General features: G+C 55.1%; 120 protein-coding genes, 2 pseudogenes and 1 riboswitch (1 of these 123 cut by a window edge). Of the genes and pseudogenes, 87 read left to right on the top strand and 35 right to left on the bottom strand.

Features of this window, described 5'->3' with window-relative positions; genetic code table 11:
• The 4 genes and pseudogenes from C7445_RS05540 to C7445_RS05525 all read left to right on the top strand — a co-directional run.
• Window positions 1-1,265: the 3' portion of an extracellular solute-binding protein gene (locus C7445_RS05540; protein WP_134159057.1), read on the top strand. 7 nt of this gene lie to the left of the window's left edge; 1,265 of the gene's 1,272 nt are visible here — the last part of the coding sequence; its start codon lies off the left edge, out of view; it ends in the stop codon at window positions 1,263-1,265.
• Window positions 1,266-1,341: 76 nt separating this feature from the next.
• Window positions 1,342-2,277 carry a carbohydrate ABC transporter permease gene (locus tag C7445_RS05535; protein WP_134159056.1) on the top strand — a complete coding sequence of 312 codons (936 nt, stop codon included), beginning with the start codon at window positions 1,342-1,344 and terminating at the stop codon, window positions 2,275-2,277.
• Window positions 2,278-2,279: 2 nt separating this feature from the next.
• Window positions 2,280-3,107 (top strand): carbohydrate ABC transporter permease, encoded by an 828-nt coding sequence (locus tag C7445_RS05530; protein ID WP_134159055.1) that lies wholly within the window; start codon window positions 2,280-2,282, stop codon window positions 3,105-3,107.
• Between the two features lie 252 nt (window positions 3,108-3,359).
• Window positions 3,360-3,747: pseudogene (locus C7445_RS05525) on the top strand (transposase); the annotation flags it as partial.
• 239 nt (window positions 3,748-3,986) lie between these two features.
• On the opposite strand, the gene C7445_RS05520 reads toward C7445_RS05525, so the two are convergent.
• Complete coding sequence (locus C7445_RS05520) at window positions 3,987-5,252, bottom strand: glycosyltransferase family 39 protein (protein ID WP_243834980.1); 1,266 nt, start codon at window positions 5,250-5,252, stop codon at window positions 3,987-3,989.
• Between the two features lie 165 nt (window positions 5,253-5,417).
• Between C7445_RS05520 and tkt the strand changes: the two genes are divergently transcribed.
• Window positions 5,418-7,412: a transketolase gene (gene tkt / locus C7445_RS05515; RefSeq protein ID WP_134159053.1), complete on the top strand. Its 1,995-nt coding sequence runs from the start codon at window positions 5,418-5,420 to the stop codon at window positions 7,410-7,412.
• Between the two features lie 95 nt (window positions 7,413-7,507).
• Here tkt and C7445_RS05510 read toward each other — a convergent pair whose 3' ends face one another.
• Window positions 7,508-8,422, bottom strand: a complete 915-nt coding sequence (locus C7445_RS05510) for a LysR family transcriptional regulator (protein ID WP_243834979.1) — start codon at window positions 8,420-8,422, stop codon at window positions 7,508-7,510.
• 46 nt (window positions 8,423-8,468) lie between these two features.
• On the bottom strand, window positions 8,469-9,569 hold the full coding sequence (gene mnmA / locus C7445_RS05505) for a tRNA 2-thiouridine(34) synthase MnmA (protein ID WP_243834978.1): 1,101 nt from the start codon (window positions 9,567-9,569) through the stop codon (window positions 8,469-8,471).
• Window positions 9,570-9,663: 94 nt separating this feature from the next.
• On the opposite strand from mnmA, the gene C7445_RS05500 reads away from it, so the two are divergent.
• Window positions 9,664-10,581: a hypothetical protein gene (locus C7445_RS05500; protein ID WP_134159051.1), complete on the top strand. Its 918-nt coding sequence runs from the start codon at window positions 9,664-9,666 to the stop codon at window positions 10,579-10,581.
• A gap of 9 nt (window positions 10,582-10,590) precedes the next feature.
• Here C7445_RS05500 and C7445_RS05495 read toward each other — a convergent pair whose 3' ends face one another.
• Entirely contained in the window at window positions 10,591-10,914 is a 324-nt protein-coding gene (locus C7445_RS05495) for a hypothetical protein (protein WP_134159050.1), read from the bottom strand.
• Between the two features lie 110 nt (window positions 10,915-11,024).
• Between C7445_RS05495 and C7445_RS05490 the strand changes: the two genes are divergently transcribed.
• The 5 genes from C7445_RS05490 to C7445_RS05470 are packed head-to-tail and all read left to right on the top strand — an operon-like array spanning window position 11,025 to window position 14,919.
• Window positions 11,025-11,813: an SDR family NAD(P)-dependent oxidoreductase gene (locus C7445_RS05490; RefSeq protein ID WP_134159049.1), complete on the top strand. Its 789-nt coding sequence runs from the start codon at window positions 11,025-11,027 to the stop codon at window positions 11,811-11,813.
• A 13-nt stretch (window positions 11,814-11,826) separates the two neighbouring features.
• Complete coding sequence (locus C7445_RS05485; protein ID WP_134159048.1) at window positions 11,827-12,669, top strand: sulfurtransferase; 843 nt, start codon at window positions 11,827-11,829, stop codon at window positions 12,667-12,669.
• Window positions 12,666-12,977, top strand: a complete 312-nt coding sequence (locus tag C7445_RS05480; protein WP_134159047.1) for a DUF1806 family protein — start codon at window positions 12,666-12,668, stop codon at window positions 12,975-12,977. The genes C7445_RS05485 and C7445_RS05480 overlap by 4 nt, the downstream gene beginning before the upstream one ends.
• A gap of 32 nt (window positions 12,978-13,009) precedes the next feature.
• Complete coding sequence (locus tag C7445_RS05475) at window positions 13,010-13,714, top strand: PIG-L family deacetylase (RefSeq protein ID WP_134159046.1); 705 nt, start codon at window positions 13,010-13,012, stop codon at window positions 13,712-13,714.
• A gap of 20 nt (window positions 13,715-13,734) precedes the next feature.
• Entirely contained in the window at window positions 13,735-14,919 is a 1,185-nt protein-coding gene (locus tag C7445_RS05470; RefSeq protein ID WP_134159045.1) for an acyl-CoA dehydrogenase family protein, read from the top strand.
• Window positions 14,920-14,994: 75 nt separating this feature from the next.
• Here C7445_RS05470 and C7445_RS05465 read toward each other — a convergent pair whose 3' ends face one another.
• The 3 genes from C7445_RS05465 to C7445_RS05455 all read right to left on the bottom strand — a co-directional run bounded on the left by C7445_RS05465 (window position 14,995) and on the right by C7445_RS05455 (window position 16,775).
• Window positions 14,995-15,411 (bottom strand): hypothetical protein, encoded by a 417-nt coding sequence (locus C7445_RS05465; protein ID WP_134159044.1) that lies wholly within the window; start codon window positions 15,409-15,411, stop codon window positions 14,995-14,997.
• Window positions 15,412-15,423: 12 nt separating this feature from the next.
• Window positions 15,424-16,173, bottom strand: a complete 750-nt coding sequence (locus C7445_RS05460; RefSeq protein ID WP_134159043.1) for a peptidylprolyl isomerase — start codon at window positions 16,171-16,173, stop codon at window positions 15,424-15,426.
• A gap of 86 nt (window positions 16,174-16,259) precedes the next feature.
• Window positions 16,260-16,775 (bottom strand): DJ-1/PfpI family protein, encoded by a 516-nt coding sequence (locus tag C7445_RS05455; protein ID WP_134159042.1) that lies wholly within the window; start codon window positions 16,773-16,775, stop codon window positions 16,260-16,262.
• Window positions 16,776-16,947: 172 nt separating this feature from the next.
• Here C7445_RS05455 and C7445_RS05450 point away from each other — a divergent pair, with 172 nt between their 5' ends.
• The 7 genes from C7445_RS05450 to folB all read left to right on the top strand — a co-directional run bounded on the left by C7445_RS05450 (window position 16,948) and on the right by folB (window position 23,146).
• Window positions 16,948-19,077 carry an ATP-dependent helicase gene (locus C7445_RS05450; RefSeq protein ID WP_134159041.1) on the top strand — a complete coding sequence of 710 codons (2,130 nt, stop codon included), beginning with the start codon at window positions 16,948-16,950 and terminating at the stop codon, window positions 19,075-19,077.
• Window positions 19,078-19,133: 56 nt separating this feature from the next.
• Entirely contained in the window at window positions 19,134-19,610 is a 477-nt protein-coding gene (locus C7445_RS05445) for a hypothetical protein (protein WP_243834977.1), read from the top strand.
• A 95-nt stretch (window positions 19,611-19,705) separates the two neighbouring features.
• Window positions 19,706-20,335: a GNAT family N-acetyltransferase gene (locus tag C7445_RS05440; RefSeq protein ID WP_134159039.1), complete on the top strand. Its 630-nt coding sequence runs from the start codon at window positions 19,706-19,708 to the stop codon at window positions 20,333-20,335.
• Window positions 20,336-20,490: 155 nt separating this feature from the next.
• Window positions 20,491-20,739, top strand: a complete 249-nt coding sequence (locus C7445_RS05435) for a NifU family protein (RefSeq protein WP_134159038.1) — start codon at window positions 20,491-20,493, stop codon at window positions 20,737-20,739.
• 181 nt (window positions 20,740-20,920) lie between these two features.
• A complete protein-coding gene (locus C7445_RS05430; protein ID WP_134159037.1) occupies window positions 20,921-21,880 on the top strand; it encodes an RluA family pseudouridine synthase in 960 nt (319 codons plus the stop codon).
• A gap of 5 nt (window positions 21,881-21,885) precedes the next feature.
• Entirely contained in the window at window positions 21,886-22,755 is an 870-nt protein-coding gene (locus tag C7445_RS05425; protein WP_243834976.1) for a YihY/virulence factor BrkB family protein, read from the top strand.
• Window positions 22,748-23,146, top strand: a complete 399-nt coding sequence (gene folB / locus C7445_RS05420; protein ID WP_279586205.1) for a dihydroneopterin aldolase — start codon at window positions 22,748-22,750, stop codon at window positions 23,144-23,146. The genes C7445_RS05425 and folB overlap by 8 nt, the downstream gene beginning before the upstream one ends.
• On the opposite strand, the gene C7445_RS05415 is transcribed toward folB, so the two are convergent.
• Together C7445_RS05415 and C7445_RS14535 are read right to left on the bottom strand one after the other, a co-directional pair.
• The gene (locus C7445_RS05415) at window positions 23,147-24,205 is read right to left on the bottom strand and encodes a tetraprenyl-beta-curcumene synthase family protein (protein ID WP_208320843.1); all 1,059 of its coding nucleotides are present in this window, start codon (window positions 24,203-24,205) and stop codon (window positions 23,147-23,149) included. It abuts the gene before it with no gap.
• A 38-nt stretch (window positions 24,206-24,243) separates the two neighbouring features.
• Complete coding sequence (locus C7445_RS14535; protein WP_166669010.1) at window positions 24,244-24,645, bottom strand: hypothetical protein; 402 nt, start codon at window positions 24,643-24,645, stop codon at window positions 24,244-24,246.
• Between the two features lie 153 nt (window positions 24,646-24,798).
• Between C7445_RS14535 and C7445_RS05410 the strand changes: the two genes are divergently transcribed.
• The 3 genes from C7445_RS05410 to C7445_RS05400 all read left to right on the top strand — a co-directional run bounded on the left by C7445_RS05410 (window position 24,799) and on the right by C7445_RS05400 (window position 29,598).
• Window positions 24,799-26,310, top strand: coding sequence for a dynamin family protein (locus C7445_RS05410; protein WP_166669009.1), 1,512 nt, complete (start codon window positions 24,799-24,801; stop codon window positions 26,308-26,310).
• Window positions 26,307-28,262, top strand: coding sequence for a dynamin family protein (locus C7445_RS05405; RefSeq protein WP_166669008.1), 1,956 nt, complete (start codon window positions 26,307-26,309; stop codon window positions 28,260-28,262). The genes C7445_RS05410 and C7445_RS05405 overlap by 4 nt, the downstream gene beginning before the upstream one ends.
• Before the next feature lie 100 nt (window positions 28,263-28,362).
• Window positions 28,363-29,598 (top strand): S1C family serine protease, encoded by a 1,236-nt coding sequence (locus tag C7445_RS05400; RefSeq protein ID WP_134159032.1) that lies wholly within the window; start codon window positions 28,363-28,365, stop codon window positions 29,596-29,598.
• Window positions 29,599-29,615: 17 nt separating this feature from the next.
• On the opposite strand, the gene C7445_RS05395 is transcribed toward C7445_RS05400, so the two are convergent.
• Complete coding sequence (locus tag C7445_RS05395; protein ID WP_134159031.1) at window positions 29,616-30,167, bottom strand: sigma-70 family RNA polymerase sigma factor; 552 nt, start codon at window positions 30,165-30,167, stop codon at window positions 29,616-29,618.
• 31 nt (window positions 30,168-30,198) lie between these two features.
• On the opposite strand from C7445_RS05395, the gene C7445_RS05390 reads away from it, so the two are divergent.
• Both C7445_RS05390 and C7445_RS05385 read left to right on the top strand, forming a co-directional pair.
• The gene (locus C7445_RS05390) at window positions 30,199-30,816 is read left to right on the top strand and encodes a DedA family protein (protein WP_134159030.1); all 618 of its coding nucleotides are present in this window, start codon (window positions 30,199-30,201) and stop codon (window positions 30,814-30,816) included.
• A 234-nt stretch (window positions 30,817-31,050) separates the two neighbouring features.
• Window positions 31,051-32,619: a recombinase family protein gene (locus C7445_RS05385; protein WP_341770529.1), complete on the top strand. Its 1,569-nt coding sequence runs from the start codon at window positions 31,051-31,053 to the stop codon at window positions 32,617-32,619.
• A 274-nt stretch (window positions 32,620-32,893) separates the two neighbouring features.
• Here the strand turns inward: C7445_RS05385 and C7445_RS05380 are convergent, their stop codons facing one another.
• The gene (locus C7445_RS05380) at window positions 32,894-33,553 is read right to left on the bottom strand and encodes an SGNH/GDSL hydrolase family protein (RefSeq protein ID WP_134159029.1); all 660 of its coding nucleotides are present in this window, start codon (window positions 33,551-33,553) and stop codon (window positions 32,894-32,896) included.
• A gap of 146 nt (window positions 33,554-33,699) precedes the next feature.
• On the opposite strand from C7445_RS05380, the gene C7445_RS05375 reads away from it, so the two are divergent.
• Window positions 33,700-34,887 (top strand): hypothetical protein, encoded by a 1,188-nt coding sequence (locus C7445_RS05375; protein WP_134159028.1) that lies wholly within the window; start codon window positions 33,700-33,702, stop codon window positions 34,885-34,887.
• A gap of 147 nt (window positions 34,888-35,034) precedes the next feature.
• Entirely contained in the window at window positions 35,035-35,592 is a 558-nt protein-coding gene (folE, locus tag C7445_RS05370) for a GTP cyclohydrolase I FolE (RefSeq protein WP_208320849.1), read from the top strand.
• A 10-nt stretch (window positions 35,593-35,602) separates the two neighbouring features.
• Here folE and iadA read toward each other — a convergent pair whose 3' ends face one another.
• Together iadA and C7445_RS05360 are read right to left on the bottom strand one after the other, a co-directional pair.
• Window positions 35,603-36,937: a beta-aspartyl-peptidase gene (gene iadA, locus C7445_RS05365; protein ID WP_134159026.1), complete on the bottom strand. Its 1,335-nt coding sequence runs from the start codon at window positions 36,935-36,937 to the stop codon at window positions 35,603-35,605.
• Between the two features lie 197 nt (window positions 36,938-37,134).
• Window positions 37,135-37,746 carry a superoxide dismutase gene (locus tag C7445_RS05360; protein WP_134159025.1) on the bottom strand — a complete coding sequence of 204 codons (612 nt, stop codon included), beginning with the start codon at window positions 37,744-37,746 and terminating at the stop codon, window positions 37,135-37,137.
• Between the two features lie 171 nt (window positions 37,747-37,917).
• Here C7445_RS05360 and fabI point away from each other — a divergent pair, with 171 nt between their 5' ends.
• Window positions 37,918-38,694, top strand: a complete 777-nt coding sequence (fabI, locus tag C7445_RS05355) for an enoyl-ACP reductase FabI (RefSeq protein ID WP_134159024.1) — start codon at window positions 37,918-37,920, stop codon at window positions 38,692-38,694.
• Window positions 38,695-38,758: 64 nt separating this feature from the next.
• Here the strand turns inward: fabI and C7445_RS05350 are convergent, their stop codons facing one another.
• Window positions 38,759-39,826, bottom strand: coding sequence for a quinone-dependent dihydroorotate dehydrogenase (locus C7445_RS05350; RefSeq protein WP_134159023.1), 1,068 nt, complete (start codon window positions 39,824-39,826; stop codon window positions 38,759-38,761).
• Between the two features lie 131 nt (window positions 39,827-39,957).
• Between C7445_RS05350 and C7445_RS05345 the strand changes: the two genes are divergently transcribed.
• The 12 genes from C7445_RS05345 (at window position 39,958) to C7445_RS05290 (ending at window position 49,543) form a co-directional block, all read left to right on the top strand.
• Complete coding sequence (locus C7445_RS05345) at window positions 39,958-40,506, top strand: sigma-70 family RNA polymerase sigma factor (protein WP_243834974.1); 549 nt, start codon at window positions 39,958-39,960, stop codon at window positions 40,504-40,506.
• On the top strand, window positions 40,503-41,492 hold the full coding sequence (locus tag C7445_RS05340; RefSeq protein ID WP_134159021.1) for a hypothetical protein: 990 nt from the start codon (window positions 40,503-40,505) through the stop codon (window positions 41,490-41,492). Before C7445_RS05345 ends, C7445_RS05340 begins: the two co-directional genes overlap by 4 nt.
• A 15-nt stretch (window positions 41,493-41,507) precedes the next feature.
• Entirely contained in the window at window positions 41,508-41,774 is a 267-nt protein-coding gene (locus tag C7445_RS05335) for a hypothetical protein (RefSeq protein WP_134159020.1), read from the top strand.
• A gap of 114 nt (window positions 41,775-41,888) precedes the next feature.
• Window positions 41,889-43,001 (top strand): alanine dehydrogenase, encoded by a 1,113-nt coding sequence (ald, locus tag C7445_RS05330; RefSeq protein WP_134159019.1) that lies wholly within the window; start codon window positions 41,889-41,891, stop codon window positions 42,999-43,001.
• A 44-nt stretch (window positions 43,002-43,045) separates the two neighbouring features.
• Window positions 43,046-43,354 carry a metal-sulfur cluster assembly factor gene (locus C7445_RS05325; protein WP_134159018.1) on the top strand — a complete coding sequence of 103 codons (309 nt, stop codon included), beginning with the start codon at window positions 43,046-43,048 and terminating at the stop codon, window positions 43,352-43,354.
• Between the two features lie 198 nt (window positions 43,355-43,552).
• The gene (gene sufC / locus C7445_RS05320; protein WP_134159017.1) at window positions 43,553-44,338 is read left to right on the top strand and encodes a Fe-S cluster assembly ATPase SufC; all 786 of its coding nucleotides are present in this window, start codon (window positions 43,553-43,555) and stop codon (window positions 44,336-44,338) included.
• A 13-nt stretch (window positions 44,339-44,351) separates the two neighbouring features.
• On the top strand, window positions 44,352-45,629 hold the full coding sequence (locus tag C7445_RS05315; RefSeq protein WP_134159016.1) for a SufB/SufD family protein: 1,278 nt from the start codon (window positions 44,352-44,354) through the stop codon (window positions 45,627-45,629).
• Window positions 45,626-46,858: a cysteine desulfurase gene (locus tag C7445_RS05310; protein WP_134159015.1), complete on the top strand. Its 1,233-nt coding sequence runs from the start codon at window positions 45,626-45,628 to the stop codon at window positions 46,856-46,858. The genes C7445_RS05315 and C7445_RS05310 overlap by 4 nt, the downstream gene beginning before the upstream one ends.
• Window positions 46,845-47,288 (top strand): Fe-S cluster assembly sulfur transfer protein SufU, encoded by a 444-nt coding sequence (gene sufU, locus C7445_RS05305; RefSeq protein ID WP_134159014.1) that lies wholly within the window; start codon window positions 46,845-46,847, stop codon window positions 47,286-47,288. Before C7445_RS05310 ends, sufU begins: the two co-directional genes overlap by 14 nt.
• 57 nt (window positions 47,289-47,345) lie before the next feature.
• On the top strand, window positions 47,346-48,743 hold the full coding sequence (sufB, locus tag C7445_RS05300) for a Fe-S cluster assembly protein SufB (RefSeq protein ID WP_006447378.1): 1,398 nt from the start codon (window positions 47,346-47,348) through the stop codon (window positions 48,741-48,743).
• Window positions 48,743-49,054, top strand: coding sequence for a non-heme iron oxygenase ferredoxin subunit (locus C7445_RS05295; protein ID WP_134159013.1), 312 nt, complete (start codon window positions 48,743-48,745; stop codon window positions 49,052-49,054). The genes sufB and C7445_RS05295 overlap by 1 nt, the downstream gene beginning before the upstream one ends.
• A 54-nt stretch (window positions 49,055-49,108) precedes the next feature.
• On the top strand, window positions 49,109-49,543 hold the full coding sequence (locus C7445_RS05290; protein ID WP_134159012.1) for an RrF2 family transcriptional regulator: 435 nt from the start codon (window positions 49,109-49,111) through the stop codon (window positions 49,541-49,543).
• A gap of 33 nt (window positions 49,544-49,576) precedes the next feature.
• Here C7445_RS05290 and C7445_RS05285 read toward each other — a convergent pair whose 3' ends face one another.
• Window positions 49,577-49,858, bottom strand: coding sequence for a hypothetical protein (locus C7445_RS05285; RefSeq protein WP_040289799.1), 282 nt, complete (start codon window positions 49,856-49,858; stop codon window positions 49,577-49,579).
• A 141-nt stretch (window positions 49,859-49,999) separates the two neighbouring features.
• Here C7445_RS05285 and C7445_RS05280 point away from each other — a divergent pair, with 141 nt between their 5' ends.
• From C7445_RS05280 to C7445_RS05240, 9 genes are all read left to right on the top strand, one after another.
• Window positions 50,000-50,539 carry a peroxiredoxin gene (locus C7445_RS05280; protein WP_134159011.1) on the top strand — a complete coding sequence of 180 codons (540 nt, stop codon included), beginning with the start codon at window positions 50,000-50,002 and terminating at the stop codon, window positions 50,537-50,539.
• A gap of 122 nt (window positions 50,540-50,661) precedes the next feature.
• On the top strand, window positions 50,662-51,111 hold the full coding sequence (locus tag C7445_RS05275) for a redoxin domain-containing protein (RefSeq protein ID WP_134159010.1): 450 nt from the start codon (window positions 50,662-50,664) through the stop codon (window positions 51,109-51,111).
• Window positions 51,112-51,300: 189 nt separating this feature from the next.
• On the top strand, window positions 51,301-51,693 hold the full coding sequence (locus tag C7445_RS05270) for a hypothetical protein (protein WP_134159009.1): 393 nt from the start codon (window positions 51,301-51,303) through the stop codon (window positions 51,691-51,693).
• The gene (locus tag C7445_RS05265; RefSeq protein ID WP_134159008.1) at window positions 51,693-52,097 is read left to right on the top strand and encodes a hypothetical protein; all 405 of its coding nucleotides are present in this window, start codon (window positions 51,693-51,695) and stop codon (window positions 52,095-52,097) included. Before C7445_RS05270 ends, C7445_RS05265 begins: the two co-directional genes overlap by 1 nt.
• Window positions 52,098-52,131: 34 nt before the next feature.
• A complete protein-coding gene (locus C7445_RS05260) occupies window positions 52,132-53,004 on the top strand; it encodes an inositol monophosphatase family protein (protein WP_134159007.1) in 873 nt (290 codons plus the stop codon).
• Between the two features lie 23 nt (window positions 53,005-53,027).
• Window positions 53,028-54,557: a nicotinate phosphoribosyltransferase gene (locus C7445_RS05255; protein ID WP_134159006.1), complete on the top strand. Its 1,530-nt coding sequence runs from the start codon at window positions 53,028-53,030 to the stop codon at window positions 54,555-54,557.
• Between the two features lie 80 nt (window positions 54,558-54,637).
• Entirely contained in the window at window positions 54,638-55,606 is a 969-nt protein-coding gene (locus C7445_RS05250) for a 4-hydroxy-3-methylbut-2-enyl diphosphate reductase (protein ID WP_134159005.1), read from the top strand.
• Between the two features lie 485 nt (window positions 55,607-56,091).
• A complete protein-coding gene (locus tag C7445_RS05245) occupies window positions 56,092-57,687 on the top strand; it encodes an APC family permease (protein ID WP_134159004.1) in 1,596 nt (531 codons plus the stop codon).
• Window positions 57,688-57,774: 87 nt separating this feature from the next.
• On the top strand, window positions 57,775-58,878 hold the full coding sequence (locus C7445_RS05240; protein ID WP_243834973.1) for a M24 family metallopeptidase: 1,104 nt from the start codon (window positions 57,775-57,777) through the stop codon (window positions 58,876-58,878).
• 47 nt (window positions 58,879-58,925) lie between these two features.
• Here the strand turns inward: C7445_RS05240 and C7445_RS05235 are convergent, their stop codons facing one another.
• The 3 genes from C7445_RS05235 to C7445_RS05225 are packed head-to-tail and all read right to left on the bottom strand — an operon-like array spanning window position 58,926 to window position 60,048.
• Complete coding sequence (locus C7445_RS05235) at window positions 58,926-59,246, bottom strand: DUF1811 family protein (protein WP_134159003.1); 321 nt, start codon at window positions 59,244-59,246, stop codon at window positions 58,926-58,928.
• Window positions 59,247-59,263: 17 nt separating this feature from the next.
• The gene (locus tag C7445_RS05230) at window positions 59,264-59,716 is read right to left on the bottom strand and encodes a sporulation membrane protein YtrI (RefSeq protein WP_243834972.1); all 453 of its coding nucleotides are present in this window, start codon (window positions 59,714-59,716) and stop codon (window positions 59,264-59,266) included.
• Complete coding sequence (locus tag C7445_RS05225) at window positions 59,713-60,048, bottom strand: YtrH family sporulation protein (RefSeq protein ID WP_134159002.1); 336 nt, start codon at window positions 60,046-60,048, stop codon at window positions 59,713-59,715. Before C7445_RS05225 ends, C7445_RS05230 begins: the two co-directional genes overlap by 4 nt.
• Before the next feature lie 157 nt (window positions 60,049-60,205).
• Here C7445_RS05225 and C7445_RS05220 point away from each other — a divergent pair, with 157 nt between their 5' ends.
• From C7445_RS05220 to C7445_RS05210, 3 genes are all read left to right on the top strand, one after another.
• Entirely contained in the window at window positions 60,206-60,418 is a 213-nt protein-coding gene (locus C7445_RS05220) for a hypothetical protein (RefSeq protein WP_134159001.1), read from the top strand.
• Window positions 60,419-60,526: 108 nt separating this feature from the next.
• Window positions 60,527-63,418, top strand: coding sequence for a DEAD/DEAH box helicase (locus C7445_RS05215; protein ID WP_134159000.1), 2,892 nt, complete (start codon window positions 60,527-60,529; stop codon window positions 63,416-63,418).
• On the top strand, window positions 63,415-64,110 hold the full coding sequence (locus C7445_RS05210; RefSeq protein ID WP_134158999.1) for a hypothetical protein: 696 nt from the start codon (window positions 63,415-63,417) through the stop codon (window positions 64,108-64,110). The genes C7445_RS05215 and C7445_RS05210 overlap by 4 nt, the downstream gene beginning before the upstream one ends.
• A 22-nt stretch (window positions 64,111-64,132) precedes the next feature.
• Here the strand turns inward: C7445_RS05210 and C7445_RS05205 are convergent, their stop codons facing one another.
• Window positions 64,133-64,336: a hypothetical protein gene (locus C7445_RS05205; protein ID WP_134158998.1), complete on the bottom strand. Its 204-nt coding sequence runs from the start codon at window positions 64,334-64,336 to the stop codon at window positions 64,133-64,135.
• A gap of 176 nt (window positions 64,337-64,512) precedes the next feature.
• Here C7445_RS05205 and C7445_RS05200 point away from each other — a divergent pair, with 176 nt between their 5' ends.
• From C7445_RS05200 to C7445_RS05170, 7 genes are all read left to right on the top strand, one after another.
• Entirely contained in the window at window positions 64,513-65,736 is a 1,224-nt protein-coding gene (locus C7445_RS05200) for a Y-family DNA polymerase (protein ID WP_166669007.1), read from the top strand.
• Window positions 65,733-65,975, top strand: coding sequence for a hypothetical protein (locus tag C7445_RS05195; protein WP_134158996.1), 243 nt, complete (start codon window positions 65,733-65,735; stop codon window positions 65,973-65,975). The genes C7445_RS05200 and C7445_RS05195 overlap by 4 nt, the downstream gene beginning before the upstream one ends.
• 15 nt (window positions 65,976-65,990) lie before the next feature.
• On the top strand, window positions 65,991-69,092 hold the full coding sequence (locus C7445_RS05190; protein ID WP_134158995.1) for a DNA polymerase III subunit alpha: 3,102 nt from the start codon (window positions 65,991-65,993) through the stop codon (window positions 69,090-69,092).
• A 159-nt stretch (window positions 69,093-69,251) separates the two neighbouring features.
• On the top strand, window positions 69,252-70,376 hold the full coding sequence (locus tag C7445_RS05185) for a phospholipase D-like domain-containing protein (protein ID WP_134158994.1): 1,125 nt from the start codon (window positions 69,252-69,254) through the stop codon (window positions 70,374-70,376).
• Window positions 70,361-70,924 carry a phosphatase PAP2 family protein gene (locus C7445_RS05180; protein ID WP_134158993.1) on the top strand — a complete coding sequence of 188 codons (564 nt, stop codon included), beginning with the start codon at window positions 70,361-70,363 and terminating at the stop codon, window positions 70,922-70,924. The genes C7445_RS05185 and C7445_RS05180 overlap by 16 nt, the downstream gene beginning before the upstream one ends.
• 93 nt (window positions 70,925-71,017) lie before the next feature.
• Complete coding sequence (locus tag C7445_RS05175; protein WP_134158992.1) at window positions 71,018-71,377, top strand: cupredoxin domain-containing protein; 360 nt, start codon at window positions 71,018-71,020, stop codon at window positions 71,375-71,377.
• A 48-nt stretch (window positions 71,378-71,425) separates the two neighbouring features.
• Window positions 71,426-71,887, top strand: coding sequence for an OsmC family protein (locus tag C7445_RS05170; protein WP_134158991.1), 462 nt, complete (start codon window positions 71,426-71,428; stop codon window positions 71,885-71,887).
• Here the strand turns inward: C7445_RS05170 and C7445_RS05165 are convergent.
• Entirely contained in the window at window positions 71,884-72,228 is a 345-nt protein-coding gene (locus C7445_RS05165) for a histidine triad nucleotide-binding protein (RefSeq protein WP_134158990.1), read from the bottom strand. The two genes, C7445_RS05170 and C7445_RS05165, sit on opposite strands and share 4 nt — an antisense overlap.
• A 114-nt stretch (window positions 72,229-72,342) precedes the next feature.
• On the opposite strand from C7445_RS05165, the gene C7445_RS05160 reads away from it, so the two are divergent.
• Window positions 72,343-73,266, top strand: coding sequence for an aminotransferase class IV (locus C7445_RS05160; protein WP_243834971.1), 924 nt, complete (start codon window positions 72,343-72,345; stop codon window positions 73,264-73,266).
• A gap of 22 nt (window positions 73,267-73,288) precedes the next feature.
• A complete protein-coding gene (locus tag C7445_RS05155) occupies window positions 73,289-73,594 on the top strand; it encodes a MazG-like family protein (protein WP_134158988.1) in 306 nt (101 codons plus the stop codon).
• A gap of 36 nt (window positions 73,595-73,630) precedes the next feature.
• On the opposite strand, the gene C7445_RS05150 is transcribed toward C7445_RS05155, so the two are convergent.
• A complete protein-coding gene (locus tag C7445_RS05150) occupies window positions 73,631-74,473 on the bottom strand; it encodes a deoxyribonuclease IV (protein ID WP_134158987.1) in 843 nt (280 codons plus the stop codon).
• 220 nt (window positions 74,474-74,693) lie between these two features.
• On the opposite strand from C7445_RS05150, the gene C7445_RS05145 reads away from it, so the two are divergent.
• The 9 genes from C7445_RS05145 to C7445_RS05105 all read left to right on the top strand — a co-directional run bounded on the left by C7445_RS05145 (window position 74,694) and on the right by C7445_RS05105 (window position 84,417).
• Window positions 74,694-75,992 carry an MFS transporter gene (locus tag C7445_RS05145; protein WP_134158986.1) on the top strand — a complete coding sequence of 433 codons (1,299 nt, stop codon included), beginning with the start codon at window positions 74,694-74,696 and terminating at the stop codon, window positions 75,990-75,992.
• Between the two features lie 93 nt (window positions 75,993-76,085).
• The gene (yfmF, locus tag C7445_RS05140; protein WP_243834970.1) at window positions 76,086-77,369 is read left to right on the top strand and encodes an EF-P 5-aminopentanol modification-associated protein YfmF; all 1,284 of its coding nucleotides are present in this window, start codon (window positions 76,086-76,088) and stop codon (window positions 77,367-77,369) included.
• Complete coding sequence (yfmH, locus tag C7445_RS05135) at window positions 77,369-78,655, top strand: EF-P 5-aminopentanol modification-associated protein YfmH (protein WP_243834969.1); 1,287 nt, start codon at window positions 77,369-77,371, stop codon at window positions 78,653-78,655. The genes yfmF and yfmH overlap by 1 nt, the downstream gene beginning before the upstream one ends.
• Before the next feature lie 47 nt (window positions 78,656-78,702).
• The gene (locus tag C7445_RS05130; RefSeq protein ID WP_134158984.1) at window positions 78,703-79,647 is read left to right on the top strand and encodes an MBL fold metallo-hydrolase; all 945 of its coding nucleotides are present in this window, start codon (window positions 78,703-78,705) and stop codon (window positions 79,645-79,647) included.
• A 106-nt stretch (window positions 79,648-79,753) separates the two neighbouring features.
• Window positions 79,754-80,827 (top strand): threonine synthase, encoded by a 1,074-nt coding sequence (gene thrC / locus C7445_RS05125; protein ID WP_134158983.1) that lies wholly within the window; start codon window positions 79,754-79,756, stop codon window positions 80,825-80,827.
• Window positions 80,824-81,807, top strand: coding sequence for a homoserine kinase (gene thrB, locus C7445_RS05120; protein WP_134158982.1), 984 nt, complete (start codon window positions 80,824-80,826; stop codon window positions 81,805-81,807). Before thrC ends, thrB begins: the two co-directional genes overlap by 4 nt.
• A gap of 2 nt (window positions 81,808-81,809) precedes the next feature.
• Complete coding sequence (locus C7445_RS05115) at window positions 81,810-82,235, top strand: hotdog fold thioesterase (RefSeq protein ID WP_134158981.1); 426 nt, start codon at window positions 81,810-81,812, stop codon at window positions 82,233-82,235.
• Between the two features lie 30 nt (window positions 82,236-82,265).
• The gene (locus C7445_RS05110) at window positions 82,266-83,084 is read left to right on the top strand and encodes an SDR family NAD(P)-dependent oxidoreductase (RefSeq protein ID WP_243834968.1); all 819 of its coding nucleotides are present in this window, start codon (window positions 82,266-82,268) and stop codon (window positions 83,082-83,084) included.
• Window positions 83,085-83,325: 241 nt separating this feature from the next.
• Window positions 83,326-84,417 carry a Gfo/Idh/MocA family protein gene (locus C7445_RS05105; protein ID WP_134158980.1) on the top strand — a complete coding sequence of 364 codons (1,092 nt, stop codon included), beginning with the start codon at window positions 83,326-83,328 and terminating at the stop codon, window positions 84,415-84,417.
• A 3-nt stretch (window positions 84,418-84,420) separates the two neighbouring features.
• On the opposite strand, the gene C7445_RS05100 is transcribed toward C7445_RS05105, so the two are convergent.
• Window positions 84,421-85,170 carry a type 1 glutamine amidotransferase gene (locus C7445_RS05100; protein ID WP_134158979.1) on the bottom strand — a complete coding sequence of 250 codons (750 nt, stop codon included), beginning with the start codon at window positions 85,168-85,170 and terminating at the stop codon, window positions 84,421-84,423.
• On the bottom strand, window positions 85,130-86,500 hold the full coding sequence (locus C7445_RS05095; protein WP_134158978.1) for a Mur ligase family protein: 1,371 nt from the start codon (window positions 86,498-86,500) through the stop codon (window positions 85,130-85,132). The genes C7445_RS05100 and C7445_RS05095 overlap by 41 nt, the downstream gene beginning before the upstream one ends.
• A 148-nt stretch (window positions 86,501-86,648) precedes the next feature.
• On the opposite strand from C7445_RS05095, the gene C7445_RS05090 reads away from it, so the two are divergent.
• Both C7445_RS05090 and thpR read left to right on the top strand, forming a co-directional pair.
• Window positions 86,649-87,008: an arsenate reductase family protein gene (locus tag C7445_RS05090; RefSeq protein WP_134158977.1), complete on the top strand. Its 360-nt coding sequence runs from the start codon at window positions 86,649-86,651 to the stop codon at window positions 87,006-87,008.
• A complete protein-coding gene (gene thpR, locus C7445_RS05085; protein ID WP_134158976.1) occupies window positions 86,956-87,603 on the top strand; it encodes an RNA 2',3'-cyclic phosphodiesterase in 648 nt (215 codons plus the stop codon). Before C7445_RS05090 ends, thpR begins: the two co-directional genes overlap by 53 nt.
• Here the strand turns inward: thpR and C7445_RS05080 are convergent.
• Genes C7445_RS05080 through C7445_RS05070 form a run of 3 tightly spaced genes read right to left on the bottom strand, consistent with a single transcriptional unit; the run spans window position 87,558 to window position 90,387 of the window.
• Complete coding sequence (locus tag C7445_RS05080; protein ID WP_134158975.1) at window positions 87,558-88,568, bottom strand: MBL fold metallo-hydrolase; 1,011 nt, start codon at window positions 88,566-88,568, stop codon at window positions 87,558-87,560. The two genes, thpR and C7445_RS05080, sit on opposite strands and share 46 nt — an antisense overlap.
• 12 nt (window positions 88,569-88,580) lie before the next feature.
• The gene (locus tag C7445_RS05075; protein ID WP_134158974.1) at window positions 88,581-90,059 is read right to left on the bottom strand and encodes an FtsW/RodA/SpoVE family cell cycle protein; all 1,479 of its coding nucleotides are present in this window, start codon (window positions 90,057-90,059) and stop codon (window positions 88,581-88,583) included.
• Between the two features lie 55 nt (window positions 90,060-90,114).
• Complete coding sequence (locus C7445_RS05070) at window positions 90,115-90,387, bottom strand: hypothetical protein (protein ID WP_134158973.1); 273 nt, start codon at window positions 90,385-90,387, stop codon at window positions 90,115-90,117.
• 100 nt (window positions 90,388-90,487) lie between these two features.
• On the opposite strand from C7445_RS05070, the gene C7445_RS05065 reads away from it, so the two are divergent.
• Genes C7445_RS05065 through C7445_RS05055 form a run of 3 tightly spaced genes read left to right on the top strand, consistent with a single transcriptional unit; the run spans window position 90,488 to window position 93,749 of the window.
• Window positions 90,488-91,327, top strand: coding sequence for a glycerophosphodiester phosphodiesterase family protein (locus C7445_RS05065; RefSeq protein WP_243834997.1), 840 nt, complete (start codon window positions 90,488-90,490; stop codon window positions 91,325-91,327).
• A gap of 47 nt (window positions 91,328-91,374) precedes the next feature.
• The gene (locus C7445_RS05060) at window positions 91,375-92,580 is read left to right on the top strand and encodes an FtsW/RodA/SpoVE family cell cycle protein (protein ID WP_134158972.1); all 1,206 of its coding nucleotides are present in this window, start codon (window positions 91,375-91,377) and stop codon (window positions 92,578-92,580) included.
• The gene (locus C7445_RS05055; protein ID WP_134158971.1) at window positions 92,577-93,749 is read left to right on the top strand and encodes an aminotransferase class I/II-fold pyridoxal phosphate-dependent enzyme; all 1,173 of its coding nucleotides are present in this window, start codon (window positions 92,577-92,579) and stop codon (window positions 93,747-93,749) included. The genes C7445_RS05060 and C7445_RS05055 overlap by 4 nt, the downstream gene beginning before the upstream one ends.
• A gap of 36 nt (window positions 93,750-93,785) precedes the next feature.
• Here C7445_RS05055 and C7445_RS05050 read toward each other — a convergent pair whose 3' ends face one another.
• Both C7445_RS05050 and C7445_RS05045 read right to left on the bottom strand, forming a co-directional pair.
• Entirely contained in the window at window positions 93,786-94,628 is an 843-nt protein-coding gene (locus C7445_RS05050; RefSeq protein ID WP_134158970.1) for a peptidase associated/transthyretin-like domain-containing protein, read from the bottom strand.
• Between the two features lie 72 nt (window positions 94,629-94,700).
• Window positions 94,701-95,339, bottom strand: a complete 639-nt coding sequence (locus C7445_RS05045; protein ID WP_134158969.1) for a SpoIID/LytB domain-containing protein — start codon at window positions 95,337-95,339, stop codon at window positions 94,701-94,703.
• Window positions 95,340-95,480: 141 nt separating this feature from the next.
• Here C7445_RS05045 and C7445_RS05040 point away from each other — a divergent pair, with 141 nt between their 5' ends.
• The 5 genes from C7445_RS05040 to C7445_RS05020 are packed head-to-tail and all read left to right on the top strand — an operon-like array spanning window position 95,481 to window position 99,680.
• Window positions 95,481-95,957 carry a YwhD family protein gene (locus C7445_RS05040; protein WP_134158968.1) on the top strand — a complete coding sequence of 159 codons (477 nt, stop codon included), beginning with the start codon at window positions 95,481-95,483 and terminating at the stop codon, window positions 95,955-95,957.
• Between the two features lie 29 nt (window positions 95,958-95,986).
• Entirely contained in the window at window positions 95,987-97,447 is a 1,461-nt protein-coding gene (locus tag C7445_RS05035) for an aminotransferase class I/II-fold pyridoxal phosphate-dependent enzyme (protein WP_134158967.1), read from the top strand.
• Between the two features lie 39 nt (window positions 97,448-97,486).
• Window positions 97,487-97,954 carry a thioredoxin-dependent thiol peroxidase gene (gene bcp, locus C7445_RS05030; protein ID WP_134158966.1) on the top strand — a complete coding sequence of 156 codons (468 nt, stop codon included), beginning with the start codon at window positions 97,487-97,489 and terminating at the stop codon, window positions 97,952-97,954.
• Window positions 97,955-98,012: 58 nt separating this feature from the next.
• Window positions 98,013-98,366: a HesB/IscA family protein gene (locus C7445_RS05025; RefSeq protein WP_134158965.1), complete on the top strand. Its 354-nt coding sequence runs from the start codon at window positions 98,013-98,015 to the stop codon at window positions 98,364-98,366.
• 24 nt (window positions 98,367-98,390) lie between these two features.
• Window positions 98,391-99,680 (top strand): HD domain-containing protein, encoded by a 1,290-nt coding sequence (locus C7445_RS05020; RefSeq protein WP_243834967.1) that lies wholly within the window; start codon window positions 98,391-98,393, stop codon window positions 99,678-99,680.
• Here C7445_RS05020 and C7445_RS05015 read toward each other — a convergent pair.
• Both C7445_RS05015 and C7445_RS05010 read right to left on the bottom strand, forming a co-directional pair.
• Window positions 99,665-100,258 (bottom strand): DedA family protein, encoded by a 594-nt coding sequence (locus tag C7445_RS05015; protein WP_134158964.1) that lies wholly within the window; start codon window positions 100,256-100,258, stop codon window positions 99,665-99,667. The two genes, C7445_RS05020 and C7445_RS05015, sit on opposite strands and share 16 nt — an antisense overlap.
• A 165-nt stretch (window positions 100,259-100,423) precedes the next feature.
• Window positions 100,424-100,759 carry a YunC family protein gene (locus C7445_RS05010; RefSeq protein WP_134158963.1) on the bottom strand — a complete coding sequence of 112 codons (336 nt, stop codon included), beginning with the start codon at window positions 100,757-100,759 and terminating at the stop codon, window positions 100,424-100,426.
• A 150-nt stretch (window positions 100,760-100,909) separates the two neighbouring features.
• Here C7445_RS05010 and C7445_RS05005 point away from each other — a divergent pair, with 150 nt between their 5' ends.
• The 4 genes from C7445_RS05005 (at window position 100,910) to C7445_RS04990 (ending at window position 103,462) form a co-directional block, all read left to right on the top strand.
• Complete coding sequence (locus tag C7445_RS05005; RefSeq protein WP_134158962.1) at window positions 100,910-101,992, top strand: M42 family metallopeptidase; 1,083 nt, start codon at window positions 100,910-100,912, stop codon at window positions 101,990-101,992.
• Window positions 101,993-102,057: 65 nt separating this feature from the next.
• Window positions 102,058-102,540, top strand: coding sequence for a divergent PAP2 family protein (locus C7445_RS05000; RefSeq protein WP_134158961.1), 483 nt, complete (start codon window positions 102,058-102,060; stop codon window positions 102,538-102,540).
• Window positions 102,541-102,545: 5 nt separating this feature from the next.
• Window positions 102,546-103,034, top strand: a complete 489-nt coding sequence (locus tag C7445_RS04995; protein WP_243834966.1) for an NUDIX domain-containing protein — start codon at window positions 102,546-102,548, stop codon at window positions 103,032-103,034.
• A gap of 2 nt (window positions 103,035-103,036) precedes the next feature.
• Window positions 103,037-103,462, top strand: a complete 426-nt coding sequence (locus tag C7445_RS04990; protein WP_134158960.1) for a DUF86 domain-containing protein — start codon at window positions 103,037-103,039, stop codon at window positions 103,460-103,462.
• 18 nt (window positions 103,463-103,480) lie between these two features.
• On the opposite strand, the gene C7445_RS04985 is transcribed toward C7445_RS04990, so the two are convergent.
• Window positions 103,481-104,080, bottom strand: a complete 600-nt coding sequence (locus C7445_RS04985; protein WP_243834965.1) for a 3D domain-containing protein — start codon at window positions 104,078-104,080, stop codon at window positions 103,481-103,483.
• A 40-nt stretch (window positions 104,081-104,120) separates the two neighbouring features.
• Window positions 104,121-104,645, bottom strand: coding sequence for a C40 family peptidase (locus C7445_RS04980; protein WP_134158959.1), 525 nt, complete (start codon window positions 104,643-104,645; stop codon window positions 104,121-104,123).
• A gap of 1 nt (window position 104,646) precedes the next feature.
• Window positions 104,647-104,789, bottom strand: a riboswitch (cyclic di-AMP (ydaO/yuaA leader).
• A gap of 231 nt (window positions 104,790-105,020) precedes the next feature.
• Here C7445_RS04980 and C7445_RS04975 point away from each other — a divergent pair.
• From C7445_RS04975 to C7445_RS04955, 5 genes and pseudogenes are all read left to right on the top strand, one after another.
• Window positions 105,021-105,677, top strand: coding sequence for a DODA-type extradiol aromatic ring-opening family dioxygenase (locus C7445_RS04975; RefSeq protein ID WP_243834996.1), 657 nt, complete (start codon window positions 105,021-105,023; stop codon window positions 105,675-105,677).
• A 120-nt stretch (window positions 105,678-105,797) separates the two neighbouring features.
• Window positions 105,798-106,496, top strand: a pseudogene (locus tag C7445_RS04970) (alpha/beta fold hydrolase); the annotation flags it as partial.
• A gap of 3 nt (window positions 106,497-106,499) precedes the next feature.
• On the top strand, window positions 106,500-107,765 hold the full coding sequence (locus tag C7445_RS04965; protein WP_134158956.1) for an MFS transporter: 1,266 nt from the start codon (window positions 106,500-106,502) through the stop codon (window positions 107,763-107,765).
• A gap of 25 nt (window positions 107,766-107,790) precedes the next feature.
• Window positions 107,791-109,134 (top strand): aromatic ring-hydroxylating oxygenase subunit alpha, encoded by a 1,344-nt coding sequence (locus C7445_RS04960; RefSeq protein WP_134158955.1) that lies wholly within the window; start codon window positions 107,791-107,793, stop codon window positions 109,132-109,134.
• Between the two features lie 28 nt (window positions 109,135-109,162).
• Window positions 109,163-109,654, top strand: a complete 492-nt coding sequence (locus C7445_RS04955) for an aromatic-ring-hydroxylating dioxygenase subunit beta (protein ID WP_134158954.1) — start codon at window positions 109,163-109,165, stop codon at window positions 109,652-109,654.
• 111 nt (window positions 109,655-109,765) lie between these two features.
• On the opposite strand, the gene C7445_RS04950 is transcribed toward C7445_RS04955, so the two are convergent.
• From C7445_RS04950 to C7445_RS04940, 3 genes are all read right to left on the bottom strand, one after another.
• Window positions 109,766-110,620, bottom strand: coding sequence for a hypothetical protein (locus tag C7445_RS04950; RefSeq protein ID WP_134158953.1), 855 nt, complete (start codon window positions 110,618-110,620; stop codon window positions 109,766-109,768).
• A gap of 131 nt (window positions 110,621-110,751) precedes the next feature.
• Window positions 110,752-112,626, bottom strand: a complete 1,875-nt coding sequence (locus C7445_RS04945; RefSeq protein WP_243834964.1) for a transglutaminase domain-containing protein — start codon at window positions 112,624-112,626, stop codon at window positions 110,752-110,754.
• 274 nt (window positions 112,627-112,900) lie between these two features.
• A complete protein-coding gene (locus tag C7445_RS04940) occupies window positions 112,901-113,347 on the bottom strand; it encodes a YfmQ family protein (protein ID WP_134158952.1) in 447 nt (148 codons plus the stop codon).
• Window positions 113,348-114,124: the final 777 nt, after the last annotated feature.

The following is a 114,124-nucleotide window of genomic DNA, read 5'->3' as shown; positions in this document are numbered from 1 at the left end:
AACCATTTGCCTTGCTGTCAACGTGTTTGAGTACTCTTGCGTTAACGACCGGCACAATTATTCCGTTTACGGCTCATGCTGCGAGTAATCCGATTGTCATTACATTTTGGGACACTGGAACGATTACGGATGTTCAAACTGTGATCAACATGTTCAACAAGAAGTACGCAGGTCAATACAAGGTTGAGTTCCAAGCTCCGACGTATAACAACGAGACGGAGGCCGTTAATGCTGCTGTAGCTGCACACAAAGAGCCAGATATCATGGAAGAATCATTCACACCATCAGTTGCTTATGCTTTGGAAGGTTTGGAAGTTCCGTTAAATAGTTTGTTTAAAATGGCTGGTATTAATCCGGCACAAGATTTCCCGTCCTCCTTGTGGAATCAAGCAACCGTAAATGGCATTCACTATGCTGCTCCAACGGATACTTTGTCTACCTTATTATTTTATAACAAGAGGCTCTTTCGGGTTGCTGGGTTGAACCCGTCCAAGCCACCGGTGAATCAACAGCAATTTGTTTCATATGCGGAAAAATTAACTAATCGGTCAAGGGGAGTTTGGGGGTATGTCCAGCAGCCCGGGTGGCCTAATCAGTTTCTTTTCCCATCTCTGATCGCTCAATTCGGTGGCTCGCTGGCGAATCCTGCCGCAAAGAAAATGGAATTCAACTCACAAGCTGGAGTCGAAGCGTTACAATTTGAGTGGAATACCATCTATAAGTGGAAGGTTTCGCCAACTAACGCCTCTAACAATGAATATGTCAACTTGTTCGAAAAAGGGCAGAACGCCATGGTCATGGATGGAGCCTACGACTATCAGCCGTTTAAGGAAGCCTTAGGCAGCAATCTCGGAGTTGCCCCTTTACCGGTGATAGGTAAAAAAGAGAGCAACTTCTTAGGACAGAATTATTGGTGGGTCTTTAAGACGCCGACAATGAATCTGCAAAAGGAAAAGGGCATCGCGTTATTTATGAAGTTCATGTACGAGGAGTGGAGTCCAATGGTTGCAAAGGCAGGGACGCTCCCGACATGGGAACCTACCTTGAAAAGCCCGCTTGTCACAAAGGATCCAATTCTGCACCTTCAAGCTCAACAACTGCAATATGGGCGTCTCAACCCTGCTATCCCTAATTGGGGTACAACGACAAGTCAACCACTTTACAATGAGATTAACAACGTCTTGCTTAATAAGGAGACACCCTCGCAAGGGTTAAATAAGGCTGCACAAGAAATGGATCAAACCGTCCCTGCACTGTACCCATAATATCTTTGTCAGTCAAGCTCCCTCGGTGTTTTTCGTAACGCAAATTGGGGGAGCTTCGGCTCTTCAGGAGGTGCGCATGATGATAGATCCTACAATTCGGGATCCGGATATTTCCTATGTTCGAAAGATAGGGAACGGAATGGCTGTCTATAAATTTTGGGACAGTTTATCATCGTTTCTGTTTACCATTCCGTTTCTGGTCTGTTTTGTGCTATTTCTCGTCGCGCCGCTCATTTTCGGTGTCATTATCAGTCTGCATGCTTGGAATCCTTTGGTTGGCGGTGGACCATTCGTCGGACTGCATAATTACACGCAACTATTTAGACTGTCTACGTTAACTGGACACGACTTTTGGCTTGGTTTTGCTAACACAGCTATCTTTGTGTGTATCAGTGTGCCATTGCTCATGGTTATTCCATTGTTCCTCGCCTATCTTATCTTTCGTTCTCCGTTAAAGTCGCTATTTCGTCCAATACTTTTCTTTCCGACAGTTCTGTCGGCTACCGCTATCACAACCGTTTGGGATTTCCTTCTTCAAACACAAAACGGACCGGTGAATAATGTTATTCATGCGCACATACCATGGTTGGTTCGACAACCGTGGGCTTGGATCTCAATTGATCTGGCAACTATTTGGTGGAGTATGGGTTTTAATATGGTTATTATATATGCTGCACTAACGCAGATTCCGGAAAGTACAATGGAAGCAGCGAGAATAGACGGCGCGGGGAGTTTTCGAGTATTTGCATCCATTGTTATACCACAAGTTCGGAATGTTTTATCATTTATTATTGTGATAAGCACAATTGCGTCGTTCAATCTGTTTGCACAACCAATGCTCATGACTAGCGGCGGTCCGAACGATTCTACGATGTCACTATCCTATTTCATTTATGAGCACGGATTTAATGACTTCCAAATGGGCCCAGCTACGGCGATGGCATTCTTGATGGGGATTATTTTAGCTATCGTTTCTTCAATACAGTATCGTCTTTCACGCAGGGAGGACTGAATATGCTGACAGGTCGGCGTTCTACAAACATGATAAAAATTTTTGTTCTTATTGCTGCGTGTGTAATTACTCTCTTTCCAGTGGCGTGGATGATTTCTACTGCCTTTACTCCAAATGGAGAGGCGTTCAGCAGCATTATTCCAGCGCATGCGACTATAGGCAATTTTATCACACTCTTTGGTCTGCGCGATCAGTTCCCTATAATACGTTGGCTGTGTAATTCACTATTAGTTGCTACATGTACCGCAGTGCTTGTAACACTAATTGACTCGTTAGCCGCATTTGCGTTGGCACGACTGCGATTTTGGGGACGTAAAGTAATCTTTAATATGGTCATCGTTTCTCTCGTAGTTCCGTTTATTGCATTGCTAATCCCGCTTTATGTTGAATTCGCAAAGTACAACTTAATTGACTCCTACTGGGCACTGATCTTACCCTATACATCAAACGCATTCGGGGTATTTTTGCTCTACCAGTTCTTTATTGGAATTCCCAATGAGCTACAAGAGGCAGCGGTGATGGATGGTGCTAATAAACTTATTATATGGAAAAATATATTCCTTCCTTTAAGTACCCCCGCTACTGCTACTCTGGCATTACTAACATTCATGAACGTATACAACGATTTCTTTTGGCCACTAGTTGCCACAACTTCAACACCAATGCGTACCCTGACCGTAGGCGTGCAGGTCGTTTCGGTGAGTCAATACAGTACCAACTACCCCTTACTGATGACAGCTACACTGATTTCAGTTATCCCTATGGTGATCGCATTTCTATTTACCCAGCGTCAACTGATGCAGGGGGTTGTGATGACGGGGATAAAATAACCGTTGTTTGGTGGTTCTATTGGGTATAAATTACACCCGTAGGTATCGCAGCCGGGTAAAGGATTGTGCCTGGCGATAAGAAATGCCCATTCGTCGCGTCTGAGCGAATAAGGTAGTTGAAATAGGACACCCAATGCTCGATCAATGGCGAAATTTAGTTGAGTCCGTATAATTGGTATAAATTCAGTCGGCCGGCTGGGTGACATAATGTAAAAAGTGCCACCCCGTCCCTCTTTGGTAGAGTGAGTTTGCTCAATACTGGATGCACCTGATGTCGAAACCGCAAGGCTGCTGATGAACCAAGTTGTATCGCGAAAAGGTCCCTAAAGCTATCCAGGTGCTTGAAAACGGGTTTGACGACATTACGGCAGTCCTCTCTTTACCAGAGCGCTACAGGAAGCGTCTGCGAACAACCAATGGAATGGAACGTCTTAATGAGGAAATACGCAGGCGAGATCGAGTCATTCGAATCTACCCAAACCGAGATTCCGTCATCCGTCTGGTTGGAGCCTTACTCATGGAGATTGACGAGAAGTGGCAGTCGGGGCACAAATACTTCGACATGCAGGACTACTTCGTGTGGCATGAAGATCAGCAGAAACGGGCAAATCAGGGCTCAGAGATCAGCAAGATAAGTTGACATAACTCCACATCTACCAGGAGGCGAATTTACACCAAATTTAGGATTTGATCCGGAATTTTACACGCAACTGTAAATTTCTTATTGAGTTGATTTGGTCGTGGCCGCTCCCGTATTTAGGTGCCAATGCATGAAAAAACAAATCGCCCATTTGGCGTAGTTGAAATGGTAAGCTAAGCCCAAATGGGTGATTTTTTTCTAATCAAACGAACAAACGGCCCTTATTATATTACAGATTATCACTGTGCCTGTGTAGTCTGCATCTCTTTCCAGATACTGACCAAGCCGACGCCCGCAAAGACCGCAAACAGCGGCATCAGAGGATATCGGAATCGATCCCATGCCGGGAAAAAGAAAAAGAAGCACGTGTTATAAAACAAGAACGCAAACAGCAACCAGGCCTGTCGCCAACCTGTGATACGGCGTGCCCAGAAGTAGATTAGGCCAATACTGGCTGGCACCATGAAGAGAAAATAACCGGTTGTCAGCACAGCATCCATGGGATGCAGCCAGTTTGCGACATGCGGCGAAGCGCGAAACGTGTACCAATTCGCATTGAGATCGTCTTTATATAAATCCCATATTTTGATAAACCCGTTGATGATGGTCCGGCCAAGGTGATGTTCGATGTAATGTATTGCCACATGTTCACCCACGGCGTTCTTGTGCACTTCATTGTGAATGTTGAGCAGCGGGTTGACGTATGGGTTATACGACCACCAATAGCCGCCGTTCGTATGTATCCCCTGAAACAGATTCGTTCCGCCGTTTGTGGAAACCAGTACCCAATGGTGCATGGTTATGCGGTTCCGAATCGTCACAGGCAGCACGCTGATGAGCATACTGACAAACAACGTGACAGCGCGAGAGATTGCCGGCCACAGTCGTTTGGTAAACTTTCCTGACTGACCGCTGACAAGTTCATACAAGAAAACAAACAGCGGAAAGGCGAGCGGGATAGGGCGAACATCGACCGCGAAACCGAGCGCAATTCCCGCTATCGCAACGCCTAGCGACAGTGCCCGCGTACGATCCGCACGAAGATAGAGATAGAGTGAGATGAGCAACAACGTCGTGAATAGTTCTTCCGAGCCAAGAACGCTGTTCCACACCACTTGACTTGGCAACAGCGAGTAGCAGATGGCTGCTGCGAGAGCGTATGCGTGGCTTTGAAACAAGCGGCGAGTCAACAAGTAAATGAGCCAAACGATGAGTGTTGACAAGAGTGCATTCACGATGAGGCCGACCGCCACCGAGGGGCCTGTTGTCCGGAAGATGAGCGATAAAAACAGCGGCCAGCCGATGGGCCAATAGGCGGTGGGTTGACCAAACCAGTTGTAGCCCTGGTTGCTTGCCAGTTCGACGGCGTGATCGTAATACCATTGAAAATCTGCTTCTTGGGCCGGATGCATGAGTGCTATCCAAATGAAGCGCAGCACAATGTTGGCGGCCAGAACGATCAAGACGGCCGTCTTTTCACGGCCTTGCATGGGATATTGCTTCATGAAGTGGACGGCTCCTTTCAAATCAGTAATATGCTACCCTAGTTTTGGCTTCCATGCGAATACAGCACTATGAGCCATATTTCGACATGTGTCGCGCAGGGAATCGCTGCAGATGTGGTATGATAAGTGTGTCGGCCAAAATATTTTTGCACTGGGAGTGGACATATGCCCTACACAGAACAAGATCAATTGGCTGTCAAGACGATTCGGACGCTGTCAATCGACGCCATCGAAAAGGCCAACTCGGGTCACCCTGGTTTGCCGATGGGCGCCGCACCGATGGCGTACGTACTGTGGTCGCGCTTCATGAAATTCAACCCGGACAACCCGAGTTGGATCGATCGCGACCGCTTCGTGTTGTCGGCAGGACATGGTTCGATGCTATTGTACAGCTTGCTCCATCTGACTGGGTATGACGTGACGATCGACGACTTGAAACAGTTCCGTCAATGGGGCTCGAAGACGCCAGGCCATCCGGAATATGGTCATACGCCGGGTGTCGACACGACGACGGGTCCGCTCGGGCAAGGTATTGCCACGGCGGTCGGTTTTGCCATGGCGGAGCGTTTCTTGGCTGCCAAGTTTAATCGCGACGGCCATACCCCGATTGACCACTATACATACGTGATTTGCGGCGACGGGGATTTGATGGAAGGCATCAGCGGCGAAGCGAGTTCGCTGGCGGGTCATTTGAAGCTGAATAAGTTGATTGTGCTGTACGATTCGAACGACATTTCCCTGGATGGACCAACCAATTGGTCGTTCACGGAAGATGTCAAGATGCGTTACCGTTCATACGGCTGGAATGTGCTTCGTGTCGAGGACGGCAACAATCTGGATGAGATCGAGGCAGCCATCGCAAAGGCGAAGTCGTTCACCGACGCTCCAACTTTGATCGAGGTGCGAACCATCATCGGTTATGGTGCGCCAAACAAACAAGGTACGTCGGGAGTTCACGGCAGCCCGCTCGGCAAGGAAGAAACGAAGCTGGCGAAAGAGACGTATGGCTGGAAGTACGAAGAGGACTTCTATGTTCCTGATGAAGTGCGTGCACTGTTCGCTGAAGTGAAAAAACGCGGCGTCGATGCGGAAGCTGCGTGGAAAGAGGCATACGCGGATTACGCCAAGGCGCATCCCGAGGATGCGAAAACGTTTGAAAATGTCCTGGCGGGCAAGGCAAACGTTGACTTTGACGCCGTCTTGCCGGAATTCACGGATGCCATCGCGACGCGCGAAGCGTTCGGCAAGGTGATCAATGCGATTGGCCCGCATATGCCGACGTTGCTTGGCGGATCGGCCGACTTGTCCAAGTCGAACAACACGTTGCTCAAGGATGAAGATCACTTCAAGGCGCCGGATTATGCGGGTAAGAATGTCTTTTATGGCGTGCGCGAGCATGCGATGGGCGCGATGATGAACGGCCTTGCTCTGCATGGCGGAATCTTCCCGTACGCCGGTACGTTCCTCGTCTTTGTCGATTATCTGCGTCCGGCGGTCCGTCTGGCCGCGTTGATGAAGCAACCGTCCCTGTTCGTGCTGACGCACGATTCCATTGCCGTCGGCGAAGATGGTCCAACCCACGAGCCAATCGAACAGTTGGCTTCTTTGCGCGTCATTCCGGGCTTGCGCGTGTTCCGTCCGGCTGACGGCACGGAAACGGGGCTTGCTGTCAAGTACGCCTTGACGCATCGCGACGCGCCGGTGGCGCTTGCCCTGTCTCGCCAAAAGCTCCCGACGTTGGCGGAAATTAAGGAAAACAAGGGTCAGTTCGAAAAGGGCGGCTATGTCATTTACAAGCACGGCGACGGTTCTGACCTGGCCTTGCTCGCGTCCGGCTCCGAGGTTCAGCTTGTGCTCGAAGCAGGCAAGAAGCTGGCCGCTGAAGGCGTTCAGGTACGCGTCATTTCGTTCCCGTCCATCGAAGTGTTCCGCGCACAGGATCAGGCGTATCGGGACGACGTGCTGCCGCCAACGCTGCGCAAGCGCGTTGCGGTGGAGATGGCCCATCCAATGAGCTGGTACGAATTCGTCGGCTTCGACGGTGAAGTGCTCGGCATTGATCGGTTTGGTGCATCCGCCCCTGGCGACATCGTCGTCAAGGAGTATGGCTTTACGGTCGACAACGTGTACGCGGCTGCAAAGCGTGTGCTGTCGCGCTAAGCGTGAATTGGGTCGCCTAACAAGACAAACACCCCTCGCCAGCGTTGGCTGGAACGAGGGGTGTTTTGCTCCATCCACAGTTTTTGCGATCACGCTCAGCTTTTGAAGCGGACCTCTCGCTCATAGTGCTCTGTGACGATCTCGATAAACCGCCTTGTGAGGGGTTCGTGTTCGATAGCGTCCGGGTAGGCCAGAAACGTTGGCCGGCAGAACTGTGGATCTGGCAGTGCGATACCAATGACGCCTTTGGCTGCCGCATCGTGGAGCGTGCGCCGCGGCAGCAGTGAGACGCCCAGTCCTTGTGCGACCATCGCCTTGATGCCGTCAATGCTGTCGAGTTCCATTCGCACATCTGGATACACATCGTATTTCGCGAGCAGCATCGAGATGCGTCGGCGAAATGGGGCTGTCGTGTCGGCGAAGGCGATGAAAGGCTCGTCCGCTAGCGCGCCGATGCTCGGGAGATCGTGGACAAAGCGGTGGCCGACAGGTACGACAAGATCGATCGCGTCGGCTGGATATTCCACCAGGCGGACGCGGGGGTGGTGAATGGGTTCACCGAGAAAACAGAAGTCCACCTGGTTCCCCACGAGTGCTTCTACCATGTCTTCGTACATACCCATGCGCACCTGTAGGCGCACTTCTTCGACTTGCAGCATCTGATGCAGGCACTTGGGCACGTCGGTCGAGACAAACGCTCGTCCGGACATCACGCGCAAAGTGTGAACGGGACGGGCAGACGGCTCGAGCATGCGATGTTCAATTTGCATCATTTGCTCGGCGAGAGGGAATAACCGCATTCCTTCCGCCGTCAGTTGAACCCCGCCAGGTGTTCGCGTGAACAGTTGACACCCGAGATCGCGCTCCAGTCGCTGTAAGCGGTTGGTGACCGTCGATTGCGACATGTAGAGTTGATCGGCGGTTCGCGAGATTGATTTGTTGCGAGCTACAGCCAGAAATAGCTGCAAATCTTTGGTTTCCAGATGGGTCGCCTCCCAAAGGGGTGGCATGTTGTCCCCCGATTGTCCTCATACGCCGCGCGTGCGTGGACTCGGATCAGGTGTCGAGCATGTTGCGTGTTTCGATGACGCCACCGCCAAGGCACACATTGTCATCGTAAAAAACCACCGATTGTCCTGGCGTGATCGCCCGCTGGGGTTCGTCAAAGACGACCTTGCATGCATCTGGGCCGCGCATGTGAACCGTCACGCCTTGATCGGACTGCCGATAGCGGAATTTGGCCGTACACCGGAACGTGTCTGACGCGGGTGGATCACCTGCCACAAATGATAGTCGCGACGCTGTTAAGCTGGTCGAAAACAGCTTTGGGTGATCTTGTCCCTGCGCTACGATCAGCACGTTGCGTTCAAGGTCTTTATCGACGACGTACCAAGCCTCGCCGCTTCCTTCCTGGAGCCCGCCGATGCCAATACCGCGGCGCTGTCCGATGGTGTAGTACATCAGGCCTTCGTGCTCGCCAATCCGCCGTCCTTCCACATCCTCGATGACTCCTGGCTGGGCGGGCAAGTACGTCCGCAGGAACTGCCGGAAGTTGCGCTCGCCGATGAAGCAGATGCCTGTACTGTCCTTTTTCGCGGCGGTTGGCAAATGGTGATCGCGAGCAATCTGCCGCACCTCTGCCTTGTTCAGGTGGCCGATGGGGAACATCGCGCGTTTGAGTGGTTCCTGATCCAATGTATGCAAGAAATACGTCTGATCCTTGTTCGAATCGGCTCCTCGGAGCAATTCCACGGATCCGTCGGCACGCGTGTACAGCTGGGCGTAGTGGCCTGTTGCCAAGTAGTCTGCGCCAAGGTCCAGCGCTCGCTCCAACAGTTCCTTAAACTTGATTTCCTTATTGCAGAGAACGTCCGGATTCGGCGTGCGTCCACGTTCATATTCCTCAAGGAAATATTGAAACACGCGTTGTTCGTATTCGCGTTCGAAGTTAACACCATAATATGGGATGCCGATGTGCTCACAGACGCGGGCGACGTCCTCAAAGTCTTCGGTCGCTGTGCAATGCCCGTTTTCGTCTGTATCGTCCCAGTTTTTCATAAAAACGCCGACGACATCGTAGCCTGCTTGCTTCAACAGAAGCGCGCTGACTGACGAGTCGACGCCGCCAGACATGCCGACAACCACACGGGCCGCCATATCCATTCCCTCCTTTTTTGCCTTTTGGCGGATTTGGTACAATGTAAGCTGGCAACAGATTTTAGAGCCCTATGTGAAAGGCGGGTGTTCACCTGTGTTTACGCTGGATCGATCCGCCATCCTCGAACATCCGCGCTTGCGCTTCCTAACAGATCTCGTCCCGATTCATGAACATCTGGACAACATTGAAAAGTTTATTCGTATCTGCTACGAAGAGCAAGGTTGGCGCGTCGCGCAGTCAGGGCGCATCGTCGCTTTGCGGGCGACAGACGAGGACAGGCTGTCGAGCGCCTTCAAGGCGAGCTTGTACCTGGGTAAGTACAACGATATGGCCAATACGCATCGGTTTTTGCGCAGCATGGTTACGGCAGGACATTCTTATGAGCCGATTCGCGGCGAAACGGTATTGTTCTTGGCCATTGGTGTCGGCAAATCGGTTTACGATCACCTTGTTACATACACAGTCGGCCGCCCAACCCGCATCGCAGGAGGTCAACGCGCCAATGTGCCGTGGGGATTCGAGCTTCCTGTCGAGGCGAAAAACGCGGATGAGTATGAAGAAGAGTTGGAGCGGATTCGCCATGTCATTCGACTGGCGAAGCAAGATCGGGCAGAGCAGATGCAGGCGGCCCGGGCGAAACTGCCGGTTGGATACATCATGCCGCCATTTCTGCTCGAGTTTTCCGAGGAGGCCTTGATCAAAACGGTCTTCCGGCAGCGCCTTTTTGAAAAGGGCGCGCAAGGGGCCACAGTGGATGTCGTTTCCGACATGTTGAATGCGTGCATTGCGATCGACGAAGAAAAATGGACATTTTTAATCGATTACCACGGTCCACATATGCAGCAGTGGGAGAAGGCGATGCGGACGCTGCGTAAGGATAGGTTGACGATCCGCGACATCGCCGAGCGCCTCGGCGTTTCGGTCGACGAGGTGATCGACCGCAATCTCTACGAGATGTTGATGGAGACGGTCGGCAAGCTGCCTCCGTCGATGTGGGAAAGACAGCGCTGATGGGCCGAATTATATTTCGGTGACCGATTCGACAACCCAAATGCCGCTCGGCCCTTGTTTTTCAGGTTGATACAGGTTGACCAGATAGGTGCAATTGCGATGTTTGACGCGCACGACCGCGTGCATGAGCCCACTATCCGCATCGCGGTACTGTTCGACAAAGGTGTAAACGTCGTTCATACGCAGGCCAAGGTGGACGATGCCGACTTCTTGGGCTGTGCGGACCGGGCTCAAGCGCCACATATTCTGGCCGCGGTCGACGCTGCGTTGAATGCGTTCAAAGTCCTCGCCGGGAATGGCGACGTGGCCGGTGACCACTTCCGGGCATGGCATGGTGGCGATTCCTCCTTTGCGGGCAAACGATATGCCACACTGTATGGAAACCGGGCGGTTTCGGATACGACATCCGCCCACATCGAAGATTTTTGCGGGAGGCGATTACAATGGCGATTTCTGGACGCGGGAAAGTTGCCATCGTCACAGGTGCAAGTTCAGGCATTGGCGAGGCGACTGCGATCGCGCTGGCCGAGGCAGGATTCCGGCTCGCTCTTGGGGCGCGCCGAGTGGAGAAATTGAGCCAAGTGGCCGCTCGTATTGAGCGCATATCCGGTGAGAAGCCACTCGCTTTAGCTCTTGACGTCACGTGCACCGAGAACGTGGAGACATATGTTCAAAACGTGCTGCAGCGTTTTGGGAAGGTACACGTGCTGGTGAACAATGCAGGCAAGGCCTTAGGCCGCGATCCGATTGACGAAGTGGCAAACGAGGCCGACTGGCAAGAAATGATCGACACGAATGTCATGGGGCTGTTGCGCATGACGCGGCGCTTGGTGCCGCATCTGATTGCGAGCGGTGAAGGGCATATTGTCAACATCGGATCGACCGCCGGACACGAAGCTTATGCCGGCGGTGGTGTCTATTGCGGTACGAAATTTGCGGTGCGCGCCATTACGGGAGCCTTGCGGCAGGAATTGCTTGGCAAGCCGGTGCGCGTGACCTCCATTGATCCCGGCATGGTGGAGACCGAGTTCAGCATCGTCCGCTTTCATGGCGACAAGTCGCGTGCCGATGCCGTTTACGCAGGCATGCGGCCGCTCACCGCAACGGACATTGCCGACTGCATCGCCTTTGCCGTCACGAGGCCCGTTCACGTCAACATCGACGACATGATCGTCACCTCCATCGACCAGGCCGGTGCCACGCGCGTCGTACGCCGGGACGGCGGGCAATAAGGAGGCGTTCCCGATGCTCGTTTCCGTGGCCGAATTGGCCGCCCACGCAGCAGATCCAAATTGGACGGTGTTCGACTGTCGGTTTCGCCTGACCGATCCCAACTGGGGCAAAGCGGCTTACGACGAAGGGCACATTCCCCATGCGCACCATCTGGATTTAGAGCGCGATCTGTCCGATCCGCCTCAAGCTCACGGCGGCCGCCATCCGCTTCCCGACACGAACCGCCTAGCGAAGCGGGTTGGCGAGTGTGGAGCACGGCCGGACTCCGTCATCGTCGTCTACGATGGCGGCGAAGGCATGGCGGCGCGCGCTTGGTGGCTGCTTCGCCACATCGGTGCGCGCGATGTGCGCATGCTCGACGGAGGGCTTGCCGCTTGGACGAAAGCAGGGTTGGCTCTTTCCACCGATCCACCAGCGGCGGTGCCGGCTGTCTTTGAGCCGCGCGTCGCGATGGATGACATGGTCAATGTGAATGACGTCCGAGAAATCGTGCAATCCGGATCTGCGCTTCTCGTCGATGCCCGTCAGCCCGCACGTTATCGCGGAGAGATTGAGCCCATGGACAAGGTGGCAGGGCATATCCCAGGAGCGGTGAACCACCCCTGGGAAGAGGGAATACATCCCGATGGCACATGGCTGTCTCCGAGCGAGCAGCGCACTCGCTTTCGTGATCTAGCAGATGTTGGGGATCCGATCGTCGTCTACTGCGGATCGGGTGTGACTGCCTGCTCGACGCTATTTGCCTTGGAACTTGCGGGCATACGTGGCGTTCGGCTGTATCCGGGCAGTTGGAGCGACTGGATCTCGTATGCCGAGAATCCCATTGCAGTGGGCGATGGGGAGGTGAAGAGATGACGCCGCTTGGCATCGACGAGGCAAAGGAGCGGCTTTTATCCATGATCGGTGAAACGGTGTATGTGCATCTGGAAGTTAATCCAGAGGCATACATCCGCAACGTCGCTTGCAGGCTAAAGGATGTTGCAATCATGGGCGATCACGCATACCGAGTGCACCTTGTATTCACAGAGCCAGCCGGTCTGCTGTCGATCTCGGGCGTGACAGATTTCGTAGATGACGGCGGTGCCATCGTGATTACTGGATTTGACGATCAATCGAGAATACGACAGACGTTGACGGTGAGCCGCGGCTGCCTCGCTGTTTGAGAGGCTTTGACCATGGGGAAGGAGAATCAGCGATGGCGACGGTTATAGCTGTCTTTGCGCACCCGGATGACGAGACTTTCATCTGCGGGGGAACTCTTGCCAAACTTGCCGGCACGGGGCATCGCGTCGTCCTCGTTTGTGCCACGCTTGGTGAAATGGGGCGCAGACTTGGCATACCGCCGATCGCCACGCGCGAGTCGATTGGCCAGATTCGCGAGCGAGAACTGCGTGCGGCGTGCGAAGCGCTTGGCGTGCAGCGGCTCGAACTGCTTGGATTGCGCGATAAGACGCTCGAGATACAGCCGCAGGGCGAAGTGGCGGATCGCGTGCTGCGGATTTTGCAAGGCGAAGCTCCGAGTGCAGTGATCACCTTTCACGATCCCTTGGGCGGGCATCCTGACCACTGTGCCATTGGCCGCATCGCGACAGAGGCGTTCAGCCGCTACCAAGCTACGCCTGCCGGAGGCGGTGCGCGATTGTTTTACGTGTCGTTTGGTGAGGGAGCAGAAGCGTTTCGCCGCTTTGCGCAACCGGTGCTGGCGGCAGTACAGGTGGATGTGAGCGGTTACAAAAGCGAAAAGCTGCGTGCGTTTCGGGCTCATCGTACACAGTCGCAGCTCGATCGCTCGCTTTGGGGGAGCGATCGCCGAGGCACGGAGCGCATGGGGAATCGCGAGTACTTTATACAAACGATGGGGCCTCGTTTGAAACAGGCGACTTCGCTGTTGGACGAATGAGAAACGACGGAGGTGGTTCCATGTACGATGAGCGGGAATTGTCCGCAGACGTGAGAGAACGGCTTGCCATCACGCGTGAATTGGCAACGAAATTCAGCGAACGCGCTGCCGGGTATGACGAGACAGGCGCGTTTCCTCACGAGAACATACGCGATCTTCAGGCCGTAGGTTACGTGGCCTGGACGGTGCCACGTGAATATGGGGGACTGGAAATCAGCCTGTCGGAAATGTTGATGCACCAAGAGCAACTGGCACGCGGCGACGGATCGACCGCGCTTGCCATAGGTTGGCACGTCGGCATGATCCTCAATCTACGGTCCACCGGAGCGTTTCCGGACGAACTGTTTGCAGCCGTTTGTGAGACGGTCGTGCAGGATGGCGCCTTGATCAACAGTTGCGCAAGCGAACCAGCAACCGGCAGTCCGAGCCGCGGGGGTAAGCCGGAGACGACCGCGGTGCCAGTCGATGGAGGATATCGTATCCGCGGGCGCAAGACGTTTAGCACGCTGTCGCCTGCTTTGACCTGGATTGTGGTGACCGCCACCGTCGCGGGGGAAGATGTGGTCGGACAATTTCTTGTGCGCGGAGAGGATGTCGAAATCGTCGAAACGTGGAACGTCCTTGGCATGCGAGCAACGGGCAGCCATGATATCGTGCTCCACGATGTGTTCGTACCGTCGAACCATGTGGTATCCATCGCCCGCCCCGGTGCCAAGACCGAGCGGAATCAGGACGGCGGGGGCTGGCTCCTGCACATACCGGCATGTTATTTGGGGGTCGGTCTTGCTGCACGCGACTTTGCCATGCGCTATGCGGCAACCTATCAACCCAACTCGTTGCCGCATCCGATTGCGGACGTTGCGCACGTCGAACAGAAGCTCGGCGAAATGGAATTGAAGCTCCTGGCCGCGCGCACGTTGTTGTACGATCTCGCTGCGCGTTGGGATCGGTCAGATCCTGTGGATCGGCCGCGGCTGCGGGCCCAATTTGGCGCGGCAAAGACGCTCGCTACCAATGCCGCAAACGAGGTCGTCGATCTCGCCATGCGCGTCGTTGGTGGGCGCAGCCTGTCAAAGTCGCTCCCGCTCGAGCGTTATTATCGCGATGTACGCGCGGGATTGCACAATCCCCCCATGGATGATGCGGTATATCGGATGCTCGCCAAAGAAGGGACGGCGCCATATCGGCAGCCGAATCGATCGTGATTGGGGGCAGTGGTCGGGGCTCGTTCGAGATCCACGGTTTGATGGCAGCCCCGGCCGTGTAGCTTCATATCGAATTCAAGATTTGGCGAAATCGATGTAACCGCTTTTTCCATCAGCTGCAACAAACAGATCGATCGCATGATAATCCTGGCTGCCAAATCGAATTTTCCCGTTGCTTTCATACAGCGTACCTGCTGCAGTCTTCGATTGGGTTTTGAGGCTTGGGAACAAAAGTTGTTCGTGCCCGTTCATATACAGGTTCGCGGTGTAAATGGTCTGCCCGTTTTGCACGTGTTTTTCCAAGTTCCACTGCTCTCCGGTGGCCGTCGAAGGCACGGGCTTGGCCTGAACTTGAATGCGAATTTGTCCACCAGCCAGCTTTTCGTAGCTGGCTGGCAGAGGCACGCTGCCGCCGATGCGGATGCGCGCGAGTGCGACCACGACGACGAGAATGATCAACCAAATGTATTGGCGTCCACGGTTATAGCGCATCGGGTTCGCTCCCTATTTGACCTCGATGTCAATCGATTCGATGTATGCCGTTGCCAGTGGATAACTCAATTCGCCCGTCTGCGGGTTGTTGGTGACCGGAATGGATGCAATCTTCTCGACAACGTTCATACCTGAGACAACGCGTCCAAATTCGGTGTACTTGTTGTTTGGTGGCTGGAATACTTTGGTGTCATTCACGGTGCAGATGAAGAACTGACTGCCGCCCGTATGCGGTTGTCCCGTGTTCGCCATCGCGACGACGCCTTGCGTAAACGGATACTGATGGGTCAATTCGTCCGGAATGGTGTACCCAGGACCGCCCGTTCCATTGTTGTTCGGGTCGCCGGTCTGGACCATGAAGTTTTTGATAATCCGGAAGAACGAGCAGTCGTGATAAAAGTTGTGTTTCGCCAAAAACACAAAGTTGTTAACCGTAATTGGGCTGTCTTTGGCGTCGAGCTGAATCGTGAAGTCACCATAATTCGTGTGCACAATCGCGTCATACGTCTTTGACGGGTCGATGGTCATTTTCGGTGCGCTTGACCATTGTTGCGTCGTCGTATGCAGGCTTGGCGGGTTGGCCGCATCGTTCGTCGCATTGGCCGAATCATTCGCTGTTTGATTCACTGCGCCAGCGGACGAGTTGACGCCATCGGTCAGGTTTGTTGCGTTGGCCGTGTTGTTGGTGGGCGTGCCGCATCCTGCTGCAAATGCGCACGCGGCTGCAACGGCGAAAAACGTATGTAACATTCGTGCTTTCATGCCATGCCTCCTTGCTTTTCTCTGCTTGTCCCATCATAGCACACGCCAAGCACTGGTCGTTTCACATGCTGTTCGTATACACGCCATCACACGCCTATGTTTAGTCTGCCAAAAACAGCCTGACAGAATCCAGCGGGATCGCTTCCATCAGAGGAGACAATCCCCCCATCCGTCGATACGGGGTGTGTGGTGTGGATGCTGTAGCGAAATAGCGCCGCCTGGCCCACGACGAACGACAGCGGGGCACTAAAGCGAAGTCCGCCGAGAAGGCCCGCTGCAGCGAGACAAGCGGCACCTTCGCCCGAGACGGCAAACCAGCCCTTGCGCCCTGCGAACTGACGCACGTACCGATGCAGCCGAATGTCGTTCCACACCTGGGCATTGTACAAGCCGCCTGGCAGCACGCAAAGGGAGAGATCGAGTGGAACCGCCTCTTCCACCGAGCCATCCGTACAAATGGCGAGCCCTTCTGCAGTCGTGCACGGCGTGCCGTCGAGGGTGAGCGTTCGTAAGCGCCAATCTTGTCGGGCGAGTGTTTCAAGGAGCGGTGAGACGTCGTGCAGGCGACACTTCGGGAGTGCGATGAATGCAGCTTTGGGCATGCCGTGAGGCTCCTTTGCGAAATCGGGATCGACAGTAATCGTAGCAAAAGTTGAAAGCGTACGAAATCGGTTAACGAAGTTTCTTTCCTGTGCGCAGGCCTTTTTTCCGAACAAGTTCCGTGGTAGCCTGTGATCTTGCAGAACTGCGTACGGGCCAGTGAGGAGGAACACCATGGCAAAACCCCAAGAAGACTTCCTGGCCGGGCTCAATCCAGAACAGCGCGAGGCGGTTCTCACGACGTCAGGACCGTTGCTCGTCGTCGCCGGCGCGGGTAGCGGCAAGACGAGTGTGCTTACGCGGCGGATCGCGTATTTGATTGCCGAACACGGCGTGCCGGTGCCGGAAATTCTCGCGATCACGTTCACCAACAAGGCGGCGCGCGAAATGAAAGAGCGCGTTCGCACGCTCATCGGCCAGCGTGCGGACGATTTGTGGATGGGTACGTTCCATAGCATTTGTGTGCGCATCCTCCGCCGCGAAGCGGAAGCCCTCGGCTATACGTCTAGCTTCAGCATCCTTGACAGCGACGATCAAGAGGCGCTCATCGCGCAATGTCTGCTTGACCTAAATTGCGATCTCAAGACGTACGATCCACGGGCGATTGGCAGCCGCATTTCCTTTTGGAAGAACCAGCTGCGCGACAAGGGACCCGTCATCGACGAGTCGCTTATCAACGACCTGGTGGCGGCGGACGTGTATGAGTTGTATCAGCAGCGCTTGTTTGCCGCAAACGCGATGGATTTCGACGATTTAATTGGCAATGCGGTGAAGCTGTTCGAGCGCGATCCGGTCATTCGCGAGCGATATCAGACGAAGTTTCGGCATATCTTAGTGGACGAGTACCAGGATACCAACCACGCCCAATATCGTCTTTTGCAGTTATTGGCGGACGGGCACCGCAATCTCTGTGCGGTCGGCGACTCGGATCAGGCGATCTACGCGTGGCGGGGGGCCGACAGCGAAAACATGATGCGGTTTGAGCGCGATTACCCGGAAGCGAAAGTCGTCATGCTGGTGCGCAACTACCGATCGACCGAAGCCATCTTGAAAGCCTCGAACGCCCTCATCGCGAACAATACGCGCCGGCGTGAGAAGGCGCTGAGGTCGACGCGTGGCGCGGGAGACAAGCCGTTGGTGTGCTGTTTGACCGACAGCGAGGCGGAGGCGGCGTTTGTCGCCGAAAAGATTGCCGAGCATGTGGCAAACGGCGGATCGTATGGCGATTGTGCCGTGCTCTATCGGGCCAATGCACAATCGCGAGCAGTCGAAGAAGCTTTGCTGGGCCGCGCGATTCCGTATACCATCGTCGGGGGCCTGACGTTCTACGATCGGCGCGAGATCAAAGACGTGTTTGCCTACTTGCGCGTGTTGGTCAATCCGCGCGATGAGATTTCGCTGTTGCGTATCATCAACACGCCGCGGCGGGGGCTCGGCGACTCGGCAGTCGGGCGGCTGTTTGACTACGCGCACAGCGAGGGCATGACGCTGTTTGAAGCTCTGGTCTGCGGTGAGAGTGCTGGCTTGTCAGCAAAGGCAAGCGCAGCTGCGCACTCATTTCACGATCAGCTGGAAGAACTCATGCTATGGATGGAAGGCATGTCGGTGAGTGAATATCTTGCCGAGGTGCTGCATGCGACGAAGTATCGTGACATGTACCTGGAAAGCGGCAAGAAAGAAGATCGGGCGCGTGCGGAGAACATCGACGAACTGTTCAGTGTGACGAAATCGTTCGACAGGCGTCGAGGTGGTTCTGTCGCCGAATTTCTGGCTGAAGTGAGCCTGCTGAGCGACGTCGATAAAGAGCGAGATAAGGGGCAGGGCACTGTGCGCTTGATGACGATGCATGCGAGCAAAGGGCTGGAGTTTCCCGTGGTCTTTCTAATTGGCATGGAGGAAGGCCTGTTCCCGCACCCACGTTCGATGGATGACGATCGCGCCGTCGAAGAGGAGCGCAATCTGTGCTATGTCGGCATGACACGCGCGATGAATCAGCTGTACATGACGTATGCGGTGGAACGGACCATCTATGGACAAACCGTCCAGCGCGATCCGTCGCGGTTTCTCACGGAAGTGCCGGAGGAACTCATAGCTAGGCTCGACCTTTCCATCCAAAACACGTTTTCGCCTGTCCCTGGTCAGCACGTGCGCCATGCGCAATACGGCGAAGGTATTGTCCTGCATATCGCGGCAGCAAAGGATGGCGGGGATGAACAGGTCCAAATCATGTTTCATCCATCGGTTGGCATGAAGTGGGTCGCGAAGAAAGGATTGCGGCCTGTCCAAGATTCCGTGGTACAATAGACCAGTCAACAACATGTTGGAACATAATCGCATAGATGATGCAGGGGGATCCGTCGTTGAGATATTGGCTGATCTTATTGAGCGTTTTGGTATTTCTCATCATTGTCTATACGCTCTTCTACTTATGGGCGCGCCGACGGCAGCGCAAGTTTGACGAGCAGTACCTTGCGAACAAAGAGCGCCATGAGGTATTTGTGTTGGCGAAAAAACGGGTGCGCGAACGCGGTCCGTCTGGAGTCAGCAAATATCTGCCACTACCGACTTATCAAGTGACCGGGCGAGTCAGTGTCGGACAGACCATGCGCGGGGTGAACGTCAATCGCGTCACGACCGTCACGTTTCGGACGACGAAAGAGGAGTATGACAAGATTGAAGTCAACCGCAAGTACAAGATGGATATCATGGGTAACTACATTGGCAGCGTTGTCACGGAAGTGAGCAGCAAGCGTTTGAAAAACGCACAACAGCGACGCCAAAGAGAAGAGACGAGCACGCCGAAAACAGCGCGGCGCTGGTTTGGCCGCAAGCGCTAGGCTTGTCACGTCGCGCAAGCAATCGCAAATAGATAGGCGTGTGCATAGTGTGTGATGTCGACGGTGGGCAATCGTTTAGGGAGGTCGGACATCATATGCAGACGCATGCGCTTCATTTGATGGTACCTGGGTCAACGCACCGGGCAAGGCCGGCTGCGGTTCGCAAGCCAACATTGAAGGCGAAGCGAACGGCAAAAAGGCAGGCAGTTGCGAAGGAACCCGTCACCATCACGTATCGGCCGCGCACTGCGGCAGACGATGATTTTATCGTCTCGTTGACGAAATCGGAACTCGGCGATGTGCATCAAAAGGCGTTTGGACAGCCGTTTCCAGAGGAACAGTTCCGTACGTATATTCAGTCAGGGGCGCCGACGTTCGTGATCGAACGCAATGGCAAACCGATTGGATATTACTCGTACCTGACGAGTTACGATGGGAAAATGCATATCAGCGCGATGGTGATTCAGCCAAGATATCAGCGTGCCGGTGTCGGCAAGGCGGCCATCGCCAAAATTGAAGAAGACGCACGCCGGATGGGCATGCATACGCTCGAAGTGTTTGTACAGGACAACAACGAACAGAGCTTGGCTTTCACGCGCAGCTTGGGTTTCCAGGAGGTTTTCCGCTTCGAGCCTCATACCATCGCGTTTCACAAGGTGATTGCTCAGCCAGTGGCTCCAGGCTTTGGCGTGGGAATGCCGCCCATGGGTATGCCACAGTTTTGAAGTCCATCGTCGAGTCGCGCGACACCAGGTAAAACGGGTGTCGCGCGTATGTTGTGCACGAGGGCTGGATGCGTGCAGGGATTCGTGCACGTTCGCCACTTGCATGCGGATTCCCGCAGCGCGTATGCTAATACATAATTGGAGGGGATGAACCGATGTCAGAACATGAAGTTACCTCCACGGAAGCGCGGATTCGCGAAGCGCTCGACTCCGTTCGGGATGCAATTCAAATGGACGGCGGCGATGTGGAGTTTGTATCGTATGACGAATTGTCAAAAACGGTATTTGTCTCCTTGCAGGGGGCTTGCGTCGGCTGTCCGGCGAGCGTGATGACGCTCAAAATGGGTATTGAACGGGCAATCAAGAAGGTTGCGCCAGACGTGGAATACGTAGAAGCCGTGTAATTTGTGTAAGTTCGGCGTGGATGTTTCTTTGGTTTGCCCTGCCAAACTTTATTTCAGGCGTCGCGGAGCGGTGTCTACCGTCCAGCGGCGCCTTTTTATCCGTTTATGCGTGTGTCGGGTTGAATGGACACTGCTATGGTACATAATGACAATGTCTGCATGAAGATGGGGAGAGTTGGCGTTGGAGGTTCAATTTCGTTCCGGCGTGTTAAGCATACGCCTGGATAAGGCTTCAGCTGGCTGGTCGGTCGAGCGGTTTTTGCATGAGCGATTGGGGCTTCCACATGCGTTCGTCAATCAGCTTTTCGATCGCGCTCTGGTCACCTGCCATCGGGAACGTGCGAAACCGATGGACGAGCTTGCAGCGGGTGCACGCCTGTTGCTCTCGGATCCGACATGGGAAAAGCAGACGAACCACACCGTCGCTTATGTTAACACCCGTGAACTTGCCATCTTGTACGAGGACGATCACGTCCTTGTGGTCAACAAGCCGGCAGGCGTCATCATTCATGCAGATGACCCGAATGTCACCGCGCTCGACGACATGGTCGAAGATTACTTAGCACCAAGCGGTGGGCGAGGACTGCATGTACACCGGTTGGATGGACCGACGACGGGTGCAGTCCTCTACGCAAAACATGCCTTTATCTTGAGGGCGCTCGATGCACAGTTGGCCAATAAGGCCATCCAGCGCTCGTACGTCGCCATCACATCGGGGCGACGCGTACGAGAGGGCGTGATCGATCAACCCATCGGTCGCGATCGCCATCAAAGTGGTAAGTATCGCGTGTCATCCACGGGCAAGCCGGCGCGTACACATATAGCGGTGCTCGCTGTGCGCGAGCAGGATGGAATGGATCTGTCGCTGCTGCAATTACAACTTGACACCGGGCGTACCCATCAAATACGAGTGCACCTATCGGCACAAGGCGCGCCGATTGTCGGGGATGCGTGGTATGGCGGCACTGCGCTTGGCGCTTGGCCGACACGCGGACAGATTGCGCTGCACGCGGCCAAGTTGCGTTTCTGGCACCCGTACGATGAGAGATGGATTGACATCATGGCACCGTTTGATGCGGGGTGGCGCGGCGCATTACTGGACAAGTTTGGCCTTGCGGAGGAATTTTTCTTGCGGGAGTGAGGGCGGTGGGCGTACGCACGCGTGTTCGAGTCTTCGCTGACTTTTTGACGCAGTTGTTGGTCAACGTGTTTCGCCATGACATTGCTTCGCTCGCCGCGCAGATTTCATTTTACACCATCTTTTCGCTGTTTCCGCTTCTCATTCTGATCATCTACGGGGCCAGCTTGGCCGTACCGCATCAACCAGTGGTCAAACTTCTGGTGGAAGCACTGAAGCCTTATTATCCGGACGTCTCGAATGCCAATCGCTTCCTCGAAGATTACATCGAAAAGCTGGGGACTGTCGGAGCTCGCGCTGGCTTTGTCAGTTTGATCACGCTCGCGTGGTCGGCAACCAGCGCGTTTATCGCCGTGCAACAGGCCTTGGACAGCATTTTAGAAGTGACCGCACAGCGTTCGTTTTTGGCACGTCGCATCGTCGCGGCCGTCACGTTGTGCCTGCTCATCGCGTTTGCGGTGATCTGCTCCGTCGCGCTCGCGATCTCCCCCGTCGTCCACCTGCATGTACCTGCAAGTTCGCTCCTTGCAGCCTGGGCATCGCGTTTACGTGGGATAACCCGCATTCTCTACCCTTTGTCCCTGTTTGTGACCAGCTTTGTCGTCTACCGTTATCTGCCGTCTCGCCGGGTGGATGTCAATAGCGTCATTCTTGGCGCCCTCGCGGCGACCATCTTGCTCGATCTCGCGCGCACACTGTTTGTCTTGTACGCGAGTCACCTCGTGACCTACCACTTCATCTATGGAAGCTTGACCGTCGTCATTTTACTCGTATTGTGGATGTATATCGCACTGATCATCCTGTTATTTGGTGCTGAAGTTGCGGCACTCGTCGAGAGGATCGGGAATGAACGCGAGGGGGCAGATGAGAGTGAGTAACATAGGGGAACCTGTGGGGGCTTTGGACGAAATCGCATTGCTGGGGATGCGTTTTTACGGGCACCACGGCGCGTACGAGGCAGAGCAGAAACTCGGTCAGCGTTTCATCGTCAACCTCTGGTTGTATGCGGACTTGCGCCGAGCTGGGGAAGCCGATGATCTCGGCTTGACGGTGAATTATGCTGACGTTTTTGCCGCGACGCAAAAGGTGGTGGAAGGGGAGCCCAAGCGGTTATTGGAAGCATTGGCGGAGCGAATTGCGGAAACCGTCCTCACGCAGTTTCCCCTGGTTCGCTCTGTCGTGGTTGAGGTTGAAAAACCTGGGGCGCCCATTCCCGGCATCTTAGATACCGTGCGCGTTCGCATTCACCGCAGGGGCCCCTGCGCTTGATCAGGCAATTCGGCGGTACAGGTGTGTGGCCAGATAGAACATGATGGATGTGGGACCAAACGCATACACGAGCCGCCGGGCTTTGCGTACATCCGCCTGATGATCCACTTTTGGATCAGACAGATACATACCAAGTAGCCCTTGTACCACGTACTGATGAATGCGCCCGCCGATTGGAATTTGTTCCGCGTTCTGGCGACTTTGCCTCGCAAAGTGGCGGAGGCGGTGCCGAGCCAGCGACGGATCGCCATAACATGCGACAAAGTTGAAGTCGCCTGCCTCGTTATCCTCAGAAAGATCGATAAAATAGTCGAGCAAGATATGCAAGCCGCAGATCCAGGGGAAGTAGTGCTGGTGAATGAGATGCACCGTTTCCGCTTCAATCGGTTCTGTTGCGGCTAAGAACAGCGAAAACATGCCTAGGGTGGAACCGGTCGCGGCGGCGAATTCATACCATTTCGTATCCGGATAGTGATGGAGGTATGGTGTGCTCCAGTCGATGAGCCGTTGCTCCCGCATGGCATGCTGGATGTGTTTATGTTCCTGTAATTCACTATAGCGCTCGACATACCAACTGACCTGGGGCTGCACGACGGAGTAATAGGGCAATTGTGTAAGCCCCTGTTGGCACGTTTGCACCAATTCGGACAGATATCCACCGTCGTCGACCTGGCCCCAGCGCCCATAGTATTCGCGCAGAGGGAAATGCGGACGCACGGCGTCGAGCATACTCCAATGTAATTGGCGAAACGTGGGGCCATCCAGGACATTGGCGCGATCGCAAAGATTGTCGAGGTAATCGCTGATGGTCTGCAGTGCGACAATGACTTTGACGAGCGTTTGGGCGTAGCGCTGATTACCGGCGGCGTAGACCGTTCCGCCGTCCGCGTGAAACTGCTTGTCCGCAATGCTGGCTACGGCCTGTCGGCGCAGCATGGGATCTGGAATGGCCGCAGCCCGCGCGCGCCAATGCGCGAGTTCGGCGCGGGCGAGCGGCATCACGTGGCGAAAGAGGCGGTAGAGGAAGAGACTTGGTCGCGATGGCGTGCCGGTATCCAATACAATGACCTCCAGGCCCTTTCGCGGTTTTGGGGACGTCACTGTTTGTTCAACATCTGATTGAGAGTCCCCATCCACCCGATTACTTTTTTTGCATTATCCATGTTAACCCATTTCTCGAGGTTCAAGCCGTCTGCCGCGGCGGTTTTTTGTTCCTCGGGAGCGGGCTCTGCCTTGGCCGGTTCTACCTTGACTGGCGAGTGGGATGCCGGAGCAGGCGATCCGTGCGACGGTGCAAACGGAATGGGCTGGCTGCTCTTCGGCCAATGTGCGGGCGGGTAAGGCATATGTGGATGGCCTTGTGCAGGGGGCATCCACGGCTGCAAGAGGCCTCTGCGCTTTGCTCCGCTGTGCACCATGCCAGCAAGTTGTTGTACTTTCTCATCGCTTGCGATATCGAATGCGAGTCCGCCGAATTTGATGATGGATTGAAGTCGCACAACCCTCACCTCCTGCACGTCAGTTCTCTGATATCGTATGTCGATCCGGTTACCGTGCACTGCGGCATCTATCCAAGGCTGATCGTGCGTGAAACGCAGTTTTCACGTATCATGAACAAAGAGCAGAGCCAGGAGAGGAGATTTTGGTCAGAGATGTCGAATACGATGGAATCCACGCTGGAAATGGGGCGCCAATACGAGCGGATCGCAGCGTGGTTGGAGAGCGTTGGCAGCGGCGTGCATGCGCGTCGGCTGCTTGATATATTGGCCGATCCGGCCGCCGAATCGACCTTTACCGTGGCGTTTTGTGGCCTCTTCTCGGCCGGAAAGTCGAGCTTGGTCAGCGCATTGTCAGGCACAAAGCTGAAAACCGGAGCCAATCCGACGACGGCAGAGGTCGAAGGCGTGCGCATGAATTTGCCTGGGAGTGGCGGACAGCTTCAGTTCCTCGATACCCCGGGTATCGACTCGACTGACGAGCGGCACAAAGAGGCGACGATGAACGCTTTGTACCAGGCGGATTGTGTCGTGATCGTCGCGGATTATCAACATGTTGAAGCCGAAGAGAATCTTGAGTTACTGCACACCTTTGTCGAAGAGGGCAAGCGATTGGCGTTTGTTGTGCATCAAATTGACAAGCATCTGGAGTCGGAACTGCCGTTTGTCCAGTTTGCCGATAGCGTGTACAGCGTGCTTGCGGATTACGGCGTTGCGGAGGACACCATCTTCTTCACCACCGTTGGCGAATCTCCGCACAACCAGTTGCCTGCATTGCGGAGTTGGTTGGTAGCGCAAGCCGAATCACACATGGCGGACGGAGGCGTGGAGAACGTGCGCCGCCGTCTGGCCGACGTGGCCAAAGAGGGCGTTACGGCGCATTTCGATTCGCTTGTGCAAGCTGCTGGCGCCGCTGTCGCCAAGGCGTGTGGCAGCATGCCGCTATCAGCAGACGAAGCGGCCTCCTGGTTGGAGCGCGAAGCGGCAGAGCTTGTACGCGTGCGGAAGCAGTATGAGGCCAGCGCGCAGGCGGTTCGCGATAGCGCTCAAGCTACGCGGGAAAGCTGGCTGCGTTTGATCGAACTTGCCCAAATTGCACCTTATGAAACAACCGAAAAGGGGCGCCTTTACATCGAGAGTTTACGACCGGAGTTCAAGGTCGGGTTGTTTCGATCCGTACAGAAGACGGAGGCGGAGCGACTGCGGCGCGCGGAGGCGTTTGCCCGAGATATCGGGGAACGTGTGCAGAACTTTCTTTTGACGCCACTTGCCAACCAAATTGCGAGCGATGTGCGCCAGGCTGGCATCGATCCCGCCACGAGCGCCCGACTGGCTGATGGTGCAGCCGCCATTTCTATCGAGGTCGACGTCGATTATGTCGCGCGCATCGTAAAGCCTGGCGCGCTGGTTTCATCGCAGTATCCGTACCAATACGTCAAAGATGTCGTCGCTCGCGTAAAACGGGACGCCTTAGCCGCGGCCGGGGCGTTGGCCGAACAGTTTGTCACAGCCTGTGTCGCAAAGTGCGAGGACGAGCAAGCGGCGACCCGAGCGCAAATCGAGACGGAAAGTGACCGATGTGCGGCGTTGCAGGCTTATCTCGACGTATGCGCCCGCGAGCAGCGTGCATTGGACTCAGTGGCGGCAGGGGAGGTACCAACCGTATGATGCATGAACGATCGATGTCGATCCAACGCCTCGAGCAGTTGCGGGATGCGGTTCGCGGTATTGTCGGGATCGATTCCCGCTTCATCGAAACGGCGATCGCAAGACTTTCCCAAAAGCAGATGGTGATTGCAGTATTTGGCGCGTTCTCTGCAGGTAAATCGTCGGTGCTGAACGCCATTTTGGGGAGGCCGTTGCTCGTCGTTTCCCCAAGTCCGACCACCGCGGCCGTCACAGAACTTCGCGGTGCGCTTGCAGCAGATGCGAAGGTCCAGATTGCGGCGAAGACCGAGGAGGAGCTGTGGCGCGACGTCGAGTCGACTTTGCAAGCCTTACATCGCCCGGTCAGTGATCTCTCTGCGGCGATGGTGGAGATCGATCGCCTGACTGTCACTCAGTTCCCAGTTGCCTATCGGCGTCATGTGCGTTTCCTTAAGGCGCTGCGCGACGGCTATGAAGACATGCGCCATAGGCTCGGGACGACGTGGGTGGCCAGTGTTGAAGATCTGCGGGCATTTTCGGCTGACGAGCGGTACGCGGCGTATGTCGGTCGCGTCGATGTCGAGGTCGACGATCCACTCTTGCAGCGCGGCTTCGTCTTCGTCGATACGCCAGGCGTCGACTCCATCCACCAGCGCCATACCAATGTCGCTTTCTCGTATATGCGCGAGGCGGACGCGGTTTTGTTTGTCATGTACTACACGCATGCATTCAGTCAGGCGGATCGCGAATTTCTGTTACAGTTGGCCGGGGTACAGGACGTTTCGCAGCAGAACAAGCTGTTTGCGGCCATTAACGCGATTGATCTCGCCAGCAGTGAGGAAGAGCGCGGGCAGGTGCGATCGCGCGTCGAGGCCGAGCTCAAACGCCTTGGCATCCGGCAGCCGCGAGTGTACGAGGTCTCTGCGCAATTGGCCGAAGCCGGGCGGCGGCTCGCGGTCGATGCGGCCGATGTGGACGCGTTGGCGCTGGCGCGATCGCGCTTGCGTGACGACAGCTGGCAGCCAGATGCGACGTCGCTCGACACGCTGCGCGAGTACGCCGGAGTCGATCGTCTGCAGGCCGATCTCATCCAGTATGTCGAATCGTCAGCAGACAGCTTGGCTGCCGATTTGGCCAAGCGCACACTGGCGACCTTGCGCGAGCAGGTGGCAGCGCGACAGCGCGAGGAACAATTGCGTATCGCGGCGGATGACGAGGAACGCGCGTCCCGGCTCCGTGAACTGGATGCATTCAACAAGCGCATGGAGGCTGCGCGCGTGGATAGTGAAGCGCGTTTGTCGCGTCCCCTTGCACAGGAACTGCGCGAACTGTTGTTTCACGCCGGTGAGCGTCTGCGCTTTGCCTATCGGGATTTGTTCCGTGAGGCGTTTCATCCGGGGCGTTTTCGCCTTGGCAAGCCGGCGGACAAGTTGCGCGAAGCGGCGGCGGAGCTGGCGGCGGCGATTGGGCGGCGGATCGACATCGAATTGCGCACGTTCGCGCTTCGCGCGGAACGCTTGGCAAGTGAAGCCTTGGCCGGCGAGGAGGCGCGATGGGAAGCCGAGATGGCAAGGCTGTCGCTTGCCGGTGTGAGCCATGATGATGCCACCGAAGGGAGCTTTCATTTGATCGATGACGTTCTCAACGCCGCTCCAGCACACGTTGACAGCAGTCTGTTTGAGCCGTTTTTCCGCCACTTCGCCTCCGCCAAGCAGTTCTTTGAAGGCGGTGGACAAGGCGCCATGATGGAGGCCACAGAACCGATCGCTATGGCGGCTGCGAAGGAGATCGTTGAAACGCGGGGCGATATGCTCGTAGAACGTTGTCAGGAGCAGTTGGGAGCGGCCTTGGCCACGTATTATGGGAGTGCCGGGGAGCGAATTGCGAACGGACGCAGGACGGCCGATCAAAAGCCGGATCCTGACTTGGCGAATCGGCTGCAGCAAATTCTCTCGATACTGGCAAATGCCTGAGAATCGTCTTGCTGGCCGCAACCTTCCGTTGGTTTGTGCATGGGAAGGTGGATGGTTAGAATGAAGGCAACGACATGTGGTTGTGGAAGGGGGAGGCACGATGGGGCGGCGTTTCGATGAGTTTGACGATTGGCCGAGCGACGGCCGGCGCAGGCGGGCGGTGTGGTTGCCGAGTATCGTCGCCGGTCTCGCGGTGTTCTATGTGTTAGGCATTTGGACGGGTGCAGCCATCAGCCGCTCCGGGCACCAGACGACGGTGGAATACGTACCTTCAGTCACAAGCAACGGTTCGGGAACGAGCAGTTCGGCTACCGCGATTCCGGGTGTGGACAACACCACCTTGGTCACGGATATCTACAACCGTGTAAAAAACAGCATTTTTACGATTACGGCGGTATCAGGGGGCAAATCAGCGACGGACAGCGGCGCCGAAGAGGATATTGGCACCGGTTTTCTCATCGACGATAACGGCGATATCGCGACAAATGCGCATGTTGTGGGAAGTGCCAAGACGGTCGAGGTGTCGAGTGGCAATCGCCAGTACATCGGACGCGTGCTCAATGCCGACACGCTGGACGATCTCGCCATTGTCCGCATTCCTGCTCCGGCTTCCGTGCAGCCATTGCCGCTCGGATCCGTGAAATCGCTGCAGCCTGGCAGCTTGGTCATTGCCATTGGCAACCCGTTTGAGCTCACCTCCAGCGTCAGCTCCGGGATCGTCAGCGGCTTGAATCGATCCATGTCCGAGTCGAGCGGCCACGTCATGAACGGCATGATTCAGACGGACGCGCCGCTCAACCCCGGCAATTCGGGTGGGCCGTTGCTCAACGCCGCGGGCCAAGTCGTCGGTATCAACACCTTGATCGAGAGTCCAATTGAAGGTTCGATTGGGATCGGCTTTGCGATACCAATTGACAGGCTCGTCCAGCTGGAACCCAAGCTGCTGTCTGGTCAACCCATCGCACATGCATGGCTTGGTATCGAGGGGATGGATATCGACAATCTAATGCAGGAGGCCATGCACCTGCCTGTAGCGTCTGGCGTTTACGTGACCGAGACGACAAAGGACGGCCCTGCCGCGAAAGCGGGCTTGCGCGGCGACAGCAACGCGAACAAGTTGAACAATGCCAATCAGACGGCTGATCCCTACACCATTCTCAAAGGTGATGGCGACATCATCGTGGGCATCGACGGCAAGCCGGTGAACAGCATCGAACAGTTGACCGCGTATATCAACGAGGACAATCCCGGCCAGAAGATAACGCTTGCGGTGCTTCGCGACGGAAAAAGGATGACGGTCGAAGTCACTCTCGGAACCTGGCCGTCCGGACATTGATCCGGACGGCGATTGGATCACGGCTGTGCGCGCGAATGCCTGTAGGCTCGTTTGCGCTCTTGGCCTGCGTATGACTGGTGGAACATTTTCAGTAACGCTCGCTTCTCCAACCGGGATACGTAGGAACGGGATATTTCGAGTAAATCGGCCACTTCGTTTTGCGTCCATTCGTGGCCGTCCACGAGCCCGAAGCGCAGTTCGATCACGCGACGCTCGCGTTCGTCCAAAACATCGAGCAACTTCTTCATGCCGTCGATCTCCATTCTCCGACTGACCTCGTCCTCTGTGGAATCGCTCTCAGAAAACAGAATATCGGAGATGGTGATTTCGTTACCTTCTTTGTCTGTGCCGATGGGGCTGTACAGTGAGACGTCCTTGCGGGTTTTGCGTTGCGCCCGCAATTGCATCAGAATCTCATTTTGAATGCATCGTGCGGCGTACGTCGCAAATTTTGTGCCTTTTGCAGGCTGGTATGTGTCCACCGCTTTGATCAGGCCGACCGTGCCAATCGAAATCAAATCGTCCTGATCAATGCCGGACGTATCAAACTTCTTGGTGTCGTCGACAATGTCACTTGCAGCAGCCCAGGGAGGCGACTCTGTGCACTTTCAGGAGATCATTCATCACTACGGATATTTCGGTGTGTTTCTCATCATCCTCGTTGAAGCCATTGGCTTTCCATTCCCTGCTGAAACAACCCTCACGCTTTCCGGCATCGAGTGGTCGAAAGGCGTGTTTCACCTTGTTCCAGTGTGGCTCGCGGGATGCCTTGGCAACCTCATTGGATCGGCCATTGCCTATATGATAGGGTGGTATCTCGGGCGTCCTATCGTCCTTTACTTTGGCAAATTCATTGGCATTACACCGGCCAAGCTGGATGCAGCAAATCAACGGTTTCAGCGCTACGAGTTATGGGTGGTATTCATCGCAAAGTTTATCGCTGGCGTTCGCATCCTCATTCCATACCTCGCTGGCATCAATCGTATGAAGCCTTGGTTGTTTTTTGTGTTCAATACCATTGCCGCTGTTGTCTGGTCGGGCGTATTCATCATTGCCGGGCGGTATATTGGAGAGTTTGTCACAAAGTACTGGCCGTTTTTCAAACACCACGTCGTGCTGTTGATTCTCGTCGTTGTCGTGCTCATCGTGCTTTTTGTATGGTTTCGCATCTGGGAACACCGGCGTAGCAAGGGTTCCAAACACGATGACACCAACTAGACCTGCGCCACTTCATCGCAACTGATGATCTCCTTCATGCGGCAGCCGTCCCTCCAGTAGCCGATTCGTGTTAGGACATCTCCTCTCCCGCATACAACCGGTAAGGGGGTGTCAACATGGATCGGCTGTTTTACGTGGAATGGAAGACTCCGGCTTCGCCAATCTCCCCAGCACAAGCAAAACAGGTCTTCTCTAAGCTCATCTGGCAAAGTTCGCAAGGGCGTGTCGATAGTCATGAGAAAGCGGGGGATGCCGATGCTGACGGCCGTCTACACGCGCGTGTCAACAGGGGTACAGGCTGCGGAGGGGCATAGTCTCGCGGTACAGCGCGAACAGTGTATCCATTATGCACGCGCTCTGGGCGTCTCACAAACGGATATTCGGGTGTACGAAGAAGCCGGGGCTTCCGGGGAAGACATGGAACGACCGGCGCTGTTGGCATTGCTGGACGACGCTAGACGCGGCGCCATTGCTAGAGTCGTCATCAAACATCCCGATCGGCTTTCGCGAAACGTTGCAGACAAGGCCATCATTGTTCGCGAATTGCAACAATGTGGCGTGGAATTGCATTTTGTCGACGTCCCCAATTGGGATCAGTCGGACGAGGCGGTGCTCTTATTTCATATCATCTCCAGTATTGCGGAATATGAACTTAGGCAGATTCGCCGCCGGACCCTCTCTGGCAAACTGCGGGCCGCCAAAGGTGGGCAGTACATGCCGACCGGTATCGATCCCTATGGTTACAGGTATGAAAGCGGCAAGCTTGTGATCGTCGAGAGCGAGGCAGCCGTCGTGCGTATGGTTTATCGGTGGTACGCCTACGAACAACTCAGTCTTCGCGCGATTGCCAAACGCTTGGATGCACTTGGCGTGCCCACGAAGACGCGATTATCTGCGACCTGGTCACATGCAACCGTTGGGCACATTCTTGCCAACCCCATGTACACAGGTACCTGGTACTTCAACCGACGATCCACGCGCAAAGCCTTGCGGATTGCGCGCAGAGTCCCTGGTATCAAGCGCTCGGGTCGGCGCGTCGTGGTGGGCTGGCGGCAGCCAAGTGATTGGATCTGCATCCCAGTACCCCCCATCGTCGAACCCAGTCTCGCCGAGGCCGTGAATGTTCGCCGGCAGGCGCGGGCGCGCGGGCGCACGGGCAAAGCCAAACGTCATCTGCTTGCAGGGTGTCTCGTCTGCTCCGTTTGTCGCCAGGCGTGGTATAGCTCGGCAACTATGAAGAGTGAGGGGGATGCTATGCGGTGGTATCGCCGGCCGCCGGAAACCGGGAGGCAGGCGCCGCGTTGCCCCTACCGATGTAAACGCGTGCCGGCTGCGGCTGTCGAGCAACTCGTCTGGCGTGAACTGGTTCATCGGATCGTGACAAGTCAAGTTTGGAATGACGTGTGGGACAGCTTATCCCGTTCTGGTGTACATGGCGGTGTAACGGAAGAATTGCGGCAAATGGCGGCGCAATTGACGACGCTGCAAGCGGCCAAGGTTCGCCTTGCAACCCTCTATGCGTATGGCGATCTCGATGCCAATACGTACATGGCTCGCAAGCGCGAGACACAGGCCCGTTGGTACGCGTTGCGCGAGCAAGTGTGCAGGCGTTGCATCGCGCACCGTGTTGAGGCGGCAAAAGGAAAGGATGATCGCGAGCGGGTGGAGGCATGGTTGCTAGCGGCCAGCGCCGAGGAGTTCGAAGAGCGGCGGGCGTGGATCGAGGCTGTGATCGATCGCGTTGACATGGATGCGAGAGGCGAATCGGTGCGTCTGACGGTTCACCCGCGGATCGAGCTGTAGCGGAAAGCGGTGACTGTGTCGACGACACGTTGGCGACATGTGCAACCAGGCGCAGGTTGTGCTCGACCAGCAGATCGTGCGCCCGTTTGTCGCCGTGTTTGCGCCATAAGTCGAAATATTTCTGCTCATCGTCCTTATTGAGCGGTTGTGGAAACGACTGATTGACAAATCCGGTGGCGAGCACGATGTCTCGCATCAGAGCAGCGGCCAAGGCGAATGACAGCAAGCGGCGTTCACCTCCGACTGTGGAAAGGGCAATGCGCCCTAGCCTATGTCAGCGCGAAACGATTGGTGCCAACATTCGATAAAGCCCGTCCGCTATCACGCGATGCCCTCTGTCATTTGGGTGAACCGGAGCGGGACCCCGCCCGACGTCGGCGAGCGTACCGGTTCGGTAGTGGCGAATGAGTTCGCGTTGGCGGCCCGCAAACCAGTCGGCTACCGGCGCGAGCGCGGCTCCGGTAGCCGCCGCCACGGAACCGATGGCATCGTTCAATGTGGCGACAGCTGCGACTGCCAATGGGCTATTTGGAAAGGGATTGTACTGTGTGCACACGATGACCGTCTTCCCCCTGCCAGCCTGCGCAATTCGAACAAGTTCCGTCAAATGATGTTTGTAGCGAGTGACCAGTGGCGCGATGGGCACGGATTTCCGAGCTGACGCAAGTGCGGTCAAGGCGGCTTGCGCAAGATCGTCTCCGCCGATCCAAATCGTGATCGCGCGGGCATTGGCCAAGGGCTGACCGCCCGCTGCAGCGAGGGCTGCGAGCAAATCCGCACTTGTCCAACCAGGTTCTGCGAGAATGGCATCGCAGCACGATCGCGATGGAAGTTGCGAGTGCATCAGTGCGGTCAGCACGCTCGGGTACGCCCGCGCTGGACTGGATGCGCCTTCGCCATACGTGATGGAGTCGCCGAGACTAACGATATGCATAGATGGTCACCTCTTTATGACATGCCACAAGCCTGCACTTTCACCGCATAGAATGGAACGAAGTGCGTGCATATCGATAAGAAATGCAAAGTTCTCAGCGGACGAGTGGGTGCGTATCCAACACATGGGGGAGAGGAGATCGTGTCATGACAGTCAGTGCGAGTCACGTCTACCTGTATGCCGCAACGACGGGGGATCTGGTGAAATGTTTTGCGGCTGCAGACATCGCGGGCATTCCGTACGCAAACTGCACGGGCAATTTTCAAACGGCTTGGAAGATGGCGGCTAATGCCTCAACTCTGGTGATTGCGGTGGGGGGAGCCGCTCTTTATTCTCTCTACTACAATCCATGCGACTGGTCGAACCCGGCGGCAATGGCCGGAGGTCACACGCCATTTGAGCTGGAGCCAAGTGGCAGGGGCATTGCCGAGGCGCGGGCCAACTATTTGGTGAATGCGGCGGGTTACACAAGTTTGGACAGCCTGACGCTTGCGGTTATGCTGGCGTACTATGCGGTACACGGGACGTTCCCGCGGGGATATACATCACTGCCACAGCAAGAGGTTCCGCAGAGCGTTTGCGTACGGGGAGCCTCGCCAAGCGTAACAACCGTTGCCGTCAACACGACATCCATAGACCCAACGTCACAGGTGACAGCTCCCTCAGTCGGAGTGTACGCTTCGTTTACGACAGAGGCCGAAGTCATGACCGCCTTGCAACAGGGATGGCCGGGTATTGGCGTGACGGCGGCCTTGGGTACGCAGACGAGTCCATATACACACACCTTGGCAAACCAACCCGACGTGCTGGTCGCCAAGGCGTTGGCGGCATCTGGTTCACACGCGTGGTGGCTGTCGTTCTGGACGGTAAGTTGGCCGCAATCTGGAACGACTTTTTACCAAGCCGGGTACGAAGGCGGTGTCTACGCAGCGCAGCAAATTGCAAAATATCCCGGTTCACGACGGCCAAACTTTGTGATTTTGGACCCTGAAGGATACAATAGTCCTGCGACCACGGCCGCGGATTTTCAGTCGTTCATCAACGGTTTTGCGGCAGGTGTGCAAAGCGTCAACAGCGAATTGCAGGTCGCGTTTTATGCCAATCAATGGCAGTATTCGACCTACCAGCTCGCGAAGTTGGATATCCCGGCGTTTATTGCGATCGCGCCCATCGCTGGCAACAAACCGGAGGTGTCGGGATCGAATATCAAGGGATACATCGCATATTACGCAAGTTGTCCGGCAGCTTCCTATGTCGCACAGGTGAAGCTGTGGGGCGGATTGTATAACACTGTTCAATTTCCGGACAGTGGTGTAGACTGTTCGCCAGTTTAACGTTACGAACATGCGGCCGTCTGGCATGGACTGGCCACGGCCGCAGATGCAGGGATTGGACAGGGAGGTAACACAGTGACGACGTCTCATGTTGACACGAATGATAAGCAGGAGGCGATATTCGCGTTGGACAAGCCTCGGATCGATATGGCTCGCATCGAACAGGCCGTACGTACCATCCTGGAAGCGGTCGGGGAAGATCCGGATCGGGAAGGCCTCTTGGACACGCCCGCTCGTGTCGCGCGCATGTACGCAGAAATCTTTGCAGGGTTGCACCAAGACCCAAGGGAAGAATTGAGCGCACGTTTTCACGTCGAACATGGCGAGATGGTATTGGTGCGGGACATTCCGTTCTATTCGATGTGCGAGCACCATCTTCTCCCGTTCTTTGGAACGGCGCACGTCGCGTACTTGCCACATGCGAATGTTGTGACAGGCCTCTCCAAATTGGCTCGCCTTGTCGATGTCGTCGCGAAACGTCCACAAGTGCAAGAGCGAATGACGAACAAGATTGCGGATGTGTTGGCCACCGAATTGCAGGCCGAAGGCGTATTGGTGGTTGTCGATGCGGAACATCTGTGCATGAACATGCGCGGTATACGCAAACCGGGCAGCCGTACCATGACCCTGGCTGCCCGCGGTCGCTATGAGGAAGATGCGCGGATGCGCGAAGAGGTGCTACAGATGATCCGCTACCGCGCCTGAGAACAAAACTTTAGCAGCAGTAATGGCGACGACGCGACTGCTGCTGCCGTTCATTACGGTCAGGAAACGCGTCATCGTCTTCTCGAGATGGGTCAATCATCGGACGATCGCGCCGATCGTCCCGTGTGCCTGCTTGCTTGCGCGAGTCGGGTGAGCCAGGCACGCGGGATGCGTCCTCGAATGTGCCAAAGACTGTCGGTTTGCCATCCTCGACAACGGATTTCCCTTTTGCAAACACCCGTTCAATCTGGAATTGCTCATCGCAGATGACCAAATCCGCGTCGCAACCAGGCTGGATTTTCCCTTTATGGCGAAGCTTCAGCACGCGTGCCACATTGCGCGTGACGAATGAAATGGCCTGTGTTACGGGCATTCCTTCCTCGCGAATCAAGTCTGCCGTCTCCTCCCAGAGCGTCGCGACGCTCCCAATCCCCATGGCGACGAGTTGTCCTTGTTCGTCGAAGATAGGCGACGAGCCATTGCTGTCCGAGCTCATCGTAATATAGGCCTCGTGCACGCCAGCATCGAGCAATTTGACAATCGCCTTCGATGGTTTCACGGAGATATGGTCGTGATCGTCCGGGCGAATGCCGGATGTGACGTCGCAAAGGCCGCCAGCCTTTCCCCACTCGATAGCAGCCTCCAAGAGGCCGGGGTTGCGATTGAGGTGTGTCGGAACAAAGACCGTTCGCGGCAGTTGTGTACGCTCTGCAACGCGATGCAATAAATCCAAGTGGTCGTTGTCGTCGCCCAGGTGAAAGTGCACGACGCCAGCTTTCCCGGAAAGCAGGCCACCGACATGAGCCTCGGATGCGAGCTCGGCAATCTCCTGTTCGTCCGGGTGGCTCGACCGAGAGTCAGAGATGGCGATTTCGCCGACCCCCAAGACTTTATCGATGAGCACGATGTCCGAGCGCGGCGTCCCGGTGATGGTCCGCGTTGGAACCTGATAGGCGCCGCAGTAGATGTAGGTCGTAATGCCTTCAAAATCGAGGCCATTCGCTTTGGCTAGAAGTTCTTTCGTGCTTCTGGTTACCCCATCTGTGCCAAGCACGCCCACAGCCGTGGTGACGCCTGCAACGGTCAAGTGGGAGAGGGAGATTTCCGGTGTTCGGTAGTGAAAGCCACCTTCGCCGCCGCCTCCAGCCATATGTACGTGTTGATCGATCAGGCCAGGGAAGACGTACTTTCCATCGAGATCGATCACGTCGACGTCGACACTGCCATGTAGCGATAAATCGCGACCGATGGCGAGAATATGCCGATCGCCGAGTAGTATGTCCTGAATACCCATTTCTTTCGGAGCAAATATGCGGGCATTGCGAAGAATGGTCAATACGCTCATGGATGAATCCTCCTACAGGGGATACTGTTGAACCCCGAACGCGTGGAATTTGGGGCGGTGGCGAAATTCATTTGAAGGATAGTGTGCCCGTTTCAAAATCTCCCATGAGCCTGGAGGATACGTGTGGTCTACCGAACGAAAACAGCCACCGTCTGCTATCTGACGGTGGCTGCTTGCCGATGTATATCGCAAAGCGGTTAGGCAAGTGCGGCTTCGTAGTTTTTGTTGGCCTGATCCCAGTTGACGACGTTCCAGAAAGCGGCGATGTAATCTGGGCGCTTGTTTTGGTACTTGAGGTAGTACGCATGCTCCCAAACATCGAGCCCGAGCACAGGCTTTTTGCCTTCCATGAGGGGGTTGTCTTGGTTCGGTGTGCTCATGATGGCCAGCTTGCCATTGTCGACGACCAACCAAGCCCAGCCACTGCCAAAACGGCCAGCCGCAGCAGCTGCGAACTGCTCTTTGAAGGCATCAAAGCTGCCAAACGTTTGGCGGATGGCATCGCCAAGTTTGCCGGTTGGCTCGCCGCCGCCGTTGGGTGAAAGAAGCTGCCAGAACATACTGTGATTCGCATGGCCACCGCCATTGTTGCGGACGGCAGTGCGAATATTCTCTGGCACAGCGTCGAGATTGCTGATCAGTTGCTCGACGGTTTTCGATTCGAGATCCGCGTGACCCTCGATAGCCTTGTTGACATTCGTCACATACGTACCGTGGTGACGGTCATGGTGAATCTCCATCGTCAGGGCATCGATGTGCGGTTCCAGCGCATCGAAGGCGTACGGCAAAGGTGGGAGTTGGTATGCCATTGCGCAAACCTCCTTAAAAGTCAGATCAAAATCCTCTAATATTGTAGCGCAGAAGCTTGGCAATTTCCAAATTTCCAGTGAGCCAAGCGAGAAAATCTGAGTTCCGCTGTTTACCGTTGTCCGCATAGATGGTATACATGGAGGAAGATTTGTAGTGAAAGGAAGATCCGTTTGACTTTGCTGGCAGGAAAGACCGTCGTGATCATGGGCGTTGCCAATCGCCGCAGCATCGCTTGGGCCGTGGCGGAATCCGTTCGACGCCTGGGTGCCGATCTGATATTTACATACCGCAGTGACCGCGCTGGTGAACAGTTGCAAAAACTGTGTGCCGACGCGTTTCCGGACATGGAGCCCTGTATTGTTCCATGCGACGTCAACGACGATGCGTCCATTGAGCAGGCGTTTGCCGAAATTGGGGGCCGTACGGATCGCGTTCACGGGCTGGTGCACTCCATTGCCCATGCGCGCGTGGAAGATCTTCAAGGCGAGTTTGTTCAGACGTCGCGCGATGGCTTCTGGTTTGCACACAGCACCAGCGCCTATTCGCTCGTCGCCGTCAGCCGCGCGGCTCGCCCCTTGCTTGCCGAGGGCAGCAGCATTGTGACGATGAGCTATCTGGGAGCGGAGCGGGCGGTTCCCAACTACAACGTGATGGGCGTGGCCAAAGCGGCGCTCGAGTCCGCGGTGCGCTATTTGGCTGCCGATCTCGGCCCTGCCGGTATTCGCGTGAACGCCATTTCCGCGGGCCCGATTCGCACCCTTGCGGCCAAAGGTGTGCGTGGTTTTAACGATGTGCTGCACGCCGTCGAGGAACGTTCGCCCTTGAAGCGCAACGTGACTGCGGAAGAGGTGGGGGACGCAACGGCGTTTCTCGTGAGCGACTTGAGCAAAGGCATTACGGGCGAAGTCATTCATGTCGATGGAGGATACCACACGGTGGGCTTTTAAGTGGCGGGTATTTGAACATGTGGAGGCCGCAGGAAAGTATGCTGCGGCCTGCAACGAGTACTTGCTAGGACCGAAGATCCGCGCCAATAGCCTCCTGAATGTGGGTAAAGCCGTCCGCTTTCAACAGATCGTCCAGCCCTTCTGCAATTTCCCGAACAACTTGCGGTCCGCGGTAGATAAACGAGGTGTAAATCTGCACAAGGCTGGCGCCAGCTCGAATCTTGGCATAGGCATCAGCCGCAGTGAAGATACCGCCGCAACCGATAATCGGCAATTTCCGAGCGACGGCACCGGCAAGCAGGCGCACGACGGCCGTCGAGCGGTCGGCAAGGGGCTTGCCGCTTAAACCTCCGGTCTCGGTTTGCTCTTTGCTCGTCAGGCCGACGCGCTCAATGGTGGTATTTGTGGCAATCAGACCAAGGTTCGCCGCATACGGCGAATTTGCCAAGGCTTGTCCAATCTCGATCACGCTTTCATCGGCGAGATCGGGTGAAATTTTCACAAAGACGGGCAAATTGCGGACCGCACGCACAGGTTCGATGGCGGCGAGGAGATCAAGCAAAAAGGTCACGCTTTGCAGATCTCGCAACCCCGGAGTATTGGGTGAACTGATGTTGACGGCGATATAGTCTGCGCCGTCCACGACGGCTTTGAATGCTTTCACATAATCGGAAATCGCCTGGTCATTTGGGGTGATTTTATTTTTGCCGATGTTCACTCCAATCGGGCCCCGTCGCGTTTTTATGGCACGCAGTCGACAGGCTAGGCTCGTTGCGCCCTGATTGTTGAATCCCATGCGGTTGATCAGCGCTTCATCCGACTTTAAACGAAACAATCGAGGTTTCTCGTTGCCGGGTTGTGGCAACGGCGTCACCGTTCCCACTTCCAGAAAAGAAAAACCACATTGGAACAGGCCATCGACGGCGATGGCGTCTTTGTCCAGGCCGGCTGCGAGCCCAACCGGGTGCGCAAAGGAGAGGCCAAGCACCTCCTGGGAAAGGCGGGGCGAAGGCTCCCAGGCCGGTGCGGCCAGCTTCGCGAGTGTGGGGCGTTTGGCCAGTTGGTCAAGCACAAGATGATGAGCCTGTTCCGCTGTCAGCCGAAACAAGATGAATCGCGCAAGCGGGTACATAATGTCCTCCGATCATAAATCGAGTCTGTTGGCAAGTGTAGCACGTTTTACCGAACAATCAACCGCGTGTCACGTTCCGCTCAGTGGCTTCGTCAAACGGGTAGGGAAGTGGCGTTTGAAGGGGTATGAACATGAGAAAGATGCGTCGACGGAGCTCGGCAGAGCTGCCGGATGCGGCGTTGCTCGAGCAGTGGATGGACGCATACGGTCAAGACGTCATTCGCCTTGCATATTCCTATGTTCACAACTATCACAAGGCGGAAGACATCGCACAGGACGTATTTTTGCGCGCCTGGCAAAACTACGCGAACTTTCAAGGGCAAAGTTCCATCAAGACGTGGCTGCTCGCCATTGCGGCCAATCGAGCCAAGGATGTCTTGCGCTCGTGGAGCGCTCGCCACGAATTGATCGACAGTGGCGAAGTGTTGACAAGCTTGCCTGTTACCCATGATACGGCGCATATCGTCGAGGAGAGATTGGAGCGGGACGAAGTTTGGCGGGCGGTACGCAATCTGCCGCAGATGTACCGCGAAGTCGTCGAACTGTACTACGGCAATGACCTATCGAGTGCCGAGATCGCTTCCGTGCTCGGCATTACCGATCAAACGGTGCGCACGCGGCTGCACCGTGGCCGTCTGCTATTACAGAAGGCGTTGACAAGGGAGGGAGAAGGACGATGAACGATGATGACAACAACTTGCGCGAGAGGATGAAAGGCCGAGCCGACGTGCCGTTTCGCCCGGAGCTCAAGGACAACGTCCTGGCCGCCGTCAGGGCGCAACGGTCAGAAAGGCGAACGCTGCGGCCGCGTTGGGCCTTCGTCAGCACGATGGGCGCACTTGCCGCTTGTGTTGCCATCGCGCTGACGCTCACCTTGACGGCACCCATGTCCAAAGAGCAGCAACCGGCACGTCGGCAGTCGCTTTTCCATTCCGCCGCGACGGTCGCATTTCCTCTCGCAAAAGCGCCGATTGCGATCACGAATGTCCGCATTGGAACGCTTCCCGGGGAGCCGAAAAACTCCTGCGTGATCGCGACGTTGAAAAATCTATCCAAACATCCGATCCTGGAGCCAGATGTCTTTGGGGTGCTTTCGTTTACGCCGCAAGGGGCAAGTACGGAAAACTGGTTGACGTTCGTCAACGCGCCAAGTGCGGCGATACTGCCGGGCCAGAGCGTCGAGTGGGGATTTCACCCATCAGGGCCGCATGCCGGTGGATCGCAGGCACTTGCGGAAACGCCTCACTTGGTGTTCTATTTAGCGCAAACGGTGCCGTCGCATCAGGCGGATACCATTTGGAGGGAGAGCCGTCTCGACGTGACGAACGTGCAGCTGGCGCCGCGCCCGACGGTTCCGGGCGCCAATTGGCAGTCTGTTCAGGTGAATGCGACGTTGTGGAACCATACGAGTGCGCCCATCGATCTGCGCCAGACGCGTGCTGTGATCTGGTTTTCTAAGCAGGCGGACGATAGCTTTCTGGCCGCAGATAGCATTCGCTTCTTGTTCCACATGACACCCGAAATTCCGGGGCAGAGTTGGCCAGCGGTGGTCGAACCCGGTCAACATGTTCAGGTCGCTTTTCGCGTGTTGTCGACGAACCAGTCCGACTTTTTCAGCCGCACGCCACACGTCATGGCGGTTGACGCGCCGCTTGTACAGTCCTAGTTGAGGTGACGCTCTGTGACTACGCGTTTTTCTATCTCCGAACTGGCGGAGATGTTGCATGTGCCTGTCTCGTACATTCGCCAGGCTGTCGATGCTCTGGCGAGCGACCTGACGGGGGAATCCTTTGTGTTCCAGGATCGCAATTGGCGCATTGGTCCAAGCGACGTCAAGCGCATTCAAGAGTGGATTATTGAACATCAGGACGACCTGGCGGAGGCGACGCAGCCGCGAGCTCGAAGAGTTCGATCACGCCGGGTCGCCACCCCTGACCAAGAGGCCTAAACCTGCCTTCGTTGCGTTTGGCGGTGGAGGTCAGTACACTGGAGTCGTAAGACGAGGAGAATCAGGCTCGGCTGCTTGTTGTACAGGCTGTTCGCGGCCAGGGGGAGAATGCACGTGATTATAGGTATACCGAAGGAAATCAAAGACAACGAAAACCGCGTTGCCATTACGCCAGCCGCGGGACACGCGCTGGTGGTGGCCGGGCACGATGTACGGATCGAAGCAGGTGCGGGCCTTGGCAGTGGCTTTGACGATGCGGATTACGTAGCTGCGGGTGTGACGGTTGTTCCAGATGCAGAGACGGTGTGGAAGACCTCACAGATGGTCATGAAGGTGAAAGAACCGCAGTCGGTAGAATATGCATATTTCCGGTCGGATTTGGTGCTGTTCACATACTTGCATTTGGCTCCTGAACCGGAATTGACGAGGGCCCTGATGGAGTCTGGTGTCACGGCCATTGCCTACGAAACGGTCCAGTTGGCGGACCGCTCACTGCCCTTGCTGACACCAATGTCAGAAGTTGCCGGGCGAATGTCGATACAAATCGGCGCGCACTTTCTGGAGAAGGCCCACGGGGGGCGCGGTGTGTTGCTGGGCGGCGTACCCGGAGTACCGCCTGCCCGCGTCGTGATCGTCGGGGGTGGCATCGTCGGCACAAATGCGGCGCGCGTCGCAGTCGGCATGGGTGCAGATGTGACATTGTTCGATAACAATCCAGCGCGTTTGCGCGAGTTGGACGACCTGTTTGGCGGTCGCGTGCGCACGGTGATGTCGAATCCGTACAATTTGCGCGAGCATATCGCCGGGGCGGATTTACTCGTTGGAGCGGTGTTGATTCCAGGTGCGCGGGCGCCGAAGATCGTCACGGACGAGATGGTGCAGCAGATGAATCGCGGCGGCGTTGTGGTGGATGTCGCGATCGACCAAGGCGGATCCATCGCGACGATTGATCGCATTACGACGCATAGCAATCCGGTCTTTGAAAAATATGGCGTACTGCATTACGCGGTTGCCAACATCCCGGGCGCGGTACCGCGGACGTCGACGCTTGCCTTGACGAACGCCACAGCGCCGTATGCCTTGCGGTTAGCTGCTGGTACAGAGGCGGCCTTGCGGACAGATCCGGCCTTGGCACGCGGCGTCAACGTGTACAAGGGGCATGTCACGTATCAGGCGGTTGCGGATGCTTTACAGCTGTCGTACAGTCCAATCGACAGTTTGCTGTAAGGCAGCGCTCTGGGACAATGGCGATGCATGAGAGGGGGGGCAACATGGTCACTGAAGAAGTTGTGCGCAATATGTTAATGGACGTTCTTGATCCAGAAATTCAGATTGATATCGTCAATCTGGGTATGGTGTATGGTATCGACATTTTGGAAGGCGGCAAAAAAATCAAGGTGACGGTGACCTTGACGACAATGGGATGCCCGCTGTTTGACGATATCAAAGAAGAGATTATTGAGAAGCTCTCGCTACTCGAAGGGGTCGAGCAAGTGGACGTCGAATTGACGTTCGATCCGCCATGGGACAAGGAAATGATGTCAGAAGAGGCCAAATTGGTTTTTAAGTACCTGTTTTGACAGTCCTTTCGCAAGAGCGGGTTTGTGAGTGTGAAAACCGGACGGCAGGAATTTGCCTCATGCCGCCCGGTTTTTCCATGGGAAGTTTTCGTGTTCCCTTGCATTTTCTCGCTTTTATGCTACGCTTGTGAGAGAAAGATGACTTTCGGAGTCAACATTCGTGAACCATTCTATAGATGAACAGCGAGGTTGGTCTAGGTGGGGAAACCTGATTTTCGTGTACAGAACCTGCATGTCAGTGTAGAAGGCAAAGAAATTCTCAAGGGTCTGAATTTACATATTCGCGGCGGTGAAATCCACGCGATTATGGGGCCAAACGGAACGGGCAAAAGCACGTTGGCTTCATCTTTGATGGGGCACCCGCACTACGAAGTGACCGCTGGTGAAGTCGTGCTCGACGGCGAAGACGTCCTCGCGATGTCGACCGATGAGCGAGCTCGTGCCGGTCTATTCTTGGCCATGCAGTACCCGGCAGAAGTGCCAGGGGTTTCGAATGCAAACTTTATTCGTCAGGCATTGAATGCGCGGCGCGGAGAGGGCAACGAACTGCCCGTGTTGCAGTTCCATCGGAAACTTCAAGAAAAGATGAAGGCTTTGAATATTGATCCGTCGTTTGCCGAGCGCTATTTGAATGAGGGTTTTTCCGGCGGTGAGAAGAAGCGCAACGAAATCCTCCAGATGTCCATGTTGGAGCCGCGTATCGCGATTTTGGACGAGATCGATTCCGGCCTGGACATCGACGCGTTGAAGATTGTCGCAAATGGCGTCAATCAACTGCGTTCTGAGAATATCGGCTTTTTGATCATCACGCACTACCAGCGTTTGCTCAACTATATTGTTCCGGATCATGTGCACGTCATGATGCAAGGGCGGATCGTGCGTTCGGGAGATGCCAAGTTGGCGGAAGAGCTGGAGGCGAAGGGTTACGATTGGTTGAAGAAGGAACTTGGCATCGAAGACGAGACCGTCGAGGTCGAAGCATAAGGGGGGACGCGGGATGAGCGAAGTCAATACGGCTGTTAGCCATGTTCACCGCGTCGCCCAGGCGTTGGGCGAACCATCGTCTTTGCTGGCGCTGCGGGAAGCGGCTTGGCGGACATTTCAGGAATTGCCACAGCCTTATGTCGAAAAGACGGATTTGCGCAAATTGACGTGGGAGATCGGATCGTTTTCCGAGCAGGTTGGCAAAGTCCCTGCGGAAGTTCAGGCGTATATTGATCGTTTACAGCATTCGTATGCGCTGTTCGTCGACGGACTGCCCATCGACTTTCGCTTGAGCGAGGAAGCGAAAGCGGCAGGGGTGACATATTGCACCATCCACGAGGCGCCAGAAAAGGCGGAAACGCTGTGGAAGGCGAATTTTGGAACGGTGGTTGCTGCGAACGAAAACAAGTGGACCGCGTTGAATCAGGCGCTGTTTGCCGGCGGTGTGTTTCTCTATGCACCGAAAGGGACGCACATGGAGGCTCCATTTGAAACGATTTATGTCTGGACTGGCGGCGAAGCGGGCGCCTATTCGCGCAGTCTCGTGATTGCGGGAGAACTTGCCGATATTCGATATGCGGAGACGGTGTTCGCGGCAGCGGCCGGTGCAAAAGTCGTCAATAGCCATGTGTTGGAGATTGTGGCGATGGCGGACAGCCGCGTGCAAGTGTCCACAGCGGACGCATTCCATCGTGGCTCCACGCACTTTGTGACGCGCCGTGCACGGGTTGACAAGGATGCTCACGTCCTTTGGACGGTTGCGGACACGAGCGACGGAACCTGTGTGGAACTGGTGGAAAACGAGTTGTTCGGACCGGGCGCGAAAGGCCTGGCTCGCGTCGTCGGACTGGGTCACGGTCGCTCACACGTCGAATTGACGGCAAGCATGCGGCACGTGGGGCGGCATACGGAGAGCGAGATCGTCATGCACGGTGTTTTGCGCGACAAGGCGAACACGATTTTCCGCAGCCGCACGGAAATCGTCAAGGGTGCGGTCGGGGCAGGCAGTGAGCAACACGATCGCATGATCATGATCGATGGTACGGCGCGCGCGGATGCCATCCCAATGCTGCTCATCGACGAAAACGACGTGCAGCGCTGTGGACACGCCGCGAGTGTGGGCAAAATCGATCCCACACAGGTTTATTATCTGATGTCGCGCGGCATTCCCAAGTCGATCGCGGTGCAGATGATCATCTGGGGCTATTTGCACGACACGGTCGAATCTCTCGCGAGTGAGCCGATGCGGGACTTGGTTGTGGCGCGTATCGAAAGGGAGCTTAGCCGATGAACCCGCTGGCGATCCGGGACGATTTCCCGATTTTCCAAGAGAAAATTAACGGCCACCCGCTTGTCTATCTGGACAACGCGGCGACCTCGCAAAAGCCGCGCCAAGTTCTTGATGTGCTTCGCCGGTATTACGAGAGCGAGAATTCAAACGTTCACCGTGGCGTGCACACGCTTGGCACGCGAGCAACCGAGGCATACGAAGGGGCGCGTGAGAAAATCGCCCGTTTTATCAACGCCCCGTCACCTTATCAAATTGTGTTTACACGCGGGACAACGGAATCGATTAACATGGTGGCACACGGTTATGCGCGCGCCCGCCTGCAGGCGGGCGACGAGATTGTGCTGCCGCCAAGCGAACACCACAGCAACTTGATCCCTTGGCAACAGGCAGCGCGTGCAACCGGCGCGACGTTGCGCTATTTGCCGTTACAGGAAGACGGGACCATTCGCTTGGAAGATGTCGAGGCGGCTGTGACGGATCGCACGAAAATCGTCGCGATCGCGCATGTGTCAAACGTGTTGGGCACGGTGAATCCGGTGCGTGAGATAGCTGAAATCGCACATCGACATGGTGCTGTGATCGTCGTCGATGGTGCGCAAAGCGTTCCACACATGCCGACCGATGTACAGGAACTGGATTGTGATTTTCTCGCGTTTTCTGGGCACAAAATGTTAGGGCCGACAGGCATCGGAGTCCTTTATGGGAAACCGTCGCTGCTCGCCGAGATGGAACCAACATATTTTGGCGGAGAGATGATCGACGTCGTTGAGTTGCATGAATCGACGTGGAAAGAGGCGCCGTGGAAGTTTGAGGGCGGAACACCGATTATCGCTGGCGCTATTGGGCTCGGAGCAGCTGTCGATTACTTGAGCCGTATTGGCATGGAGGAGATCGCCAAGCACGACGCCCATTTGGCAGATCTCGCCGTTCGTCGTTTGGAGGAAATCGATGGTGTGACCGTATACGGACCAGGTCCAGGCAAACCGCGGGCGGGACTGGTGACGTTTAACCTGGATGGTGTACATCCGCACGACGTCGCGACGGTGCTGGATGCTGCAGGTATCGCGGTGCGTGCCGGACATCACTGTGCACAACCTTTGATGCGCATCTTGAACGTTGGCGCGACTGCACGTGCGAGCTTTTATCTATATAACACAGAAGATGATGTCGATGCCTTTGTGGCAGCCCTGAAACAGGCGAAGGAGTTCTTTGGCCATGCAATTGGATGATTTGTACCGTCAGGTGATCATGGACCACTATCAGCACCCACGCAACCAGGGGCAGCTCGCCGATGACGCGATCGCGGTCGACTTGCGGAATCCAAGCTGCGGCGACGAAATTCGCCTGCAGCTGTTGGTGGAGGACGGTGTCGTAAAGGACGTTCGTTTTCGCGGCAGCGGCTGCTCAATCTCGATGGCGTCGGCCTCGATGATGACAGACGCCATTAAGGGTAAGTCGATTCCGGAAGCCTTGCAGCTGGCGCAAACATTTCGTGAAATGGTGAAGGGTGAGCCGGCCGATCTCGACCAACTTGGCGAGTTGGAATCGTTGCAAGGCGTTTCAAAGTTTCCGGCGCGCATCAAGTGTGCAACACTCGCATGGCAGGCGCTCGAGCGCGCAGCCGAAGCGAGCGGAGCCGATGGCGAAGCCAAGGCATGATTCAGAGTCAATAGGTCGATAGCGTATAGATTTACGATATAAAAGGAGGACGTCCAAATGGCCAAACCGTTGCCGGATATGGAAGAGTATCAGTACGGCTTTCGAGACAAGGACGTTTCGGTGGTTAAGTTCGAAAAGGGGCTGACCCGGAAGACGGTTGAAGAGATTTCGATGATGAAGAACGAGCCTGGCTGGATGACTGATTTTCGGCTTCGTTCGCTTGAGATTTTCTTGGAGAAGGGGATGCCGAAGTGGGGCGGCGACCTTAGCGAGCTCGATTTTGACGACATTACGTACTACGTCAAGCCATCGGAAAAAAAGGGTAAGACGTGGGAAGAGGTGCCCGAAGAAATTAAAAACACATTTGATCGCCTTGGCATTCCTGAGGCGGAGCAGAAGTTCTTGGCGGGCGTTTCTGCGCAGTATGAGTCCGAGGTCGTCTACCATTCGATGCGCGAAGATCTCGAAAAGATGGGCGTACTGTTCACGGATACGGATACGGCATTGCGCGAGTACCCCGAGATTTTCAAAGAGTATTTCGGGACGGTCGTGCCGCCAGAAGATAACAAGTTTGCCGCGCTGAACAGTGCGGTGTGGAGCGGCGGCAGTTTCATTTACGTGCCAAAGGGTGTTCGTTGCGAAGTGCCATTGCAGGCGTACTTCCGCATCAACTCGGAGAACATGGGGCAGTTCGAGCGCACGTTAATCATTGCTGACGAGGACAGCTTTGTCCACTATGTCGAAGGCTGCACGGCACCCGTCTACAGCACCAACTCGCTGCACAGTGCCGTGGTTGAGATCATCGTCAAAGATCGCGGTCGTTGCCGCTATACGACGATCCAAAACTGGGCTCCGAACATTTACAATCTCGTGACCAAGCGCGCCGTCGCATATCGTGATGCAACGATGGAATGGGTCGATGGCAACATCGGATCGAAGCTGACGATGAAATACCCATCCGTATACATGCAGGGCGAAGGTGCGAAGGCGATGGTTCTGTCGATCGCGGTGGCTGGCCGTGGTCAACATCAGGATGCAGGGGCAAAGGTCGTGCACAATGCACCGAATACGACGTCCACCATCGTTTCAAAGTCTATCAGCAAGCACGGTGGGAAGACCACGTATCGCGGTCTTGCGAGCTTTTCGCCGAGTGCTGTGGGCGCTAAGGCCAACATTAAGTGTGACACGCTGATCCTGGATGACAATTCGACGTCGGACACCATTCCATACAACGAAATCATGAACGACGACGTCACGCTGGAACACGAAGCGTCTGTTTCGAAGGTGAGTGAGGAGCAGCTTTTCTATTTGATGAGCCGCGGCATTTCCGAGGAAGATGCGACGCGCATGATTGTGATGGGCTTCATCGAGCCGTTCACGCGCGAGTTGCCCATGGAGTACGCCGTCGAGATGAACCGGCTGATCAAGTTTGAAATGGAAGGTTCGATTGGTTGATGGCTTGGATTAAGGTAGCCAAGGTCACCGATCTCGCAGTTGGCGAGATGATGCAAGTTGCGCTCGAAGACGAAGATATCGCCTTGTATCACACAGAAGACGGATTTTTCGCGACCTCGGACGTGTGTACGCACGCCGCACAGTCGCTGTCTGCAGGTAGGCTCGAAGGGCATATCGTGGCATGCCCGCGGCATGGTGGCAAGTTTGATGTTCGCACAGGACAGCCAACCGCTTTTCCGTGTGTGATTCCACTGGCAACATACCCGGTTGAGGTTCGAGAAGACGAGGTATGGATCGACGATGAGGCCTGATGGCCTCAGTCGATCCGGCGTCTGTTCGCCCAGCCGTGAGATAGGGGAGATTCGGTGAAAATTTCGAGCAGAACCGAATATGGCTTGCGCGCGATGGTGGCCCTGGCGATGATGGCTGGCGTCGATCGGCCTGTTCCCTTGCGGGCGGTTGCCGAAGCCGAATCGATACCTGAACCTTTTTTGGATCAAATTATGGCGAAGTTGCGCAGGGCCAATTTGGTCACCAGCGTTCGTGGCGTCAATGGGGGCTATCATTTAAGCCGCCCGGCGGAGGATATTTCCATTGGCGAGTTGGTGCGTGTTTTGGAGGGTTCACTGGCGCCCATCGCCTGCGTTGGCGAGGCGGACAGTTCCGAGTCAACGTGTGATTTGTTCGTCGGTTGCCATGCGCGTAGCGTCTGGGTGCGAGTGACGGCTGCCATCACGCGGGCGCTGGACGCGCTCAGCTTGGCCGATGTTATGCACGACGAGGTGCCGCTTCAAATGTGAGAAGCGGCACCTCGTCGCGTATCATCTTCATCCTCAGTTGGTAAACCCGAGGTCGAGTTTGGGGAGCGATTGAATGTCTTCAACTGCTGTATCTCGTGCGTGGCAAGCGTCCAAGTATTCGAGGTATACCCGCTTGATGGAAGGGTGTTTGTGCAGGATGACCGGATCGACGAGCAAGTGATGTTCATTCGCGTCGTATGAGATATGCAGGCTTGGATTGTAGCCGCAATCGCGCATTTCGTTGAGCAACGCCGCCAGTGCGTCTTTCACCCGAAAGTGGGCGTTGGACCACGAGTCTGAGCGGTAGGTTTCCATGATTTGAGTTGCTCCCTTCTTTGCTGTCTCCAGTTTGAAAGGCCATCTTATGCTTAGTATAATCAGCACGGAGGCCTTTCGCCAGTTTTTCCAGCGCGAGTCGCCTTTGTTTCGTAAACAAGCAAAAAGGAGGTTTCTCAAATGCCATTGGTCGGTCGTCCAGCTCCCGATTTTGACATGCTTTCAACGAAAAACATGGAGACCCTTGCGGAACACGTGAAGCTGTCGGATTATCGCGGTAAATGGCTCATTCTATTCTTCTATCCGGGGGACTTTACGTTTGTGTGCCCGACAGAAGTCATGGCGTTTAACGAACGTATCCAAGAGTTTCATGACCTCGATGCAGAGGTGTTGGGCGTAAGCACGGACAGCGTACATAGTCATAAGGCTTGGATTCAGTTACCACGCACACAGAATGGCCTTGGCGGTTTGAACTACCCTCTTGCTTCTGATTTTACGAAGCGTGTTTCGCGGAGCTACGAGGTGCTTGACGAAGAGACTGGTACAGCGATGCGCGGACTTTTCATCATCGATCCGGACGGCACCGTGATGTACCAAGTTTTGCACAACAATGATGTCGGGCGCAGCGTCGATGAGACCTTGCGCGTGTTGGAGGCTTTACAGGCCGGTGGTATGTGTGCTGCCAACTGGAAGCCTGGTGACAAGACGCTGTCCGTATAATACGGTTCGGACTACGGCGGGGAGTTCTGACGATGTCAGAACTTCCTTTTGCATATGCAGTGACTTCGTCAACGGTAGACGATGTTTCATCCGGGGATGTTTTACGTGAGGAGGTTATTTGTATGCCGATGCGGCTGGGAACTGAGATGCCCCCCTTGGCCGGTGCAACAGAATGGATAAACGGTGAGCCAAACATCGAAGCGGGGAAGGTGGTTTTGGTTCATTTTTGGGCCGTTTCGTGCCACATTTGCCACGAAACCATGCCAGAGGTGCTGCGCTTGCGCGACGAATATGCGGAGCATGGGCTCGTGACCATCGCGGTGCACATGCCACGAATGGAAGAGGACACGGATATTTCGCGAGTGCAAGCCGACATCGAACGGTACCGCATCACCCAGCCATGTGCCATCGACAACGGGCACAAGCTGGCAAATGCGTTCAGCAACGAGTACACGCCCGCTTTTTTTGTCTTTGGCAATGACGGTACGCTCACATTTCGAGCCGCAGGTGACAAGGGCTTTGCCAAGGTCGAACCGAAGGTCCGTGAAGCGCTTGGACTCGCTAACCTATAAGGACGTTCGGTTCGCCTTCGCCGTTGGCGTTATGCGCTGCGCGGGATAAATGTTTCGACAGCGACGACGACCAACGCGACAAAGAAGAGTACCCAAAAAAACCGACGCACGGACAACGCCCCCCAAGTGTTGCTGGTTGTTTTACAGCACAACTATCGGTATTGTAGCAAATCGGGTGCACAAGTTCACGTGCATAAGCAGATGCCGGCACCAGATTCGTCGCCATGGGCCGGCATATCAGAGGTGGGAGATGTGCGCACGTTTGATCCGCTGGATTGGGTGCACGCGTTTGACGATTACGAGATGTACATGTATGTTCGGCAGGACGGCGATGCAGACGACGGGATTTATATGCAGATGCTGCAGCGTGAGCTGGTTGATGGCGCCGAGATTTGGTCTGTGCTTTATGATCGGCGATTGACAGCGGACATTGCACAGGTGGGACTAGATCCTCAACACCCGGCTTACGAGGATGAAGTCCTGCGCAATTACTTGGCGGCACACCCGGCGGTCGTCGATGAGGAGAAGGCGTACCTAGCCGAGTGGCTACAAGGTCGTGGGAAAGCTGAAGGTGAGGCGTGATGGGGAAGCAAGCGCGTAAGCGCAGGCAGCAAGATGATTCGTTCGCGGATGACAAGCCGGTGTATGCGGCGGATCGGATGGATCCAAAGCCCAAGCGGGAGTCTGCGAAACGAGGGGACGAAGCCGAGTCGTTCTTGTTGCGCGATGCGATGAAGTCCGATGTCGCGACACGCTTGGCCGCGTTGAAGAACGCATTGGTCGAGGAAGCGCAAGCGCGGCCGGATGTGCCGCAGGCACATAAGAAGGCGAAAGCGGCGAAACGGCGCCCTGCCACGGAGCGGTTGGCAGAGAATCCGGACTTGTCGTTCGCGGAACTGTTCGATCCGGCGGACGATGACGATGTTTCGTTTGAAGAAATGTTAGCCGATTCTAAGCTCGATTGGAGAAGCTTTAAAGACGAATAAAGTTCGCGATGTTGCAGAAGGGATTGTAACTTGGATGGCAGATGTGCCACAATCAGCAATTCTCGGTACAGCGATACGGGCGGCGCTGGCTGCGGGTGAACGGATGACCGCGCGTTATCAGACGGAGCTCGTCGTCGAGACGAAGTCGTCTTTGGCAGACGTTGTGACAGATGTCGATCGCGCTTGCGAAGCGGCGATTCGCGACGAGATCCGGAAGTCCTTCCCGGAACACTGCGTACTTGGCGAAGAGGGAGTCGCGCCGGGGCGCGATGCGGCGGTGGCGGCGCTTGCCGCATGTACCGAGCAGGAGCACTTATGGATTGTCGATCCGCTCGACGGAACGACGAACTTTGTACACGGCCTGCCGCTGTCGGTCGTGTCGATTGCGTATGCCTGCAGTGGCGAGCTCGAAACAGGCGTCGTCTTTGATCCATATCGAGACGAGGTGTTTTTCGCCGTGCGTGGCGGCGGTGCACATGTATGCTCGAAAGTCGACGCGCAAGCGTGGCTCGCACAGCCCGAAGCGAAATTCCCGGGAAGAGCCATGTCCGTTTCCGGCGTCGGGGAACTTCGGCGTGCAGTCATGGCGACAGGGATGCCTGTCCGCCACCTGGAACGAGAGCGCATGATGCAGGTGGCGGCAGGGCTGATCGGCCGCGTGAAGAGCTTGCGGACACTCGGCGCGGCGGCGTTGCATTTGGCATACGTAGCCGCTGGTCGTATTGATGTTTTTTGGGAGTTCGATCTAAACGCCTGGGACATCGCGGCAGGCGCCTTGTTGGTGGCTGAGGCAGGCGGGGTCATAGAGACGCTTGACGAACAGCCGTATACACTTGCGGCACGGGACGTGGCGGCCGGATCCGATGCAGCGGTGCTGCACGAAGTGGCACGCATCATGAAGCCATGAGAACTTGCAACACAGTACTGGAGATGAACGAAGTGTCGAATGAACGGGAGCGGGCACAGCAACGGGTTGAGGAAATTGGGGCCTTGCCTGTGTATCGCGATCGAAATCTGGCTTTATTGACTGATTTATACCAATTGACCATGATGTATGGCCACTTTAAGGCTGGCAGGCACGAGCAAAGGGTTGTTTTTGATTTGTTTTATCGGAAAAACCCATGCGGCAACGGCTATGTCATTGCGGCAGGGCTGGAACAGGTCGTGTGGTACCTGCACCAACTGCACTTCTCAGAGGACGATCTCGCCTATTTGCGCTCGTTGGACATGTTCTCCGAGGACTTTCTCGGGTATTTGCGCGGTTTCCGTTTTCGCGGTGACGTATATGCGGTCCCCGAAGGGACGGTCGTGTTCCCAAACGAGCCACTTCTGCGGATCGAGGGAGCCATCGCTGAGGTGCAGTTGATTGAATCCGCGCTGCTCACGTTTGTCAATCATCAAAGCCTGATTGCGACGAAATCTCGGCGTATTGTCGAGGCCGCACAGACAAATGTCAAGCATCCGGGCAGCGCCGTGATCGAAATGGGCCTCAGGCGGGCGCAGAACGCAGATGCAGCGGTGTTCGGAACGCGCGCTGCATTCATTGGCGGCTGTGTGGCGACGAGCAATGTGTTGGCGGCCAAGGCCTATGACATCCCGGTAGCCGGTACGCAAGGGCACAGTTGGATACAGAGCTTTCCCACCGAATTGGAGGCGTTCGAGGCGTATCGTGCGGCGTTTCCGGAGAATACGGTGCTCCTCGTCGACACGTACGACGTATTGCGCAGCGGCGTGCCCAACGCCATTCGCGTGGGCCTCGCGATGAAAGAAGTCGGTCAATCATTGAAGGGCATTCGCATCGACAGCGGCGATCTCGCATATTTGTCGAAGCGCTCCCGCCAGATGTTGAACGCCGCAGGTCTTGAGGACGTTCAAATTATTGCTTCCTCCGATCTCGACGAATACACGATCCGCGACCTTCTGACGCAAGGTGCCGAGATCGATTCGTGGGGTGTCGGTACACGGCTTATCACCAGCACGGATTGTCCCGCTTTGGGGTGCGTCTACAAGCTGGTTGCACAACAATTTGGCGACCACCTGGAGCCGCGCATCAAGATTTCGGAGAATCCGAATAAGGTGACGAATCCGGGAAAGAAGAAGGTGCTTCGCCTGTACGTGGATGGTGCTGCAGTGGCGGATCTCATCGCGCTGGCTGAGGAGCAGTATGATCCGTCGCAGCCCCTGGAGTTGTTCCACCCTATTCACACGTACAAACGCAAAGTGGTGCAGAACTACGAGATCGAAGAACTGCTGGTTCCTATATTTATCGGTGGCGACTTGGTCTATGAATTGCCGCCTCTGCGTTCTATTCAAACGCGCGTCGAACAGCAGCTAAACGCGTTTTCGTCGGAAATTCGACGGCATTTGAATCCGCACGAGTACCATGTCGATCTCTCGCAGACGCTTTGGGATCTTAAGCAAAAGTTATTGCACCAGTGGCGTCATTCGGGTCAACGTTGATCACAGACGGTGTTGTGGGGCGATCCTGCCGCCAAAGTCCACTTTGGTGTATGATAAAGTCAGCAAAGGAGGGCGTGACGATGGAGGTCCTCAAAATCACACCGCGTGGGTACTGTTATGGCGTGGTGGATGCCATGGTAATTGCGAAACGAGCCGCGGAAGACAAGCGGCTTCCTCGGCCTATTTATATTTTAGGCATGATTGTGCATAACCAGCATGTGGTCGATGCGTTTGCACGCGAAGGTGTGATAACCGTCGATGGCGAGGATCGGCTGCAGCTTCTGGAAAAGGTCGATTCTGGTACGGTGATTTTTACGGCGCATGGCGTATCGCCGGAGGTCAAGCGGCGGGCTTTGGAAAAAGGCCTGCGCGTCATCGATGCGACGTGCCCGGATGTGAATCGTACACATGAGTTGATCCGTGAAAAGACGGCCCTTGGGTATGAAATCGTATATATCGGTCGGCGCGGCCATCCTGAACCGGAAGGAGCGATTGGGGTTGCACCAGGGCGCGTGCATCTGGTCGAGAGTGCGGCCGATGTCGAAGACCTGGCGCTTGCGACAGACAAGATTGTCGTGACCAATCAGACGACGATGAGCCAATGGGATACGCGCGAACTGACGGAGTTGGTCGTGCAGAAGTACCCAACAGCGGAAGTCCATAACGAGATTTGTCTAGCCACGCAAACCCGTCAGCAAGCTGTTGCAGAACAAGCGGGGGAGGCGGACGTCTGTATCGTCGTCGGTGATCCTCGTAGTAACAACTCCAATCGCTTGGCCCAGGTGGCTGAGGAAATTGCAGGGGTTCAAGCGTACCGTGTGGCTGATGTTACGGAAATCCGCCCAGAATGGATCCTTCACGCGAAAAAGGTGGCTGTTACCTCCGGTGCCAGCACACCAACCGCTGTTACAAAAGAGGTCGTCGACTTCTTGGAACGGTTTGATCCAACTGACGAGTCGACGCATACGCCTGTTCGTACGTTGCGCCCCGACAGAATCTTGCCGACGCTGCGCAGCACGGCGACGCACGGGACCGGCGGGCGATCCTGATACATGAACTCAGGATATATCTTGGGCATAGTGTTAGGTATTTTGGCCATCGCACTCTTGGTTTGGCGGTCACGCGTTTCGCGCGCTCAAAAAGGGCGTGGCTGGTTGACCTCCGCTGCGGTTTGCGTGTGGTTTGTCTGGCTTGCCTATTGTGGCTTTCTCATAGGCTACAACGCAGGCAACCACGGATTCAGCATCCTTACTTTATTGCATATTTCCAGATGACGGATGGAGCTTCACCTAAGGATGGGTGTTGGGCTCGAGAAGCCTGTTAGGACAATTGGTGTGCAGGTTCATGCGCAGGTTGGCTCGCGACCTGCGTATTTGTTGTCTTCATTTTGCGGTATTTTGCGTGGATTCGCCAAAAACCGAAAATTTTTTGTCGTCCACGTAACAGAATTGTTCGAAATGTCACTGTCCGATGATATAATAGGCCAAAGGGTCGTCGCCCTTGGCAGATATATTAACACGTTAGGGGAGAGTATATGGATCAAGGTAAATTTAAGCGAAGGCTCAGTCTTCTTGACCTATCCTTATTAGGCATAGGTTCAATGGTTGGATCTGGGTGGTTGTTTGCCTCGCAAAAGGCAGTGGGTTTTGCGGGCGGCGACGCGTGGATGGCGTGGATTTTTGGTGCCATCGCGGTCTTGCTGATTGGACTCGTGTATGGTGAGCTGGCGGCTGCCATTCCACGTGCAGGCGGTTTCGTTCGCTATCCGGACTACACACATGGCTCGTTGGTAGGTTTTCTCATCGGATTTGCCTCAATGATGGCTTATTCGTCTGTCGCTGGCGTTGAGGCAGAGGCTGTGCGCGGGTACATGTCCAGCTATGTACCGGGTCTCGAAGATGCTTCGCAAAACGTAACCATGTGGGGTTATCTACTGCAAATAGCACTTTTGGTCATTTTCTTTCTCATCAACTATTGGAGTGTTAATGTATTCGGAAAAATCAATACTATCGTGACGCTCTTGAAGTTTATCGTACCCCTTTTGACCATTATTTTGCTGCTTGTGCACTTTCACCCGCATAACTTTGCCGTTGGCGGTGCTTCTCCCGGAGGAGTGCATGGTGCAATGCAGGCTTTGACAGCCGGGGGACTGGTCTTTGCGTTCCTTGGCTTCCGACAAGCGGTGGATTTCGGCGCCGAGGCTCGCAATCCGCAGCGCGATATTCCACGTGCCATCATCATTGCTGTCATCGGTGCGTCTACCATTTACATCTTGTTGCAGATTTCATTTATCGGCGCTGTGCCTGCGAGCCACTTGGCGCAGGGATGGAGCGGTGTCAATTTTAAATCGCCGTTTGCCAACCTTCTCGAGACACTGGGTCTTGGCTGGGCTGCGGTCATCATCTATGCAGACGCCATTTTATCGCCTTCGGGCACCGGCAACATCTATTTGTCCGGAACGGCTCGCACGCTGTTCGCTTGGGCGAAAAACGGGTATTTCTATTCTGTGATTGGCAAGATTGACCCGCGTACAGGCATTCCGCGCGGAGGCCTCTGGATGACCTTGATCCTGTCTATCATTTGGACGCTTCCATTCCGTTTCAGCGCATGGAGCGGTTTGGTTGACGCGGTCACATCGGCGACGGTCATGACGTATATGATTGGCCCTGTTTCGGTAACTGCGTTGCGCAGAACGTTACCAGACCTTGTTCGTCCTTACCGGTTGAAGGGAATCCATATCATCGCACCCCTTGCATTTTTGGCTGCGTCATGGATCATTTACTGGGCAGGATGGCAGACCGACTCATTGCTTATCGGTTTCACACTGGCATCGTTAGTTTTGTACTTTGCGTTTATGGATCGCGATGCACAGACGCGCGCTCAATTGCGATCCGATTGGAAAAATGGGCTTTGGATCGTTGTTTACTACGTGTTCATTGGCGTCATGTCGTTTTTGGGGAGCTTTACAAATACGAAGGTTTATTCCATCGTCATCCCTGCCCCGTGGGATACGATTATCGTCGGTGTGGGTAGTTTGATTTTCTATTACTGGGGTGTGGCGAGTGCGTTACGCGTACCACGCATCACGGATACCGATGAAGCGGAGGAGTCGACGCTCGGTAACTTCTGAGTTAACATGTTGATGTGGCAAAAGGGATGCCCTTGTGGTGTCCCTTTTCTCGTCGGTATCAGAAAGCCGCGTTTGGAGGTTTGATCAATGAGCATGGATATGTGCGCAGAGCGCCGACGGAAGGTTGCCGATGGCCTGATGCGTACCGACATGGAAGCGATTGTACTTTCTCACCCTGCAAACTTCTACTACTTTACCGGTGTTTGGTTGGAAAGCGGAGAGCGTTTATCCGCGCTGGCCGTGTTTGCGGATGGGCGCTGTTTTGCTGTAGTGCACGAAATGTTTGCCGATCCGGCTGCAGCGATGGGAGTACCTGTGCATACATGGCGGGACGGTGAAGATCCATACCGATTACTCACGTCGCTGATGGCCGACTCACATCGTATGATTGGCGTCGATGGAACGTTGCCGGCAAGACACTTGCTCTCATGGATGCATGTATCCCAAGGGCTTGCGTTTCAATTGGGTGATGCCATGGTGAACCAATTACGTGTGAAGAAAGATCTTACAGAACTCGAGCTTTTGCGTGCTGCTTCCCGGCAGGCGGACGATGTGGTATGTGCCGTGAAGCAACACATTCGCCTAGGCGTGAGTGAACGTGAACTGGCAAGGACGCTCGAGTCGCTTTGGCAGTCCGTTGGTGCAGAGGGCATGTCGTTTCCACCTATTGTAGCAACGGGTGCACATGCGGCAGAACCTCACCATGAGCCGGGCGTCACTGGGATCGAACCCGGGCATGCGGTCATTGTCGATACCGGTGGCGTATTTCATCGTTACTGCAGTGATATCACGCGCACGTTTATTGTCGGCGAGCCATCACCACAACTCCGCGACGTTTACGAATGTGTTTTGGCTGCAAACCTCGCTGGCATTGCAGCGGTGAAGCCAGGTGTGACGCTTGGTGAGATTGACGATGTTGTGCGCGGCGTGATCGAACGTGCAGGGTATGGCTCGTATTTCACACATCGAACAGGACACGGGGTGGGGCTAGATATTCACGAAGCGCCGTTCGTTGTCGGTGGCAATGAGCAAGTGCTCGAGCCTGGCATGGTGATGAGCATTGAGCCGGGCATTTATTTGCCCGGGCAATTTGGAGTTCGGATTGAAGATTTGGTGGCGGTGACCGAAACAGGCGCAGAGGTATTGAATCAGGCGCCCAAGCGGCTGAGGGACGTCGTAATTGAACTGTGAGGTTGTGATGGAACTGTGAGGATGAGATAACGGGTTGTACGGGCCGCTTATGCGCCGTCCTCGTCTTGCAATTCGAGTTGCGCGATGGGGACGGCGGCTGTCTCACCGGTCATTTGCCGGACACCCCAGGCCATGACACCCTCGATTGCCGTCACTGTCAGGCGATCATATTCCTCAGCGATGCGATAGGTTCGTCCGATTTCGATGTCGACTTCATCCCGAATCTCGTAACTCTTAGCCAAATACCACTTGGTCATATAAACCTCGTATTCCGTCCAATTTTGGGTATCATACGCTTGCTGTCCCTTTTGCTGCAGTTCCTTCATTTCTGCCTGTAGCTGTTCTTTGGTCATTTCGCTATATAGCATGGGTTGGATTCCGCCTTTCACAGTTCCGCCTGAAGTTGCCCACGGACATTCAGGTGCAGTGTGTCATTCGTCATTATAACGACTGTGACGTGAAGGCGGTAGCGCCGCTTGTCGAGCGTGATGGTCTGAACGTCGATGATGGCAGAAGGCATATACGGGTGATCCGCCAATATCTGCATTGACTTTCCAATCAGGAAGGAAAGGCTTTGCAAAACCTGCCTTTTGATGGCCGTCTGCAAAAGGATATCCGTGCCCTGTGGGCAGTCGATTTGGATTTTGCGCAATGTGTAGCGAGATGGATCGGTTCGTTCGGCAATCAAAAATTGATTTTCGTTTTCCAGTTGATCATTGGCTTGGCGGAGCGCCTTAACCTCGACATGCATTTGATGCAGGTCGCGGCTGGTATAGGCCGTCGCGGCTGCCATGCCGGCGAGTGCACCAATCGCTAGCGCTGCGAGTGTACGTTTCACGGTTGCTCACGCCCCGTTGTGAGCCAATGGATCAAAATATAGCCCATGTGGCAGCCAAGAAATGCAGCGACCAGGTAGATGAATTGACGCACCATAGGCCCTGGATGCAGGCCGAATACACCGCGGTCGATCACGCGCAGTACGTCCATGGAGCCCCCTAACGCTGCGACAATCGCCCATACCTTCAGATCAGAGGCAAGTGTGCTCATTGTCGTATTCGGATCGTGATGCGTCAAAAGTGCGGCAACGCCTCCAAGGAGCGATCCCCCAATCACGAGCCCCATGGATACGAAAAAGTCCAAAAGACAGTTGGCGGCAATGCTGTTGAACAATGCGATCCCTCCTTGCGGCGAGTTGGTGTTTGCGCATGTCCAACGCCTACTTCAATCTACGGATGGTTGGCGGCCGATATGCTCGGCGTCGATTGGGGAACCTTTGTAACGGATCCGCAATCAGCGGCGCCTAGTTCGTTCCTGGGGAGGCAACAAGATGACTGATTCGCAAGAACAAAAAACGACGTTGGGGAGACATCCGCGCCCCGTCCATCATTCGCTGCAGTCTGAGCGCGGGCCAGATGATATGCCAGAAGAGGCGGAAAACGTATCGCCGCATCGAGACGGTCCGTCGGCGCCAGGAGATGGCGCGACACTTGCAGCGATTGACAATCCGGATGATTTCGATTTCGAAGGCGATGAAGTGTAATGGTGGCTTGCGGGGGCTTGGTCGCCCCCGCAAGCACTGTTTTCGCCATCCCGGGGCAGGTGTTATGATGGTGGAACAGGGTTTTGAAGTCTGGGAAGCGGTGAGAAGATGCAGGGTGAAGGCGTCAATGCGAAACTCGGGCTTCCGGCGATGGTAGAGGCTGCACTTGCCGACAGTGCATCGGATGCAAACCCCGCAGACCGTTGGCTGATCGCAGTGCGCGACTTGGCTTCACACATCGTCGCGGCGGGCGACGTGTTGGCCATTGCAGTGCCTGCCGAAAATGGGTCAACGGAAAATGTACGCCTTTTGCGTCAGTGGGCACTCGCCGCCGCGGATGTGATTGTGGCCGCAGGCGATGGAACATTCGTGGCTAAGTGGGCGCCGGCCTGGACGCTCGGACCGCTCTTGGCGGCGCGCTTTCGCCTTTTGTCAATGGCGGAATGCGATCCGAAGATCAGCGGCATGTTCAATGAAATCGACGAGATCGATTGGCTGTTGATTGAGCTTGTCGACGCCATCGCTCGCACACGCCTTGAGCGGGTCGAGGATACTGCGGCGGCGCCTGAACGCCCCTATCGAGTGATGTATCGAGGCGAGTCAGAGGTCATGGCGGCTTGGCTCCGTGCGCTGGCGGCGTCGGAATCGGCGTTTGTCGCAGACGGTTGGCTTGTGGCAAAAACGGTGCGCGGCGGACTCGCCCAGTCAGGTTGGGCGGCGGCAGACTTTGCGGATCGGAGCGGCAGGCCGTTTTATGAGGTGGCCTTTGTGCTGCAAGCGCCGCCGTCCGACGCCCCCATCGCCGATTGGGCATTGCAGTTTTACGTACGCCACCGATTTTCCGGCAAGCTTGTTTCTCTGTCCGACTGGTGGCGGCAGAAGGAGCGCAGATGGCGGATTGACGGCGACGTGTTAGTGGCTCCGGACGCTTGGATCCTGCCCAGATTGCGGGAGGCTGCGCGGTATTGTCCGGAAATTGCCGACGCCTTGGCGCGCCCGGCGCCGACCTGTGTAGAAATCGCGGTGGACGATGTCTACCCGCTGCTTGTTCAATCGATTCCGTCGCTTGTGGCGGCCGGTTTTTACGTTGAGACGCCGAAGGTAGAGCAGGCTGGAGATGTTCGCGTACGGGTTTTGGTGAGGCAGGCGCGCGGTGGACGAGACAACCGTTCTATTGCATCGACCAGCCACCAGTGGCTCGATGCGCAGCAATTGGTCGATTTCGACTGGTCCATTGTCGTCCAGGACCGCGAGTTGTCGCAGCAGGATTTTGCACAGATGGTGGCGGAGCAGGCGCCGTTCATTCGCGTTGAAGGATCGTGGCGGTTGGTTCCGATCGCGGACATTTTGCGGGAGCTGGAGAGGTTGGGTCTCGGGGCGGATCGCAAGGCGACAGTACTGGATCTGTCGCGTACCATCGCCCTCGCGCAGGAATCGGGGGAGCTTTCCCTCGAGGTCGAGTTCGCATCAGAGGCGGCTGAAGTCAAGCGCGTGGTGGACGTGTTCGCACATGCTCTGCAAGTGCCTGCGGCGGAACCGCCGCACGGACTGCGAGGGCAGTTGCGCCACTATCAGGCACATGGGTTCTCTTGGTTGATGCATTTGCGGGAGATCGGTTGTGGTGCTTGCCTGGCGGACGATATGGGATTGGGCAAAACGGTGCAATTGCTTGCGTACTTGCTCAAGCTCAAGGAGGAAAGAGCGGCACAGGGCGTGCATTTGTTGGTATGCCCGACTTCGCTGCTGGCCAATTGGCGGGCGGAGTTGGAGCGGTTTACGCCCGATTTGCGGGTATACGTGCATCACGGTCCGCTGCGCGATTTGGGTGCGGCTTTGACGGTCGATAAAGTCGATTTGATCATGACGACTTACGCGACGTTGGTACGGGATCTCGAGTCATTTTTGGCATGTTCGTTTGACGTGATCGCAATCGATGAAGCGCAGAACATCAAGAATGCGAGCACCAAGCAGGCGCGGGCCTTGCGGATGCTCAAAGGGCGCCATCGAGTCGCACTGACAGGTACGCCGGTCGAAAATCGGCTCGAAGAACTTTGGGCTTTGATGGACTTTCTCAATCCAGGTTATCTAGGCACCCTTGCCTGGTTTCGCCGGACGTTTGCCGATCTCGCTTCCGGTGACAAAGACAGCGCGTCCGATATCGCACGCCTGCAGGCGCTCTTACGCCCTGTATTGTTGCGGCGGCGAAAGACCGATCCTGATATTCAAACGGAGCTGCCCGAGAAGTGGGAAGTCGATGAACGGGCCTATTTGACGGCCGAGCAAGCGGCCATGTATCAGGCGTTTGTCGATCAGCTGTTCACCGGGATCGGTGCGGGGACCAAGGCGATGTCCCGACGTGGGATGATTCTGTCAACGTTGGTGAGGTTAAAGCAAGTTTGCGATCATCCGTGTCTCATTTCCGGCGGTACACCTTCGTTGCGGCGCAGCGGAAAACTGCGACAGCTTATCGATCTGTTGCGGATTGTCGTCGAGGATGGCGAATGTGCGCTGGTCTTCACGCAGTTTCGCGATATGGGCGAGATTTTGTGTGACACGATGGAAGCGGAGTTCGGCGTGCGTCCGCAGTTTTTGCACGGGGGGTTAGCTGCCCGCAGTCGCGGCGAAATCGTCGAATCGTTTCAAAATGGCCGCGATCCGTCGCCGATTTTGGTGTTGTCGCTGCGCGCCGGCGGTGTTGGCCTCAATCTGACGCGCGCGAATCACGTCTTTCATTACGATCGTTGGTGGAATCCTGCGGTCGAGGATCAGGCAACCGACAGGGCATACCGGATTGGCCAAACCAAAGACGTGCAGGTACACAAGATGATCTGTGCAGGTACGCTGGAAGAGCGGATCGATCAGATGATCTTAAGCAAACGAGAGCTGTCGGAAGCGGTCGTTTCGTCATCGCAGGAGTGGGTGACCGAACTGGATGACGATTCGTTGCGCGAATTGTTTGCATTGACACCGCAGACCGTTTGGGAGGAGGATGATGTATGAAAAAAAGCGTGCTGGAGCCGTTTTGGCGTCCGGTGTGGGATGCGGTGGACAAGGCGCGGGTGCGCAAGGCAAGGCAGGAAGCCAAAGCCGGTGCCGTTGTCCACGCCGAATTGCTCCGCGGCGAAATCTGGGCACAGGTGCGCATCAGTGGCCCACGGCGCAGTTGTCAAGTGGCTCTGCCGTTTTTGGCTCATTATGAGGAACATATCGAGGCTGTTGCGAAATGGCTGGCCATGCGGCCTGACTGGGTGGCAGCCCACTTTGCCGGCGAGTGGGACCCGGAATTTGAGGCGTTTCTCAAGTCTAATCAGCTTGACGTATTGCCCGGTGACTCCGTTGCGGATAAGTTGCGGTGGGGTGCCAAGTGTACATGTGATGATTCCGATCCGCTGTGTGTACATGTCCTGACAGCTTTGTTTCATCTCATTTGGGACGCAGACGAGCATCCCCTTCGGGTCTTTCGCTTCGTTGGGCTGGATGAGGAGTCGCTGCTTGCTGCCGCGCATGACTGGACGGCCCAATGGGTTGGCAGTACGGAGGCCGCTTTGCGCGATGCAACGGCTGTGGGTCAAACTGGGCAAGCGATGGAGGCGGTGAGCGCTTGGGATGTTGCGACTTGGTTGCAGGGAGGCGGCACAAATCCGGTTGGGCGGCTCGTGCCGCATTTTCGAACTGGCGACAGGATGGAGTAGGCAGACCATGGCCACCCGGTAGCTACTGTGCCTGCGCTTGATCGGAAAGTATCAGATCTTCGTTTGTAGCCTTCGTGTTTGCCTGCGTATTCCCTTCTTTGACTTCAGGTACGCTTTGTGCCTGTTCACTTTGCGTGGGTTCGCTGTTTGTGGTGACGACTTGGCGCGACAACAATCCCATGACACATGCGAGTAAAACGAATGTAACCACTAAGCCAATCCCCATGCTCGGCCATCCCCTTTTTGTCGCCATTTCAGGCGGACAGGTTCAAACAAGTAGACGATCCGACAGGCTTTTTTGTTTCAGTATCAACATTCCTTCATTTGGAGCGAACGTGTGTTTGTATATCTTGTTTGCTTTGCATATAATCAGACCAGAACATACGTTCTGGTGGTGAGACCGTGAAATTTACGCTCTACGGTGAAGGAGAAGGGCTTTCGGCCGATTTGGATAGACCGTTTGTGACGGTTAGCCAAGACTGTGTTGCGGATGTGTCGATTTCAGCCAGGAAAGCGGGTGTGCAAATTGGATGGTCTGTAGCTCAGGCAAAGGCGTTGATGCCAGATGTGCAAGTGGTTGAGCCGATTGTGGAGCCACAAGCACTCGCATCCGTTTATCAGGTGCTTTGGGACGCTTCACCATTTGTCAAGACACTCCCTCGGCAACTTGCTTTTTTTGTCCAGTTGCCATCCCGACATCCACCGCTTTCTGAAGTCCGTTCCATCTGCCGGCGGTTTGACGACCTGTTGAATGGTGAGCAACGAGTCCGGGTTGGCCTGGCGGAGCATCCATTTGCCGCAGAGGCCTTGGTGCGCTGGAGCCGAATGGAACGTGTGCCACAGGCTTTGTATTACCGAGTTGGTCGTCAACAACTTCTGATTTCACCGGCGATTGCAAGCATGTTGGCGGGGGGTGAACCCATTCTCGACTGGACGAATGCACTGCCGATTGCCGTCGTTTCGGCGATTCCGAAGTCGTGCCGCAGCGAGCTTATCAATCTTGGTGTACATCGTTTGCACGATTTAGATACTGTCACGGACGACATGCTCGTTTCTCGTTTTGGCACAGAGGCTCTATCTTGGCGCTGGATCGGCAAGAGGCGACAGTACGGTCCAATTGTTGCCGATTCACCACCTGGTGAGCACTTGATGATATGGCGCTCGCCGCTTGGTGAACCGATGCCTGAAAACGGCTGGGACAGCGTTTTGGAATCGCTTGCCGCACGGCTTTGCCAAAAGCTCGTTCGCTCAGATTCCGGCGTAAGGCGGATTGCACTTCGCTGGCAGACGGATACGGGGAGCGGCGAGTGGATGAAAACCTTCAAACGGCCTGTATATCAGGGGGATGCCGTGATGGCGCAGCTGCAGGGCTGGCGGGATCGCGTCGCGGGACGTTGGCTTGAGGAGATGGAACTCGAAGCTGTCGATGTACAATTGCTGCCGACGGTACAGTCCGGATTTTTGCTGTTCGGCGAAGGATATGAACCAGCGCGCGCCGCTGCCAAATCCAAGCTGCAATGCGTGCGAGAACAACTGGTTCGCAAGTTTCCAAAGATTCGAATCGGCGCGGTTCCAGACTTTCGAGAACTTCGCTTGGCCGCTGTGTTGGGGGGACTGTCCGGGTGAGCCGGATCGTCCGCAGACCCATCGCGGTCTCTCGCTGGCGTGACGGGGAGCCGCTGGTATTCCAGGATCAAGAGACTGTGCGTGCGATCGTCGACGTGATCGATGTGTGGTTTGAGATGGGATGTTGGTGGATGGGGGAAGGTGAGCGAAAAATGATGCGCGTTTGGACGGAAGACGGAGGAATGATGGATTTAGAAGAAGACGCGGGTCAATGGTTCATCTATAAAATTTGGGATTAGAAGGTAGGTGCTGCGGTGTTCATTCATCTGCACTGCCATTCGCCGTATTCGTTTCTAGCTGGCGCCTCTTCGATTGAGTCACTGGTGGCACAGGCTGCACTGTATCGCATGCCGGCGCTCGCGCTCACAGATCACAACACCATCGCCGGCCTGCCGGAATTTCATAGGTGGGCGGCCATCTATGGAATCAAACCGATTTCCGGAGCTGAGCTGACGATGGAGGACGGATCGCATCTCACCGTCCTCGTCGAAACCAGGGAAGGGTTTCGCCATTTATGCGAATTGCTCACCATCATGCATGCGCAAGAAGGCGGTCGCATGCAACCGCGGTTGGCAGAGGCAGATTTGTTTCGCCTATCCGAAGGGTTGATTGTGTTATCTGGTTGCCGCCACGGCCAATTACAACAAGCCTTGTCCAAGCAGGAATATGGGCGCGCACGCCATTGGGTCGAGCGCTATCGCGAGATATTCGGGCATCGGCTGTATGTAGAGCTTGTTGCCGACGGCTATCCCGGTTATGTATCGCGCATGCGGCTACTTTCCGAATTATCGAGTTGTACAGGCGTGCCGTTGGTGGCTACAAGCGACGTTCATGCTGCCAACAAACCATTGTTTCCGGTTCAGGATGTATTGCGCTGCATTGCACTCGGTTGCGATGTCTATACACCACACCCCGGGCGCCCGCTCAACCGAATGGGCTGGTTGCACGACGCCGACGAGGCCGCTGTGCGATTTGCCGAGTTTCCAAAAGCGGTTGCCCGGACGGTGGAAGTTGCGGATCGTTGCACCGCTGTTTTTCCCATAGGGAAAACGCTCTTTCCCACATATAGGACGGAAGACGGGCGAGGTGGGTATCCACTCTTGGAGCAGCTTGTGTTTGCGGGAGCCAGAGAGCGTTATGGTCGTCTCGATGGTATCACGATGGCGCGGTTGCAGCATGAATTGGACATCATTCGCGAACTGGGCTATGTCGATTACTTTCTTGTCGTCTGGGATATTGTCCGTTTCGCGAGAAGCCGCGGGATTCGTTGTACTGGACGCGGTTCCGCGGCCGACTCCGCTGTCGCGTACTGCTTGTATATTACAGATGTCGACGCGGCGGGCAGGGGACTGTTGTTCGAGCGATTTATGTCGCTCGAGCGGGCAGAGCGCCCAGATATCGATATCGACTTTGCCAGCGATCGGCGAGACGAGGTGATCGACTATGTATACCATAGGTACGGGCAGGAGCGAGTGGCACGTGTCGCAACGTATCAGACGTTTCGCGGAAGATCTGCAGTGCGGGACATTGGGGCTGCACTCGCGTTGCCGGAGGACCTGCTCGACGCACTGGCCAAGCGCGTCCCTTGGTCGACACATGCCGATCAACTAGAAGATGCACTGAGGCGCGTCCCGGAGCTGCAGGCGTTTCAAGAATATCGGGAGAGGCTCTCTTGGCTGTTTGCCATCGCTCGTCACATCGCTGGATTTCCACGCCATTTTGGCATGCATAGCGGCGGGATCGTGATCAGCAGCAGTCCCTTATTTGAAGTAACGAGTTTACAACCATCGGCTTCGGGCCATTGGATTACACCATACGATAAGCGGATGCTGGAAGATGCGGGCCTTGTCAAGCTGGATCTGCTGTCACTACGAACAATGTCAGCGATAGAAGGGGCCATTCGTGAGAGTTCCAAATTCGGGAGAATCGACTATGATGCCATCCCACTTGATGACGAAGCCACCTTTTCGATGATTCGCCGCGGGGACACCATTGGCGTGTTTCAACTTGAAAGCCCGGCGCAGCGCGCGTTGCAGGCTCGGCTAGGTGCGACGGGGATCGAGGATCTCGTGGCGAGCGTCGCGCTGATTCGTCCTGGACCAATCCTTGGAAATATGGTCGATCCGTTTATTGCACGGCGCCATGGACGTGAGCAGGTGACGTATCTCCACCCGAAACTTGAGCCTATTTTGGGTAAGACATACGGCGTCGTACTGTTTCAGGAGCAGGTGATTGAAATTGCCACTGCGATTGCCGGATTTACGCCAGGGGAAGCGGATGAGTTACGGCGTGTCATGAGCCATGCGCGCAATCATACTGAGATGGAAAGAATCGGAGAATTGTTTATGCAAAAGGCGGTACAAAGCGGAATTGCAGAATCGGTGGCTGCGACGATTTTTTCCTATATCCAAAGTTACGCCAGTTATGGTTTTTGCGAAGCGCATGCGGCTGCGTTTGCAACCACCGCATATAAGACGGCGTATCTTGTACAACATGTTCCGGCGTTATTTTACGCGTCTATCCTGAACCAATTGCCCATGGGGTATTATCCAGTGCACGTTATCTGCGCCGAAGCGAAGCGGCGCGGCATTCGTGTTTTGCCCATCGATATCAATGAGAGTATGTGGGATTGCACAGTGCCATCAGAAGTCGAAATTCGGCTTGGGATGCGCTTGATATCGAGGTTTCCCGAAGTGGTGGCAGCCGCTGTTAACGAGGAGAGAATCCGCGGGGGACCTTTTCGATCCGCTGCCGATTTGATTCTCCGTGTGCCGCTGGCGGATCGATTGCATATTGAACATCTGGTGCGCGTCGGCGCATTGGATCGTATTGAAGAGGCGGATCGGAACGAATTGATTTGGCTGCTTCCCCAATGGTTTGCACAGCGGCAGTCGGGAGCGTTGCCCTTGCTCCATCCGCCCATGCATATGACAAAACAGCCGCAAACGGCCATGCGGCCAGCTTCGCTCGCACAACGGCTTGCTGCTGAATATACGCTTGTTGGAGTTGGGATGAGCGGGCATTGGCTCGACTTGTATCGCCGCGATTTGCAGCAGCTTGGTTACATCACCATTGCGGAGGCATTTTGTCTACCGGATGGCGATCGCGTCACAGTCGCCGGTTTGGCCATCCGCCCGCACCGTCCACCGACCAAAAGCGGGCGTACCGTCGTGTTTTTTACGCTGGAAGATGAAACCGGTATGCTAGACGCAACAATGTTTGAATCTGTCTATCGCACGGAGGGTGCGGTTGTGTTCACGCCATACGGGCGGTTGCTTGGTGCTTCAGGCATCATCCAACGGCGAGGTGGAGAAAGGGGCCAACTTTTGATTGAACACATCTGGGCACTTTCGTAATGGGTGACGTGTCAAGATAGGTGTCAAAGCTGGGCTCAGGCGTCGTATATACAAAAGGATCACAGACTTCTCATTTTGTATGTATATTGTATTGAAAACAGGTTTTGGATTCTTTGAGGGGAATTCATCATCCATCCGTTTGCGATGGAGGGATTGGACATGGATGAATTTCTACAGCCTGTATATTGCGGAATCGACGAAGGGCGTCGCACACATACCGGGCGCGTCCGGCGTATCGCGACAAAACACCACTGGTTGACATCAACCATCATCTCGCTCAGCCTTGGTTTAACCGGCTGCGGGATCCTGCCGTTTGGAAGCGGCAATCCGCAGGACACGCTTCCGAAGCCTGCATACGCTCAGAACGGGATGGAATTGTTGTGGGGGCCGGACATTAAACAGAAAGCTTTACAGATGATTCGGGCCAGTCGACGCGAAGTGCATCTTGACATATACGAGTTGTCAGATTCGGACATTCTTCAAGCCCTCGCAGACGCACATCGACGAGGCGTCGACGTCCGTGTCGTCGTCGACAGCACCGAACCACACTCAACCACCATAGCCGTGCCCGCTCTACAAAAAGACGGCATTCCGGTCGAGCAAATCCAGATTAAGCAGGGGATTGATCACGTCAAAATGTTAATCGTGGACAACAATGTGTTACTCGGTGGCATGAACTATGGGCAGGCCAGTTGGAACAACAATGACGCATCCGTCTACATTCCAGGGCAAAGCCAAAGATTTGAGGAACTTTTCGAGTGGGACTTCGCACGTGCTTCCGGCCAAGTCGTAGAAACCCCCAGCTTTCCACAGCCGCTGCTCGTCGATCGTCGGATAGGCGAGGCGGTGGTCGATGCGATTGGGCAAGCGCGTCGCGAGATCGACCTGGAGGCATTTGATTTGTCGGATGCCGACGTGATTGCCGCATTACATAGCGCTCTGGCGCGCGGTGTACAGGTGTCGGTTCTTGTCGATCCTTCCCAAACTTACAACCGTAAGGCGGTTTCTGAGTTGCAGAGTGCAGGCGCTTTGATACGATATTATCGACCCTACCAGGGAGAGTTGATGCACGCAAAGATTCTCGACGTCGACGGAGGACGTGTGTTTATCATCGGAAGTGCCAACTTCAGCCGCCAGGCGTACACTTACAATCACGAGGCAGACCTATGGTTGACGAATGTACCGGCGTTTTCACAGGCACTTACGGGTGATTTGCACGCTCAGCTTGCTCGAGGGACTAACTATCCGATGACTGAGAAGGAGAAACAATGGGACGAGTCATGACCGTATGGAGGCACATTGAACAAGTCGACACGAAGGTCATGAAATGGATCGAAGCCAGGTGGGGCTGCTCTTATGCGTTTGACTCCGCGATGATTACTAGCGCCAAATACACACCGCTCGTCATCCTCATGATTCTCGTCATGGGCTCCACTGGCTTTGCCTATCCTGGGTTGCGCATGACAGCTGTCACGAGTGCCGCCAGTGCGATCCTATCCGCAGTGATGGTACGAGTCCTCCATGAGCCCGTGAGTCGTCTCGTTAGGCGCCCAAGACCTTTTGACGAGGAACCATGGCAGCCATTGCTTTGGCATGAACCGGGTGATTCGTTTCCAAGTAATCACGCGGCCGGAGGTTTCGCACTTGCCATCGGAGCCTATCACCTTGGCCCCTACTTTCCACTATTATTGGGCTTGGCCATTTGGTTGGCCATCGCTCGGGCGTACTGCGGATTGCACCATGTCAGTGATGTTGTCGTCGGAGCGATTGGCGGATCGACCACCGGAGTTACATTTGCATGTCTGCAACAAGCCCTATTTCACGTAACGTGAGTGGACATGATTGGTTTTTATGTTGCAAAAGGGAATAATTCGTTCGACGATTCGTCAACCTACTTTTGATAGATCAAAAGCAGGAGGAAGACGATGCGCGCATTGTATCAAACAGTATTGGTGACCGCGGTGAGTTTAGGGGCAGCTGGTTGGCTGAATGTCGTGGCGGCGGCCCCTATTCAGGTCACATTGCGGGACGGGCAAATCCTGCCGAGCGCAATCGATGTGGATAAGGGAACGACCGTACAAATTAGCGTTCGAAATGAAGGAACGCAGGTTCACAATTTTGTCATACCCGATTTCTACATCTTCACACAGAACCTCAACCCCGGTGAATCTGTTGACGTGTCGTTCGTTCCCGACAAAACGGGGCATTTTCGCTATTATTCGGATCGACAGGGCGTACCGGAACCAGGTATGCAAGGAACGATGACTGTCGATGGGGAACAGTGACGCGCAAACTGTACCGCTGGTACAATAGTGGCGGGGAGGGGACGCAATATGGAGATGAAGGTTACGAGCAAGTGGCTTGGACAACGCCACTTTCAGGCCGATGGGCCATCTGGCAACACCATTTACATGGATGCTCGCAAGGAAGAAGGCGGTACGGGACAGGGTAACCGCCCCATGGAACTGCTCTTGATGGGGGTGGTGGGGTGCACAGGTATTGATATCGCGATGATTTTAGAAAGGATGCGCGTCCCTCTTGAGGGATTGGAAATCGAGGCTGTGGGCGAGCGCAGGGAGGAATATCCGCAAGCTTTTACGCGCATTCATCTGACATATCACATGACGGGCGAAGTCCCCGCAGCGAAAGCTTGGCGCGCAATCCGACTCAGCGAAGAAAAATACTGTTCTGCGATTGCGACCGTACGCGCTGAAGTGATCCCGCATCTCGTGTTGAACGGTTCAGATATTCCACCACTTGATGTGATTGGACAGGCGGACGGCCAGCCAGATTAACCTGGCGGCCATCCTAACTGCCGACCACCTAGTATGTGGTAGTGTAGGTGTGGCACGGTTTGTTGGCCGTGACGCCCGACATTGGTCACAACGCGGTATCCTGTTTCTGCAATGCCAGCGCTTTCTGCAATTTGCGGAATGATGGTGTGCAAATGACCAAGGATCTCGCCGTCTGTGCCTAAAACACTTTGTGCGGACGAAATGTGCCGCTTAGGAATTACCAAAATATGTACCGGCGCCTGCGGGCGAATGTCTTGAAATGCATAGACGAACTTGTCTTCATACACTTTCTGCGACGGAATTTCACCCGCGATAATCTGGCAAAACAAGCAGTTCTCCAAAGATGACGCCCTCCTTCCATTTGTCCTCACATATGAATTATACATCGAATCTTTCGTCACCACGATCACGCGATGGTATAATGATGAAAATTTGCGTTGGAAGAGGGATGCTACGTGCCTATCGTCGGGTACTACAATGGTCAGTTTGTGACTCCAAACAGCGGGATCGTACCATTGGATGAACGCGGCCACCAATTTGGCGATGGCGTGTATGAGGTGATTCGCTGCTATGGCGGGCGAGCATTTTTACTTGATTGGCATTTGGATCGCTTGTGGATGAGCCTTCAAGCCATTCGCATCGCCCCGCCGTTCACCAAGGACGAGTGTGCGACACTCATTGAACGACTCATTGTCGAGAGTGGGGAACTGGAGGCTTCCATTTACCTTCAGATTACGCGTGGTTCGGCCATCCGCAACCATTTGTTTCCCAATCCCGCCGTCAAGGCTAATGTGAGTGCCACCGTACGACCGGTAGCATCGCAGATAGCCAAGGAACCAGGTACGTTGCTGATGATGGCCGATGAGCGCTGGGCAAACGCTTGGATCAAAACCATCAACTTGTTGCCCAACATTCTGGCAAAACAGACAGCGCACGACATGGGTGCCGATGAGGCGTTGTTGGTCCGCGACGGAGCCATGATTGAGTCTGCAAGTTCCAACCTGTGGTTTGTTCGTGACAACCAGTTGATCACCGCGCCGGCGGATCGTTATATCCTAAACGGTATTACGCGCCGTTTTGTGATTCAGCTTGCCGATCGATTGGGCATTCCTGTGCGAGAGACCAAATTGCCCGCCAAAGATTTGGCCACCGTCGATGGTATCTTTATTACTGGCACGTTGACCGAAGTATTCCCGATCCACCGCGTGTTGACGCATCCCGATGTACCGTATGTATCTTTACCAGACGTAACTGGGTTACAACAGCTTTCTGCGGATAAATGTCAGGTGGCGTGGGAGGCGCGTGATCTCTCGCTGGTCGGCCGTTTGCAGTCGGCGTTTGCCGACGCGATCGCGACGTTTGCCAAATCCGATAGGTGACTTAGGTAGGGAGAAGAGTCGGGTGGAACGAAAGACCATTTCTTTGCCGAGATTGGGAAGGCTAACGCCAACCCTTGAATCGACAATGTTGAAAATTACAGAAGAAGTCGGCGAACTTGCCCAGGCCATCGGAAAGTTTCGGGGCTTGTCCGGAGAGCAGGATCGTAAGCCGGATGAAGAAGTCGTACGGGCTATTGTCAGTGAACTGCTCGATGTCGCTCAGACTGCTACGTCGATGATGTTCGTGATCGAAGACCTCTATGGCATCGACATGGAAGCCGAAATGGACAAGCATATTGAGAAGCTGAAGCAGAAGGGGTATTTGTAGAGGAAAGGCCGCTGGTTGTTTCAAGCGGCCTTAGCTTCAGATCCTGTCCAGCAAAAAATCAATTTCCTCTTTGTACTTTCCGTTCGGGGTCTCGAGAATCTGCGGAATACCGCGCAATTGCGGGTGATGCACGATGCGCTTGATGGCTTCTGCCCCCAGCGTGCCTTCGCCGACGTTGGCATGGCGGTCCTTGCGCGAGCCAAACGGGTTCTTCGAGTCGTTTATATGGACGACCTTCAAACGCTCGAGGCCGATCACGCGGTCAAATGTCTCCAGAAAGCCATCGAAGTCATTCACCACATCGTAGCCAAACGCGTAATTGTGGCACGTATCGATGCAGACAGCGAGTTTGTCCTGGTTTTGAACGCGATCGATAATGGCCGCAATCTCCTCAAGACTGTTTCCCACTTTCGATCCGTCCCCTGCCATCGTTTCGAGACAAATCCACAGTTTTTCGTGGCCAGTGAGGATTTCATTGAGAGCGTCGGAAATCTGCCGAATGGCGAAATCCTCACCTTCCCCGACGTGTGAGCCGGGATGCATCACGATATAGCGGATGCCCAGATATTCCACGCGCCCAATTTCCTCACGCAACACGTCAATGCCATAGCCTCGTGTTTCGGGCTTGGGGCTTGCAAGATTGACCAAATATGACAGGTGCACCACTGGATCGACAATGCCGTGTTGCTGCATCAACGCAGTGGCTTCATCGCGATGGAATTGCTCAATGGGACGAGCCTTCCCACCGCGATTGCTGCGTGTGTAAATCATGAAGGTGTTCGCACCATACGAAATGGTTTCCTCGACCGCAGCAAGCAGACCCGTCTTCGCGATGGAGACGTTCGCACCAAGCAGGATATGATCGTAATTCACCGTCATCTGTGTCCCTCCGGATATGCTATGTCCACCATCGTAACACAGGCCGTATTCCGTCTCCATGCAACAGGTGGTTCACATCATTCAATCGGGTTTGACTCATACTACAGTTCCGCAGGCAGCATGTTGTTGCCGTAAGCAAATTTGCATACCAAAACTCATGCCACGGTGCGCGCCGCAGGCATGCGGAAGACGCAGATGTGCCGCAGCAAGGGGGATTGCCATGCATCGCCAGCCGTTTAAACTGCCGACCATGGCTTGGTGGCTGCTTGTCGTCAGCGGCTTCTTTCATTTATCCATTGGCTTGTCCAACACATTCGTCAACATTTTTCTCTTCAAGGTCGATCATTCGTTTGCTGCTATTGCATGGTACAACTTATTGGTATTCATATCATTGCCGTTCACGTTTGTCGTGGCCGCTTGGGTGGCGCGGAAGACGTCGACAGCCATGGCCTTGCGCATCGGCATCATTCTACATGCCGTTTTTTATGCCGTCACGCTGATGGTCGGCGAGCAGGCTGCACACATGCCAGAATTGCTTGGCTTGTTAACAGGCGTTGCAGAAGGTTTTTACTGGCTTGCGTTTGATGTTTTAAGTATCGAGTACACAGACAAGAAGGGGCATGAACCATTCTTTGGCATATTCGGCGTGTTGACGTCTGTTGCCAATGTCGTCGCGCCACCTGTCGCTGGCCTTTTAATCAGCCGTGAAGACGCATTTTTTGGCGGTCTCACCGGATACCACGTCGTGTTTGGGATTTCATTTGCTCTATTTATCGCGGCAACGCTGCTCAGTTTTCGATTACATAGCCAAGGCCTGCCTGACCTGCGTCTGTTCTTCGGGTTTCGCGCTTTACGGCGGCGTCCCTGGCGCAAAATCCTGATTGCCTCGTCGCTGTACGGAATTCGTGAAGGCGTGTTTATGTTTTTGATTGGATTGCTCGTCTACGTCGCAACCGGCAGTGAAATGAAGTTGGGCGAATTTTTGCTGCTGCAAGGTGCGTTGTCGTTCGCCGCATTCTTCTTTGCGGGGCGTTTCTCTGGCCGTTTTCGTTGGCGGTTGCTCGTTGCGGGAGCTGTAGGCATGGCCTGTGCAGCTTGTCTTTTTCTGTTGCCGATCCGCCCTTGGACGATTATCTTATACGGCTGCGTCACATCGGCAACCTTGCCGTTTTTCCTCGTGCCGTTGCAGGGTTATGTCTATGATGTGATGGACGAAATCGCGGGGCATGAGGTTCCGAGCACGACACATATTGTTGTGCGTGAGTGGTTCGAAAATGCCGGGCGAATCGCTGGAACCATCTTGTTCATCCTCATCTGTCGTCACCAATCGCCACAGGCCGTCCGTGGGCTGAGTTTCTTGTCTTTTGGTCTGGGTCTCGTTCAGTTAGCGACTGTTGCCCTAGTATGGCAGGTGGAGCGGCGCGTGTTCAGACGAAGGACCGGAACGTTTGCGGCCTCGTTTAGAGAAGACGAACAGAGCGAATCGGCGGCGAAACGGCGAGTCAGACCGACGTCCTAGCTGCATGCAGTTCAGGGACCGCCGCCGTTTCGTCATGCAAGAGGTTCCAGTAGGGTATAATACGGAAGATGAGCGGGTGATGGGAGTGATCGTGTGGATTCGTTTCAAAAGCTATCCGCTGGGCGATGCCACGTACACATGCTGCCTCATGCCGGATTTCGCACAAAGGAAGTAAGCATCCGCCTACACGTTCGGATGGATGCACAGCATCTGACTGCCTATGCACTATTGCCCCACATGTGGATGAATGGAACGGATAAGTTTCCTTCGACCCGCAGTTTGACGACTGCATGTGATGATCTATACGGAACGAGTGTGCGCACTTCGCTCGGTAAACGCGGAGGTTATCATATCCTCGAGGTAAGTGCGAGTATTCCGGACGTTTCGTTCGTTGAGGAAGGTTCATTGGTAGAGCGCGCTGTTGACCTACTATGCGATGTTCTCTTTGATCACTCGGAGGGACACGGTTGCTTTGATGACGCTCTGGTGCAACGGGAACTCGATTTGCACCGACGGCGAATCGAGGCCGCGCGGGACGAAAAAATGAGTTTCGCCTTGCAGCGGTGCTTCGCGATTGCCTGTGAAGGTACACCCGCGGCATTGCCACGCCTTGGATTTGCCGAGGAATTGCCAAAGCTCGACGCCGCACGGGTGTTTGCAGCGTATGAAGAATTGCTACACCATGCCGAAGCACATGCCTATATCGTCGGGCCGTTCGCCGACTTTGAGTCGGTGGGATCGGCGTTGTTACAACGGTTGACGGAGAAAATGGGCGGTGGATCGGGGGCTCTCATAGAACGGGAAGTGCTTCCGCGACTGGAGAATCGTTCTGTTCGCGAGGTCACGGAGTACGATGACGTGCACCAAAGTCAGCTTGACCTTGCATATAGAACAGGCATTGGCTACGCAGATCCGGAATATCCACAGTTGCTCATGATGAATGGCATATTTGGCGGCTTTGCGCACTCCAAGCTGTTTATTCATGTGCGTGAGCGGAACTCGCTCGCTTACACTGTCTGGTCGCATTTGGACCAGACGACGGGGATGCTCGCGGTGATGACCGGCATTAGTCCTGAAAAACGCGCACAAGCGCTGACGATCATCGAGCAACAATTGGACGACATAAGAAATGGTAAGATTGCCGACGAAGAGCTGGCTTACACGTACCGAAGTCTGTGCAACCAATATACGGTCTTGTTGGATCAACCGGCGGCGCTTGCGAATTGGCATCATCAAGGGATCTTGTGTGGGCGCCAGCGTGACATCGATGAGCTGTTGATCGATCTCGAACGGGTTACGCGCGATGAGATTGCCAAAGTGGCACAGGCTATCGAAATGAGCACGTTGTACTTCCTGACGCGAAAGGATGAGGCATGATGAGCAAAGAGGCCGATCTCCTTAAGCTTACAGTCACCGAACATAAGCTCGCCAACGGCCTTGAGGTTTGCCTCATGCCAAAGCCGAATTTTCACCAGACGTTCGCCATGTTTGCGACCAAATACGGCTCCATCGACAACGAGTTTGTCATCGATGGCAGAAAGCGGCGTGTACCGGATGGGATTGCGCATTTTCTCGAACACAAGATGTTTGAGGATGAGCACGTGGACGTGTTTGCCCAGTTCGCTGCACACGGCGCGTCAGTCAATGCGTTCACCACGTTTGACGAGACTGCGTATTATTTCTCCTGCACATCGGACGTCAAGGATAACCTCAACACGTTGCTTGACTTTGTCCAGCGAATTTATCTGACGGACGAGAATGTCGAAAAGGAAAAGGGCATCATCGCACAGGAAATTCGCATGGGAGACGACAATCCCGATCGCCGCGCGTTCATGGAGTTGTTGGCTGCCATGTACCGGCAACATCCGGTGCGGATCGATATCGCGGGCAGTGTGGAGTCGATTTATCAAATCACAAGGTCAGACTTGCTCGATTGCTATACAACGTTTTACCATCCTTCCAATATGGTTCTCGTCGTCGTCGGTGGGTTCGATCCGGAGGAAATGCTCACCTGGATCGAGCAAAATCAGTCCCGTAAGACGTTTGGCAAAGCACCGGTCATTGAACGGTTATATCCACCGGAACCGGCGACACCAGCCTCGCGTTGGCAGGAGGTTCGTCTCAGTGTGGCACAGCCGCGCTGTCTCATCGGCTGGAAAGAAGCACATGGCACGTCTACTGGCAAGGAGCTACTTAGGCAGGAGATGTTGACGGGTGTCGTGCTCGATGTTTTATTTGGAAAGACGAGTTCTATTTATACCGAGTTGCTGGATGCAGGACTCATTGACAAAGGATTCTCTTGGGAGTACGAGCTGACCGAGCATTACGGCTACACGGTAATCGGGGGAAACTCTCCCGATCCACATACCTTGGCGGATCGTATCGCTCAGTATGTGACTCATGTTCGCGCGGCAGGTATCGACGCCGATGCTTTTGAACGCGCTCGTAAAAAGGCCATTGGTCGGTTTGTCATGAGTCTGGATCAAAATGCGTATTTGGCGAAAACGTATCTCACATACCGTTTGCGTGGCGCGTCCTTCTTGGAGACGGTAGATGCATTGACCAGTTTGTCCTTGGCTGACGCCAACCGGCGGCTCGACGAACATTTGCGCGAAGAAAGCCGCGTCGTAAGCCTCATTCTCCCCAACCAGGCGGCCGGTTGAGTCGCCTGGTTGCGTGTTGATGCAAGAGAGACGGAGGAACGGGCATCGTGTGGATCACCATCGGGATTGTCATCTTTGTCATCGTCATCGCATGTGCGTTCTATATACTCTATCGGCGAACGACATCCGCTTGGCCAAAACCGAAAAAGCGTGCGGCGGCAAAGCGTCCGCATCCAGAGAACTGGGGGCGAGAAGGACTATACGTAACCTGGATTGGTCATTCCACCGTTTTGCTGCAAATCGACGGTATTCGCATTTTGACCGATCCGGTGTTTTCCCGGCGAGTTGGCGTCCGCATTCTGGGGCTGACCATTGGCCCGAAGCGACATGTCGATCCGGCTCTTGCACCCAGCGCTTGTACACCTGTCGATGTGGTAGTGCTTTCTCATGCCCACATGGACCATTTGGACCATCCGAGTTTGCGAAAGGTCATATCCTCGAACACGGTTGTGGTTACGCCGCAGGGAACAGGCTGGTTGGTTCGCCGCCACCATCCGCTTTGCATTCACGAATTGGCTCCATCGGAATCGGTGTCGCTTGACTGTGGCCTTGAGATCACAGCGCAAGCAGTGAGACACTGGGGGAGTCGTTATCCCTGGAACCAACACATGGGGTATCAAGGGTATATCATTCGGCGGCATGCGTGGTCGGTATTTTTCGCCGGCGATACGGCGCGGACTGATTTCACCGCGGTTCGGAATTTTAAGCCGCAATTGGCGTTCATCCCAATAGGTGCATATGCACCACACCCCTTTGAGAATGCCCATTGTACGCCGGAACAGGCTTGGGACATGTTTGTCGAAACGCAGGCGCAGCGCTTGTTGCCCATTCACCACGACACGTTTGTTTTATCGCAAGAACCGGTGGACGAGCCCATGCGGCGTCTGTTGGCCGCAGCGTCCTCGCAGGAACAGGTGTGGCGCGGCTCGCACGGGACGACCTACTATGCGAGGCAGCCCGCCGATATTCGGGAAAATCAAACAATCGATTGACGGCAAGTCTGTTTTCTATGAAAATTCGGTTGAACCGTGTGTCGGCGCTGTCGATGATGCGGATGGCTGGAATGGGAATCTGATTGGCTAAAGGAGAACAACGAAGATGGATGGACAAACTTATCGCGGATGGCCGGGATTACTGGCGCAATATAAGTCGTTCCTTCCGGTGACCGACTCGACGCCGCGTTTAACCTTGCACGAAGGTAATACGCCCCTCATTTATGCGGAGACTTTAAGCGAGCAGATGGGCTGCCATGTCTACTTAAAATTTGAAGGAGCCAATCCTACCGGATCGTTTAAAGATCGAGGCATGGTCATGGCCGTTGCAAAGGCAAAGGAAGCCGGTAAACAGACGGTGATCTGCGCCAGCACGGGCAATACATCGGCTTCTGCGGCTGCCTATGCAGCTCGTGCGGGCATGCAGGCTGTCATCCTCATTCCACACGGTTATGTGGCGCTTGGCAAATTGGCCCAAGCGGTGCAGTATGGTGCGCGCATTGTGGCGATTCGCGGCAATTTCGATCGCGCTCTTGACATCGTGCGCGAAGTGGCGGAACCACTTGGCATGGAAATCGTCAATTCGATTAATCCATACCGCTTGCTGGGCCAACAAACGGCCGCTTTTGAGATCTGCGACGTGCTCGGGCGCGCTCCGGATGCGCTGTACATCCCCGTCGGCAATGCGGGCAACATCAGTGCCTATTGGATGGGCTTTGAGGCGTATCACCACGTGGGTAAGGTGCAGTCCAAGCCGCGGATGTACGGTTTTGAGGCGGAAGGCGCGGCAGCCATTGTCCGCGGCGAGCCGATTGCCAATCCCGAGACGTTTGCGACGGCCATCCGCATCGGCAATCCTGCTTCCTGGGACAAGGCGGTCCATGCTGCCGATGTGTCAGGCGGCGCGATCGACTTTGTCACCGATGACGAAATCGCGAATGCGTACCGCCTGATCGCACGCGAAGGCGTGTTTGCCGAGCCGGCGTCGGCCGCCAGTGTTGCGGGGCTCATCAAGCGTCATCGAGCAGGCGCACTCGCGCCAGGTGAAACCATCGTCTGCGTGCTAACAGGAAACGGCCTCAAGGACCCTGATAGCGCGATTCGCTTGGCTGGCGATACGGCCGAAGTTGTGGATGGCAATCTTGCATCGGTCATGGAAGCCCTTGGAGGCCGGCGATGAGTTCTTCAACCATGGGTCTCACACTCTCCGTGCGCGTACCCGCGACATCGGCGAACCTCGGTCCGGGATTTGACTGCCTCGGCCTGGCTTTAGAGCTGTATAACTCGTTTACGATCGCGATGGACCGTCCATTTGCCATCCACGTGACCGGAGAATCGGCTGATTCGCTTCCCAAGACGGCGGACAACGTCGTGATGCAGTCCTTGCGCAACGCCCTGGCGGCCGCGGGTGTCGCACTTGACGATTTGCCATCGTTTGCCCTCCATTTGGACAATCAGATTCCCGTCTCGTCCGGCTTGGGATCAAGCGCGTCGGCAATCGTTGGCGGACTCGTCCTGGCCAATGGTTTGCTCACCCGATTTGCGCCGGATCGCGTGCTCACGCGGGAGCGACTTCTCAGCTTGGCGACAGCCATGGAGGGTCATCCCGACAACGTGGCTCCGGCGCTGTTTGGCGGGGGGGTGCTTGCATTTCACGATCGCGCAGGATTGCGGACAACGGCGGTGCCGATTCCAGATCAACTGCGCTTTGTCGCGGCGACGCCCGATTTTGCGCTGAGCACGGAAGTGGCACGGCGCGTATTGCCAGATTCGTATCGGCGTGCCGACGCGATCGAGAACGTCGCGCAGTGCGCACGCCTCATGCTGGCACTCGCCAAACCGGATCTCGATCTGCTGCGCGGGGGTATTGTCGACACGTTTCACGAGCCTTATCGCAAACGGCTGGTACCGGGAGCCGACGAGGTGGAACGGGCAGCGGTGGCTGCAGGCGCATATGCGGTGACGCTCAGCGGTGCAGGTCCCACCTTATTGGCTTGGTGCAAACCCGAAGTTGCCACAGCGGTTGCGGACGAGATGACCTTGGCGTGGCGCAACGCCGGAATACCATGCCGAGCGCTCGTCCTGCGAACGGTGTACGGAGAGACCTTGCCGCGGTGGGACATGGAAGAAAACAATCCAATTTCAGTGAATGAGGTGTAATCATGGATATTCGGGACGCGTTGCCGAACACGTTGATGGCACATTTGGGGATGGAAGTTGTGGAGGCGTCGCCGGATCGGGTTGTCATGACGATGCCTGTGGACGCACGTACACATCAGCCCATGGGCTTGCTGCATGGCGGTGCCAGTGTAGCGTTGGCGGAATCTGCAGCCAGTCTTGCTGCTGCCCTCAATCTCAACTCACCGGACAAAGCGGCTGTCGGGATGGAAATCAATGCAAATCATATCCGATCCGTTCGGGAAGGAACAGTCACGGCTACCGCAACGCCGTTGCACCGTGGCGCGACATCGATGGTGTGGGACGTGCGGATCGTCGATGAGCGGAATCGACTTGTCTGCGTTTCGCGCTGTACGGTTGCGGTTGTGCAACATCGTTCATCACAGGAAAGCGGGAAGTCGCAAGCGTAAATCGCAAGGACAGCATAGGAGGCTTCATGCATGGACGGGCATCTTGGCGGAATTTCACAAGAGGATCAACAGTTGTTGCGAGGAACAGCGCAGTTTGCGCTCGGCGGCAAGCGCGTAGTGGTGACCGGAGCGAGTCGCGGCATCGGGCGTGCCTTGGCCATCGGTCTAGCGGCCTGCGGGGCCGATGTGGCCTTGGTCGGGCGAGATCGGGAGGCGTTGGCAGAGGTGCAGGATGTGATTGCACAGGCCTTTGATGCGCGTGTGGCGTCCTATGCATGCGATCTCCGAAACGTGGACAGCATCCGAGCCATGACGGAAGCTGTCGTCGCCGACGGAACGGTGGATGTTTTGGTCAACAACGCTGGTGTCAACATTCGCGAGTCCGCATTTGATGTAACACCGGAGTCCTGGCAAACCATCATCGACACGGATTTACGCGGAGCTTTTTTTACCGCACAGGCATTCGGCAAGCACATGGTGGGCCGCCGCTCAGGCAGTATCGTGAATATCTCCTCAGTTGGGGGACATGTGGCTCTGCGTACTGGTGTCGTCTACGCGGCTGCGAAAGCGGGGCTTCAGCAGATGACCAAGGTGCTTGCGATGGAGTGGGGAAAGCATCAGGTGCGCGTCAATGCCGTCGGCCCTTGGTATTTCCGGACACCGCTGACCGCCAAGCTGCTCGATCAACCTGATTATCTTGCCGATATTTTGGCCCGGACGCCTTTAGGCAGAGTCGGAGAACTCCACGAACTGGTGGGCCCAGTCGTCTTCTTTGCGTCTGATGCATCTACTTATGTTACGGGACAAACGTTATTTGTTGATGGTGGCATGACGATTTTTGGGTTTTGAGTAAGACGTCAATTGGTCATTGCAAACAAGCATCCCTGTCTTCGACGTTGGGGCAAGTGACGCGTTGAGGCCAGGGATGTTTTTGTTGGGTGGCAAAGCGACGACGACATGTCTTGGTGTGGTACATGGAGGAGGGTGGCGGTGGTATCGCATGCACATGAAATTCTGCTGGCTATCATAAGGATGCATTGCAGTTCGTCATCAATGACATTACGACGGGCCAGCAATGAGGTGACCAAACATGACAAATCGGGCGGATGGAAGTAACTACGCGCCAGAGGGGCGTCCACAACCCGTATGCAAACCAGGTGACTTTCGTATCGCAGCCGTCGGGCTCGATCACGGACATATATTTGGCATGTGCCGCGGATTGGTCGAGGCTGGTGCTGAACTCACATGGGTGTATGATCCGGATCCTGACAAAATGAAGAGCATTCTCGATGCATTTCCAGGTTCCCGTCCTGCTTTGTCCGAAGAACAGGTTTTGAACGATCCGAGCGTCCAGCTCATCGCAAGCTCACGCATTCCAGCGGATCGTGCAGCATTTGGAATGCGGGTCATGCAACATGATAAGGACTATTTCGTTGATAAGGCTCCGCTTACGACACTTGAGCAACTGGATCAGGTTCGCAAAACGGTTGTGCAAACGGGACGAAAATACGCCGTGTACTACAGTGAACGTCTTCACGTCGAAAGTGCCGTATATGCGGGGAGGTTGGTTCAAGCCGGGGAAATCGGCAAGGTTGTCCAAGTGATGGGGATGGGGCCGCATCGCTTGAATCCTCGCTCCAGGCCGGAGTGGTTCTTTCACCGTGAACTTTATGGAGGCATTTTGTGCGACATCGGCAGTCATCAGCTGGAACAATTTTTATATTATACTGGGGCTGAAGATGCAACCATTACCGCAAGCCGCGTGGACAATTTTGCACATCCAGAATATCCGGACTTCGAGGATTTCGGAGATGTAAACGTTATCGGGGGCAACGGCGCATCTGGCTACTTTCGCGTAGACTGGTTCACACCTGACGGCCTGGGAACATGGGGCGATGGGCGGATGTTCATTCTTGGAACCGATGGATACATCGAAATGCGCAAGTATACAGATGTTGCCCGTGAGGATGTGGGCGATCACGTCTATCTGGTCAATCACAGTGGTGAATATCACATTCCTGTGCATGGGCGAGTGGGCTATCCATTCTTTGGTGAACTCATTCTCGATTGTCTAAACCGCACAGAGTACGCGATGACACAGGAACATGCATTGAAGGCCGCGGAGTTGGCCGTAAGGGCGCAGAATTTGGCCGTCAAAGGGAAGGAGGCCGCACAGGCGTAGTCTTTACGCCAATGCGGCCTCTACTTCTGGCATTCGAAGTTTCACAAACGAGCGCCTTGCTTCTTCCTCCATACTGTCATCAAGGGGATCAAGTGCATCGTCAACACCGGCGTATTGGAGCATGGTCTTTAAAATGGCATCCGCCAATCGCGGATTTTTTGGCAACAGCGGACCGTGAATATACGTGCCCCAGACGTTGCGGTAGCGTATGCCCTCAAGACCGGTCACGCCGTCGTTGCCGTGTCCGTGAATGACCTTGCCCAAGGGGGCACCCTGGTGGATCGTTCGACCGCCGTGATTTTCAAAGCCAATCACGACGCCGGCTTCCTCCGTGAGAATCGCGACATTACCTATCAAGCGAGGTTGGCCTGCGCTGTAGTTTGTCACCATATCAATCAGCTCAAGTCCAGGTATCTTTTCTCCTCCAGGAACCTGGTAGTAGGCGCCTAACAATTGATATCCTCCACAAATAGCGAGCAAGGGCAGCCCGTCCTCGATCGCATGGCGCAATTCCGTGCGATGGTTCGCCAAATAACCTGCGACCAGCATTTGTTCTCTATCCGATCCGCCCCCGAGCAAAACGAGATCATATGCTCCGAAGCGAGGTGTGTCAGCGTGTGTGATTTCATCCACGATCACATCGCGGCCCCGCCACCGCAGCCGCTGTGTAAGCGTGAGGATATTGCCTCGATCCGCATATAAGTTGAGCAGATCAGGAAACAGATGTCCGATACGCAAGGCCCTGTGACTCATCGCTTCTCACCTTCTCACTTAACGTCTGTACCGCCGGGTGCAATAACGTATACGTGGACAGAACATACACGTTTGCCTGTGCCGCCGTTGCCTCCGCAATGGCTTTATCCATGGCATCATCCATCTCTTCGATCACGCCAATCTGATGCGGCTGAATTCCGGCATACTTCAACCGTAATGCCATGTCATGTGCACGCAACCCGCTTGTGATGATCCGCTCCAGATATTCATCTTCCGCCAGTTGCTCGAAGTCAGCGTCCCATAGCCAAGACACATCGCGGCCGTCGGCGGCGAGATCGTTAATGCCGATGACAACCCACTTGCGCCGAGGATCGCTCGTAACGGTCTCCAATACACTGTCACAACCTGTTGGATTCTTGATCAGGTTCAGCGTGACGGGTACACCGACAGCAAACGACTGCATGCGTCCGGCCGGAGGCAAATAGGCTGCGAGGCCTGCGTGAATCGGATCGGCCCAGAGTCCAAGAACACGGGCGGCGCTTGCAGCGGCGAGCACATTGTACGCGTTATACAAACCTTGAACGGGCAGTGTCAACTCGAGCTCCGGTACCTGATCTTCCGCGAATGTCAGGGTGCGGCCTCGGTACGTTCCCAAAAACTCTGGATGTGGCCGGACAAAATCGCAGGCAGGGCACTTGTATAAACCCAGTTGGCCATACCAGAATCCTTCGTAGCTCAGTTCCTGTCCACATTGCAAACAAAACTGGCCGTCGCGCATCTGTTTGCGCGCCGATGTCTTCGCGGTTGTGCGGTCCATGCCATAATAGAATGTCTTACGACTGGCACGCAGGCCAAGATGCCGACAAAGCGGATCGTCACCGTTGAGAACGAGGCATGCTTCCGTTTTGCGAATCGCAGAAAACAATTTTTCAACTGTCGTATCGAGTTCTCCATATCGATCCAGTTGATCGCGAAATACGTTGGTGACGACGATCACGACAACGGGCAAGCTGTCTGCAATCAGCGGAAACGTGGCTTCATCCACTTCCAGAACGGCCGTTTTGGCATGGAGTCGCCCTGTCCACGACGATTCGCGGATCAATGCGCTCACAATACCTTGTATAAGGTTGGCGCCTTTGTGATTGGTGATGATGGGCTCCTGTTGACTGACCATCGCCGCCAGCAACGACGTGGTGGTGGTCTTTCCGTTTGTTCCAGTGACGATGATGGCCCGACGTAACTGGCGTCCGAAACGACGCAATAGGTTGGGAGATAGGCGCAAAGCGATTTTTCCCGGGAAACTGGTGGCGTCATGACCACGTAGGCGCAAAAGCCAAGCGACCAACTTGCCTACCCAGATGGCGAGCATGAGGCGGATCGTCCTTTCTTCTGCGGGCCGAGATGGTCTAGGCACCGCTCTCAACATCACTGTGGATTATACTATACGTGGGACACTGTACGCTTGTCGGATATCGAAAAACGCCGAACATGAATGAGGGCAAGGAGGAGTAGGTGAGATGTTACAATTATACGGCTATGCTCGTTGTTCGACGTGCCGTGAAGCAAAACGCACGTTGACGGAAGCAGGGGCTGATGTCGAGTTTCACGATGTGGTCGCATCGCCGCCCGACGAGACCACGCTTCGGCGCTGGTTGAAGCGCTCGGGGCGTTCCATTGAGGATTTTGTGAATACGCGCGGCACGGTGTATCGGCAACGCGACTTGAAACGGGCTCAGTTTACCGAAGACGAGTGGATCCGGGAACTTACGCGCGACGGTAGGTTATTGAAGCGGCCCGTTCTTGAAACGCCAGAGGGCGACATCTATGTCGGTTACCACGAAGGGGCTTATCGGCGCATCGCCATGGGAGGAGATTGATGTGACCGCCCGCATGTTTTTTGGACTTGAACTCCCCATGCAGTGGAAAAGGAGCTTGCGTGCACAGGTCAGACTGCTGCGTGAGGAGTATGTTCGCACGGCTGCTTGGTCGAATCCGGATTTGGTCCACATCACGGTCCTGTTCCTTGGAATGGTCGACGAATCCGACCGTTCCTCGTTGACTGAGGCCGGGCGTGTGGCAGCGGCACAGGTGAAGCCAATCCAGCTCACGACAGGCCATTACGGTGAATTCTCCGGAAATCGGGTTTTTTGGTTGGGCCTCGACCGACAAGAATCGGATTGGGACGAGTTGATGCAACTCGGGGAGTTGGTTCGCCAGAACGTTTCCGAACGGGTTCGACTTGATTTGGATGAAAAGCGGTTTCGACCACATATCACGCTCGCACGCAAGCTTGCCAAGTGGGTCGACGTGAAAAAGTTGCCGTCGCCCACCCGGCTGACGACAGTCGTGACAGAACTCTGCCTCTTTGAGTCGTTGCGCGAGGATGGGCAGTTGGCATATCCCGTTCGCGAGCGGTTTCCGCTTGGTCAGTTGGTCGAGGGGCCACCCGCCCCCCCGTCCGTCGATGTCTGACCGGACGCTTCGGCATGTAGCTTACGTCTGCGGCGCAGTTCGTAATGGAGCAAGCCCATCGCATTGATGGCAAAGTCGTCTGCGATCCGGTTCAGGTTGAACTCCCGGTGACCAAGCTCCTTGAGTCGTTGTTCCATAAGGTCGCTCAGTTCGGCGGCAAGGCCGGCGACTGATTCGTCCTCGTCGTAACGCCGGTTCACGATGGCTGCAAACGCCCTGCACAGCCGTTCCGTTTCGTCCAGGGCCTCAGCTTTGGGTGTCGCGCCAAAATGGGTGTGCAAGATGGTGTTGGCGGGCAGTTGCCGAAAAAGAGCCATGGTGCGTGAGACTGCATCGGGATCGAAATCGACTGGGGACGTCGATGGCATGATGAAGTCAAACGAAAACCCGGTAAATTCGTTTCGGAAGCGCAGTCCGGCTGCATCGCCGGCAACGATGATGTCCGAAACCGGGTCAACGATAGAAAAATGGTGGTTCGCGTGGCCCGGCGTATCGAAGAACGTGAGCTCCCGCTTGCCAATTGAAATGACCGACTCGTGTTCCTGAATCTGAATCTGTTCCGAAGCGACCGGTTGCACAGGTCCAAACAATTCAAGAATCCGCTTACCGTAGACGTCAGAGGCGCCTTGAAACAGACGGCTGGGGTCGGCCATGTGGCGGGCGCCGCGCGGGTGGACGAGCAATTTGGCCTGTGGCGCCTTGGCCATGAACTGCCCGGCGCCTCCGGCGTGATCGAGATGGACGTGCGTAACCGCCACGTATGCGAGATCGGTCGGACGCAGACCGATGGCGTTTAGACCCGCCAGCAGCGCCGCGTGCGAATTGGCGGCACCCGTTTCAATCAAAATGGGGTATGTGTCACAGATGACATACGCACCAGTCCGGAAAGGCTGGCCTTGTTCCAATAGGTCGATAAGCCAAACGTCTGGAGCGATTTGTGTTGGGGTAGGGAATGATGTTTGCATGTCTGCAACCTCCTATCGCTTGCCGCGGTTCCGCTTGTCCCGACTTGATTCTGAGTTGCGACCGTTTTGACGCCCACGTCTATCCGATGCCATCTCCTGCTGCGCACGCCATGAGAGAGACAGGTTTCGTTGCGAACGTGCGGGTGCCCCGACGTCTTGCTGACGGGTTTGCGCGTTGCCGCGTTTGCGGCCGCGGCGGGAAGACAATCGGGTGACTCGAGCAGGCTGCTGCAGGCTTGGGAATTTTGCTTCGGTCGATTCAGATTGCGAGCGTTCTGCTCGAAGTTCGTCGACAGAGATGATGTCGGCAATCGTGTCTTCCTCAGGCATGACGAGCCCTGTCTCGCGCGAGACACTCATCAGGATACCTGCGGCCAGTAAGTTGATGGCTACATCTGTACCGCCATAGCTGATGAATGGCAACGGAATGCCCGTGACGGGCAGCATCCAGGTGACGGCCCCGAGGTTGATGGCCGCCTGAATAATGATGGTGCTGGTCAGTCCGATGGCGAGCAACGAACCAAAACGATCGCGGGCGTAGCGGGCGATATGGAACCCACGCCAGATGAGCACGGCGAAGATGGCGAGCAGGCCAATGTCCCCGAGCCATCCCCACTCTTCGGTGAACACCGCGAAAATAAAATCGGTATACGACTCTGGCAGATAACCTGTCGAAGAGATGCTTGCCGCAAAGCCGCGGCCTGTCCACCCTCCGTTTGCAATCGCCGTCAGTCCCTGAACAAGTTGGTACCCGGAGGTCTGCGCATGTTGAAACGGGTGAAAAAATGCAGTTAAACGGCTTGAACGATACGAGGCCATATGCGCCCCAAGAACCCCCAGCCCAAAGCTGACAGCCAGGGTTAGCACAAGTGGCTTGATGCGCAAACCCGAGGCGAACAACAATACCGTGGCGCTGAGGAACAGCGTCATCGCCGTACCCATGTCGGGTTCCGCGAAGACGAGGATGGTAAGCAGGTACGTAATCACCAGCGCCGGGCGCAGCGCACGCTTACTATCGTGCAGGACCGGGAGTTTTTTGGTCAGTAAAAACGCCAGGTACAACACGATGGCAATGACTGCGAGTTCGGACGGCTGCAAGTGAAAGCTACTGGTGCCAATCCAGCGCGAGGCACCTAAACTACGATGGCCAATGCCAGGGACCATGACAAGCAATAGCAGGGCGACACTCGCAAGTAAGCATTTGGCCGCATGTCGGTACCAGAAGTGATACGGGATATAGGTACACACGGCAAACGCCACTAATCCGAGAATAGCAGCAGCCAACTGGCGAACGGCGAAGTGACCAGGGCTCAGACCCATGTGCAAGTCATACACCATGCTGGCTGAGTAAATGGTCACAACGCCGATGCCGGTCAGCATGAGGACCGTAATCATGAGGATATAGTCAGGCTGATGTCGTTCGGTCCGCACGTTCGCACCCCACTCCGTAACTGAAGACAACTCGTCTTTCAATTCGACGTGGGCTTTCATATCCCTGCATCCCAAGTGCACGATGACAAACGAAAAGCTTACCTCGTCCGGTGGGTTACCACCAGTGCATGCCAATGGCGGTGATTCCTAAGATGGCGGCAAGCGGAATCGCAAAATGCCAACCGCTTCCCGGGCCGCCGGGCCCCATCGGCATCTGGCGGAACGGCTCGGTTTGTTCGTATGCGACCAGGGACGTGGGTGTGCGGACACTGCCCAGGATGAGATGATGCTTGCTTAAATGGACGACAATTCCTTGGAACGTCCCAAACGGCGTGTGGCAGTGGACGTGCTGGCCGATGTATTTGCGAATGTCACGATGCGTAAGCATAGGTGAACGCCTCCTTTGTCACTGCCTAGGGTATGGGGCGCGTATCCCGAATGACCCGGCGAATGCACAGATTGTCCAGCATGTGGGAAGGTTGTACTTGATGTGGGGTGATGCGATGCGGGCATCTGACACGCCGTCGCAGTGGTCGGCGAAAAGGCACAATTCTCGATGTAAGGTCATTGCGCATCGCGGTGCCAGCCGCAGTGCGCCGGCCAATACACTGCCTGCATTTCGATTAGCGCTGGATATGGGCTCCGATGTTTTAGAAACGGACGTTCACTGGACGCAGGATGGCGTGCTCGTCGTGTCGCACGATGATGTCGTCGACGCGGTCAGCGACGGTCACGGGCGGATCGCCGACATGACATATGCCGAATTGCTGCGTCTGGACTTTGGCTATCGTTTCTCACCGGATGCAGGTAAGACGTTTCCATTTCGAGGTCAAGGCGTTCGCATACCAACATTTCGCGAATTGTTGGATGGCTTCCCGAATTGTACAATCAACGTCGACATCAAGCCGCGGGATGCCAGGGTCAGTGAGTTGATCAAAATCGTCGACGCGGCCGGTGCGCTCGAGCGGATCGTCCTGGCTTCGTTTCATCACGCGGCGCTTGTTGAGGCGCGATCGCGTTGCCCACGGCTTCAGACAAGCGCATCCGTCCGCGAAGTGGCTTCATTTTTATGCGCTTCCCGTATGGGCTTCGGACTTCGGCAAGGCAGACCCCCATTTGTCGCTTTGCAAGTGCCGCTAAAAAGGTATGGGATCACCGTGGTGGATCGTCGATTTATCGATCGCGCTCACGCAGCCGGTGTCGAGGTACACGTATGGACCATCGACGATCCGGAGCAAATGCGTTACTTACTGGACCTTGGTGTCGATGGGATTGTCACAAATTCGCCGCAGACGTTGCAAAGCGTTCTGCTGGAAACGAGGCAATAATCGTGCCATGATGGGGATGTTTGAAATTGACGGGAGGAGGACGGCGTGTGGAATCGTTTCGGAGAAATATGAAGTATATTGACCTCTCCGTGTTCGGAGCCTTGATTCTGCTCGCCGTGTACGCCTGTATCGCGATCAACGCCACGACCAGGGGCAACCATAACCCACTCATCCCGAGTCACGTGATGAGCAAGCAAATCATGTGGGAAATCATTGGTATGATTGCCCTTGTCGCCGGCATGTTGTTCGATTATCGGTTGCTTCGGCGCGTGCATTGGTGGGTATATGGCATCTCCATGGTGCTCTTGGTGGCTGTCTTTGCGTTTCCGGCCGTGCAGGGTGCGCACTCGTGGATCCGGTTGCACTCGCTGTCTGTGCAGCCGTCCGAGTTAGCCAAACTAGCGTTAATCATCTGGCTGGCGACATTCATGGCGAATGTGGAAGAATCTGAGGTTCCCGACTACCGTTTGCGGAAACAGTGGATCATTTTCCCTATTTTTTTGGTGCCGTTCGCTTTGACGTACAAAGAGCCGGCACTTGGACAAGCACTCGTCATGATCGCCATCGTGTTGACCATGTATACCGTGTTCGCGCGTCGGGCTTCATTTTTGGTGATCATGGGGTTTGTGGTGGTCATCGTCGCTGCCTGCATTTTGGCGACAACCATTTACACGCAGCAGACACTGGGGCTCATTCAAAATGTGCTCATTAAACACCATCTTTTGAAAGCCTATCAGTCGTACCGCATTCTAACATGGCTCGATCCGAGCTTCAGCCAAGATCAGTATGGGTACAACATTCACATGGCACAAACGGCCATTGGAAGCGGCCAATTGTTTGGCGAAGGATACGGGAAGGGCGTACTGACGAGCGGCGGCTGGGTGCCAAACCAGTGGACGGACTATATTTTCTCGGCAATCGGCGAGGAGTTTGGCTTTGTCGGTTCGGCCATTCTGGTATTGCTGTTTCTCGTGCTTTGCTACCGTTTAATCCGTATAGCCCAAACGACCATCGATCCGTTTGGTATGTATATCGCGATTGGCGTAGTCGGCATGTTTTCGTTTCAGGTCTTTGAAAATATCGGCGCGGACATGTATCTGAGTCCATCGACCGGTATCACGTTGCCATTTATCAGTTACGGCGGCACATCGCTCGCAATCGACTATCTCGCGGTAGGGCTCGTTCTTAGCGTGGGGTTGCGTCGCCGCAAGATTCGCTTTCAAACCATCGAACACAAGGGGCGCTCGTTGTGAACTTTGTCGTAGCGGATCGCATTTCGCGTTTACCATCGCAGTTTTTCTCAGGTCTCACTCGTCGCGTTGCGGCTGTTCAAGCCGCTGGGCACGACGTCATCAATCTTGGTCAGGGCAATCCTGACCTGCCGACACCACCGCACATCGTGGAGGCTTTGCGTCGTGCTGTTCTCGATCCTGTGACGCACAAATACCCGCCGTTCCGGGGCTTGCCCAAATTGAAGGAAGCCGCTGCAGCGTTTTATCAGCGAATGTACGGGGTAGCGCTGGATCCGGAGACGGAGGTAGCCATTCTCGTCGGTGGAAAAACGGGACTTGTCGAATTGGCAGAACTATATCTCAATCCTGGAGATGTTGCACTTGTCCCAGACCCGGGATATCCAGATTATTTAAGCGGGATCGCACTGGCGGGCGGTGAGGCCTATCCGCTGCCGCTCATTGCGGAACGTTCGTTTTTACCTGATTTGGAGGCCGTTCCAAATGAGGTTTGGCATCGTACGCGGCTTTGGTATCTCAACTACCCGAACAATCCGACGGGCGCTGGTGCAACGCCTGAGTTTTTCCAACATGTGATTGCCAAGGCGAGACAGTACGGCACGCTGGTTGTGCATGATTATGCCTATGGTGCCATTGGCTATGATGGCAAGCGGCCGCCTTCCTTCATGGCGCAAAGAGGAGCCAGGGAAGTCGGCATCGAAATTTACACACTCAGCAAAACGTTTAACATGGCCGGTTGGCGTGTGGCGTTTGCAGTGGGAAATCGGGACGTGATCGAGCACATCAACCTGATTCAAGATCACTATTACGTGTCTATTTTTGCGGCGGTGCAGGAGGCCGCGGCGCAGGCTTTGACCGGTCCCGCCGATTGCATCGACGAGTTGGTGAGCGCATACCAAGTGCGCCGTGACGCATTCGTGCAAAGCGCACGCGATCACGGCCTGGATGTACCGGCACCGGACGGCTCGTTCTTTTGCTGGGTGCCAATTCCAAACGGTATGGATTCCGTCGCGTTCGCCGAGGCGCTGCTTGCGAAGGCACACGTAGCCGTCGCACCTGGAGCAGGCTTTGGCCATCACGGTGAGGGTTATGTGCGTGTCGGATTGCTTGCCCCGCCGGATCGGTTGGCGGAGGCGGCACGGCGAATGGCCGCGTTCGTACGGCAAACGTGACGCCCACGGCCAAACAGCGAAAAGGCCCGACCCCCGTCAGGGGCGTTCCGGGCCTTCGCCAATTTGGGATTGTTGTCTAAATTTATCCGCCAGTTGAATCAGCCAAAGATGATGATATGGCTCCTGATAGAGTACGGGTTCGATTCGCCTGTCGCCTGGGCCAATCTTGTACATCCAGACCGTCGCTTCCTGGCGAATGTTCTCGTGCATACGGATACCGAGGTGAATGGAGTCGCGGTAGCCGTTCTTGTATGCGATCACGCCCAATTGACCATGTAGTTCCGCGACCATGGGCCGGTACTTCGGATTGCGGAAAATGGGTGCATCAAACCATGGCGTGTCGCCGTTTTTGTCGGTGCGAAACCGTTGTTCCGTCTCGATCACGACGACTTCCGCACCCTCAAGCGGCTGCTTTGTGCGACCGTCAATCACATGAATGCGCAACTTGCTCGTCTTTCGCGTATATCCCCACGACTCGGGGCCGATAGCAGTCCCATTATTTGCCGACGGTTGGCTCCCTGGCGTTGGCGTCGCGGCCTCGGACTGATTTGGCGATGGTTGTGCCGAACCACTCGGCGGCTTGACCTGGTTGCCCGTGCCTGGCTGCACGGGGGCTGTGCGCGGCGGTGTCGGTGCAGACGGATTTTGCCGCGGCTTCGCAGGCGGCACCAGCGTGCGATTGCCAGTCGCATGGTTGCCGATCGTTTGATTGTTGTTTGCGACCGTGTCCTGGATTTGCCCCATCGTGGCCACAGCGCCGCGCAAGCTATGCACATGGTTGATGTGGGAAGGGGTGTCGTCGACCGGGATTGCCATGGCGATCGCGCCGGCCGCAGCGCACGCCAGCATGACGGAGCGTGCGGATGGAAAACGCTTCATAGCAGGATCTCCTCTATGTTGTAGAATCGTTCACTACAGGATGAGCAGCGGGTGATAGGCAGTGTCCCCACCCTACGATTGGAGCCGCATAAGTGCCCGATTTTGATAATAGAACTGCAGAATCTGTACGTAATTTTGCCCTTTCTCAGCCCAATACTCGGTTCCCCATTGCGCCATTTTCTGTGCGTTCCGATATTGCCAGTTTGGGTCATTCTGGTAACCGGCTGAATAATTTAACTCGATGATCTCTCCATTCGGCCGCGTATAAGCGACGTTTTGAATGGCAGCGAATGCGGCGTTCGTCGTTGGTTGCGACGACAGATCCTGAAAATGTTGAAAATTGGTTGTGTTGTCCACATCGAATGTATACCCGTCGATGGTCACGGGATGCAGATGGTGGTACCAGGCAAACATCTTGACCGCCATCGCGCCGGCCTTCAAGGCCTCAGGACGCCAACTCGGAAACCATTCATTTGGCAATACATCTTCGCAATACGTTACAAATGGAACGGCTTGGACATAGATGATGCGGCCACGCGGATCTGGTTCACCGCTCGCGTTGTTTTCCCGAATCGCCACGCGCATGACACTTGGCATGCTGGTGTTGTAAATCGTCTGGGCGGCTTCCACATTGGGCGCCGCGATCAAGCCGGGCATCGCGAGCATGAAGCCGATGGCCGCCATTGTGCTTCGACGGCGTAAAGTCTTCATGGCAGTTCCCCTCATTCAATGGTCATTTGCCCTTACTTTGCCCATCCCCTTGCAAGCCATGCATTCCTATCCGTGTGACAGGGGACTTGCCGGAGGGTAGAATGGAAAGGTAGTGATGTTACAGGACGGGAGGTCAAATACATGCAAAAACTCGGTCTGACAGGTACGTCGAAACATCAGACAGATGATCAAATGAAGGGCATTTCCGCGGTCCTGATGGACGGCGATGAGGTGTTTGTGGACAACGGGGCCATTCATGCCAAAAGCAGAATTGAAATCGGCATCCAATTTGTCAAGTCTCTTGCAGAAGTGCCGAATCCGCGCCGAGTCGTCGGCTTATGGGTGACACTTAAGCGTTTTGAGAGCGGTATGGGTTATTCAGGTGCCATGCCGTTTGAACTTTGGATTGACGCAGAAGCGAAATTGGGATACAAGAAACTCGCGGAACAAGTGAACAGCATGGACAAGGCGGTGCGTGGCACCGTCGATCTCAGCCAGCTCACTGCTGCCGAAACAGAAAGATTTGCGTCGTTTTTACGTCAGACGCGCCCGGATTTATGGGAACGTGCTGTACAAGGGTTTCGCAGCGCGTTCGCGCCAGCTGAAAGCGGGACGTAATGGGCCCGAAGAAGGAGGATACCTAGCCGTTGAACCAGAACGAGACGCCGCTCTTTGACGCCCTGCTTCGCCACGCGGCGCGCCAGCCGGTGCAGTTTCACATCCCGGGGCATAAGCGGGGAAGGGGTATGGACAATCGATTTCGGTCGTTCGTCGGGGAGAATGCACTCTCTTTAGACTTGATCAACATTGCGCCGCTCGATGACCTGCATCACCCGACAGGCGCCATCAAACATGCGCAGGAACTCGCTGCAGAGGCGTTTGGCGCCGACTATACCTATTTTTCAGTGCAAGGAACATCCACCGCCATCATGACCATGGTGCTGGCAACGGTAGGGCCGGGAGAGAAAATCCTGGTGCCGCGCAACGTGCACAAGTCTGTTCTCACGGCCATCATTCTCGCCGATGCGCATCCTATCTTTTTGCACCCTGAGGTCGATTGTGACTTTGGCATCTCGCACGGCCTATCGGTGGAAACGGTAGCGGACGCCTTGCATCGCCATCCGGACGCCCGGGCATTGGTTGTCATCAATCCTACCTATTTCGGCATTGCGGCCGATCTCGCCCGTATTGTCGAGATTGCACACAGTGTCGGCGTGCCCGTATTGGTCGATGAAGCGCACGGTGTGCACACAGGCTTCCACCCGGAATTGCCGCTTTCGGCCATGGAGGCGGGGGCCGACATGGCGGCGACGAGCGTGCACAAACTGGGCGGCTCGATGACGGGATCAAGCGTGTTGAACGTGCGCGAAGGGATGATCGATCCACGGCATGTGCAGGTCGTGCTGAGCATGCTCACCACGACGTCGACCTCGTACCTGTTGCTGGCATCGCTTGATGTCGCACGCAAGGAGTTGGCGATGTTCGGGCGCGATCGCATCGGTTACGCGATCGCATTGGCGAACCGTGCACGCGCCGAGATCGAACAGATCCCTGGGCTTGCGTGCCTTGATAAGCGGCAGCTTTGTGGAAGTGCCACGTATGCGCTCGATCCGACGAAACTGACGATCTCTGTGAAGGATCTGGGTTTAACAGGATACGACGTGGAGCGCATTCTGCGCGAAGATTACAACATAGAGGTCGAGCTGAGCGATTTATATAACATCCTTTGCATCGTTTCATGGGGCGACAGTGAGGACGATGTCGCGGCCCTCGTGACGGCACTGCGCGAAATCGCGGGGCGCTTCCGCCCGCGCGAGACAAAGGAACATGCGCCGGTTACACTGCCATCGATGCCCGAGCTGCGGATGACGCCGAGATCGGCCTTTTATGCGCCAACCGAAGCGGTGCCTTTGCAGGAGTCGGTTGGTCGGACGATGGCGGAAATGGTCATGGTGTATCCGCCCGGCATTCCCATCCTGTTGCCCGGGGAAATCATTACACAGGACAACATCGATTACATCGAAGCCAACTTGCGTGCCGGGTTGCCCGTGCAGGGGCCGGATGATCCGGAAATTCGCATGATCAAAGTCGTGAAAGAGAACGCGTGAAATGTCCGCTCAGATGATGGGACATAGGAGGCGAATGAAATGACACTGCAGGTAGGAGACGAGGCTCCGGATTTCCAGGCAATCGCTGACAATGGTGACCAGGTGGCATTGCATGATCTGCGTGGGCAAGTGGTTGTGCTGTACTTTTACCCAAAGGATGACACGCCTGGATGTACCGCCGAAGCATGTGCGTTTCGCGACTTACAGGGGGAGTTTGCCACGCTTGGCGCGGCGATTTACGGGGTGTCGCGCGACGACGTGAAGTCGCACGGAAAGTTTCGGGACAAATTTCAATTGAATTTTCCCTTACTGGCCGATACGGACAGCCAGATTTGTGAGAGATACGGCGTCTTAAAGGAGAAGAACATGTTTGGCAAGAAGTCCATCGGCATCGAGCGAACGACTTTCGTGATCGATCGCGACGGTAACATCGCGGCCGTCTTTCCAAAGGTAAAAGTCGATGGTCACGCGGATGCGGTCCTTGAGGTTGTGCGAGGCCTCGCGTAAGTCAGCCTGTCTTTTCGTGCCAATGCGCGTATAATAAAAAGTGAGGAGGCGAAGCACAGTGATCACGTTGACCGAAAGCGCAGCGGAGCGCGTACGGGCGCTCATTTCCGAGCAGGCGTCCGCTGAAGACGCGTTGCGTCTATATACCAAGCCAGGTGGTTGCACGGGTTTCAGCTACGGCATGGCTTTAGACGTGCAGAAAGAGGGGGACCTCGTCTTCACTCAACACGGCGTCAAGGTCGTAGTTGATCCCGAGAGCCTGGAGTTGATCGACGGATCGGAAGTGGATTACGTCGACGACTTGACGGGTCAAGGCTTCAAGATTAACAATCCGAATGCCACCTCGATGTGTGGGTGTGGTTCCAGCTTTCGAACAGCGACACAGGCTGGACAACCGGGTTCATGCGATTGACAATCGTTTGGCTGACCGAGCCGCGTGGAGGACTCGGCCAGCCTTTTTGATAAGCAGGTGAGTTCACTGTTTGAGAAGGTCTTGAAAGATCCGGTACATGACGAAATTTTGTTTGACGATGCGTTGCTTTGGGATTTGGTAAACGTGCCGGCTGTCCAGCGCCTACGCCGCATCCGTCAGTTGGGCACGTCGTATTTAACGTTCCACGGGGCCGAACATACGCGATTTGCCCATTCGCTTGGCGCCTACGAAACGATGCGGCGCGTCCTGTACCACTTGCAACGCGAATGCGGCTGGCCAACGGATCGCCGTGACGAACGATTGGCGCTTGCGGCTGCGCTTCTTCACGATGTTGGGCACGGTCCGTTTTCGCACACGTTTGAGTCGGTGCTCGGCATTCACCACGAAGAGTGGACCTATCGTATCATTCTGGAAGATCAGGAACTGCGAAAGACGCTGGATGGCGTCGATGGCGATTTTGCGCTCGACTTGGTTTCCATTCTCCGCAAAGAAGGACGTTTTCCTGCGATTGAGGCTCTCATCTCGAGCCAACTGGACGTTGATCGCATGGATTACATGCTGCGCGACGCACAAGCGACAGGCGTCTCGTACGGGCGTTTCGAGTTGGCCAGACTCATTCGTTCGTTGACGATGACCGATGGGCGTATCTACGTGAAATCGTCCAGTTTGCATACGGTTGAACAGTACCTGTTGGCGCGGTATTTCATGTACGTTCAAGTCTATCTTCATCCTGTGACGGTCGGGAGCGATGTGTTGGTTGAGAACATTCTCACGCGCGTGCGAGACTTGATGAATGAGGGGAGCGAAGTTGAGGTACCGGACGCCTTGGCGCGAGTACTTGCTCCTTCCGGAACGGATGTCGCGGCCTATGTGCGGCTTGACGAGTCGGTCCTCGTCTATGCGTTTCACCTGTGGTGCGAAGCAGACGATGCCATTCTGCGGGATCTTGCAACGCGTTTCCTGCACCGCAAGCTGTTGGCACCCGTAGTGCGCGAGGATCCTTCACAAATCGATCTCGCTGCCCTGCGAACAACCGCGAAGGCCATGGGGTTTCATCCTGACTACTACGTGTCACAGCGGCAATGTATCATTCCCGGATACGATGTTTTGGGACAAGGCATCACGCTTATAGATGCCGGTGGGAACACGGTCGACCTGAGTCAGGCGTCGAAATTGATACGGACATTGGTGCCCAGTCAAGAGAACCGGTTGTTTCTTCCGAAAGAGATGCTTGCTGAGAGCGCGGGGCCGCTCGGACACCGCGCCCGTTCCATCGTTTACTCGAGGCCCTGACCGGATTTACGCCGCATCCAGAAGGCAATCACGGCGATGACGAGAATCGCGGCACCTACATACGTAAACGGCTTAACGTGATCGGCGAATACCTGCCAATTTTTGTTGAGTTGGTATCCCGCATAGAGCATGCCGAGGTTCCAAATGGCCGACCCGATGAGCGAAAACACAAGAAAGCGGCCCATGCGCATGCGAGCGAATCCTGCTGGCAGCGAGACGAACGTGCGAACGGCCGGTACCATGCGCCCGAAAAAGACGGTTACTTCGCCAAAGCGGTTGAACCAGTGATCTGCCTTGTCCAAGTGGCGGGCGTTCAAACCGATATAGCGCCCATAACGAAGGACAAATGGCCGTCCGCCGTAGTCGCCTATCGCGTACGCAATCAGGGAACCGACGAGGTTGGCGATGGTGCCCACGATGAGCGCCGGCCAAAAGCCGATGAGGTGGCGATATGCCAGAAAGCCGGCGAGAGGCATGACCACTTCGGAAGGAATCGGAATGCAACAACTTTCGAGGGCCATTAGGACAAAAATAGCTAGCAGACCGTGTTGCATGACAAATAGGTGAAGATGCGACACCACAATCCCCCGTTCTCTTCTACGCTGGAATCCAGACTGCGCCAAAGGCACCAGTATGGAGCCATCGCTGTTATCGTAACGTTTTTTCTTCCAAAAGAAAACGACGAAACGGACAGGGGAAAAGTTCAAAGGTATCACTATTCACGATGTACTCACGCAGAACGGTCAACCGTTCTGCGTGGACTGTCCTTGTTCGGCTGCGCCCATGCGCCGCAAAGCTTCGCGAATCGGCATTCCCGGTGTGATGCCGAGTGCTTCCGCCGATTGGGTACAGCTTTCGACGGTGCCCTCCAACAATTCCGAAATGGTTCTGACACCCGTTGCACGCACGGCGACGATACCTCGGCTTGCGAGCTGCGTGCGCAGAAGTGCGATATCCAGCGCACCGCACATCGCGTACCCGATTGAATTGCTGATGGCGAGCAAGTTGGTCTTTGGCAACGCGACGTGTGTTGCCGTAAAAGGGTATGCGTCGACCCATACCGGCTCCAGATGCACCATAGTCCATTCCCCTTTGCGTATGGATTGCGTGTCGCTTCAGCGTATTCCAAGGGGCGCATCGTTGCCAATGTGGGAGGCGGATCGCGGAAGGGGGACTGTGGTAACATATATCTGATGCTTGATGAGGCATCGAGAAGGAGGCATACATACATGGCGACACATATCGATGTTTTGCGTGAACTGTGTGATGCGTACGGCATTTCCGGTTACGAGTCGGGTGTGCGTAAGTTATTTGAGCAGCACCTGTCCCCCCTGTCGGAGCAAGTCCTTCGCGATCGCTCTGGCGGGATCGTCGGCGTCAAGACTGGTGATGCCGAGGGCCCGAAAGTGCTGGTTGCTGGGCATCTCGACGAAATCGGATTCATGGTGACGCACATCACGCCTGATGGTTTTTTGAAGTTCCAGACCATTGGTGGTTGGTGGTCGCAGGTCGTGTTGTCCCAGCGTGTGATCGTCCAAACGCGCAAAGGCAACCTGCTTGGCGTCACGGGTTCCAAACCGCCACACATCCTGCCTGCGGAAGAGCGCAAGAAGGTTGTTGAGCTCAAGGATGTGTTTATCGACATCGGTGCTACGAGCAAGGAGCATGCAGAGGAGTTGGGCGTGCGCCCGGGCGACGCTATTGTTCCCTACTCGCCTTTTACGCAAATGGGTAATCCCAAGATGTATATGTCAAAGGCGCTGGACAATCGTCTGGGCTGTGCGACGGCGATTGGCGTCTTGAAGGAACTTCAGGGGCAATCGCATCCCAATACGCTCTATGCGGGCGCAACCGTGCAGGAGGAAGTCGGGTTGCGCGGTGCCCGCACCTTGGCACATCTGGTCAACCCGGATATTGCCATATCAGTCGATGTCGGCATTGCTGGCGACACACCTGGTATTGATGGTGATCAGCGAGGCCAACTGGCCGATGCGGGCAAGGGTCCGCTGTTGATGATTTACGATGGCTCCATGATTCCGAACAATCGCTTCCGCGATTTTGTTCTCGACACAGCAGCGACGGAGAACATTCCGGTACAAGTTGAGAGCATGAGCGGGGGCGGTACGGACGCCGGGGCATTCCATTTGCACGGAATTGGCGTTCCGAGCGTCAATATCGGCTTTGCGACGCGATACATTCACAGCCACAACGCCATTGTGCACGAGGATGACTACCTCCAAGCCATTCAATTGATCACGGCTCTAGTCAAGGCACTTGATAAAAGTGTGGTCAAGGAAATTCAAGAATGGTAAAGTGATGGTGGGTACAAGCGGGCGCCGTTGATCGGCGCCCTGCCTATCGAGGAGGGCCGCTGTTGATGTCAGACGTTCCGCACTTCCTATTGGGGCTGTGGGCCAATACTGCGCTGATGGCGGCTATTTGTGCCATCGTCTTTACACAGATCTTGAAAGTTCCCATTCATTATCTTATGACGCGCGCCTGGGATATACATAAGCTCTTGGACGCGGGTGGCATGCCAAGTTCACATGCTGCCGGCGTTGTTGCGTTGGCGAGCGCTTTGTGGTTTGTCGTGGGTCCATCATCCCCTGTCTTTGCCACTGCGGTTGTCTTTGCCGCAATCGTTTTGTACGACGCCGGAGGCATTCGCCGTCATGCTGGCGAGCATGCCGTTCTCCTCAATCGGATTGCGATGGAATTCTCCCAACGAGGAGAGTCGGCTGCAACCGCTCAAGAGGAGGGTGAACGCCTCAAGGAAATCTTGGGTCATGAACCGAGTGAAATTATTGTCGGAGCTTTTCTCGGTCTCGCAATCGGCATTGCGTTTGGAAAGTGGTGGTGAGGACGGTGGACTTGAGTGCCTGGCAACCTGCTCGCGACCTCCACACTGACTTCGAACGCAGGTCGGTCCAGCCGCCACACTCTGTCATCGTGTTTGCATTTGCCTTTGACAGTCTGGTATGGGTTCGCCATCCTCTGCGCGGCTGGGAGCTGCCCGGGGGGAAAGTGGAACCAGGCGAAACCGCGGAAGAGGCGGTCAAACGCGAGGCTTGGGAAGAGGCTGGGCTCACACTGGAACACATCGCATGGTTGGCCGAGTACACCATTGTGTTGCCGACGGGTGTGAAGGCTGTCAAATGGGTCTACACAGCAGACGTCTACGACGTCGCTGCAAGACCACACGACTCGGAAATCCTGGACGTATGGGTGCCTCGACCAGCGATTGATCCCGCCACTGTGAGACAATGTCACACCGTGAGCCCGGTGATGAAAGACGAGATGTTTTCCTGTCTATTTCCTATGGCTCGGCAGAGATGCTTAGAGAGGAGGATGTGAAGGTGTTTCTCACAGATGCGCATCGCAAGCAAATTGGGGCTTGGTTAGCGGGGCTTTCCGAACGAGTCGAATGGTTGCAGAGACTATCCCAAAGAAGTGACCCCTGGGAGGAAGATTTGACGTGGCGCCTTGCCGCCGAGCGCGCGTTGCATACGAGCGTCGAGTATGTGACCGACGTCTCGTCGCTTATCATCGATGCACTGGTCATGCGCGACCCCGGCGGCTACGCCGACATCGTGAAGGTTTTGGTCGAAGAGCAGGTTCTCGACGCACAGTGGTTCGAATCGTTTGCTGGCATCTTCGACCTACGCACGAAGCTGCTTCGCGATCACGCACAAGTTGCAGCAAACGAGGTTCGCCAAGCAGTCGAGCGTTACGCGAACCAATTTTCCCCCTTTATCAATACGATCCAAGCATACATCAAGTGATACGGCTCACAGAATCGCTCACACGTCTGTGAGGTTATCCGGGATATAGACTGTGACCTTGCACTGCTTCACGCCAAACTGCAAGGCATTTCTCCTGGATGGCATCAGTACGTCGATGTGATGTCCGCGAATGGCGCCGCCGGTATCCTCGGCGATGCGCCAGCCCACCCCTTCGATAAAGAGTAGACTTCCATAGGGAATGACCGCGGGATCGACAGCGACCGTCCGTCCCGTCTTTGCAAACGTACCCGTTGCGGTGATGCCAAAGCCAGGATCTCCAGGATCCTTACCCGTCGAAATTCGATCCAAGTTGTATGCCGTGATCGTGAAAAGATCGCTTTCTTTACGATACTTGCGGATGTCGTAATCACGGCCAAAGACGGTGATGGCACTTGGCTGTGCGGACATATCCGTCCGTTGGTACACATGGCGCGGTTTGGTGCAATCTCCTGCTGTCGCAGGCACTTCGCCCCACCATAAGGATGTACTCACAGCCGCCGCAATGCATAAACCAGTTAAATGGTAACTGTTCATGTCTGTAATATGTATCGCCAGTGGCGAAACATACATCGCTGTGGATCGATCGCGCTTCACAGAAATGCAAAAGGCTGCAGGCAACTTCGGCCTACAGCCCATGCGCGAATGCGGAGAATCGCAATCAGTACATTTTCCTCACAGCTGTGAGGTGGTTGCCCCAATACGATCCCGGTTTGACGCTCAGGAAGCCAACCTTTCCGAGGCCTCCGCCGCACTGAATCATCTCTCCATTGCCAGCGTAAATGCCGACGTGCTTTCCGTCTTCAAAGATAAGCAAATCGCCTGGCTGCAAGTTGGATTTCGGTTCCCTAATTCCCACATCGTAATACTGCATGCGCGACGACGTGGTAAACCTATAGCCGAGCGCGTGATGGTACACATACTCCACGAAGTTTGAACAGTCAAATCCATATTGCCCGCGGTCTTCGTTGTGACCCCAAATGTATGGAGTGCCGAGTTTGCTTTCCGCCACGCGAAGAACCGCGTTGGTTTTCGCCTGATACGACGCGCTTTCGCGGGCCAATGGAGTCATGTTGTGATCGATGGAAACCCCAGGCGGCAAGCTTACGCTTGCCATGGCGATGGTCGATCCCAGTGCGAGCGTTGTGAGTGTTGCAGCGACGGTGGAGATTGCCTTCGTGAACATCAAAAATTCCTCCTAAAGCCTCCGAGGTTAGTTGACGGGTTCGGTGGAAGAACAGTCCCTACGCCGCGGCCATGCCGCAAGGCGATTCACCCCATATATTGCGGTCCCCCGTACCTGACATTCAGGATTCGGCTGTTGATGTGAGTTGTAGGTAAAAGGTTATCACGGCGACAAGCTCATTTCCTTATGAGATCAATGGTGGAATTGGCAATGTACTCACGACTCACGCTAACAGATGATTGTCGACAATATTGTCGGTTCATATCGTGACCGGAACGGGCATAGATTGGGGCAAGGGAACATGTGAGGTTGTTAAAACTTCGATGGCCCTTAGGGAGTGTTGGTACATGCGGCGTAGAAGCACAGAGATTGAAGGTGTTACGCACGGTCATACCGCATCGTTTGGAAGATTTGCATCCATCTCTCCGCCCTGTGATCTGGGCCTGGCACACGACGGATGAACCGGTGTGCTACCAAACCGAAAGTAGCTTGGGCAAGCATATCCTTCTGCGGCTGACTGAAGAGGGGGTTGACGTTTCACAAAGCAAGACACAATTGCGGGATCGGTCACTGGGACACGCGTACACGTTTGTGAAACGGAGGCTGGCTCCACAAGACATCCCCATGGTACCAGTCTTCATGAACTGCTTCTTTCAACCGAATCAGCCGACTCCGGCGCGCTGTTACGAGTTCGGCCGTGCGTTGCACAGGGCCATTGAATCGTGGGATGCCGATCTGCGTGTGGCCGTGATCGGATCGGGTGGCTTGAGTCACTTCAAATTGGATGAAGCTTTAGATGAACTCGTCATACGAGGTCTCCAAAACAAAGATACGAGCATTTTGAAAGCGCTTCCTAGAGAACGGTTGGAGGGGGCGTCGGGAGACATTTTCAATTGGATCGCGGCCGCAGGAGCCGTCGAACACTTGCAGCTGGAGTATCTGGAATATAGTTCTGGCTATCGATCACCGGCTGGTACGGGTGTGGGTATGACGTTTGGCAATTTGGAGATAAGAGGTGACGTGGTTGCATGAATGACATCCACGCCATTCAGCGGAACGCCATTGAGTTGAGTCATGGGAAGACGGAGGTTTGGGAAGCTGGAGCAGGCGAACCCATAGTGCTGTTGCACGGTTTCCAATTTTGGGAAGGGAGGTGATTATTGGATTTCTACGATCCAAGCGCTGTCCGCGCAATTTCACGTCTACACGCCCGATCTGATGGGATGGGGCGATGGGGAGAGGTTGCTTGTCGATTATTCGTTTGCATACCTGGTCGATTTCGTACGAGAGGTACAAGATGTGCTGGGACTTGCGTCTGCTCACATCGTGTCTCACTCCATGGGCGGTTGGGTTGCGGCTCTGCTTGCGTACGAAAGCCCAGAGCGAGTTCGCACGCTTACACTGGTCGCAAATGGTGGCATGTCCACTGCAACGCCACCCATGATGAGGGTTATCCAGATGCCCACTCGTGAAGAACTCGTGCAGTATGCTCGGGGGATCGGGCGGATCCAGGAAGGCGAGATCGAGGAGGCTGTGGAGAGACGGCTCGCGCGCGTCGAGCGATCGGATGCAGTGGCGGCCTATACCCTCATCATGCGGCACATGACGCATCCGGTTCACCGAGATCGCTACAACCTTCGCCGGAGATTACCGTATATCGGGGCACCGACGCTCATCGTTTGGAGGAGTTTGATTCGGTCAACAGCATCGATTTTGGCAAGGAAATGTATCGATCCTTGCCCGCGGCACATATGGTCGTTCTACCTTGTGGCCACGATTGCGTCAAGGAACAGCCTGACGCCTTTCACAGCCACTCATCCCGTTTTTGCGGGAATATGCGAAGGGGGATAGCCCGTGAAAGCCAAACCGTCCTTCTGGACGTACCAGAATGGCATCATTGTGATGATGTTTTTTGCATTCGGTCTTGTTTTCATGGATCGCCAGAGCATTACGTTCCTTGAGCCTTTTATCATTCCCGCGCTGCATTTGAATAACGCGCAGATTGGAATGTTTGCATCGGCTCTCTCCATTTGTTGGGGTGTATCCGCCTGGTTTTTCTCAAGCTATTCCGATCTCATCGGCCATCGGAAACCTATTCTCGTCGTCTTCATGGTCATTTTTGCGCTGACATCTGTACTATCGGGCGTGGTGGGTTCGTTTTTGGCAATGTTTTTTGTCCGCGCCCTGATGGGGCTTTCCGAAGGACCCGTGTTTCCCATCGGCGCAACGGCGGTCAAGTCCGTGTCAACGCCAAGTCGACAGGGCTTTAACATCGGCTTTGTGCAAAGTGCCAGTGGTTTGCTTGGCAGCGCGATCGCACCGCTGGTCGTCGTCGGATTGGCCAACGCCTTCAATTGGCGTGTCGCCTTTTATCTGCTGGCGATCCCGGCGCTCATCCTCACGCTGATCGTGGTGAAATACATGCGCGAACCGCAAATTCGGCATGAAAGCGCACCGGCAGAGGTGCACCGCTTGCGCTGGTCCGACTATAAGGTGATTTTCCGCAATCGGAACACGTGGCTGTGCTTGGTTTGTTCCATCGGGTTTATCACATGGTTGATTACATTTGCGACATTTGCCCCCGTGCTGATGACCGAGGTTGACCACATCAGCACGACACAAATGAGCTGGGCCATGAGTGCATTCGGGTTTGGATCGTGGGTTTGGGGATTTGTCGTTCCATTCATCTCTGATCGCATCGGCCGCAAACCCGCCCTTATCGCCTCCGGCCTCTTGGCGACATTGGCTCCACTTATGCTTGCGGAGGTGCATACGGGAATCGGTGTGCTGATTGTCCTTCTGTTTGTGCTTGCCATCGGTCAGGGTTTTTCTCCGGTCGTGATGTCGATCATTCCGAGCGAGTCTGTGCCAGCGGCCTTTGCGGCATCCACCATCGGATTGATGATGATGATTGGTGAAATTTTTGGTGGTACGGTTGTGCCCACGCTGGCGGGTGTCGCAGCCGATCACTTCGGATTGACAATGCCAATGTTCATTGCAGCAGCGGGATCGTTTCTCGTGTTCTTAATTGGCTTTGGCGTTCGCGAAACAGCTCCACGCAAGGTCGGCCAGACCCATCGCGAACAAAATCAAGCCATTACGTCGACATCCGTCTCTTGATAGTGTTTAACAGGTGGTGAAGGATATGAAGTATGGCAAACTTGATCGATCGCTCCTCGAAGACGTACGCGCAAAAGTGCTGCGCGGAATGTTGCCACAATGGGCGTTTACCGACCCTGAGGTGTTCAAGGCAGAACTTGAGCAAATATTTGCGAAGACGTGGAACTTCCTTGGGCATGAATCTGAAATTACACGTCCGGGGGACTATGTCACGCGCTGGATTGCACATGATCCAGTCTTGTTGCTTCGTGATGCAGAAGGAAAAGTGCAAGCCTATCTCAATTCATGCACACACCGAGGTACGAAACTGTGTACGGCCGATTTTGGCAACAAAAAGGCCTTCACCTGTCCGTACCACGGTTGGACGTTCAATCTCTCAGGAGAACTCACCGGCATTGTCGCAGGAAACAAGGTGTATGGCGAGGAGATGGATCGCAGTCAGTGGTCATTGCGCAAAATCCCACGGGTTGAAAGTTATCAAGGGATGATTTTTGGCTCGTTGAACGAGCACGTCGAGCCTCTTGAGACGTTTCTCGGGGACATGAAGTGGTATTTTGACCTAATGCTCGGCCGTAGCGACCACGGCATGGAGGTACGGGGAATTCCTCAGAGATGGATCATCCACACCAACTGGAAAATCAGCGCTGACAACTTTGGAGGAGATCCTTATCATACGGCGATGACGCATCGCTCCACTGTCGAATTGGGGATTAGCCCAAAGGACCCGATGTATGCCAGTTACGGATACCAAATTGTGTTGGATAACGGGCACGGCATCAACATCATCACGCGTCGCAAAGACATGAATGTGCCGCCATTTCAAGGACTTCCAAGCACAATGTGGTCGATGTTTGAACGCAATCTCGATCCGATGCAGCTAGACGTCTTTCGCAACACGATGATCACAGTCGGTAACTGTTTCCCAAATCTGTCATTCGTCAGTCCGATGCACGGTACAGGAGGGCCGGGCGAACCCTTGACATCGTTTGTGAATTTCCGGGTATGGAGGCCGCTCACACCGACATCAATTGAAGTGACGTCGTGGTTGATGGTAGATCAAGATGCACCAGAAGCGTTCAAGGAAGCATCCTATCTAAGCTACGTCGGCTCGTTTGGCCCGGCAGGAACATTGGAGCAGGATGATGCAGAAATATGGACGCGCGTCGCTGAGGCCAGCCAGGGCTGGATGACGCAGGACAAAGATGTTCATTACAATAATGTGCTCAACTACTTAATGGGTTTAGACAGAGTTGAACCGGATCCATCGTGGCCGGGGCCGGGCGTGGCGTATCCCACGTGCTATTTGGACGCCATTTCGCGGGCTTTTTACCAGCGCTGGATCGAATGTTTACTCGATGACGCGACCTAACCACCAATGGGTGAAAGAGGTGAAGCACATGCATTATCACGACATTTGTAGATTTTTGTATACTGAGGCTTCGCTACTCGATGCACGCAGGTATGACGAATGGCTGGACCTGCTTGACGATCATATCCGTTATCGAATGCCATTGCGTGCAACGCGAGACTTCAAAGATCCATGCGATATCGTGGATGATATGACGTTTTTTGACGAGACAAAGCAAAGTCTGCGCACCCGGGTGGAACGATTTCGTACGACATCCGCATGGGCAGAGAATCCCCATACCCGAACACGCCACTTGGTTACGAATATTCTGGTGACTGAGGAAAACGGCCCGGATGAGGCGACCGTGCAAAGTTATGTGTTGATCCTCCGCAGCATTCGTGATAACCCAGATGTAGAACAATTATTCGGAGAGCGAACTGACGTCATCCGCCGTGTGGACGGGACGCTAAAACTGATGGAACGAACTGTTCGTCCGGATCAGACGGTATTATCCATGCTCAACTTGAGTATTTTTGTATAGCTTTTTCTCGACCATATCTCGACGCCGCCCACCCATGCCGGTGGGCGTCTTTACGTGGCAAAGGGCGTGGGAAAACATAAACCCCGGTGCGGTGGCACCGGGGTCCGGCACTTATGCCTGGTTGGTGGTAGGAGAGTTGTCGGACGACGACGTTGTCGGTTGACCTCCTTGCATATGAGCACCCTGCGGGAAGGTTCCGTTCACCCAGTTGGTGATCCAAGAATCAAGGCGTGATTGGATGTTGGTCTCTTGCGTAGCCGTTAGCGTTCCATTCGAGACGGCTGTATTCAAATCGGACTGAATCGACGATTCCAAATCGGAGATGAGCGTAGACGTCGAGACACCTTGTGTTGATGCGATTTCTGCGAGTGTTTTGCCTGATTTCAAGTCACTTTCCAGCGCCGAAGTGCTCAGATTGAGATCTTGAGCCGCAGTTGAAAGAATGCTTCCTTGAAAATCGAATTTTGCTCCCCATCCCCCGTGGTGAAATCCAGCAGGATGGTTTGGCAACTTACCGTTGACCCAATCGCTGATCCATGCATCGAGATGGGATGTAAGCGTAGTCTCCTGTGAGCTTGAAAGTTTCCCATCGGTGACTTCAGTGTTCAGTTGCGTTTGCACGGTCGCATCCAAGTCGGATGTCAGCGTAGATGCGGAAACGCCATGTGCCGATGCGACCTCAGCCAACGTGTTGCCGGATTTCAAGTCGCTCAGCAGTGTCGAAGCGCTTATATTGAGATCTTTGGCGGCCGTTGTTAGCAAGAGTTGGCGTAGGTTAAATGAGTCGTGATGATCTTCGGTTTGTTGTGTGCTGGACGTGACCTTAGAACGGTTTTGGCTAGCGTCGAGCACTGGGTGGTGGGATGTGTGCGACACAGATGCGAATGCAGCGGTCGAACCCAGGCCTAACGTGAGCGTTGTTGCTAGAGTTCCTAGAATGGTTTTGCGCGTGAAGTGATATGCCATGTCTGTTACCACCTCGATATCGAAATTAGGAGCTTTGTGGCTCGACATGAACATAACACCCATGGATTGAAATTTGATCGAAACAGGCAACGAAATTCCTCGGCACCCATGTGAATGGCCTTGACCGGTGTCTAGGGAGAAACGTTGCTCGGAGCGCTGCTTCCTTGGAACGAATCGAGCGTCTGACGCATGGCGTCACTGGGCGAGTTTGCGTATACAGGGTTGCCAACGTCATTCACGATGTGTGCAATCTCGCTGCCAGGCTGGCCATTCAACCACACCGTCGTCGCGTGTGTGATATTGATGCCCGGTGCGTTTGGCACTTCGATCGCGCTGTTTTGTATGACGGCTGCATCACGGAAATAGGAATACACGCCAATCCCGAATACCTGGTTTGAAGTGACGTCGTCGGCGACTTTATAGGAAGCGTAACCGTTTACGGTTCCATTGTGGCTCATCCATGCCGACTGGTTTGGTACATCATACGGATCCTCGGATTGGTAGAAGTAGACGCGCCCGCCGTTCCCGTTCCAAACCGTCTGATATTGCTCGTGGTGTTCATTGAACAGGCCATACATAGTCACGTCATCGCCATTGACGATCAAGCCATTGGCATCCGCGTTTTGGTTCCAGCCAACTCCTGTGCCGTGATCGGCTCGCCACAGCCAAATATCGTCACCGATGACATCATTGCTGTTGATGACTAGGGAGGCATCTGTCGTTCCGAGGCGCGCTCCACCGACGCGGAAGGTCAGATCGTAGAGGATGGTTGGATCATGGCTGAAATCAAAGTGGGGTGAGTGCAACTGCGCCTGGCCATGATTGGTTCCGATCGTCATAAGCGCAGGTGTGCGTTCCGCTCCAGCGTCAAGGATAAGGCCTGCAATGCGAACACCTCCGACATCGGCGACGGAGATCGCCTGTTGTCCGTTGGCTGCAACGAGAGTCGGAAAGCCAAGACCTAAGACGACGGTATCCGGGTGCGTGATGTGGATCGTGCTCGTGAGCTGATACGTGCCAGGTGTGAAAATCAGGTTTTTGCCTTGGTCGAGTGCACGGTTGATTTGTGCGACCGGAGTGTTCGGGAATGCAATGTAGAATTGGTCGATGGAAATGGAGCGTCCCGGTGTCGAACCGTTTTCCCAACTCACGCCTTGGCGGTTTGTCTGCAGTGCGGGTACAAAGACGTTGAACTGTCCTCGGGTGTCCATGTACAGATACGGCTTTTCGGCGATCACGGGCGTTTGCCCGACGACCGTATATGGCTGCGCAGGCCACGTTCCGCTCGGTGGATTCGTGTCACCAACGAAGACCATATTCCATACACCGTTGCTCCAGCTGCCATACTGATTGTTGCGCGACAACCACTGTTGCTGAGAGGCGGGGACGACTTTGCCATCGACCACCGAGTCGGCCATAAAGCCGCCGCTTGCATAGCCAGCCCCCCATGACGATGTGAAGTCGAATAAGTCGAGGTTTCCTTCGACGTGCACTCGACGAATCGGAGCTTCTTGTGATACGGCCCACTGCATCCCTTGCGGATCCCATTTCACTCCGTTGTCGATCACGCCATCAGTCGGGTCGACGGAGAGGTTTTCCACCGAACGCCAGAAGTTGTCTGTAGCGTTGCCATTGTTGTACTGTGCATTGGCATTGATGTTGCCGTCTATGGTGACGTCGCCAGGATTTTGGCCTAATCCGGCTACCTGCGTGTAGAAGCCTTCTTTGACGTCGACATGATAGCTGCCTGGCTTAAAGAGTAGTGCATACCCCTGGCTGGCAAATTCATTGGTCTCCTGCTGATTGTAGATAGAATCCGCAATCTGCTGAATAGCAGAACTGGGCATAGACGGATCGAAAACATAGACGTCAGGCCCAAACATGGTCTGATTGGCCATGGATGTCGGCACGATGGCTGTACTGGCCCTAACCGCGGTCCATGCAGAACTACATACAAGTGAAACACATCCAAGTGCTCCTAGGCACCAGCGGATCCGTGTGGACAAGCTCATTCCCCCTAGTTTTCGCTTATCTCATCAGAAGGGCAACAATCAGCGGTTCATGGATGAATTGTGAACGAGTAACACCTCCGTTGCAGGGATTGCTGAAACGTTAAAGCGGGGATTTTGACGATTTCATGTCGATGCTTAAAATCATGCATAAGCGATATCGTGAAGTTTAGAACCATTGCAGTCGATGCGGGAGAGGTTGTAGGGGGATTTTGGCTGCACGCAGGTGAGCAAATCACTTGCGTGCAATAGAATGTTGTTCAAAGGCAGTTCAAGTGACCCACCAAGCATCACGAATACAGGATTGCAGAACGAGCTCGAGAATTTCTGACGAAACTCGATAGGTAACTTGTCGTTTTCGTTTGTAGCGTACCAGTTGGATCATTCCGTCACCGTACAGGTATGCGGTCAGTTCATACATCCGCTTACCCTGTTTGATGCGAATAAAGATTGGATTTTTGTTTAAGGAAGGTATCATGCCATACTCGAACAGAAAATCTGCGTTATTAAATGCAACAATGAAGCGATCGCGATCCCTGCCCCGTAGCTCCGTGCCATATACGTTCACTGAGGTGATCAGAGGATTTTCAAGTTTTGGGTGTATCTCAAATCTTGAGATGAGCTTGTTCATCAACGGACTGGGCGGAGTCAGAAGAAAGGCGCATAGCGGCAGGACGACCGCAGACGCATAAACAAGCCAATGAGGTATAGGCGGCAACGCAAATTCCCCCTCACCAAGTGCCAGCTTAGATTATTATAGATCGTTGCAGCTCGAGACTTATACTCTAAGCGAACGGATTTATTTGGATCATCCATTGCGGCGGATCGTGCCGGGTCAAGAGCCCTCACACGTTACACTGAGGTATTTGGGGCAGGGAGGCGATTGGACATGTCAACGACAATCGGGCAACAATGATGTACCTTTGCTCAAGGTGTGAGCACTTACGTTTTACGCGTCACGACGAGTACGTTTGTTCATGGAATGGATCTTCGAAGCTAGCTGATGCCAATCGTCCGTCCGTTATACTTGTTCGGGCGAAGATGGCGTGAGTATCAAAACTATGGATATAATGGAATGTTCATACATAATGAAAAGGTTGGGACATGTCGAAATATACCGAATTCGTTTCGGGGATGACGTGACGCCGTTCGATAGACTCGATAGAGTCGAGACAAGAAACCAGAAGTGTATGTGACCCGGCATGATAGGAGGAGTTCGACTTGGCGCGGTGGCATTGGTTGATGGATCTGGATCCACTCCGCGAGTCCCCAGATGCTCGTCCAGATGAGCACACCCGATCAGTATCGCGGGCGCGTTAGTGGCGTCGATTATGTCGTGGGGACCGGGGGCCCGAGATTAGGTAGCGTACGCGCGGGACTCATCGGAACTGCCCTTGCGCCAGTTGAGTCCAGTATGCTGTGTAAAAAGGGATGGCACATTTGAGGTATAAAAGATGAGCCATCTCCGTCCTCTCTGGTAGAATGTGAGATTGAG

The organism is Alicyclobacillus sacchari (assembly GCF_004366795.1).
GTDB classification, from domain to species: Bacteria; Bacillota; Bacilli; order Alicyclobacillales; family Alicyclobacillaceae; genus Alicyclobacillus; species Alicyclobacillus sacchari.
This window is presented reverse-complemented; position numbering and strand designations above follow the sequence as displayed.

Bases quoted from the DNA above. Each gene is read 5' to 3' on its own strand.
- C7445_RS05535 (WP_134159056.1), top strand. From the start codon at position 1,342: ATGATGATAGATCCTACAATTCGGGATCCGGATATTTCCTATGTTCGA.
- C7445_RS05530 (WP_134159055.1), top strand. From the start codon at position 2,280: ATGCTGACAGGTCGGCGTTCTACAAACATGATAAAAATTTTTGTTCTT.
- C7445_RS05520 (WP_243834980.1), bottom strand. From the start codon at position 5,252: ATGAAGCAATATCCCATGCAAGGCCGTGAAAAGACGGCCGTCTTGATC.
- tkt (WP_134159053.1), top strand. From the start codon at position 5,418: ATGCCCTACACAGAACAAGATCAATTGGCTGTCAAGACGATTCGGACG.
- C7445_RS05510 (WP_243834979.1), bottom strand. From the start codon at position 8,422: ATGCCACCCCTTTGGGAGGCGACCCATCTGGAAACCAAAGATTTGCAG.
- mnmA (WP_243834978.1), bottom strand. From the start codon at position 9,569: ATGGCGGCCCGTGTGGTTGTCGGCATGTCTGGCGGCGTCGACTCGTCA.
- C7445_RS05495 (WP_134159050.1), bottom strand. From the start codon at position 10,914: ATGCCATGCCCGGAAGTGGTCACCGGCCACGTCGCCATTCCCGGCGAG.
- C7445_RS05490 (WP_134159049.1), top strand. From the start codon at position 11,025: ATGGCGATTTCTGGACGCGGGAAAGTTGCCATCGTCACAGGTGCAAGT.
- C7445_RS05485 (WP_134159048.1), top strand. From the start codon at position 11,827: ATGCTCGTTTCCGTGGCCGAATTGGCCGCCCACGCAGCAGATCCAAAT.
- C7445_RS05480 (WP_134159047.1), top strand. From the start codon at position 12,666: ATGACGCCGCTTGGCATCGACGAGGCAAAGGAGCGGCTTTTATCCATG.
- C7445_RS05475 (WP_134159046.1), top strand. From the start codon at position 13,010: ATGGCGACGGTTATAGCTGTCTTTGCGCACCCGGATGACGAGACTTTC.
- C7445_RS05470 (WP_134159045.1), top strand. From the start codon at position 13,735: ATGTACGATGAGCGGGAATTGTCCGCAGACGTGAGAGAACGGCTTGCC.
- C7445_RS05465 (WP_134159044.1), bottom strand. From the start codon at position 15,411: ATGCGCTATAACCGTGGACGCCAATACATTTGGTTGATCATTCTCGTC.
- C7445_RS05460 (WP_134159043.1), bottom strand. From the start codon at position 16,173: ATGAAAGCACGAATGTTACATACGTTTTTCGCCGTTGCAGCCGCGTGC.
- C7445_RS05455 (WP_134159042.1), bottom strand. From the start codon at position 16,775: ATGCCCAAAGCTGCATTCATCGCACTCCCGAAGTGTCGCCTGCACGAC.
- C7445_RS05450 (WP_134159041.1), top strand. From the start codon at position 16,948: ATGGCAAAACCCCAAGAAGACTTCCTGGCCGGGCTCAATCCAGAACAG.
- C7445_RS05440 (WP_134159039.1), top strand. From the start codon at position 19,706: ATGCAGACGCATGCGCTTCATTTGATGGTACCTGGGTCAACGCACCGG.
- C7445_RS05435 (WP_134159038.1), top strand. From the start codon at position 20,491: ATGTCAGAACATGAAGTTACCTCCACGGAAGCGCGGATTCGCGAAGCG.
- C7445_RS05410 (WP_166669009.1), top strand. From the start codon at position 24,799: ATGTCGAATACGATGGAATCCACGCTGGAAATGGGGCGCCAATACGAG.
- C7445_RS05405 (WP_166669008.1), top strand. From the start codon at position 26,307: ATGATGCATGAACGATCGATGTCGATCCAACGCCTCGAGCAGTTGCGG.
- C7445_RS05400 (WP_134159032.1), top strand. From the start codon at position 28,363: ATGGGGCGGCGTTTCGATGAGTTTGACGATTGGCCGAGCGACGGCCGG.
- C7445_RS05385 (WP_341770529.1), top strand. From the start codon at position 31,051: ATGAGAAAGCGGGGGATGCCGATGCTGACGGCCGTCTACACGCGCGTG.
- C7445_RS05380 (WP_134159029.1), bottom strand. From the start codon at position 33,553: ATGCATATCGTTAGTCTCGGCGACTCCATCACGTATGGCGAAGGCGCA.
- C7445_RS05375 (WP_134159028.1), top strand. From the start codon at position 33,700: ATGACAGTCAGTGCGAGTCACGTCTACCTGTATGCCGCAACGACGGGG.
- folE (WP_208320849.1), top strand. From the start codon at position 35,035: ATGGCTCGCATCGAACAGGCCGTACGTACCATCCTGGAAGCGGTCGGG.
- iadA (WP_134159026.1), bottom strand. From the start codon at position 36,937: ATGAGCGTATTGACCATTCTTCGCAATGCCCGCATATTTGCTCCGAAA.
- C7445_RS05360 (WP_134159025.1), bottom strand. From the start codon at position 37,746: ATGGCATACCAACTCCCACCTTTGCCGTACGCCTTCGATGCGCTGGAA.
- C7445_RS05350 (WP_134159023.1), bottom strand. From the start codon at position 39,826: ATGTACCCGCTTGCGCGATTCATCTTGTTTCGGCTGACAGCGGAACAG.
- C7445_RS05345 (WP_243834974.1), top strand. From the start codon at position 39,958: ATGAGAAAGATGCGTCGACGGAGCTCGGCAGAGCTGCCGGATGCGGCG.
- C7445_RS05340 (WP_134159021.1), top strand. From the start codon at position 40,503: ATGAACGATGATGACAACAACTTGCGCGAGAGGATGAAAGGCCGAGCC.
- C7445_RS05325 (WP_134159018.1), top strand. From the start codon at position 43,046: ATGGTCACTGAAGAAGTTGTGCGCAATATGTTAATGGACGTTCTTGAT.
- C7445_RS05315 (WP_134159016.1), top strand. From the start codon at position 44,352: ATGAGCGAAGTCAATACGGCTGTTAGCCATGTTCACCGCGTCGCCCAG.
- C7445_RS05310 (WP_134159015.1), top strand. From the start codon at position 45,626: ATGAACCCGCTGGCGATCCGGGACGATTTCCCGATTTTCCAAGAGAAA.
- sufU (WP_134159014.1), top strand. From the start codon at position 46,845: ATGCAATTGGATGATTTGTACCGTCAGGTGATCATGGACCACTATCAG.
- sufB (WP_006447378.1), top strand. From the start codon at position 47,346: ATGGCCAAACCGTTGCCGGATATGGAAGAGTATCAGTACGGCTTTCGA.
- C7445_RS05295 (WP_134159013.1), top strand. From the start codon at position 48,743: ATGGCTTGGATTAAGGTAGCCAAGGTCACCGATCTCGCAGTTGGCGAG.
- C7445_RS05285 (WP_040289799.1), bottom strand. From the start codon at position 49,858: ATGGAAACCTACCGCTCAGACTCGTGGTCCAACGCCCACTTTCGGGTG.
- C7445_RS05280 (WP_134159011.1), top strand. From the start codon at position 50,000: ATGCCATTGGTCGGTCGTCCAGCTCCCGATTTTGACATGCTTTCAACG.
- C7445_RS05275 (WP_134159010.1), top strand. From the start codon at position 50,662: ATGCCGATGCGGCTGGGAACTGAGATGCCCCCCTTGGCCGGTGCAACA.
- C7445_RS05265 (WP_134159008.1), top strand. From the start codon at position 51,693: ATGGGGAAGCAAGCGCGTAAGCGCAGGCAGCAAGATGATTCGTTCGCG.
- C7445_RS05260 (WP_134159007.1), top strand. From the start codon at position 52,132: ATGGCAGATGTGCCACAATCAGCAATTCTCGGTACAGCGATACGGGCG.
- C7445_RS05255 (WP_134159006.1), top strand. From the start codon at position 53,028: ATGAACGAAGTGTCGAATGAACGGGAGCGGGCACAGCAACGGGTTGAG.
- C7445_RS05250 (WP_134159005.1), top strand. From the start codon at position 54,638: ATGGAGGTCCTCAAAATCACACCGCGTGGGTACTGTTATGGCGTGGTG.
- C7445_RS05245 (WP_134159004.1), top strand. From the start codon at position 56,092: ATGGATCAAGGTAAATTTAAGCGAAGGCTCAGTCTTCTTGACCTATCC.
- C7445_RS05240 (WP_243834973.1), top strand. From the start codon at position 57,775: ATGAGCATGGATATGTGCGCAGAGCGCCGACGGAAGGTTGCCGATGGC.
- C7445_RS05235 (WP_134159003.1), bottom strand. From the start codon at position 59,246: ATGCTATATAGCGAAATGACCAAAGAACAGCTACAGGCAGAAATGAAG.
- C7445_RS05220 (WP_134159001.1), top strand. From the start codon at position 60,206: ATGACTGATTCGCAAGAACAAAAAACGACGTTGGGGAGACATCCGCGC.
- C7445_RS05215 (WP_134159000.1), top strand. From the start codon at position 60,527: ATGCAGGGTGAAGGCGTCAATGCGAAACTCGGGCTTCCGGCGATGGTA.
- C7445_RS05210 (WP_134158999.1), top strand. From the start codon at position 63,415: ATGAAAAAAAGCGTGCTGGAGCCGTTTTGGCGTCCGGTGTGGGATGCG.
- C7445_RS05205 (WP_134158998.1), bottom strand. From the start codon at position 64,336: ATGGGGATTGGCTTAGTGGTTACATTCGTTTTACTCGCATGTGTCATG.
- C7445_RS05185 (WP_134158994.1), top strand. From the start codon at position 69,252: ATGGATGAATTTCTACAGCCTGTATATTGCGGAATCGACGAAGGGCGT.
- C7445_RS05180 (WP_134158993.1), top strand. From the start codon at position 70,361: ATGGGACGAGTCATGACCGTATGGAGGCACATTGAACAAGTCGACACG.
- C7445_RS05175 (WP_134158992.1), top strand. From the start codon at position 71,018: ATGCGCGCATTGTATCAAACAGTATTGGTGACCGCGGTGAGTTTAGGG.
- C7445_RS05170 (WP_134158991.1), top strand. From the start codon at position 71,426: ATGGAGATGAAGGTTACGAGCAAGTGGCTTGGACAACGCCACTTTCAG.
- C7445_RS05150 (WP_134158987.1), bottom strand. From the start codon at position 74,473: ATGACGGTGAATTACGATCATATCCTGCTTGGTGCGAACGTCTCCATC.
- C7445_RS05145 (WP_134158986.1), top strand. From the start codon at position 74,694: ATGCATCGCCAGCCGTTTAAACTGCCGACCATGGCTTGGTGGCTGCTT.
- yfmH (WP_243834969.1), top strand. From the start codon at position 77,369: ATGAGCAAAGAGGCCGATCTCCTTAAGCTTACAGTCACCGAACATAAG.
- thrC (WP_134158983.1), top strand. From the start codon at position 79,754: ATGGATGGACAAACTTATCGCGGATGGCCGGGATTACTGGCGCAATAT.
- thrB (WP_134158982.1), top strand. From the start codon at position 80,824: ATGAGTTCTTCAACCATGGGTCTCACACTCTCCGTGCGCGTACCCGCG.
- C7445_RS05115 (WP_134158981.1), top strand. From the start codon at position 81,810: ATGGATATTCGGGACGCGTTGCCGAACACGTTGATGGCACATTTGGGG.
- C7445_RS05110 (WP_243834968.1), top strand. From the start codon at position 82,266: ATGGACGGGCATCTTGGCGGAATTTCACAAGAGGATCAACAGTTGTTG.
- C7445_RS05105 (WP_134158980.1), top strand. From the start codon at position 83,326: ATGACAAATCGGGCGGATGGAAGTAACTACGCGCCAGAGGGGCGTCCA.
- C7445_RS05100 (WP_134158979.1), bottom strand. From the start codon at position 85,170: ATGAGTCACAGGGCCTTGCGTATCGGACATCTGTTTCCTGATCTGCTC.
- C7445_RS05095 (WP_134158978.1), bottom strand. From the start codon at position 86,500: ATGCTCGCCATCTGGGTAGGCAAGTTGGTCGCTTGGCTTTTGCGCCTA.
- C7445_RS05090 (WP_134158977.1), top strand. From the start codon at position 86,649: ATGTTACAATTATACGGCTATGCTCGTTGTTCGACGTGCCGTGAAGCA.
- thpR (WP_134158976.1), top strand. From the start codon at position 86,956: ATGTCGGTTACCACGAAGGGGCTTATCGGCGCATCGCCATGGGAGGAG.
- C7445_RS05080 (WP_134158975.1), bottom strand. From the start codon at position 88,568: ATGCAAACATCATTCCCTACCCCAACACAAATCGCTCCAGACGTTTGG.
- C7445_RS05075 (WP_134158974.1), bottom strand. From the start codon at position 90,059: ATGAAAGCCCACGTCGAATTGAAAGACGAGTTGTCTTCAGTTACGGAG.
- C7445_RS05070 (WP_134158973.1), bottom strand. From the start codon at position 90,387: ATGCTTACGCATCGTGACATTCGCAAATACATCGGCCAGCACGTCCAC.
- C7445_RS05065 (WP_243834997.1), top strand. From the start codon at position 90,488: ATGTGGGGTGATGCGATGCGGGCATCTGACACGCCGTCGCAGTGGTCG.
- C7445_RS05050 (WP_134158970.1), bottom strand. From the start codon at position 94,628: ATGAAGCGTTTTCCATCCGCACGCTCCGTCATGCTGGCGTGCGCTGCG.
- C7445_RS05045 (WP_134158969.1), bottom strand. From the start codon at position 95,339: ATGAAGACTTTACGCCGTCGAAGCACAATGGCGGCCATCGGCTTCATG.
- C7445_RS05040 (WP_134158968.1), top strand. From the start codon at position 95,481: ATGCAAAAACTCGGTCTGACAGGTACGTCGAAACATCAGACAGATGAT.
- bcp (WP_134158966.1), top strand. From the start codon at position 97,487: ATGACACTGCAGGTAGGAGACGAGGCTCCGGATTTCCAGGCAATCGCT.
- C7445_RS05010 (WP_134158963.1), bottom strand. From the start codon at position 100,759: ATGGTGCATCTGGAGCCGGTATGGGTCGACGCATACCCTTTTACGGCA.
- C7445_RS05005 (WP_134158962.1), top strand. From the start codon at position 100,910: ATGGCGACACATATCGATGTTTTGCGTGAACTGTGTGATGCGTACGGC.
- C7445_RS05000 (WP_134158961.1), top strand. From the start codon at position 102,058: ATGTCAGACGTTCCGCACTTCCTATTGGGGCTGTGGGCCAATACTGCG.
- C7445_RS04980 (WP_134158959.1), bottom strand. From the start codon at position 104,645: ATGTTCACGAAGGCAATCTCCACCGTCGCTGCAACACTCACAACGCTC.
- C7445_RS04960 (WP_134158955.1), top strand. From the start codon at position 107,791: ATGAAGTATGGCAAACTTGATCGATCGCTCCTCGAAGACGTACGCGCA.
- C7445_RS04955 (WP_134158954.1), top strand. From the start codon at position 109,163: ATGCATTATCACGACATTTGTAGATTTTTGTATACTGAGGCTTCGCTA.
- C7445_RS04950 (WP_134158953.1), bottom strand. From the start codon at position 110,620: ATGGCATATCACTTCACGCGCAAAACCATTCTAGGAACTCTAGCAACA.